Source organism: Phytohabitans aurantiacus (assembly GCF_027923225.1).
Taxonomy (GTDB): Bacteria; Actinomycetota; Actinomycetes; order Mycobacteriales; family Micromonosporaceae; genus Phytohabitans; species Phytohabitans aurantiacus.
In genome coordinates this window covers 1-113392 of sequence record NZ_BSDI01000006.1, presented here as the reverse complement: position 1 = coordinate 113392, position 113392 = coordinate 1, and the positions used below count along the sequence as shown (strand labels likewise).

The following is a 113392-nucleotide window of genomic DNA, read 5'->3' as shown; positions in this document are numbered from 1 at the left end:
ACCGACACGGAGACCCGCGTGGCGCGGATGGTGGCGGAGGGCAGGTCGAACCCCGACATCGCGGCCAGGATGTTTCTGTCGAGGCGCACCGTGCAGACGCACGTGTCGAGCATCCTCGCCAAGCTCGACCTCAGCTCGCGGGTGGAGGTGGCGATCAGCGTCTCGAAACGGGTTTCAGACGCCTAGAACCTCAGAGGTCCAGCAAGCCTTCCGGCGGGTCGACGACGACGCGTCCACCGGCCAGGTCGACCTCGGGCACGATCGCCTTGACGAACGGCACCAGCGCGGTGCGCCCCTCGGGCCGGCGCAGCACCAGCATGTCGGAGGCCGGCGCGTGGTCGATCCGCACCACCTCGCCCAGCGTCTCGCCCGACGTGGTGACGGCGGCCAGCCCCACCAACTGGTGGTCGTTGAACTCGTCCGGGTCGGTGGGGTCGGCGATGTCGGCGCTGTCGACCGACAGCACCACGCCACGCAGAGCCTCGGCGACGTTGCGGTCGTACACGCCTTCGAAGACGACGATCAGGCGTCCCTGGTGCGCGCGGACGGCCTCGACGGTGAGCCTGTCGGGCACCCTGTAGGCGGCGGGGTCAGACGGTGACGCCCCCGGCTCGGCGATCAACACCTTGCCGGGGGCGAACCGCTCGTCGGGATCGTCGGTGCGCACCTCCACCAGGACCTCACCGCGAATGCCGTGAGGCCGGCCGATGCGCCCGACGGTCCGAAGATCCATGCGGATCAGTAGGAGTCGACGATGTCGACCCGGACGCCGCGTCCACCGATCGACCCGATGACCTGGCGCAGGGCCTTGGCGGTGCGACCGCCGCGGCCGATGACCGTGCCGAGGTCTTCGGGGTGCACACGCACCTCGAGGCGCTTGCCGCGCCGCGAGTCGACCATGCGGACCCGGACGTCGTCGGGGTGATCGACGATGCCCTTGACCAGGTGCTCCAGCGCGGGCCGGAGCGCCACCTCAGCCCTGCTCGCCGGAGGCGGCACCGGCCTGCTCCTCGGTCTTCTCAGCCGGCTTCTCGGCGGGTGCGTCGGCCGTGGCCTTCGCCGCCTTGGTCGCCTTCTTCGCGGGCTTCGCGGCGGGGGTGTCGGCCACGCCAGCGGCAGCCTTGGCCTCGGCCTCGTACGCCGCCTTGCGGTCGGCGCGCGGCGCCGCCACCAGCAGCGGCGGAGGAGCCGGCAGGCCCTTGAACTTCTGCCAGTCGCCGGTCTTCTCCAGGATGCGCTGGACGGCCTCGCTGGGCTGGGCGCCCACGGACAGCCAGTACTGCACGCGCTCCGACTTGACTTCGATCACCGAAGGGTCTTCCTTCGGCTGGTAGATGCCCACGTACTCGATCGCACGGCCGTCGCGCTTGGTGCGCGAGTCGGCGATGACGATGCGGTACTGCGGGTTGCGGATCTTGCCCATCCGCAGGAGCCGGATCTTAACGGCCACGGTTGCTTTCGCTCCTGTGTGATTCGGGTGAGCAGACGGACGCCACGTGGGGTTGTGACGCCGGAGGCTCGTGGACTGGCGGCGCGTCCGGGTTAGAGGGCGCGGACGCACGCCGATACCAGCAACCTATTCTGCCAGACCCGCTCTCGGGGGTCGGTCCCACCCCACCGGTACCTCCTGTGGCGGCTGCCACGCGGGGTCGGGGACGAAGTCGATCCAGGAGCCGTCGAACGGGAACTCGCCGGCCTCGGCGACCTTGATCACACGCTCGCCCTCGGCGCGCACCGCCGCCTCGTCGGCCACCCAGTAGTGCTCCGGGAAGGCGAGCCGCTCGACGAACTCCTCCTTGTCCTTCCACTCCCACCGGTGATCGGGCCAGACCACCACGTCGAGATCCTGGTCGACGATGTCGATCCCCGCCGTGCCGCCGTCGGTCCAGCGCGTACCCGGCTCTTCGAGGTTGACGTACCAGTTCTTGAACCGGCCGGCGTCGTCACGGAACCACCAGACGGAGTGGTGGACACCGCTGGGCAGGAACTTCAGCACCGGCGGGCCGGCCCAGATGCCATGCGCCAGCCGGTACGACGTGGTGATCCACTCACTGAACGGCATCGCCCGCATGCCCCGCCCGTCGGCGGCCACCTCGTTGACCACCGGGGTGCCGCGCGCGATCCACAGCAGCAGGCCGCGCTCGTCGTCGCTGACCACCCGGGCGGGGCGGACCCACCCGATCCGGCCACGCCGGACGTTGCGGTGCAGGATCAGCTGCCCCGGCGTGAACCGCATCAGTACGCGCGCGCCAGGATCGCCACCAGGTCGGGCTCGTCTTCGGAGTCCGGTACGGAGCCGTCGGCGCGCACCAGGCACCGCACGGTCACGCCCTTGCCGTTGGCCTCGGCCTCGCCCGCCGACCCCACCTGCGACCACGGCACCCGCGCCCAACCGGTGCTCGACGCCTCGATCGCGTCGGCCAGCGTCGAAACCTCCACGGTGCGCGACGTGCGCAGGGCGAGCGCCTCGTCGTGCAGCGCCTGCTGGTCGGCCTCCAGCGCGGAAAGCACGCGCGACACCACGTCGGGCACCGCCACCGGGGTCTTCGATCCGTCGGTGCGGCGTACGACCACCGCGTTGCCCGCCGCGAGGTCGCGGGGGCCCACCTCGACGCGTACCGGATAGCCCTTGAGCTCGGCGTCGACGGCCCGGCGCCCGAACGGCGTGTCGACCCGGTCGTCGAACCCGACCCGGACCCCGGCGTCACGCAGAGCGTCGCGGAGCTTGGCCGCCGCCTCGCGGACGCCGTCGCCGTCCTTGACGATCATCACGTACGCCTGCACCGGCGCCAGCCGTGGCGGCACGCGCAACCCGTTGTCGTCGCCGTGGCACATGATCAGACCGCCGAGCATGCGGGTCGAGGTGCCCCAACTCGTCGTCCAGGCGTGCTCCTGGCTGCCGGTCGCCGACGAGTACGTGATGTCGAAGGCGCGGGCGAAGTTCTGCCCCAGCTCGTGCGACGTGCCGAGCTGCAGAGCCTTGCCGTCACCCATCATGCCTTCGAGCGTGTACGTGTTGGTGGCGCCCGCGAACCGCTCACCAGCTGTCTTGCGCCCGACCAGCACCGGGATGCCGAGCACTCCGACCATGAAGTCCTCGTACACCTCGTGCAGGATCTTGCGGGCGTAGGCGCGGGCGTCGGCGTCGGTGGCGTGCGCCGTGTGCCCCTCCTGCCACAGGAACTCGCTGGTGCGCAGGAAGACCCGCGGCCGCAGCTCCCACCGCACCACGTTGGCCCACTGGTTGAGCAGCAGCGGCAGGTCGCGGTACGAGTCGACCCACTTCGCCATGAACTCGCCGATCACGGTCTCACTGGTGGGGCGCACCACGACCGGCTCGGCCAGCTGCTTGCCGCCACCGTGGGTGACCACGGCGAGCTCCGGCGAGAAGCCCTCGACGTGCTCCGCCTCGCGACGCAGGTAGCTCTCCGGGATGAAGAGCGGGAAGTACGCGTTTTCCGCGCCAGCCGCCTTGATCCGGTCGTCCATCTCGGCCTGCATGCGCTCCCAGATGGCGTAGCCGGTCGGGCGGATCACCATCGTGCCGCGCACCGGGCCGTTGTCGGCCAGCTGCGCCTTGGCGATCACATCTTGGTACCAGCGGGGAAAATCCTCCGCACGGGGAGTGAGCACGCGTGCCATGAGGCGACATCCTATCCAGCCCCGGCGCAACCCGATCCGGCACCGGCCCGTGTCCCTTTCAAAGACACGATCGAATAGGCGGTGGGGATGGCAGAGGCCGACGGGTTCGACGCGTTCTACCGGGACACGTCCAGACGCCTGTTGCGCTATGCGTACGGGCTGACCGGCGACCCGGCCGAAGCGCAGGACCTGGTACAGGAGGCGTACGCACGCGCGTGGCAGCGCTGGCGACGGGTCAGCCGGTACGACGACGCGGAGGCGTGGTTGCGGCTGGTGGTGACCCGGCTGGCCGCTGACCGCTGGCGGCACCTGCGGGTACGCCGGGCCCGCGCCGCCGTGTCCCGGCCGCCGGCGCCCGCCGCACCACCCTCGGAAGACACGGTGCTGTTGGTCAAGGCCATGCGCACGCTGCCGGCGGCGCACCGTCGGGCGCTCGCGCTGCACTACCTGCTGGACCGCTCCGTCGCCGAGATCGCGGCCGAGACGGGCGCGACCGCCGGCACGGTCAAGTCCTGGCTCTCCCGCGGGCGAGCCGGCCTCGCCGCCACTCTCGGCGACCTTGTGCCGCAGCCAGTACGAGGAGGTTCCGCGGATGCCAACTGATCTGGACCGCATGTTCACCGCGCTCGGCCGCGACGCCGACGACATCCCGCTCGGCGATCCGTCGACCGCCCGGCGCAGGGGCGAGGGCCGCAGGCGTGCCCGGTTCATCGCCGCCGGCCTCGCCACGGCTTGTGTACTGGCCGCTGGCCTGACCGGCGGGTCGTGGCTGGCGCGCGACGCGGCCGGCCCCGAACCGGTGGCCCCGCCCCCGGATGGTCCGGTCCAGCTCGGTCCGGCACGCCCGCTCGGCGACGAGATCCGGTACGGCGGCCAGCAGGTCCGGTTCGGGCTGACCGCGATCGCGGGGAACCGGGCGTACGCCGGCTGGCAGGAGGAGGACGGCACGTTGCGGGTGGCCGCCGCCGACCTGGAGACCGGGAAGGTCGCCTGGCCGGCACGCACGCTCGGCGAGTTCGACGACTCGAACGGCATCATCGCGGTGCCGCGGGCGCTGCTGGCGATCGGGGAGCGCAACGACGGCACGGTCCCGGATCAGCAGTTGTACGTGGTCGACCCGGACACCGGCCGGACGCGATGGGAGCTTCCCTTCGACATCAACGGGGACGACCTGCTCTTCTACGACTCCGTACTGGTACACGTGACCGAGGCCGGCGCCATCTCGGCGCGTGACTGGGACAACGGCAAGGTCGTGTGGGACGAGGCCGCCCCGGCCGATCCGCCGGTCGCGAGCCTGGGCATGTACGGCCCGACCGACGCCCCGCCCGGCAGCTCCAACAGCGCGTTCCCCGCACACCTGAGCGATCCCCGGATCCTGCAGATCACCGCCGGTGGAGCACTCGTGGTACGGGATTCAGCCACCGGCGCGGTGCGCTCCACCCGCCCGGGAATCGGCATCGGCGCCGATTCGCACTATCTGGCGTATGACGGGCGGCTCTACGGCACGCATCGCGGTATGGGCCCGAACAGGGTGGTCGTAGCCGAGGTAGACGGCGACGGGGCGGCCCGGGAGCTGAGCAAAGCCGCGTCGGGGCGCAGCTATCTCGACATGGTCCCGTGCGGCGACGATCGGATCTGCCTGCTGGAAGGAAAAGGGCTGGAAGAGTCCACCGAGATCGCCGCCGTGGACGTGGCCAGCGGCCGGGAAATCTGGCGCAAGCCGGCGCCGAACGGAGCGCAACAGTTGGTACCGGGTGGCGCGCGGGTCCTCGTGGCCGGAATGGCGGGGACGTCGGGCGAGACGTCGAGCGCGCTGTTCGATCACGACGGCACGCAGTTGCTCGGCGAGGCGGACCAGCGGGCGGCTCTTGCCTGGGTCTCCACCGGCACGCTGCTGTCATTCGGCAACGGCAAGCTCGCCGCCGTGACCGCGGCCGACGGTTCACGCCAGGAGTTGGGTGACAGCCCGCTCAAGGACCTTCAGACTCCCCGGTTCTGCTCCTGGACCCACCTGCGGCTGGTGTGCCCGGGCCTCACGGGCTTCCAGGTGTGGGACATCGCTCCCCGCTGAGCGGGCTACCGGATGACGCGGCCGCGCAGCACGATCCGGTGCGGCGCGCGTACCACCCGCAGGTCCTGTCGGGGGTCGGCCTCGTAGACCACCAGGTCGGCGAGGCCGCCCTCGACAAGGCCGGGGAAGCCGAGCCACTCCCGGGCGCCCCAGGAGGCGGCCCGCAGCACGTCGAACGCGCTCATACCCGCCGCTTGCAGGCTCAGCATCTCGTCGGCCACCCGGCCGTGCGTGATGCCACCGCCGGCGTCGGTGCCCACGTAGATCGGCACGCCCGCCTCGTACGCCGCGCGCACCACCGCCGGGAACCCATCGCCGAGGGCGCGCATGTGGTCGGCGTACACGGGGAATTTGTCGTCCGCCCGTGCCGCGATGTCGCCGAACGTCGCGATATTGATCATGGTTGGTACGAGGGCGATGCCCTGCCGCGCCATCTCGTCGATCAGTTCGAGCGAGAGCCCCGTGCCGTGCTCGACGCAGTCGATGCCGGCACGCACGAGGACCTCGACGGCCTCCTCGGAGAAGAGGTGCGCGGTGATCCGCGCGCCCGCGTCGTGCGCGGCGCGCACCGCCGCCGCCAGCGTGGCAGCGTCCCACGCCGGCGCCAGGTCGCCCACGGACCGGTCGATCCAGTCGCCCACGAGCTTGACCCATCCGTTGCCCGCGCGCGCCTGCGCGGCCACAACCGCGGGGACGTCCGGAGCGCCGACCTCGACGCCGATGTCGCGCAGATAACGCTTCGGCGGGGCGACATGCTGGCCGGCGCGGGCCAGTCGCGGCACGTCGGGGTCGTCGTCGAGCTGGGGGTACGGGTACGGCGAACCGGCGTCGCGGATGGCGAGCACCCCGGCGTCGCGATCCTTGGCGGCCAACTCCTTCGCCTGCGCGACATCGCCGACCGGGCCACCGCCCGGTGCGATGCCGATGTGGCAGTGCGCGTCGACCAGCCCCGGCACGATGTATCCGCGGTCAGCGATCGTCGTCGCGCCCCGTACCGGCTCGAACGTGACCCGGTCCCCGACGAGCCAGAGGTCACGCTCCTCGCCGTCGGGCAGCAGGACGCCCCGTACGTGCCCGATCATTCGTCGGAGTCGGGCTTCTTCTTGCCGAGCTTGCCGAAGTCAATCTTGGGGAGCTTGAAGCCGGGCGGCATGCCACCGGCCCCACCCAAGGCGCTCGGGTCGAACCCGGCCGGCAGCTGCGGCATGCCACCGGGCATCCCACCCGGCATGGCGCCGCTGGTGCGCGGGCGGTTGCCGCCCTTCGTGCCCTTGCGCTTGTTCTTCGGCGACTTGGTGGCTTTGCGCCGGCCACCGGGCAGGCCCATCATCCCGCCCATCTGCTTCATCATCTTCTGCGCCTCGACGAAGCGGTTGAGCAGCTGGTTGACGTCCATGACGGTCACGCCGGAGCCGTTGGCGATGCGCGCGCGACGGGAGCCGTTGATGATCTTCGGGTTGGTGCGCTCGCCCGGCGTCATCGACCGGATGATCGCGGTGACCCGGTCGAAGTGCTTGTCGTCGAGCTCCGCCAGCTGGTCCTTCATCTGGCCCATGCCCGGCATCATGGCGAGCACGTTCGCGATCGGGCCCATGCGGCGCACCGCGATGAGCTGATCGAGGAAGTCTTCCAAGGTGAAGGTCTCGCCGCCCATGAGCTTGGCGGCCATCTTCTCCTTCTGGTCGGCGTCGAACGCCTGCTCCGCCTGCTCGATCAGGGTGAGCATGTCGCCCATGCCGAGGATGCGGCTCGCCATCCGGTCCGGGTGGAAGACGTCGAAGTCTTCCAACTTCTCACCGGTCGACGCGAAGAGGATCGGCTGGCCCGTCACGTGCCGTACCGACAGCGCGGCGCCACCCCGGGCGTCACCGTCGAGTTTGGACAGGACGACACCGGTGATGCCGACCCCGTCGCGGAACGCCTCGGCGGTCGTCACCGCGTCCTGGCCGACCATCGCGTCGATGACGAACACGACCTCGTCCGGGTCGACCGCGTCACGGATCGCGGCCGCCTGCGCCATCATCTCGGCGTCGATGCCGAGCCGGCCGGCGGTGTCGACGATGACGATGTCGCGGGCGACGCGGCGGGCGTGCTCGATCGAATCCTTCGCCACCTGTACCGGGTCGCCGACCCCGTTGCCCGGCTCCGGCGCGTACACCTCGACGCCCGCCCGGCCACCGAGGACCTGGAGCTGACCGACCGCGTTGGGGCGCTGGAGGTCGGCGGCGACGAGCAGCGGCTGGTGGCCCTGCGCCTTCAGCCAGCGGGCCAGCTTGCCCGCGAGCGTCGTCTTACCGGAGCCCTGGAGGCCCGCCAGCATGATCACGGTGGGCGGCTGCTTGGCGAACTGGAGCCGCCGCGCCTCGCCACCGAGGACGCCGACAAGCTCCTCGTGCACGATCTTGATGACCTGCTGGGCCGGGTTGAGCGCCTGCGACACCTCCGCACCGCGCGCCCGCTCCTTGATCGCCGCGATGAACGCCTTGACCACTGGCAACGCGACATCGGCCTCCAGCAGCGCGAGGCGGATCTCGCGCGCGGTCGCGTCGATGTCGGCGTCGGTGAGCCGGCCCTTGCCACGGAGCTTGGTAAAGATCCCGGACAGCCGGTCGCTCAAGGTGTCAAACACAGAGCCAGGGTACCCGGGGCTAAAGGGGGACCAACCCGGACTGGTACGCGAAGACCACGAGCTGGGCGCGGTCGCGGGCGCTCAGCTTGATCATGGCGCGGCTGACATGGGTACGGGCCGTCGCCGGGCTCACCACCAGCCGCTCGGCGATCTCGTCGTTGCTCAGCCCCTCCCCGACCAGCCCGACGATCTCCCGCTCGCGCTCGGTGAGCGTGCCCAGTTGCGGGTGCGGCTTGGCGGCCCGGCTCGGGCGGGTCGCGAACTCGCGTACGACCCGTCGCGTGACGGACGGCGACAGTAGCGCCTCTCCCTCGGCGACCAGCCGGACGGCGCGCAGCAACTCGGCGGGCTTGGTGTCCTTGATCAGGAACCCGCTGGCCCCGTACCGGAGCGCGTCGAACACGTACTCGTCCAGCTCGAACGTGGTCAGCACGATCACGCGGGTCTCCGCAAGCGACGCGTCGGCCACGATGCGGCGGGTCGCCTCGATACCGTCGATGCCGGGCATGCGCACGTCCATCAGGATCACGTCGGGGCGCTCGCGCCGCGCCATCTCGACCGCCGCGAGGCCGTCGGCCGCCTCGCCCGCCACCGCCAGGTCGTCTTCGCTCTCCACCAGGGTGCGCAGGCCGAGGCGCACCAGGTCCTGGTCGTCCGCGATCAGTACACGGATCATGAGAGCGGCAGCCTCGCGTACACCCGGAAGCCGCCGCCCGGCATCGGCCCGGCGTCGAACTCGCCACCCAGCGCGTCGACGCGTTCCCGCATGCCGGCCAGGCCGTGCCCCCCGCCCGATGGTGGGGCGGCGGTGCGCCCAGTGTCCGTGACCTCCACGGTGACCTCCTCCGTCTTGTACGCCAACCGCACCGTAGCCGTGGCCGCCCCGGCGTGCCGGAGCACGTTGGTCAGCGACTCCTGGACCACCCGGTACGCCGCCAGATCGATCACCGCGGGCAGGTCGCGCCGCTCGCCGGTGACCTCCACCGTCACCGGTACGCCGGTCTCGGACATCCGGGCGACCAGGGCGTCGAGGCGGGCCAGTCCGGCGGTGGCGGCGCGGGTCTCGTCGCCCTGCGGACGGCGTACCAGCGCCAGGGTGACCCGCAGCTCGTCGAGCGCCTCGCGGCTCGTGCGACTGATCGCGTTCAGCGCCGCCTCGGCCTGCTCGGGACGCTTGGGCAGCAGGTGCAGCGCGATCTCGGCCTGCATGTTGATCGCCGACAACCCGTGCCCCACCACGTCGTGCACCTCCTGCGCGACCCGCAGCCGCTCCTCGTCGGCGTACTGGCGGGCCAGCTCGGCCTGGTTTCGCGCGGCGGCCTCCCTGGTGAGCCGGACCGTCACGCCCACCGCGAACGGCACCACCGCCCACGCCGAAGCCGGTACCAGGCCGCTGAAGTCGCCGTCGACCACGATGTGCGCCATCAGCACCAGGAGGGCCGCACCCGTCCAGATCGCCGCCTCGCGGGTCGGGTGGTGCCGCGCGACGGTGTAGACCGCGACCAGAAACGAAAGCAGGATCGGCCCCCACGGGCCGCCGCCCACCAGGTACGCCGAGGCCAGGAACGCCACCGCCGCGAGCGTCCACAGTGGGCGCAGGCGGCGCGCCACCAGGATCGACGCGGCGATCACGACCAGCGCGTACATCCACCAGGTGACGTCGATCTTCTGGATCTTTCCGGCGCCCGTGGTGCCGATCAGGCCGATCACGATCAGCACCACGGCGAGGATCGCGTCCTGCGCCAGCTTCCGCCTCACGATGTCCATCTTCCTTGAGGAATCGCTGTCCATCTTGCTAGAGGATGTCGCGGCGCCGCAGCAGCAGCCCGCCGAGCAGTCCGAACACCACCAAATACGCCCCCACCACGGCCGCGGCCTGGCCGGAGCCGACCAGCTCGGCCACCCCGGGTGTCTGTGGCGACGTGCCGAGCGCCGCCACCAGCGAACCCGCGTTCGGACCGGGCAGGCCCTTCTGCGCCTCGGCGACCCAGTCGAGCAGCGGGGCGGCGACGGCGGTGAGCAGGTTCTGCACCGCCATCAGCCACACCAGGCCCAGCCCGATCGGCATCGCCACGCCGCGCAACCCGACCGCGAGCACGACGCCGAGCATCGCCCACATCATCGCGATCAGCCAGCCGGCGCCGACCCCGACCGCGAGGTCGCCCGCGGAGGGCCAATGCATCACCGCCCCTTCGGCGGCTGCGATCGCCGCGCTGGTCACCGCGCCAGCGGCGAAGAGCGTCACGACCATGACGAGGACAGCGAGGCCGATCGCCGCCAGCTTCCCCGTGTACACGGACAGCCTCGACGGCCCCTGCGCAAGCACCGTCTTCCAGGTGCCCCACCCGTACTCGCCTCCCGTGGCGAGCACGCCGAGGATCAGCGCGATCGCGCCGGCGAATACCGGCCAGCCGCCGATCGAGTTGCCGACCAGGTGGTCCGGGAGGGTCGACGCGACGCCCCGGTCGGCGGTCGGTCCGTCCGCGCCGGCGTACGGCACCAGGTACGTGAAGGTCAGGCTGAGCGCGAGGGCGACGGCGAGCAGGAGCCAGTTCGCCGGACGCCGCACCAGCTTGGTCAGTTCGGCACGAGTACTAGCCCACATGGGTCATCTCCAGGAAGACGTCTTCGAGTTCGCGTTCGCGTACGCCCAGTTCGCTGACCGCGATGCCGGCGCCGACAAACTCGGCGTTGATCCACGCGGCCCGGTCGTGCGAGACGTCCAGGTCGAGGCCGGCGCCGTCGACGCGTACCCGGTCATCGCCCAGCAGGGCGCGGGCCCGCGCGGCGGCGGCGTCGATCGGGTCGGCGACCACCCGCAGCCGGGCGCCGCCCCGCAGGTCGGCGACCGTGCTCTCGGTGATCAGCCGGCCCTGCGAGATCACGCCGACCCGGTCGCAGATCTGCTGCACCTCGCCCAGCAGGTGGCTGGAGATCACGACGGTGCTGCCAGCCGCGCCGAGCCGCCGGATCAGCGCCCGCATGTCGGCCATGCCGGCCGGGTCGAGGCCGTTGGTGGGCTCGTCGAGGATCAGCAGGCGCGGGTCCTTGAGGAGCGCCGCCGCCACGCCGAGGCGCTGCTTCATGCCGAGCGAATAGGTGCCGTAGCGGTCCTTGCCGCGCTCGGCGAGGTCCACCATCTCCAGCACGATCTCGACCCGCCGTGCGGGGACGCCCGCGTACCGGGCGAGCACCCGCAGGTTCTCGCGCCCGGACAGGTACGGGTAGAAGGCCGGGCCCTCGATCAGGGCACCGATCTCGGCGAGCCGCCCCGGCTCCCGCCCGAGCATGCGCACCGTGCCGGACGTCGGCCGGATCAGCCCGAGCAGCATCCGGAGCGTGGTGGTCTTCCCGGCGCCGTTCGGGCCGAGGAAGCCGTAGATCTCACCGCTCTTCACGGTGAGGCTCACCCGGTCAACGGCGAGGTGCCCGCCGTACCGCTTCGTGAGCTCGTGTGTCTCTACCGGAAACATGCCTCCAGGCTCCCGGCGCGGGAGCCTGGAGGCGTCCGCCACGAAACGACACGCGACGTACGCCACCCGACGTACACGCCGGGGCGCGCGCTACGCGAGGCGGCGGACCAGTACCAGCCGCGGGCGAGTGAGCAGGGCGGTCAGGAACACCGCCAGGGTCGGGGCCAACAGCACCGTCACCGCCAGGGGACCCCAGGGGACGTGCCACTCCAGGTCGCCGCGGAACGCCACCATCCCCGCTGCCGGAGCGACGCCGCCCACCGCGCCCAGTACCGCCCCGACGCCCACGATCAGCCCGGCCTGTGCCGCCGCGATCCGGCGCCGCAGCCGTGGCCCGGCTCCCACAGCGGCCAGTGTGGACAGATCGTTACGCATCTCGGACGTGGCCAGGCCGACGGCCACCGCGCTTGCGGCCAGCGTGACGACCGAACTGATCGCCGCCAGTACGAGGAACATGGCGCCGTAGTCCCGCCCGCCGGGGAGCGGCTTGGCGCCCACCGTCACCTCAGCCGGCTCCGCGCTTGACCCGTCAGTGAGCTGCGCGGCCAGGACACGGGAGTTGGCGGCGACGATCTCCGCCTCGGTGGGCACCCGCGTCACATCGATGATCGCGCCGCCGGGAGACGCCGTGAGCCCGTACCGGGACGCCGTCTCGGGCGAGACGACCGCGCTGGGCAGGTCGAGGTAGTAGTCGGGCGCGGGTACGACCACGGCCGGCATGCTGGCTCCATCGATGATCGAGAGCGTGCCGTCGGGCGCGTGCTCGCGGTAGAAGGCAACCGCCCCGCCGTCCCGCAAGGCCCGCATCGCGGCCTCCGGCGGTTCCGCCCCGGTCACCGCCCGGATGACCTCGGCGCCGCCGATGGCCACGATCTGCGACACGAACGCCGGCAGCCCTCCGTTCTCGTACAACGGCCCGGGCGCTGCGGCCGCCTGCTCGGTGGCCACCGTCAACGGCACCACGTCTCGCATGGGCAGTTCTCGCGCGGCCTCCCGTGCCGCCGTCTCGGGTACTCCCGCCGGCACCAGCACCTGGCCGGTACGCGCGTTGGGCTGCCTCAGCTCGCTCTCGGTGGACTCCGCCGCGTTGAACAGCATCAGCGCCATGCTGCCGGCGACCGCCGTGCACACCGCGGCCGCCGAGGCAGCGGTGCGCAGCCGGTGGCGGGCGGCGTGCCGGGCCGCGAGCCGCAGCGCCAGCGGAAGCCGCCCGGCCGCCCGGCCCAGTACCGCCACCAGCAGCGGCGCCATCGCCGTCACGCCCAGCAGGATCGCCACGGTGCCCGCGGTCACGGTGGCGATGCTGCCGGTGGGCCCGGACGCGACCACCGCGGCAGCCGCGCCGCAGGCCGCCAGCAGCAGGCCGCCGACCAGCCACCGAACGTTGCTGCCCTTCGACACCGCCTCCCGGTCGGCCATCGCGGCCCGCACGGTCTGGCGGGCCGCCGCGCGCGCCGGCCCCAGCGCGGCGAGGAGTCCGACCACGACCGCGAACAGCGCGATCCCGGTGAGCCACAGCATCGGTACCGCGCCATCGTTGATCGGATGGTTGGCGATCCGCTCCACCTGGCCACGGTTCGACCAGTACGCCAGCGCGCCCAGCCCCACGCCGGCGATCCCGGCGAACGCGCCGAGTACGAGCCCGTTGGCGAGCACCATGCGGGCGACCTGGTGGCGGCTGGCACCGACGGCGCCGATCATGGCCAGCTCGCGCCGTTGCCGGCGAGCGCCGACCGCGAACGCGGCACCGGCGAGCAGCGCCACCTGGGTGCCGGCGAAGCCCACGACGAGCATGAACGCGGCCGTGCGGAGGGCCTGCTCGGCCGCGCTGGGCCCCACGTCGGGCCGGTGCATGGTGGACACCTGGGTATCCGGTGTGGAACGCGGATTCCAGGACGCTCCCTCGGGAACCTGGATCAGAGCGTGCCTGCCGCTGTCGGACAGCGCCTGGTCGGCTCCGGTGACCAGGAGCGGAAGGCTCAACTCGCTGGAGGCGTCGATGATGCCGACGATGGTCCGTTCCCGGGGCGGGATGCCGGCCAGTACCCGGTCGCCCACCTTCACCCCGTCCAGCGACGCCAACCGGCCCGAAAGCGCCGCCTCGCCGGGCCCCCGTGGTGCCCGGCCGGTGCGGACGGCGAACATGCCCTCCGTCAGCGGATCGTCCACATTGACCGACATGTAGTCGCGTACGCGGTAGGTGTCGCCCGTACGAACCACCGTGTGGCCGTACGTGATCCAGGTGCTCTCGCTGCCGGCCGGGAGCCCTGCCACCACCGCCTCCAGCCCGTCTCCGCTGATCTTCCAGTCGGCACGCCCCAGCCGCCAGCTGGCCTCGGTATCGACCGAGGTGTACGTGGCGGTGTAGGACAGCGCCAGGAAGGTGCCGGCGAACACGGGCAGAGCCAGCATCAACACGATGAGCAGGGTGCGTGCCTTGCTCCGGTACGCGGCCCGGCGGGCCACCCGTACCGCGACCCGCCACGACCCCGCGGTCTCCGAAAAACTCATGACGACAGCAGCTCCTCGACCCGGTCCCGCCCGCCGGTGGAGTCGACCAGCCGGCCGTCGCGGAGGAAGACGATCCGGTCGGCCCAGCTCGCAAAGCGCGCCTCGTGCGTGACGAGAACGCCCGCCGCGCCCGCGTCGACCCGAGACCGGATGAGATCGAGCACCGCCTGCCCGGTAACGGAGTCCAGCGCGCCGGTGGGCTCGTCGGCGAGCAGCAGGCGACGCTGCCCGATCATCGCCCGCGCCACGGCCACGCGCTGCTGCTGGCCGCCGGAGAGCTGGTCGGGGAACCGGTCCGCGGTGCCGTCCAGCCCCACCTCGGCGAGCGCGGCGACCGCCTCCGCACGGGCGGCGCGCGCCGAGACACCAGCCAGTTCACGGGGCAGGGCCACGTTTTCGGCGGCGGTCAGGCCGGAGACCAGGTTGAAGTCCTGGAAGACGTATCCGATGTGGTCGCGCCGTAAGCGGGCCAGCGCGGCGGGGCTCAGCCCATCCAGGGCGGTGCCCTCCACCCGTACCTCGCCGGATGTCGGAGTGTCGAGCCCGCCACCGATCGCGAGCAGCGTCGACTTGCCCGAGCCGGACGGGCCCATGATGGCGACCAGTTCGCCGGCCTCGACCTCCAGTGTCAGGCCGTCGAGCGCACGCACGGTCGTCTCACCGGACCGGTACTCCCGGGTGACGCCGTAGAAGCTCAACACCGCGCTCATCGCGCACCCCGCACGGACGCCGCGGGCCGCCCAGGCTTACGCAGGCGGACCACCGGTGCCAGCCGGCCGCCCCGGCGCAGCACCGTCGACTCGACGTGGTCGAGCCAGCGCACCTCGCCCTCCAGCGCGAAGACGAGGCTGTCGATCAACAGCACGCCCGCCATGTCGTCGGTCTGCTCGGCGTCTCGCCGCAGCGTGTTGTAGTCCCGCATGAGGCGCAGCGACTCGGTGCGCTGCCGCTGCACGACCTCGGCGACGTCGACACCGGATGTGGTGGCTGCCATCAGCAGCTTGACGGCCAGCTCGTTGCGCGGCCGGTCGGCGTCCGCGACCGGCGTCGAGAACCACCCGTCGAGCGCCGCGCGGCCGGCTTCGGTGATGGCGTACATCGTGCGGCCCTGGGCGTTCGTGCCCTCGGCGGCGACGAGCTCGTCTCGCTCCAGCCGCTCCAGCGTCGTGTACACCTGCCCGACGTTGACCGGCCACGTGCCCCCGGTCCGCGCCTCGAACTCGGTGCGCAGCTGGTACCCGTACTTGGGCCCATCGGCGAACAACGCCAGCAACCCAAACTTCACACTCACGGCGCCACCTTACTCAGTAAGTAGTTACCGAGTAAGCAGTATGCACGCGGCCACCACCCCCGTCAACCAAGAAGCCCCGCCCCTGCGGGCCACCCGCCCATGACGGCGCGTCACCACGCCGTGCACGCCGATCAAGGGCGAATGCACGCGGTTTAGAGATCAAAGCGCGTGCATTCGCCCTTGATCGATGCGGATGGCCTTGATCGGCGCGCAGGGCGCGGCGACACACCGCCACCAACCCCCTCAAACCCCGGCGGCTAGCCCGGCCACGACGGCGCACCGCCTCACCCTCTTTTCGTCCCAGTGGCACGGCCTGGATCAAGGGCGTTCGCATGGATCAAGGGCAAATGCACGCGGAAACGAGATCGAAGCACGTGCATTTGCCCTTGATCGACGAAAGAGGGGGTGGGCGGCCTGCGACGTGGAGCTGAGGTCTGTCAGGCGACGGCGGTTAGGACGGCGGCTTCGACCTTCTCCCGCTCGGTCTCGTCGGACCAGGCTCCGACCAGGTAGAACGCGTCTACCACGTCGCCGCCCAGCGTGGAGATCCGAGCGGCGCGCACGTGGGCGCCGGCCTCGTCGAGTGCGGACGCGACCCGGTACAGCAGCCCCGGCGCGTCGGCGGCCCGCAGCTCCATGACGACCGCGTCGGTGGCCGCCTCGCGGTGCCAGACGATCTTTGGTGCGGCGCCGCTGCCACGGCCGGAGAGCCCTCGCCCGCGCAGCCGCTGCGTGACCGACACGTCGCCGGACACCGCCCGCCGCAGGTCGCTGGAGAGCGCCAGCGCGTCCGGCGGCGTGCCGTATCTCGGCTGCACCCGGAATTCCACCAGCGCCCGCCCGTCCACCGTGGACGCGTCGGCGGTGAGCACCTCCAGCCGGTGCAGGGCCAGGCAGCCGGCCACCGCGGAGAGCAGCCCGCGCCGGTCGGCGGCGGCCACCGCCACCCGGTCGCCCTCCAGGTGTACGACCGGCAGGGGCCCCGCCACCAGCGCGGGATCGGGCTTCGGAGGCGCTGGCAGTACCCCGGTGTCGAGAGCGATGTGGACGCGGCGGACCAGCTCCGCGATCAGCCGGCCTTTCCAGTCGGACCAGGCCGCCGGGCCGGTGGCCTGAGCGTCCGCGCGCGCCAGCCCGTGCAGCAGGCTCAGCGTGGTGGGGTCGCCGACCGCGTCGGCGACCGCCTTGATCGTCACCGGGTCGGAGAGGTCGCGGCGGGTGGCGACCTCGGGCAGCAGCAGGTGCAGCCGCACCAGCTTCTCGATCGTCCGCACGTCGGCGGGCGGGAGGCCGATCCGGGTCGCGATGCCGCCGGCCACGGGGATGCCGGTGGTGCTGTGGTCGCCCGGCAGGCCCTTGCCGACGTCGTGCAGGAACGCGCCCAGCAGCAGCAGATCGGGCCGGTCCACTTCGCGGGTGTACGCGGTCGCCTCGTATGCCGCCTGCACCAGATGCCGGTCCAATGTGTACTGGTGCACCGGGTTGTGCTGCGGCAGGCTCCGCATCCGGGTCCACTCCGGCAGCCAGCCGTCCACCAGCCCGTACCGGTCGCACGTCTCCCACGTGGGCACCAGGCCGAGCCCGGCACCGAGCAGGGTCACCAGGGCCGACCGGGCCGCCTCCGGCCACGGCGCGGGCAGCGGTGGGCAGTACGCGGCAAGCCACTCGCACGTGGCCCGCGCGATCGGCAGTTGGGTGACCGCCGCGGCGGCCGCGACCCGCAGCGACAGGCTGGGGTCGGGCCGGGCCCCGATCGCGGTGCGCGCCAGCACCAGTTCGCCGTCCTGCTCCACCACGTCGCGGGCGACGGGACGGCGCAGCGGCTTGCCGTCCGCGCCGCGTTTGCGGCCGCCGGTGCGCAACCGGTCGGCGGAGCGCCACGCGTCGTCCAGCGCGTGCGTGATCGTGCGGGCGTCGCTCGCGACGCGGCGCAGCAGCGCGTCGCCGTCTTCGAGCCCGACCAGGTGGGCCACGGACTCGCGTTCCTGGGCCACCAGCCGGTCGACACGGCGACCGACGCCGCTGTGCAGGGCGTCGCGGATGTCGAGCAGGCGCAGGTGCGCGGCGCGGACCTGGGGCCGCAGGGCGTCGGAGAGGCCGGCCTGCGCGATCGCGCGCAGGATGCCGACGTCGCGCAGGCCGCCGGCGGCCTCCTTCAGGTCGCCCTCCAGCAGGAACGCCAGCTCGCCGTGTACCTTCCAGCGGGCCAGCGTGATCTCGCGCAGCTTGGCCAGCTGCCGCACCGCGATCCGCCGCCACTGGTCGGCGGCCGCCTCGATGAGCCCCATGGTGAGCTGGCGGTCGCCGGCGACGTGGCGGGCGTCGAGCAGGCTGAGCGAGACCTTGACGTCGTCGTGCGCCACCGACAGCGCCTCGGGGAGGGTGCGCACCGAGTGGTCCAGCCCGATGCGGGTGTCCCAGATCGGATACCAGAGCGAGGTGGCGAGCTCCTCCACGCCCGGCACCCCGGTGTGCAGCAGGATCAGGTCCAGATCGCTGTGCGGCGCGCACTGGAGCCGCCCCAGCCCGCCGAACGCGACCAGCGCCACCCCCTCCGGCCACGACGGCAGGAGTGAACTGAGCCAGATGTCAAGCGCCGCCGCGCGCTTGACGCGCGCGGCGGCACCGACTTCCTGCGTGATCTCTATCAGAGCGCGTCCAGGCCACGCTCGCCGGTGCGGACGCGGACGACGTCTTCGACCGCCGTCACCCACACCTTGCCGTCACCGATCTTGCCGGTGCGCGACGCCGTGACGACGGCGTCGACGACCTTGTCGACATCGATCTCGTCGGTCAGCACCTCGACCCGGATCTTCGGAAGGAACTCCACTGTGTACTCGGCACCCCGGTACACCTCGGTGTGGCCCTTCTGGCGCCCGTACCCCTGTACCTCGCTGACGGTCATGCCGGCCACGCCAAGGGCGTGCAGGGCCTCCTTGACCGCGTCGAGCTGGTACGGCTTGATGACCGCAGTCACCAGCTTCATGCTCAATCCCTCCATCGGTCCGAGGTTAACCGGCGACCTTCTCGCTGACTGGCTTCTGTGCGGCGGTGTTCGCGGACGGAGCGATGCCCGCCTGCGCGAACGCGCCACCACTACCCGCCGCGGGCGAGAGGTCGTAACCGCTCTCCGCGTGCTCCGCGACGTCGATGCCGTCGACCTCGGCCTCGCTCGTCGTCCGCAGGCCGATCGTGAACTTGATGGCCAGCGCGAGGACAGCCGCGATGGCGAACGAGTACACCGACACGATGCCGCTGGCCAGCGCCTGCCGGCCCAGCTGCGTCACGCCGCCGCCGTAGAAGAGGCCCTCGCTCGCGCCCAGGCCCTCGATCGCCGAGTTGACCTGAAGGGTGGCGAAGAAGCCGATCGACAGCGAGCCGATCCAGCCGGCGACGAAGTGGACGCCCACGACGTCGAGCGAGTCGTCGAAGCCCAGCTTGTACTTGAGGCTGACGGCCCAGGCGCAGACCGCACCGGCGATGATGCCGAGCAGCACGGCCGGCATCGGGGCGATGAAGCCACAGGCCGGGGTGATGGCGACCAGACCCGCGACGGCACCGGACGAGGCGCCCACCAGGGTCGGCTTGCCGTCCCTGATCCACTCGACGATGATCCAGCCGAGCACACCGGCCGCGGTCGCGACCTGCGTGTTGATGAACGCGGCGGCGGTGGTCGTGTCGACGGTCAGCTCGGAACCGGCGTTGAAGCCGAACCAGCCGAACCACAGCAGACCCGCGCCGAGCATCACGAACGGCACGTTGTGCGGCTTGAAGCTCTCCTTCGGCCAGCCGATGCGCTTGCCGAGAATGAGCACGAGGCCGAGCGCGGCGGCACCGGCGTTGATGTGCACCGCGGTTCCACCGGCGAAGTCGAGCGCCTTGATCTTGGCGCCAATGAAGCCGCCACCCCACACCCAGTGCGCGACCGGGACGTAGACCAGCGTGAACCAGCCGAACGCGAAGACCAGCCAGCCGGCGAACTTGAGCCGGTCGGAGACCGCGCCGCTGATCAGGGCGACGGTGATGATCGCGAACATCATCTGGAAGGCGAGCACCACGTACGTCGGGATGCCGGTGCCGGCGCCGAGGAAGAGCCACTCCTCGCCGATGAAGTCCGTCTCGGTGCCCAGGTACTGGGTGAAGCTGCCGATGATGTTGTTCAGACCGGCGTTGCCGTTGGTGCCGAACGCCAGCGAGAAGCCGTAGATGACCCAAAGAACGGAGATGAGCCCGATGGCGCTGAAGCTCATCATCATCATGTTGAGTACGCCCTTGGACCGGTTGAGGCCTCCGTAGAACAGGGCCAGACCCGGCGTCATGAGCAGCACGAGCGCAGACGACAGGAGCAACCAGGCGGTATTGCCCGTATTGATCTCCACGCTGCCTCCTCTCGGTTTGGTTGCCTCCCTCCGGCAGAACCTGGGGCAGCGTTGCCCGAGCGCCGGTTGTGCGGAAGCTTCCAGGCAGGCTGTTTCACGCACAGTGCCCGTACGGTTTCCACAACATCACGGCTTGTTTCGTACGTGTGAAGAAACCCTCAACATCCCTGGAACGGCCAGGGGTCACCTCAACCGAACGGTGCGCGATCAGCGCAGAGCGTATTCAAGCGTGTGGCGCTCGTAGTCGAGAAGGCGCAAGTCGCGCATAGGGCGCCTTAAGTGCCCTTTGTGCACGATACGCACGAATGCCGGATCTCCCGCCGCCGCCATCCGGCGGATGCCCTCGACGTGGTCGACGATCCGCTTCCGGATCGTGCGCACCAGCCGGTGCCGGTCCCGCGGGATCAGCCCGTACGCGTCCGCGAACAGTCGCAGGCGGCGCGGGCGGTTCGGCCGCTTCCAGCCCAGCGTGTACGAGTCGCGGTCGGAGAACAGCGGCACCCAGGTCCACGCCGCGTACGCCACGTCGTAGATCCGCGCACCCGGCGACGCCAGGTCGAAGTCGATCAACGCGAGCGTGCCGTCTGGCCGCCAGATCACGTTGTGCGGCGCCGCGTCGTGGTGGCACACCACCTCGGTGTCGGGGGGCGGCGGCCCGAAGGAGCGCCACACCGCGCTGGGCGGCGGCTGGAAACCGTACTGGGCGTCGTGGAACATCCGCAGCATCGTCGCGACCGTGACGAGCGCCTCGTCGGTCACCCAGTGCGGCGCCAGCGGGTACTCACCGCACTCGCCCTCCAGGTAAGACAGCACCTCGCGGTTGCGGTCGTCCATGCCGAGGGCGCGCGGCGAGCCGGTGAACCCGACGTACTCCAGGTGGCGCAGCAGCGCGTGGACCGACGGCGTCCACGGGCCGGCGTTGCGCCGCACCGTGTCGCCGACGCGCACCACGGTGCTCACGTTCCCGCCGCGGAGCGGGATCTCTTGCGAAGTCACGTACGGTCTCCCGAGGCGCGGCGCCTGATCGCGGTAAGTCACCCGAGGTTACGCGTCCGTGCCAAGGAGCGCGTCGACGAATGCGGCCGGATCGAACGGCGCAAGGTCATCGGGCCCCTCCCCCAGACCGACAAGCTTCACTGGTATCCCCAGCTTGCGCTGTACGGCGATGACAATGCCACCTTTCGCCGTGCCGTCGAGCTTTGTCAGCACCACGCCGGTCACGTCGACCACCTCGGTGAACACCCGGGCCTGCTCCAGGCCGTTCTGCCCGGTCGTGGCGTCCAGCACGAGAAGGGTCTCATCGACCGGCCCGTGCTTCTCCACGACCCGCTTGACCTTGCCCAGCTCGTCCATCAGGCCGACCTTGTTCTGCAAGCGGCCGGCCGTGTCGACCAGTACCGTGTCGACGCCCGTCTCGACGCCCCGTTTGACGGCGTCGAACGCGACGCTCGCCGGGTCGGCGCCCTCGGGCCCGCGCACCACCTCGGCACCGACCCGCCCCGCCCACGTCGCGAGCTGGTCGGCCGCCGCGGCACGGAAGGTGTCGGCCGCGCCCAGCACCACCGAGTGGCCGTCGGCGACGAGCACCCGCGCGATCTTGCCGCAGGTGGTGGTCTTGCCGGCACCGTTGACACCGACGACGAGCATGACGGTCGGCTTGCCCTTGAAGGTCAGCGACCGGTCCAGGTCGGGATCGAGCGCCGCGAGCAACTCCTCCGCGAGCAGCCCCCGCAGGCCGGCGGCGTCGCGGGTGCCCAGGACCTTGGTGCGGTCGCGCAGCCGCTCGACGATCTCGCGGGTCGCCTCGACACCGACGTCGGCGGTGATCAGGCTGTCTTCGATCTCCTCCCACGCGTCGTCGTCCAGGCGGTCGCGGGACAGCAGGCCGAGCAGCCCCTTGCCGAACACGCTCTGGGAGCGGGCGAGCCGGCCACGCAGCCGCACCAGCCGCCCCGCGGTCGGCTCGGGAGCCTCGATGGTCGGCGCTTCGACGGCCGGCTTCTCGGTGACCTGTGGAGTCGCCTCGACGACCGGGGCGTCTGACACCGGTGGCGCGGTCGACGCGGACGGGGGCGGCAGTGAGCGGCGGCGCAGCCGCGGCACCACGAGCCCCACGCCGGCGAGCACCAGCACACCGAGCAGGACCAGAGCGAGGACGAGGTACTCCATGCAAGAAATCCTGACAGATAGCCGCTCGCGCGGCGCGGCGAGGTTGATAGGTGGCGCACAGTGTCACCGGGTAGAGAGGATGTCTGGCGAACCTTTCCCCGGAGGCTGCGTACATGAAGCCCGGCACGAACGCTGAACTGCTGATCGGCCCGCTCCTGCGCCGCGTGGTGGGCACGCGCGCCACCATCTGGGTGGAGACCAGCGCGCCCGCCCTGGTCCGGGTTCGGGCTGGCGACGCCGGTGGGGAATCGCACACGTTCACCGCTTTCGGGCACCACTACGCCCTCGTGGTGGTAGAGGGGCTGGCGCCGGGCACGACCGCGCCGTACGAGGTATTTCTCGACGGATCGCTCGTGTGGCCGGAGGCGGGTTCCCAGTACCCGAAAAGTGTGATCCGGACCCGCGACCGCGACGATGGCGCGCAGCCGGTGCGGCTGGTCTTCGGGTCTTGCCGGGAGACGACGCAGCACGTCACGGCGCGCAAGCTGCCGCCCGACGCGCTGGACGCCTACGCGCGGCGGCTGATGCTCGCCGACGAGCCCGCGCCCGACCTGCTCGTGCTCCTCGGCGACCAGGTGTACGCCGACATCCCCTCCCCGGCGGTGAAGCGGTTCCTGAGCCGCCACCGCAAGGACGGGCACGACGGGCCGGCGCACGAGGTGGTCAGCTACGAGGAGTACACGCAGCTCTATCTGGAGTCGTGGCGCGACCCGGAGATGCGCTGGTTGTACGCCAGCGTGCCGAGCGTGATGATCTTCGACGATCACGAGATCATCGACGACTGGAACTCCTCGGCGGCGTGGCGCGACGACATCAAGCAGCAGTCGTGGTGGACCGAGCGGATCGCCAGCGGCCTCGCCTCCTACTGGGTCTACCAGCACCTGGGCAACATGGAGCCGGACGAGCTCGCGGCCGACCCGGTCTATCAGAAGGTGATCGCCGCCGAAGACGCCACCGAGGTGCTGCACGACTTCGCCATCGGCGTCGACGCCAACGGCGGGTACCAGTGGAGCTTCGCGCTCGACGTCGGCCGCACCCGGCTCGTCGTGCTCGACAACCGGTGCAACCGGGTGCTGGACCCCGAGCGCCGCTCCATGCTGCCGCCAGCCGAGTGGGAGTGGCTCGCCGACCAGGCTCACGGCGACTACGACCACCTGGTGGTGGGCTCCTCGCTGCCGTGGCTGCTCCCGCCCGGCGTCCACCACCTGGAGGCGTGGAACGAGCGGATCGCCACGTCGCCCCGGCCCCGGGTGTCCGCGTTCGCGGAACGGGTGCGGCGGGCGTTCGACCTGGAGCACTGGGCGGCGTTCCATCAGTCCTTCGACGCCCTGGCGGCCCTGTTTGCCCGAATTGGCGCGGCGCCCTCCGGCCCCTCCTCGATCAGCGTGCTGTCGGGTGACGTGCACCACTCGTACGTGGCGCGGGCGCTCTTCGGCGCTCGGGTTGCCGCGCCCGTGCACCAGCTCACCTGCTCGCCCGTGCACAACCAGGTGCCGTCGTTCATGCGGCCCATGCTCCAGGTGGGCTGGTGGCGGATCCCGGCCACGGTGGCGCGGGCGCTGGCGCGCGCCGCACGCGTCGCGGCACCGAGCGTGCGGTGGCGGAAGGTCGCCGGACCATACTTCGGCAACGCCGTCGGCACGCTCGACCACGACGGGCGCTCGGCCCGCGTGACGATCGAGGGTACGACGACAGACGGCGCCCTGCGCACGGTGGCGGCCGTCGACCTGGCCAGCTAGTAGCAGGTCACCTGCGGATACACGACCGCCCCGGTGCCGACGTATCCAAAGGTGTGGCTCTGACTCGGCTGGATCACGCCGCCCGAGGGATACGGCGGCGGGTAGATCATGACCTGGGTGCTGGAGACCGTGAACGTGCCGCCCCAGCCCTGGATGATGTAGCCCGGCGGTTGCAGGACCACATTTGCCCGCCAGCTCACCGGCCTGGCGCTGATGTTGCGGATCGTCGTGTTGACCATGTATCCGTTGCTCCACTGCCCGGCCAGCACGCTCGACACCTCACAGAGCGGGTCGGCCGCCTTGGCCGGCGCGCCCGCGAGCAGTGTGGCCAGCGCACCCACGGCCAGCGCCGCGGCGATCTTCATCCGGATGCCCATGTCTCAATATACATCTGTCGATGTGTTCGAGTGGCCCCATGACAGAGCTAGCCGGCATGGCCTGGACAGCACCGCCCGTCGAACGCAAACAAGAGCCTGTCCTTGGTGACGAGCGCACCATGTTGGAGGGCTGGCTCGACTACCACCGCGAGACGCTGCTGATGAAGTGCGCCGGCCTCACCGCCGAGCAGCTCAAACTGCGCAGCGTCGAACCCTCGACACTGAGCCTGCTCGGCCTGGTGCGGCACATGGCCGATGTGGAGCGGAGCTGGTTCACCCGCCGGTTCCTCGGCGTCGACATCCCCTTCCTGTACTCGACCGACGCGAGCCCCGACGGCGAGTTCGACGATGTCGACCAGGCAGACGCCGAGGCCGATTTCGCCGTCTTCCGCGCAGAGGTGGAGCGAGCCCGGCGGGCGGCCACCGGTCACTCCCTCGACGAGACGTTCATCCATTCGAGGACGCACGAAAAGATGAGCCTCCGGTGGATCTATATCCACATGATCGAGGAGTACGCCCGCCACAACGGGCATGCGGATCTCATCAGGGAACGGATAGACGGAGCCACCGGAGACTGACAAGCTCGCGTGAGGTTTTCCCGCGTTAGCGGGGCCGGCTTGATAATGTGTCCGCTGTTGTCGATCAGCCGGTCGGGAAGCGCTGGCAGGGGGCGATAGCCATGGAGCGATCGGCCCCGCCGGGGGACGGCGTTGGGCCATGGGCGCCTTCCGCGATCTTTGCTGCCACCGGTGTCGCGATCACGATCCTCTACGCGGTCACCGACTCGACCCCGGTCGCGGCTGCCGCGTTCACCGTGGTCGCACTGGGCACCGTGGTCGCTCTCATGGTCGGTCCCCGGATCCACAAAGCGCAGCCGAGCCGCCCCTGGCAGCTGCTCGCCGCCGCCGGGCTGCTCTTCCTCATCGGCGCGCTGGTGCGGCCGTGGGCCGCCGACCAGAGCGGCGCCACGGCGCTGGTCGGCGACGCGTTCACGCTGCCGGGATACCTGTTGATGTTCCTGTCGCTCGGCGGCCTGCTCCGCAGCCGGGGCAGCCTCCAGCGGCACGCGGTGATCGACGGGCTGATCGTGTGCGTGGGCGCCGGGCTCGCGTCCACGCTGCTGCTCGCCATGCCGGCGGCCACGATCGAGGGACGGCCTCGGGCGGTGTCCGTGCTCGCCGGGGTGTACCCGCTCCTCGACGTCGTGCTCGTACTGCTGCTCGCCAGCCTCGCGTTCACCACGTACGGCCGGCGCCCCAGTTACGTACTGCTCCTGGGCGGGCTGTTGCTGCTGCTGGCCGGTGACGTCGGGTACGCGATCATGGGCGTCGACGGCAACCTCGCCGGGTCGGCGCTGGCAGACCTGCCGTTCCTGCTGACGTTCACGCTGATCGGTGCCGCCGCCCTCCACCCCTCCATCGCAGACATGAGCCGCCTCACGGTCGTACCGGTGCAGGCCTGGTCGTGGCGCCGCCTGCTGCTGATCGGCCCGGCCCTGGTCATACCGTTCGCGCTCACCGCCGTGGTCGCCGACGAGTCGATGGCCGCCCGGGTGGTGCTCGCCGCCGGTGGCACCGTGATGGTGTCGCTGCTGCTCGCCCGCGCCGTCTCGGCCGTACAGGACTACGCCGCCGCTCAGGTCAGGTCGGAGTACCAGGCCACACACGACCCGCTCACCGACCTACCCAACCGCCTGATGCTCAACGCGGAGATCAGCCGCCGGCTGGCTACCGCCCCCATCAACGGCGACACCACCGTCTGGGTGCTCTTCCTCGACCTCGACGGCTTCAAGCTGGTCAACGACTCGTGGGGCCACGAGGCCGGCGACCAGCTGCTGATCGAGGTGGCCGGGCGGCTCCGCGAAACCGTGCCCGAGCCGGCGATGGTGGCCCGCGTCGGCGGCGACGAGTTCGTGGTGGCGTGCACCAGCACCCGCCCCGAGACCCTCAAGCTGGTCGACCGGATCATGGAGCGGCTCAGCGCCCCGCTCCACGTCGGCAGCGCCGAGGTCGTGATCACCCCGTCGATCGGCGTGGTCGGCGCACCGGCCGGCATGGCGCCCGTCGCCGCGGTCGCCGCCGTGACCGCCGAAGCCCTCATGCGCGACGCCGACACCGCGATGTACCGCGCGAAGGCCGACGGGCGCGGGCGGTGGACCGAGTTCGACGCGTCCATGCACGAGCGGGTGCGCGACCGGGTCGAGATCGAGCTCGCCCTGCGCCACGCGCTGACCAGCGGCCAGCTCAGGCTGGCGTACCAGCCGATCGTCGAGCTGAGCACCGGACGGCTCGTGGGCGCCGAAGCACTCATCCGCTGGACGCACCCGACCCGCGGCCCGATCTCACCGACCGCGTTCATCCCGATCGCCGAAGACAGCGGACTGATCTCCGCCATCGGCCGGTGGGCGCTCGACCAGACGGTGCGCCAGCTGTCGATCTGGCGGCGCGGAAAGCTCGTCGCCGAAGACTTCTGGATCTCCGTCAACGTCTCGCCCCGCCAGCTCCGCGACGCCGGCCTGCCGGGCATCCTGGCCGACACCCTGACCAAGTGGAACGTACCGAACACCGGCGTGGTCCTGGAGATCACCGAGTCCGTGATGATCGATGCGTCCAGCGTCACCGACCAGGTACTTTTCGACCTGCGCCGGCTGGGCGTAAAGATCGTGGTCGACGACTTCGGCACCGGATTCTCCGCCCTCGGCTACCTGCGTCGACACCCCGTCACCGGCGTCAAGATCGACCGCTCGTTCGTCGACGGGCTCGGCACCGACGCCGAAGACGAGGAGATCGTCCGCGCCGTGGTGGCGATGAGCGCCGCGCTCAAGCTGACCGTGGTCGCCGAGGGCGTCGAGACGCCGACCCAGCAGAACGTGCTGTCGGCGCTGGGCGTGGTGGTCGGCCAGGGCCACCTGTGGAGCGCCCCGGTCAAGCCGCAGGAGTTCACGGAGCGCTGGTTGACCCTCGAAGAGTCCATCCCCGACCCCGAGAACTAACCGTTAGGAAGCGGCGGGGAATTCGTAGGACCAGTAGGCCTGGGCGTCTAGGCGTTCGGGGCGTACGTCGCCTTGGCGGGCCAGGATCGTGCGGACCACCTGCGGCATCCGGCGCACCTCTTCGTTGCGACCGCAGAAGTCCATGACCGCGATCCCCGGCGCGATGACCGCTCGCATTTCAGTCACCAAACGCACGAATGTGGCAGACCCCTGATGTTCCGGATGAATCGCGTAGAAGCCGCAGTACCAGATGCGCCGCTCGGCGTACAGTGCCGGCCAGCGGTACTCGAAGTAGTCGGGTGACACGAGCGGCATCGCACCAAGGTCGTTGGTGAGTGTCGCGAGCGCCAGCATCCGCCCGTCCGACGGGTCGCGGACCACGTACTTGCGGATCCGCGCGTCCCGCATCTGCTCGTCGAATTCGCCCCGGAGCATCACGTGCCGCTGCACGGCGCGGGTACGCAGTTCCTCGAACGCCTCGCGGTACACCTGCCACGCGGGCTCCATGAGCTCCGGGGGAAGGAGCCAGTGAGCCTCGATCACCATGCTGCCTCCACCCACGCTGTTGACCTTGGCGGCAGCAACTTACCCGAGTGGAGTTCACCTTTCCGCCCCGGGCCGGCACGCGCCCACGCGGGTTCTAGAAATAGAACTTCCATATTTAGAAGTATTGCGCTGCAATTCTTCTACCGACGGAAGCGTGCAACTAAGGACATTCCACCAGAGAGGCGCGCAGGTACTTCAGGTCGGCGGGATCCGTCCACCGGTACGCCAGCAGCCGGGCGACCCGGGCGCCCCGCACGACGCGGTCGGAGTCGTCGATCAGCAGCACCCGGTCGGGCGGGGTGCGCAGCGCGGTGCAGGCCGCCGCGAAGTACTCCTTGGCGGGCTTGTGCGCCCCGACGACCGACGAGTTGACCACCGCGTCGAACGCATCGGTCAGCCCCAGCAGGTCAAGATCGGCGTCGAGCCGGTCGGTGGCGTTCGTGGCCAGCCCGACGGGTACCCCCGAGGCGCGCGCCTCACCGATGAAGGCGAGCACCTCCGGGTCGACCTCGCCCCGGTACTCCTGCCACTTCGCCACCGCGTCAGGCGCACCCAGAGCCGCGGCCACGGAGGACATCCACTCGTCATGGGTGATCTCACCGGTGATCGCCGGGCGCAGGCGGTGCCACGCCATCGCGGTATCGAGCAGCGCGCCCTCCGCCAGCCCGAATGCCGACTCGATCGCCGTGGGTACCGCCGGATCCCACCGGCGCAGCACGCCGTCCAGGTCGACCAGCAGCGCGGTCGGCTTGGCACGGACCATCAGGCGGCCTCGTCGTCGGTGTTGAGCCGCTGGCTGATCACTTCGGTCACGCCGGCGCGCATGGTCACGCCGTACAGGGCGTCGGCGACCTCCATCGTGCGCTTCTGGTGCGTGATGATGATGAGCTGGCTCTTCTCCCGCAGCTGGGTGAAGAGCGTGATGAGCCGGCCCAGGTTGACGTCGTCGAGAGCCGCCTCGACCTCGTCCATGATGTAGAACGGGCTGGGCCGGGCCCGGAAGATCGCCACGAGCATGGCGACCGAGGTCAGCGACCGCTCGCCACCGGAGAGCAACGACAGCCGCTTGATCTTCTTGCCGGGCGGCCGGGCCTCGACCTCGACGCCCGTGGTCAGCATGTCTTCGGGGTCGGTGAGCACCAGCCGGCCCTCGCCGCCCGGGAAGAGCACCGTGAAGACCTTCTCGAACTCGCGAGCGGTGTCCTCGTACGCGCTGGTGAAGACCTCGAGGATGCGGTCGTCGACGTCCTTGACGACCGTGAGCAGGTCGCGCCGGGTCGCCTTGAGGTCTTCGAGCTGGTCGGAGAGGAACTTGAAGCGCTCCTCCAGCGCCGCGAACTCCTCCAGCGCCAGCGGGTTGACCTTGCCGAGCAGGGTCAGCTCGCGCTCCGCCTTGGCGGCCCGCTTCTCCTGCGTCTGCCGGTGGTAGGCGGCTGGTTCCGGTGAAGGCTTGTCAGCAGCCGCGGCCGCGGCGACCTCGGCCTGTGTCGGCGGCACCGGCTGCTCCGGCCCGTACTCGGCCACGAGCGTCTCGACGTCGAGCGCGAAGTCTTCCGCGGCCTTGATCTCCAGCTGCTCGATGCGCATCCGCTGCTCGGCGCGGGCCACCTCGTCCCGGTGTACCTCGCTGGTCAGCCGCTCCAGGTCGGCGCCGAGGCGCTTCGCCGCACCGCGTACCTCGGACAGCTCAGCCTCGCGCGCGGACCGCGACTGGGCGATCTCGTCACGGGCCCGCTCCGCGTCGGTGAGCGACACCGCGACCCGGGCCAGCGCCTCGCGCGCGCCCACCTCGACGGCACGGGCGATCGTGGCGCCCCGGACGCGGGCGGCACGGCGGGCGGCGGCCCGCTCACGTGCGGCGCGCTCGGCCGCCGCCTGGCGGGCCAGCGAGTCGGCCCGGCCGGCGATGGAGGCGACCCGCTCCTCAGCGGTGCGCACCGCCAGGCGGATCTCCATCTCGTTCTGCCGGGCCTGCGGCACCGCGGCGGCGAGCTGGTCGCGCTCGTCGGTGTCCGGGTCGTCGTCGATCGCGGTGTCCTCGGCCATCCGCAGTCGCTCTTCGAGGCCCTCAAGTGCCTCCAGGTCGCGCTCGCGGGCCTCCTCGGCCTTGCCGCGCGACGCGGCCAGGCGCTCGGCCTCGGCCTTCGCGGAGCGCGCGGCGGCGCCCAGCTCGGCCAGCCGCCGCGCGGCGGCGTTGCGCTGCCCCTCGGCCTCGCGCTTGGCGGCCGCCGCGACGGTCACCGCCTCTTTGCGCTCGGCGACCTCGGCGCGCGCCTCGTCGAGCTGCTCGCGGAGCCCTTCGATCGTCTCCTCGGCGGTCGCGACGTTGGCCCGGGCCTCCTCGACCGCCGCCTGCACCTCGATGAAGCTGGGGGCCTTGGCCGAGCCGCCGGCCGCCGCGTACGCGCCGACCACGTCGCCGTCGGGCGTGACAGCGCGCAGTTCCGGGTTGGCGGTCACGAGCCGGCTCGCGGCTTCGAGATCCGGCACGAGTACCACGTCGCGCAGCGCCCGGTGCACCGCCGGCCGGATGCGTTCGGGGCAGCGGACCACGTCGGGCGCCCACCTGGCCCCGTCGGGCAGCGCGGGGCGCAGGGAGTCCAGCGAGCCGATCATGCCGGGTGCCGCGGCACCGCCCACGAGCAGGCTGGCCCGGCCAGCGTCTTGGATCTTGAGCAGCCGCATCGCCTCGGCGGCCTCGTCGACACCGGCCACCGCCACCGCGTCGGCCAGCGCGCCCAGGGCGGCGGCCAGGGCGGCCTCGTGCCCCGGGTCGACGGACAGCATCCCGGCCAGGCTGCCGATCAGCCCCGGCACCTCGTCGGCCCGGGCCAGCAGGGCGCCGGCACCGTCCTTGCGGCGCAGCCCCATGGCCAGGGCTTCCTCGCGCGCTTTCCAGGTGGCCGCGTCCTTCTCCGCCTTGCGCTCGGCGTCGGACAGGGCCCGTACCGTCGCGCTCGCCGCCTCGTGGGCCGCCACCGCCTCGGCGTGCCGGGCGTCCAGGTCGGCGTTGTCGCGGTCGGCCTCGCTGGACAGCTCGGCGACGGCGTCGACGTCGGCCTGCGCCTTGTCGGCCCGGCCCTGCGCGTCGGCGTGCGCGGCGGCCAGCCGGGAGATCTCCTCGGCGGCGCTGGTGGTGCGGGCGCGCGCCGCGTTGACCTGGCCGGTCAGCTTGGCGAGCCCCTCGCGGCGGTCAGCAATGGCCTTGGCGGCGGTACGCAGCGCGCGCTCGGCGTCGGCGAGCTGCCGCTCCAGCTCCTGGCGCCGCTCCACCGCCTCGGCCAGGTGCGCCTGGTCGGCCTGGAGCGCGGCGCGCAGCTCGTCTTCCTGGGCGCGCACCTTCTCCGCCTCGGCGGCCAGCTGGTCGGGGTCACGCCCCGGCCGCTCGTCATCCGGGGTCGCCGACAGGTGCCGCAGCCGCTCGCTCGCGAGCTGCTCGGTCGAACGGAACCGCTCCTGGAGCGCGGACAGCTTGTACCAGGTGTCCTGCGCGGCGGTCAGCAGCGGCGCGTCTTCGGCGAGCGCCGCCTCCAGTACGGCCATCCGCCGCTGTACCTGCTCGAAGTCGACCTCGACCTGCTCGCGCCGCTCCCGCAGGGCGGTCTCGTCGGCGATCTCCTTGTCGAGCGTGGACCGCAGGGTGGCGAGGTCGTCGGCCAGGAGCCGGAGCCGGGCGTCGCGCAGGTCGGCCTGGATGCCCGCGGCGCGCCGGGCCACCTCGGCCTGCTTGCCGAGCGGCTTGAGCTGGCGGCGCAGCTCGGCGGTCAGGTCGGTGAGCCGGTTGAGGTTGGCCTGCATCGCGTCGAGCTTGCGCAGCGCCTTTTCCTTGCGCTTGCGGTGCTTGAGGACGCCGGCCGCCTCTTCGATGAACGCCCGGCGGTCTTCCGGCTTCGCGTGCAGCACCGCGTCGAGCTGGCCCTGCCCGACGATGACGTGCATTTCCCGGCCGATGCCGGAGTCGGAGAGCAGTTCCTGGATGTCGAGCAGCCGGCACGAGTTGCCGTTGATCTCGTACTCGCTCTCACCCGAACGGAACATCCGGCGGGTGATCGACACCTCGGTGTAGTCGATGGGGAGGGCGCCGTCGGTGTTGTCGATCGTCAGCGTGACCTCGGCGCGCCCGAGCGGCGCACGGCCGGCGGTGCCGGCAAAGATGACATCTTCCATTTTGCCGCCGCGGAGCGCCTTGGCGCCCTGCTCGCCGAGCACCCAGGCGATGGCGTCGACGACGTTGGACTTGCCGGAGCCGTTGGGGCCCACCACGCAGGTGATGCCCGGCTCCAGCCGCAACGTCGTAGCGGAGGCGAAGGACTTGAAGCCCTTGACCGTCAGGCTCTTGAGATGCACTTCCGTCAATTCTCGCCCGCTGTGACCTCGGGCGCTCGCTGGTGGATGCTCCTCCGCAGGGTAACCCGAACCCCGCGCGCCGGCCCGACACGCCGCGCTCCGCCTGTGGCGCTCGCTCCGCTCACGCGGGGCGCCGGGGCGGCGTCAGGGCAAAAAACTGCGCGCCGCCACTGCTGTGTCGGCGCGCTTTTTCTGTGGTGCGTGTGGTGTTGGACACCGGGCGCCGGTGGTGCCGGCGCCCATCAGGTGATCAGGTCAGAGCCGGTTCCGGAATCCGCAGCAGATCGCCTGCTTCGGCGGCTGCCGCCGCGAGCCGATCGTTTTCGGCACGCAACCTCGTGACCTCGAACTCCAGTGCCTCAACCCTGGCACGCAGTCGGGTGACCTCGTCGAGCAGACGCCGATCGGGCGCCGCACCTACGTGGCCGTAGAGGGCCTTCGCCATATCGTCTCCTTGTAATGCGCTGCCGGAGTGGCCGGCCAACGCGCGCCCAGCAAAATTCCCCGCGACTATCAGCCCACGGGCACGCGCGGGCATGATTGGGCGCGACTGGCGACACCCCTATACTCCGCCGATACTCGCTCTTCGTCAAGTTACGTAGCAGTAGCTCACATGCGGCTTTGATCACTCTATTCCGCGGACATGGTCGCATCCTTGGCGGGTCCTTAGATCTTCCTTAGCCCGATTGCACGCTCTGACCAGGGCACATACGGTCGCACCCGGCCGAACCCCTCAAGGACCGGAGGCATCACCGTGCCCGGGCGAAGCGATCAAGACCGTTCCGAGCCGCCTACCAAGGGCGCCGGGCGGCACCGCCACGCCAGCCGGGTTCCCGGTCCGCTGGGTCTCGCACTCCTCGTCGGCGTCCTGCTGTTGACCTTCGGCGGCGGCGCGGCGCTCCTGCGCCCCAGCCTCGCCGACGATGTCGACCCGCGCGTCAACACCGCCGCCGACAGCGACGGCGGCGTGGGCGGCTTCGGCGCCAACTCCATCGCCGGCACCGGGGCGCCCGGCTCGACGCCTACCCCGGCCGCCACGCCCAGCCCCACCCCGAAGGGCACGCCCACCCCCAAGGCGACCACCCCGGCACCCAAGCGCACGACGACCAAGCCGAAGTCCACCACCACCAAGGCGGTCACCGGCGGCAGCACCGCGCAGTCCGCGGACGAGAACGAGGTCGTCGCGATCACCAACCGGGAGCGCGCCGCCGCCGGCTGCGGCCCCGTCACGGTCAACGCCAAGCTGGCCAGCGCCGCCGGGGCGCACAGCAAGGACCAGGCCGACCACAACACCATGTCGCACACCGGCAGCGACGGCAGCTCGCCGTGGGACCGCTCCGAGCGGGCCGGGTACGACAACGCGATCGGCGAGAACGTCGCGGCCGGGTACCGCACGCCCGCCGCCGTCATGGACGGCTGGATGAACAGCCAGGGCCACCGAGCCAACATCGAGAACTGCGACGCCAAGGCGATCGGCGTCGGGCTGGCCTACGCGAGCGACGGCACGCCTTACTGGACACAGATGTTCGGCTCCGTCGCCTAGCCTGTTGGGCTCCGCCGCCTAGCCCCTTGGCTCTGTCGCCTAGCCGACAACCGACCCGCACGGGGCGCCGCTGACTCGTTGCGCCAATCATGCGGGTCGCGCTCATCAGCGAGGACACCTACCCGTACGTCCGGCGAGGCGCCGCCACCTGGTGCCACCAGCTGCTGCACGGGCTGGATCGGCACACCTTCCATCTGGTCGCCTTGATCTCGGCCGCCACGGTGCCGGAGCCGGCGTACACGGTGCCATCCAATGTGTCGACCGTGTCCGCGTACCCGATCAATGGCCGACCGGTGCGGCACCGGAACAGGCCGGCGGCGACCGCGGCGGCCGTCATCCTGTGCCGGGGTTTCCTCAGCGAGGAAACCGAGATGTTCGCGGACGGCCTGCGCCGGCTCGCGGACCTCGCGATCGGCGGGCATCCGCTGCACGGAGTGCCGCTCGCCGACGTGCTGCTCGACGCCTGGCAGGCGGGCCGCCGGCCGGACAGCCCGCGGATGTCCGTCCGCGACGCGCGGTCCGCCGCTGAGTTGATCGAGTACGCCTTACGGCCGCTCGCCGTTCGACTGCCACCCGTCGACCTGTGCCACCCCGTGGCGGCCGGGCTCCCGCTGCTGGTCGCGCTGGCGGCGAAGTGGCGATCGGGTACCCCGTTCCTGCTGAGCGAGCACGGCACGTACCTGCGCCAGGTCGAGGGCAGCCCCTCCGTCCGCGCCGTCCTGCTGCGTTTCTACCGGGCGCTCACCAGGCTCGGGTACGCCGAGGCCGCGCTCATCGCACCGGTGAGCCGCTTCAACCAGCGGTGGGACCTGCGGCACGGCGCCGACCCCGCCCGAGTGGTCGTCGTGCCGGGCGGAGTGGAGCCGCTGCGCTACCCCGTCCTGCCCAACGAACCGCTCGTGCCCACCGTGGTCTGGGTGGGCAGCATGGTGCCGCGCAAGGACCTGCACACGCTGATCAGGGCGTTCCGCCGGGTACGCGACGCGGTGCCGCACGCCGGGCTGCGACTTGTCGGTCCGCAGGACGATCCCGGGTACGTCGCCAGCTGCCGCCGCCTCGTCGAGCGGTTGCGCCTCGACGGCGTGGTCCGATTTGACGATCCGGTCCAGTCCAGCCGCCAGGCGTTCGCGGCCGGCCATCTGGTGGCGCTGTCGAGCGTCGCCGAAGACATGCCGTACCCCCTCGTGGAGGCCATGATGTGCGGCCGCGCCACGGTCAGCACGGACGTCGGGGCGGTCTCCGAGGTCGTCGGCGACACCGGCCTGCTCGTGCCGCCCGGTGACCCGGTCGCCCTGGCCGGTGCCTGCGTCGACCTGCTCGCCGACCCGGCGCGCCGCCGGCGCCTCGGTGCCGCCGCCCGGGCCCGCGCCCTGCGCCTATACACCGTCGACACCGTGCGGCGGGCCTACACCCACCTGTACCGAGAGGTCACCGCCGCATGAGTTCAGTTACCGAGCTGGCCCAGCGTTTTCAGGGGCCCGTGGTCGATGTCGACGAGTTGGTCGCCGCCCTGGAGGCGACCGGCATCAACGACCGCGAGGCGGCACAGCGGTACGGCGCACCGTCGGTCTTCGCGCTCGGCGAGCAGGTACTCGGGCACCTGCGCGAGCAGCCCGCGCCGTGGCGCGTGGACCGCCAACCACCCCCGTACCTGGCCGGAGCGCTCGCCCGCGCGGCGCTTCTCCTGTGCGCCCTGCTGCCGCTCGCCTTCCTGAGCGACTCGTTCGGTGCCCCGGTGCTCGCCGCCCTGGCGCTCGTGCCGCTGGTCCGCGCGCTGACGCCCTCGGGCCTTTCCCGCGCCCCTTCCAGTCAACCCCTACGGCCGGTATGGCGCGGACTGCACGTCGCTCCCCCGTCCCTCGTGCGCGAGCGGGTGGCGAGGGCGCTGGTCGGCCTCGTCGAGGCGGCCGCCATCGCGCTGGTCTGGTGGACCGCGCCGACCCTGCAGCCGCTCCTGGTGGCCGTGCCGCTGGCCGAGATCGTGGTGGCCTGGCACCGCAGCCGGGCGACCGCCGGCCTCGACGGGTACGAGGACCTGCGCGCGTTCCGCCGCGAGGTGCGCGGGCTCGCCGCCGTCACGGTCGTCGCCCTCGTACCCCCGCTCGTGGTGGGCGCGGCGCTCGCCGCTGCCGCGTACCGCCTGCCGTATCGGCTCTCCAGCCATCCGCAGGCGCGTGATCTGGTACTCGGCATGGCCGCGGCGACGCTCCTCGGTGGGCTGCTCGCGGTGACGGGACTGCTGTGCGCACGGGGCCGCATCGTCGCCGCCGCGGTGGTGGCCGCCGCCCCGCTGGCCGGTACGGCGGTGGTGGCGTGGCTCCTGCACGCGGTGGTACCCGGATTCGCCGCCCTGCCCGCGGTGGTGGCGGCGACCGGTATCGCGTACCTGCTGGGGCTCGTCGTCGCGGCACACTCCACTTTCGACCCGGACGAGTACCGGTGACCGAGCCGTTCCTGACCGGCCTGATCGACCTGCACCATGGCGACCGCCCGCTCGCCGACGTGCTCGACGAGGTGGAGCTGTGGGCCAATCGCCGCGTCGACGGGCTCTTCCTGGACCAGGCGCCCGCCGACGCCGCCGGGGTCGGTGCGGTCGCGCTCGCCGTTCGGGTGGCCCGCCGGCTCGGCTTCCAGCAGGTCGTGCTGAACCCCGGCCGCCCCGTCGACCCGCGATACCGCGATCTGCACGCCGAGATCTGCACGTTCGAGGGGGACTGGACGCGGTACCAGCGGTGGTCGGGCGAGGGTTCGCAGCCCGGTGACGGCCACCTCGTGTACGGCGTCCCGCCCGCCCAGCAACCAGCGGCTCACCGCCTCCTCGCCGCACGGCAGGCCGGCCTAGCGTACGTAACCGCCGCCCCCTCCCTACGTGATCAGGGCGTCCCCCAAGTTGTTCTAGCAACTTGAGGGACGCCCTGATCACGGCGTACTAGCGCACGCCGATGAGCTCGCGGGGTTCTTCGGAGGTGTCGGCGTGGCGCGGGGCGGGGCGCTCGCGCAGGAACTTCGGCGCCCACCAGTTCGCCTTGCCGAGCAGCGTCATCGCCGACGGCAGCACGACCGCCCGGATGATGGTCGCGTCGAGCAGGATCGCGGCGGCCAGCCCGATGCCGAGCTGCTTCATGTCGATGGTGCTCAGCGTCGCGAAGATCGAGAACACCGCCACCATCACGATCGCCGCGCTGGTCACCACACCGGCCGAGCTGGTGATGCCGTACGCGACGGCCTCCTTGTTCGGCACGCCCCGACGGACCGCCTCGCGGATCCGGCTGACCACGAAGACGTGGTAGTCCATCGACAGTCCGAAGAGGACGACGAACAGGAACAGCGGCAACCAGGTGACGATCGACTCCATCGACGTGAAGCCCAGCGGGCCCTCCGCCCACGTGCCCTGGAAGACCAGTACCAGCAGGCCGTACGACGCCGCTACGGACAGCAGGTTCAGCAGGATGGAGGTCAGCGCGACCACCACCGAGCGGAACGTCAGGGCCATCACCAGGAAGGTCAGCAGCATCACGAAGCCCATGACAAGCGGGAGCTTGCCACGGATGTGCTCGGCGTAGTCGACGCTGCCGGCCACGTCGCCGCCGACGGCGTACTCCACTCCGGACAGTTTGCCGAGCGTCGCCGGGATCAGCTGGTCCCGCAGCTTGTCGAGTGACTCACTGGCCTCATCGGCGCGGCTGGCGTACGGCGTGGCGACCTCCAGCGTGCTGACCGTGCGATCAGCGGACACCTGGATCTCCGGGCCACTTTCCTCGACCGGCGCGAACAGCGGGTCGTTGCCGGCACGCGACGCGAGATCGGTCAGGGCAGCCTTGACATCGTCCGCTTTGGACGCTGGAGCCTGGACGGCTACGAAGTGGACGGTGCCGTTGCTGGGGAACGCCGCGGCGAGCCGGTCGTACGCCTGCATCGCCGGGGTGGTGCGCGGCAGGTCCTCCATGCCGGGGAACTTCATCTTCATGCCCAGTGCCGGCACGGCGAGTGCGAGCAGCAGTCCAACCGAGACGAGCAGGGTCACCAGCGGGTGCCGCAGGGCGGGGCGCAGGACAGCGGGCCAGAACTTCGGCGCGCCCGAGCGGCGGGCCGACAGGCGCCACAGCAGCGGTACGCGGGGCCGGTCGACCCAGCGCCCCAGCTTGGCGAGGATCGCCGGCAGTACCGTCAGCGAACCGATCACCGAGACGGCGACCACCAGGATCGAACCGACGGCGAGCGACGAGAACACGACGTCGGTGGCCAGGAAGAGGCCGGCCATGGCGATCATCACGGCGATACCGGAGACGACCACCGCGTGCCCGGATGTCTCCGCGGCGATCTCCACCGCGTCGAGATGGCCGCGTCCCTTGGCGCGTTCCTCGCGCTCGCGGCGGATGTAGAAGAGTGAATAGTCCACGCCGACCGCGAGTCCGATGAGGAGGATCACGCTGTTCGTGGTGTCGGTCGAGGGCAGCAGATGTGAGGCCAGTGTGGACAGACCCATCGCCGCGAACACGGACGACATCGCGAGCAACACCGGCACACCAGCGGCGATCAGCGCGCCGAACGCCACTATCAGGATGAGCAGCGTCACCGGAAGGCTCAGCATCTCGGCGCGTTTGAAGTCGTCGCCGAGCGTGTCGTCGAGCGCCTTGTTGATGGACGGCCCGCCGACCTGCTCGACGCGTACGTCGGGATGCGCCTGCTGAAGGCCGGTGGTCGTCGCCTGCAACGGCGCCAGCCGGTCAGACGCGGTGTCGGGGTCGCCGGTCATGGTGATGGCCACCAGTACCGCCGAGCCGTCTCGCGCCTGCACGGGATCCGCGACGCTGGCGACGCCCTCGGTGGCCTTCATCCTGGTCACCGCGTCGGCGGCGGCCGCGTCCGCGGCGGCCCGGTCCAACTGTCCACTGGGGGCGGTGATGAGCACGTTCTCGGTGGCGAACTCGTCGAAGTTGCCGGCGATCTCGATGACCGAGGCCCGTCCCGCCTCGCCGATCGCCTCGTCTTCGTCGGTCGCCTCCTTGAGGCCAGCCGCGCTGCCCCCCACGAAGCACACGGCCACGAAGACCACCCACAGCGCGATGGCACGCCACGGATGCTCGGCGCTCCATCTCGCGACCCGTACGGTCATCGGTCGCTTGCCCATCTCGGGCTCCCCCTGTCGTCAATGTCCTGTGTCAGGAACTGACGCTAGGGACGGGGCGGCGAAGCTACATCGGGGACGGACCCGCCTAGCCCCCGGATCTGGTACCGGGGGAAATACCCCGACGGGGCCGGGGCTGGCACCGGGGGCAACTGTAGGAGGAGCGGTTCATGAACGGCTCCCGGCGGATCGGGGCGCCACAGCGATGGCATGGCTCGCCCTCCCGCCCGTACGCGTTGAGGGAGCGGTCGAAGTAGCCGCTCTCCCCGTTCACGTCGACGTAGAGGGCGTCGAAGCTGGTGCCGCCCGCGACGAGCGCCTCGCCGAGCACGTCGCGCACGTGGGCGAGCAGCCGCGTGGCCGCCGGCTTCGTCAGCGCGTCGGTGGGCCGCAGGCCGTGCAGGCGCGACCGCCAGAGCGCCTCGTCGGCGTAGATGTTGCCGACACCGGAGATCAACGTCTGGTCGAGCAGCGCGCGCTTCACCTCGGAGCGCTTGCGCCGCAGCCCAGCCACGAAGTCCGGGTCGGAGAACAGCGGGTCCATGGGGTCCCGGGCGATGTGCGCGATCTCGGCGGGCAGCTCGGCGCCGCCCTCGGAGTACGCCAGCCCACCGAACGTGCGCTGGTCGACGAAGCGGAGCTCCGACCCGCCGTCCGCGAACCGGAACCGGACCCTTAGGTGTGTCTCGTCCGGCGCATCCGGGGGCTGTACGAGCAACTGCCCGGACATGCCGAGGTGACCGATGATCGCGTCGCCCGAGTCGAGCGGCAGCCACAGGTACTTGCCCCGCCGGCACACGTCGACGACGGTGCGCCCGGCGAGCACCGCGGCGAAGTGCTCCGCACCGGGCAAATGCCGGCGTACCGCCCGCGGGTGGTGCACCTCGACACTGGTGATCCGGCGGCCGGTGACCCACTTGGCCAGCCCCTGCCGGACCGTCTCGACCTCGGGCAGCTCAGGCACCGGCCGCACCGTTGTCCGCTGCGGGCGGCTCGCCGAACTTCGCCGACAGCGTCCGGTATGCCGCCTCGGCGGCCCGCTGCTCGGCCTCCTTCTTGCTGCGCCCCTCCGCACCGCCGTACCGGTCGCCCGCCACCACCACCCAGGCGGTGAACGTCTTGGCGTGGTCGGGACCGGCTTCGTCGATCCGGTACTCGGGCACGCCCAGCCCCAGCGAGGCGGTCAGTTCCTGCAGGCTCGTCTTCCAGTCCAGCCCCGCGCCACGCCCCGCCGACTCGATCATCAACGGGTCGAAGAGCCGGTGGATCACCTTCGAGGCGATCTCCAACCCGTACTGGAGATAGATCGCGCCCAGCAGCGCCTCCAGCGTGTCGGCGAGGATGCTCGCCTTGTCGCGCCCGCCGGTGGTCTCCTCGCCCTTGCCGAGCAGCAGGTACGTGCCGAGCCCCTGAGGGCCGAGCCCGCGCGCCACGTCGGCGAGCGCCCGCATGTTGACCACGCTGGCGCGCAGCTTGGCGAGCTGACCCTCGGGCAGGTCGGGGTGGTTGTGGAAGAGCGCCGTGGTGATCACGACCCCCAGCACGGAGTCGCCGAGAAACTCCAGGCGCTCGTTGGTCGGAAGACCACCGTTCTCGTACGCGAACGAGCGGTGCGTCAACGCCCGGTCGAGCAGTTCCGGGTCGAAGGCGACGCCGAACGCCGCTTCCAGATGCGCGACCGGTGGTCGCTTGCGTTTATCCATGGATCACCCCTAGAAGTGTGGAGATCTCAATAGCCGCGGAGCGGCGGTGCAGGTGCGCGGCGAGGGCGATGCCCGAGGCCAGGTCGGCGCCGGCGGCCGCGCCGTGGCAGACCACGACGGTGCCGTGGACGCCCAGCAGCGCCGCGGCGCGCGGCACGGTCTGTGCTGGTCCACCGAGCAGCGTGTACGCGCCTTCAATGCCCTTCAGAAGCACGTTGCCGGTGAAACCGTCCGTGACGACGACGTCGGCACGCTCGCCGAGGCACGCTTCGTACCCCTCGACGAGCCCGATGTAGCGGGCGCCGGACGGCAGCTGCTGCCCGGCGAGAAAAGGATCGGCAGCGCGGCGGGCGCGGTCGCCCTTGCCCGGCTCGGTGCCGATGGAGAGGAGCCCGACGCGGGGCTTGTCGACGTTGTTCACGACGGCGGCGTAGGCGGCGCCGAGGGCCGCGTTGCGGGCCAGCGTGCCCGGTCGAGCCTCGACGGAGGCGCCCACGTCGAGCAGGACGACGGGCCCTTCGACGGCCGGCAGCGTGGTGGCGAGCGCCGGACGGCGTACACCTGGCCAGCGGCCAAGCCCGAGCACGGCGGCCGTAACGGTGGCGCCGCTCGGCCCGGCGGAGACGGCGCCGTCGACGACGCCCTCAGCGACGGCAGCGACGGCGGCCCGGACGGTGGTGTCGACCCGCTTGGCCCCGCTCGCGGCGTCGGCCATGCCGACGGCGCCGCTGACGGGGCGCACCGTCACCCGGTCGCGATCGACCGCTGGGAGGGCGCCAAGGACCTCGCCGGCCACCTCGGAGGGGCCGACGAGCAGAAGACGGAGGTCAGGGTCGGCATCACAGGCGCGCAGAGCGCCGTCAACCACGACGGCGGGTGCCCCGTCCCCGCCGAGGAGGTCGACGGCGATCCGCGCGATTTCCGGACCTTTCGGTGCCGGTGATGCCCGACCCGACGTCGGGCGAGTCACGCGCGGACCAGTGCGTCAGACCTCGATGACCTGGCGGCCGTTGTAGGTGCCGCAGACCGTGCAGGCCGCGTGCGGCAGCTTGGGCGAACGGCACTGCGGGCACGCCACGGTGGCGACAGGAGTGGTCTTCCACTGCGCGCGGCGGGACCGGGTGTTGCTGCGCGACATCTTGCGCTTGGGGACGGCCACGTTCTTACTCCTCTTTCCGGGTCAATTGCGACAGGGCCGCCCACCTGGGGTCGACCTGCTGGTGGCTGTGGTCAGCCGGCAGCTCGTCCCACGGCGCCCCACACTCGGGGCACAGCCCTGGACAGTCGGCTCGGCACAGCGGGTTGGTCGGCAGCGCCAGCACCACCGCGTCCCGCAGCACCGGCTCCAGGTCGATCAGGTCTCCCTGTAGCCGGCCGACCTCATCCTCGCCGGCCGTCTCGTCCGTGGTGCTGTGCTCGTAGGCATACAGCTCCTGGATCGTGACGGTCACCGAGTCGTCGATCGGGCGCAGGCAGCGGCCGCACTCACCCGCGACGGCACCACTCACCGTCCCGGAGACGAGCACGCCCTCCGACACCGACTCCATCCTCAGGGCGAGGGTGAGGTCGGCGCCTTCCGGCACACCGATCAACTCCAGCCCGAGGTCTCGCGGTGCCGGTGCCACCCGATCGACCGTACGCATCGAGCCAGGTCGGCGCGGCAGCTCCCTCGTATCGAGGACCAGCGGCGACCTGGGGTTGAGGTGGGTCTGCGTGTGTTTGGGCATCATGAGACTCCGGCCTGGTAGAGGCCGACGGTCTAGGCTACCCGAGGACCGCCGGCACAGTCGAACCGGCCTCAAAGCCTAGAACGGCAGGGGCCGCTCGTTGTCTTCTCCGACGAAGGTGCCGATCTCCCGAAGCGCGTGCATCTTGTCGCGCCCCCGCTCGATCGAGGCGAGCGCCCTGGTCAGGAACTGTTCGAAGTTCGCCAGTGCGGTGTCGACGTAGTCGTCGACCTCTTCTCGCAGCCGCTGGGCCTCGGCCCGAGCCTCGGAGATGATCCGGGCGCCCTCGTGCTCGGCGGACACGGTGATCTCGTTCACCGACACCAGGCGGGCGTGCTCGGCCTCGCCCTCGCTGATGATCCGATCGGCCTCGTGCTTGCCGGCGTCGATGATCTTGTCGCGCTCGTCCAGGAGCGCGGCCGCTCGCCGCAGCTCGCTGGGTAGCTCAGCCCGGAGCTGATCGAGGGCGCCGATCATCTCGCCGCGGTCGACCATGCAGTTGTTGCGCGACATCGGGACCGATCGCGCGGTCTCCACGATCGCGATGATCTCGTCGATGCGGTCGAGCGGGTCCACGGGCCTCACTCCTGTCGTTCTACGGCCGCCCCGTGATGGTGGGTCAGCCAGGATGGTGCTCACCTCATGATGCGGCCCGCAAGTGGCCACCGCGCTCCACCCGCCGCTCCGTGGCGCGTCGCACTAGGTCGGAGGCGGCCCGAGGCGCTCGCGCATCCGGGTGGCGACCAGGTCGGGCACGTGCGGCGACACGTCGCCGCCCCACTTGGCCACCTCTTTGACCAGGCTCGACGAGAGGAACGAGTAGAGCGGGTTGGTCGGCATGAAGAGCGTCTCCACCCCGGCCAGCCCGATGTTCATCTGCGCCATCTGAAGCTCGTAGTCGAAGTCGCTCACCGCACGGAGCCCCTTGACCACCACGCCGGCCTCCTGCGCACGGCAGAAGTCGACGAGCAGGCCGCGGAAGGTGAGCACCCGAACGTTGTCGTACCCCTGGGTGACCTCGCCGAGCATGTCGATGCGCTCGTCTTCGCTGAACAAGCCGGTCTTCGACTGGTTGATGAGCACCCCGACGATCACCTCGTCGAAGAGCCGGCTGGCTCTGCCGATGATGTCAAGGTGGCCGTTGGTCACCGGGTCGAACGAGCCGGGACACACCGCACGTCTCACGAACGGCGACCGTACCAAAGTGTTGTCTCTCCGTATCGGCGACTGTGCTCCTCGGTGATTCCCGGCACCCACGCCACCGCTCCAGTCCGGCTGGACCGCTCGACCACGACCACGGCGTCCGCCGCCAGCCAACCGCCGTCGACCAGCGCCGACAGCATCGCGGTGACATCGCCATCGGGTACCGCGTACGGCGGATCGGCGAACACCACGTCGTACCCGCCTCCTTCCGGCCCGGTGGCCAGTACAGCTGCGACCGAGCCCGCGACCAGCCGGGCCGAACCGCTGACACCGAGCGCGGCGATGTTGGCGCGAACCACCCGGGCGACCCGCGCGTCCGACTCGACCAGGAGCACGTGGGCGGCCCCACGCGACAGCGCCTCCAGCCCGACCGCGCCCGATCCCGCGTACAGGTCGGCGAAGCGCGCACCCTCCAGGTCCACAAGGGAGCCCAGCGCGCTGAAGAGGGCCTCCCGTACGCGATCCGACGTCGGCCGGGTGCCGACACCGGGAGGCACGGCGAGGCGCCGGCCCCCATAAAGGCCAGCCACGATACGGGTCATGAACAAAACGCTACGCCACATCGGTCACAGGACTACACAGCGACATCAGGCGTATACGCATTGCGCATCGAAGATCTCACATTCATAACGGCATCGTTAGATCTGCCTCAATTGCCCTTTCGGTCTTCAGCATTCGCTAAGGTCTGGCGCTGTGCCGACACGTTCCGTCGGCCAACCATCGACGCGGGGTTGGCGTCGAACCATTTCCGTGTTCCGCCCTCCCCACGCCGCGCCCTGAAACCCCCCGTTGTCAGGAGAACGCGTGAACCGTTCGAAGCTGTCGCTGCGGCGACCGCTGACCCTCCTCGGCGCCGCAGTCCTCGGCGCCGCGGCAGCGGTCGCGATCGCATCCCCAGCCAGCGCCCACCACAGCGAGGTCGCCGGCAAGGCGGTCTGCGACACGACCACCGGTGAGTGGGTCGTCACCTGGAAGGTGACGAGCGTCGCCCCACCTGGCGTCGAGCGCTACAAGCTGATCAAGGCTGATCTCACACCGGCCGGATCCACGGTCACCAACATCGCCGTCAGCACGGGCGATCAGTATCCGTACGAGGTCTCCAAGCCCATCGTGGGCGAGCAGCGGGTGCCGGGCAGTGCCCGGACCGCCTCGCTCACCGTCCAGGCTCAGTGGAAGAAGAACCGCAGCGACTTCGTCGAGCACAAGCCGAGCACGGGCACCGTGACGCTGGGCGGCAAGTGCGAGGAAGACAAGCCCGCCGTCACCGCCCCGACCGCCAGCTTCGCATCGGACTGCGAGGGCGCGGTCACGGTGACCCTCGCCAACGGCAAGGAGGCCACCAAGGCGGTCGAGCTCGCCGTCAAGGCGAAGGGCTTCGAGCAGAAGTACACGCTGGAGCCGGGCGACAGCAAGGCTGACATCGTCGTACCCGCGGGCGCCGGCAAGATCGTGGTGACCGAGCGCGGCAAGGACACACCAGTCGGCACCTACACCTGGAAGCAGCCTGAAGGCTGCGCCGAGCCGGGCGAGCCCGAGGGTGCCGTCGAGTTCACCTGCGACGAGATGATCTTCACCATCACCAACCCCGCGGATGGTGAGACGGTGACCGTCGTCTTCAAGCCCAGCACCGGCGAGCCGCAGACGCTGGTCGTCAAGCCGGGCGAGACCAAGCAGGCCAAGTTCGCCGCCAGCGAGGGCTTCACCGTTACCGCGACGACCGGGGACGGCGAAGAAGAGACCTTCGCATGGGAGCAGCCCGAGGGCTGTGACAACGGCGGCGGTGGCGGCGGAGACGACGGCGACCTGCCCGTCACCGGCGTCGCGGCCACCGGCATCGCGGCCGGTGCGCTGGTCCTGCTGGCTGCCGGTGCGATGCTCTTCGTGATCTCGCGACGTCGCCGGACGACCTTCACGGCCTGATCCTCGGGTGGCCTGACGGCACAGCGCCGCAAGCATTCATCCCCCCGCGGCCCGCGATGACACCCCCCGGTCATCGCGGGCCGCACCGCTTGTCAGCCCTTTTCGAGTCAGCCCTTTTCGAGGTACTCCGCGCGTTCCTCGTCGACGAGCGCGGCCACCGATGCCGCGAGCGCCGGATGGCGGACCAGATCGACGTCTTCTTCCACCAGCTCGATCGCCGCTACCCGGGCCTCGCCGATCAGGTCGGTGTCGCGCAGCAGCGACAGCAGCCGCAGGTGTGACCGCCGGCCCGACTGGGTCGCGCCCAGCACGTCGCCCTCGCGGCGCTGCTCCAGATCGAGCTCCGCCAGCCGGAACCCGTCGGTGGTCGAGGCCACCGCGTCGAGCCGCTCCCGTGCCGGTGTGCCCTCGAGCGCCTCGGTGACCAGCAGGCACAGGCCCGGCGCCGTGCCCCGCCCGACCCGGCCGCGCAGCTGGTGCAGCTGTGACACACCGAACCGGTCGGCGTCGAGCACGATCATCACGGTGGCGTTGGGCACGTTGACACCCACCTCGATCACCGTCGTCGCGACCAGCACGTCGAGCTGCCCGGCGGCGTACGACCGCATGATCGCGTCTTTCTCGTCGGCCGGCAGCCGCCCGTGCAGCACCGCGATCCGCAGCCCGTGCAGCGGGCCCTCTTCGAGCAGCGGCGCGACCTCCAGCACCGCCAGCGGCGGGCGCTTGCCGTTGTCGTCGAGCGCGGGCGCGTCTTCCTCCGGCGAGGCGTCGTCGCCGATCCGGGGGCAGACGACGTACGCCTGGTGGCCGGCCGCCACCTCTTCCCGTACCCGCTTCCACGCCCGTTCGAGGAAGGCCGGCTTTTCGGCGGCGGGCACCACGTGCGACGCGATCGGCGAGCGCCCGAGCGGGAGCTGCGACAGCGTCGACACCTCCAGGTCGCCGTACACGGTCATCGCCACCGTGCGCGGTATCGGGGTGGCCGTCATGACCAGGACGTGCGGCGGCTGCTCGGCCTTCGCGCGCAGCGCGTCGCGCTGCTCTACGCCGAACCGGTGCTGCTCGTCGACCACGACGAGGCCCAGATCCGCGAAGTCGACGCCCTCGTACAGCAGCGCGTGCGTGCCGACCACGATGCCGGCACCGCCACTGGCGACCTCTTCGAGCGCCCGCCGCCGGGCCGCCGCGCCCAGCGAGCCAGTGACCAACGTCACGCGGGTCGACTCATCGGCGGCGCCCAGCTCGCCCGCTATCCCCAGCGGCCCCAGGAGTTCGGCGATGCCCCGGTAGTGCTGGGCGGCTAGCACCTCGGTCGGCGCCAGCATCGCCGCCTGCGCGCCGGAGTCGACCACCTGCAGCATCGCGCGCACCGCCACCAGCGTCTTGCCGGAACCGACCTCGCCCTGCAGCAGCCGGTGCATCGGGTGCGCGGTGCCAAGGTCTCTGGCGATCTCCTCGCCCACGTCGCGCTGGCCGGCCGTCAACTCGTACGGCATCCGCGCGTCGAACGCGTCGAGCAAACCATCGGGACGGCGTGGTCGCGGCTTGGCCGGCCACGCCGCCGCGCGGTGTTTGCGCTGCACGAGAGTCACCTGTACCGCGAACGCCTCGTCCCATTTCAGCCGCTTCTGAGCCGCGCCCTTCTCCTGATAGGAGCCCGGCCGATGGATCCACCGCAGGGCCTTGTCGAGCCCGATCAGGTTGTTGCCGGCACGCAGTGTCGCCGGCAGCGGGTCGTCTGGCATCGTCACGTTGTCGAGCACCACCCGGACGCATTTGGCGATCGTCCAAGTAGGGATCTTGGCGGCGGCCGGGTAGACCGGAATCAGCCCCCCGGCGAACTCCTCGATCTCCTCCGACGCCCCGTCCTCGTCGTCGAGCATCACGTACTCGGGGTTGTTGAGCTGCCGCTTGCCCCGAAACTCGGTGACCTTGCCGGCGAACAGCCCCCACTTGCCGGGACGCAGGTACTTGTCATGCCACATCTGCTTGCGGCCGAAGTAGTTGAGCCCGAGCACGCCACCGGCCCCGTCGCCGACCGTCACTTCGAGCATCTCGTCGGCGCCGTTCTTGATCCTGCGCCGGTTTGCCGTGCGGACCTGCGCCATCACCGTGACCTGGTCGCCGACCTCCAGCGCCCGGATGTCGGTGTGCTGCCCGCGCTCGTCGTATCGCCGCGGGAAGTGATACAGCAGGTCGCCGGCCGTGTGCAGGTCGAGATGGTCGGCGAGTGCCTTGGCCGTCTTGGCGCCAAGCCACTTCGTGAGCGGGGTATCCGTGTCACTCATTCGACGCCTACCAGCAGGGGATACAGGGGTTGGCCACCGTCGTACTCGTTGACCTCGACGAACGGCCACCGCTGCGCGACGTGCCCGCGCAGCGCCTCGCCGAACCCTGCCGGAGCGTCGGCGCCGATCAGCAGCGTGACCAGCTCACCGCCACCGCCGAGGAGCCGGTCGAGCAGATCTCGGCACGTCTCCAGCAGATCCTGGCCGATCAGGTGCACCTCGTCGTCGACAAGGGCCAGCACGTCACCCGGTTTACACGGGCCCGCCACGGTGAGCGCCTCGCGGCTGGCGTAGCAGACCTCCGCGTACCGGCAGGCGCCCGCCGCCTCAGCCATCGCGATCACGTCGTCTTCGAACCGGCGCCCCGGATCACGCACGGCGAGCGCCGCCATCGCCTGTACCGGAGACCGGGTCGGCACGACGCTGACCCGTACCCCTTGGGCGTGTGCCTCCTTGGCGGCGGCGCTGGCCACGGCCTGCGTGTCGGGGTCATCGGGCAGCACGACGACGCGGGCGGCACCGGTGGCCAGTACCGCGTCGAGCAGCTCGGCGGTGGACGGGTTGGCCGCCACCACGCGGACGCCCTCGCCCCGCAGCAGTGCCGCCAGCCCGGCGCCGGCGGCCACCGCCACCGCGCCCCGGCCGTCCGGATCGAGCGGCGGTCCCGGGGCCGCCATCTGCTCTTCGAAGCGGCTGACGGAGATGCGGTGCGGCCGGCCCGCCTCGACCCCGGCCTCGATGGCGGCACCGACGTCGTTGACGTGGACGTGCACGTTCCACGTAGGAGGGTCGCCGCCGGCGCCCACCACGACCAGGGAGTCACCGAGGCCGTCCAGGATCTCCTTGAGCCGCTCCACCGCCGGCTCGGGAGCGTCCAGCAGGTACTGCACCTCGTAGGCGTACTCGGAAGATCCGCTCTCGCGCGCGGCGGTGACCGGCGGGCGGGTGGCGACCGGCGGGGTCTCGACGTGCTCTCCGGTGACCACCGCGACCAGCGAGTCGAGCAGGACGCACAGCCCGCGCCCGCCCGCGTCGACCACGCCCGCGCGCGCCAGCGCCGGCAACTGCTCAGGGGTACGCGCCAGCGCCCGCGCCGCCTCGGCAGCGGCGGACCGGACCACGGCGTCGAGATCGTCTGAGCCCGCGGCGGCCGCCCCGGTCGCGGCAGCCGCGGCCACCGTGAGCATGGTGCCCTCGACCGGCTTGGACACCGCCGCGTATGCCGCCTCGGCAGCCACCTCCAGAGCGCTGGTCAGCGCCTCGCCCCGCACCGTGGCGGCACCGCCCAGCGAGTCGGCCAGCCCGCGCAGGAGCTGCGACAGGATCACGCCGGAGTTGCCGCGCGCGCCGAGCAGCGCCCCACGCGCCATCAGCCGCAGCGCCCGGCCGTGCGGCGTCTGCCCGTCGTCGGTGACCGTGTGGAGATCGAGGTCGACCGCCTGCTGCGCCGAGGCGAGCGTGAGCACCAGATTGGTGCCCGTGTCGCCGTCGGGCACCGGATAGACGTTGAGCTCGTCGATCTCGCGCTGATGCTGGCGCATCGACTCCAGCCCGGCCGCACACCACCGACGTACCGCAGCCGCGTCGAACCTCTCCAACACGCGACGAGCCTACTGTCGCCCTCCGACCTTCCGTTCCAACCACACCGCCCATGGGGGGCATTGGGAAGGAGGCGGGGGGATCGGGTACCCTGGCTAGGTTGCCCGGGCTGCGTCCGGTGGCGACCTCACGAACGACAATCCCAGGAGTATCCCGTGGCTAGCGTGTGCGACGTCTGTGGCAAGGGGCCGGGCTTCGGCCACAACGTGTCCCACTCGCACCGGCGGACCAACCGTCGCTGGAACCCGAACATCCAGACGGTGCGCACCCCGGCCGGTGGCGGCACGACCCGCAAGATGCAGGTCTGCACCTCGTGCATCAAGGCTGGCAAGGTCGTCCGCGCCTAAGCGCGGGCACCAAACCACCACAAAGCGACAGTAACCGCCGGGTCCGACGACCCGGCGGTTACGTGTGTGCGTGCTGACTACTCAGGACGTGGCGTACAGCTCGTCGACGACCTTCTGCGTCCAGATGGCCTGGTAGCCCACGCCCGGATCGAGCCGCACCGGCGACGACGGGTCCAGCGTCACGTCGCTGTCGACGTCGACGGTGCGCCGCCCCACGGCCCGCCCCGTGGTCGGGTCGAAGAGGATTTCGTCGCCGATACCGCGCTCGGTGTGCCGGATCGCCACGAGGCGACGCTTGTCGATCGTGATCTCCGATGACGTGATGCCCCGCAGCGACGTGAACGCCGTGAGGAGCGCCGCCCGCACCTCCGTGCTGAGCAACAGGTCGCACTTGAGGTAAAAGTCCTGCATTTCGGACCACACCTGGTGGTCGATCGACCACGGAGCATCCTTGTCCATCGCCCCACGCAGCACCTCGACGAGCCTTGCCGGGTCAGTGGGCAGTTGGGCCAGCCACTCGGGTGTCGGCACCTCGACGCTGCGTCCGACCTCTCCGGGCGGGACGTTGGCGTCGTTTCCCAGATCCGCGGGGTCATCGCCGAATCTCACGCCGCGCAGAAGCATGCCGTTCGGGTCGAACCAGTAGCTCCGGTCCTGCTTCTCGACCGTTGCGGACTCGGAGGACGCTCCCGCGTCGACCACCCAGCCGTCGTGGTGCACGAAGACGTACTGGCCCGACGCGATCGGCGGGACGGTCGTGGGAATGCTGGCCGCGGTCGAAGCCATGGCCTTCAGCGCGGCGACCGCCTCGGGCGAGGGCGGGGCGAGGTTCGGTTCGGAGGTCTTCTCGTCCGAGGGGCCCCCGCCGGCCCCGAACGACAGGCCACCGGGGCGGAACACCACGGCCGCCCCGACCGCGAGGCCGACGACCATGGCGGCGGCGGTGACCGGTACCAGGAGGCGGGACCACACGCGCGCGGGTGCCGGGCGGCGCCCGGTCATCAGCCGCCACGTGCGCGACACCGATTCGTCGCTGGGATCGGGTACTCCCGGCGGCAGCTCGCGCACCGCGACGACATCGGGATCGGTGTGACTCATCGGGCATCTCCTTCATCGAGCGCGGCGCGCACCTTGGCGCGGGCGCGGTGCAGAGACGACTGGACCGATCCGAGCGGTATCCCCAGCGCCGCGGCTATCTCCGCGTACTCGAGCTGGGCGACCGCGTAGAGGAGCAGCACATCGCGCTGCCGCCGGGGCAGCTTCGCCAGTACCGCCGACAGCTTCGCCACTGTTCGCTGGGCGTCCACCCGTTCGGCGGCCCGCCCGTCGTGCCCCGGCACCCCGATCGCTGACCGGGCGCCCCGGGCCAATGCCCGCAGCGCCCGAATCTCGGTCCGGCGGTGCCGGCGCAGCAGGTTGGTGGCGATGCCGTACAGCCAGGGCAGCAACCCGCCCCGCTCCGGGTCGTACCGGTCACGCTGCTCGTACGCGATCAGGAACGTCTCGGCCACCACGTCTTCGGCGACCTGCTCCCCGACCCGCCGCGTGCAGTACCGGAGCAGGTCGCGCGCGTACCGGTCGAACATCCCCGCGAGATCAGCCGGCTCGATCATCACGGAGGTCGTCGGCGTCGTCATGCTCTTTCTTGCCAGCCGCCGACCCCCGTGTTCCCTAGAAATGCTGCCAGCCGGGCGACCCCTTGTACGGCTTTCCGTCCACCGTCACCCCGGCACCGGCACGTACCTCGCCGACGACGCGCCACGGGGCGGGCAGCTCGACGTCCGCGGGGAACGTCGCCGCCAGCGCGTGGTCGTCGCCCCCGCCCAGCACCCACGTGTACGGGTCGACGCCGAGCGCGTGTGCCGCGTCCCGCATCTGCCGGGGTATCTCGAACCCGTCCCGCCGCACGTCGAAGGCCACCCCGCTGGCGACGGCGACGTGCCCGATGTCCGCCAGCAGGCCGTCCGACACGTCGATCATGGAGGTGGCGCCGAGCCGGGCGGCCTCGGGACCGCACGCGTAGGGCACATCCGGGCGCCGGTACGCCTCGACGAGAAGCTTCGGGGTGCGGAAGCCGCGTGACAGTACCGTGTAACCCGCCGCCGCGTAGCCGGTGCGGCCGGCGATGGCCAGCACGTCGCCAGGGCGTGCCCCGCTGCGCAGGAGCGGCGCGCGCCCCTCCAGGTCGCCGAGCGCGGTGACCGCGATCGTGAGCGTGGGGCTCGCCGACATGTCGCCGCCGACGACGCTGGCATGCACCCTGGCGGCCTCGGCGCCGAGCCCGTCGGCGAGGTCTTCGGCCCAACGGGCGTCCAGCCCCGGCGGCACGCACAGGGCGACCACCAGCGCGGTCGGCGCCGCGCCCATGGCGGCGATGTCCGCGAGGTTGGCCGCGGCGGCACGGTGGCCCACGTCCTGAGCCGTCGACCAGTCGCGCCGGAAGTGCCGCCCTTCGACGAGCACGTCGGTCGAGATGACGACACGGCTATCGTCGGCGGCGACCACGGCCGCGTCGTCGCCGGGGCCGAGCAGCGCGTACGGCCCGACGGGCAGGCGCGCGGTGACCCGGGCGATCAGGCCGAACTCACCGCTTCTCGCCACACTCACTAACGCCTCCCTCGGCACCGTCATGAATAGGGCCTGTTCCGTACGGTAGTTTCACGTTCGAGCCGCTGGCTGCGGCGGAGGGGAGTCGGATCGTGGTCCAGGCATACATCCTCATCCAGACCGAGGTCGGAAAAGCGCGTGACGTGGCCGCGGCGATCAATGATGTTCCGGGAGTGGTGCGGGTCGACGCGGTGACCGGCCCGTATGACGTGGTGGTGCTCACAGAAGCACATACGGTCGACGAGCTCGGCAAGATGATCGTTAGTAAGGTACAGATGGTTCCCGGGATTACCCGTACGTTGACGTGTTCGGTGGTGCACTTATAGGTGGACAGGACCACCCGGCAAGCGGCGCTGTGGGCAACGGTGGTGGCGCTGCCCGTCGCCGCGCTCATCGCCGTTCTCGCGATTCGTGCGGGGCAGGAAGATCCCGTGGCGCGGCCCACGCCTTCGGCCACCGCTCCGAGCCCGCATCCCACCACGCCGGTGGAGATGGCCGCGCCCGCGCTGCAGGAGCGCGCCGCGACCGTCTGCCGGGCCTTGCTGTCCCGCCTGCCCGCGACAGTGCAGGGCATGGCGCAGCGCCCGGTGACCGCCGGCCCTGAGCAGAACGCGGCATACGGCGACCCGGCGGTCACGGTGGCCTGCGGTGTGCCGGCGGCGCAGGTGCCGCCCACCGCCGAGCTGTTCGACCTGGACCAGGTGTGCTGGTACCAGACCGCCGGCGACCAGGCCACGGTGTGGACCACTGTGGACCGCGAGGTGCCGGTGCGGGTGACGGTGCCGAAGGAGTACGACACGCCGGGGCAGAAGGCCATCGCGTTCTCCGACGCGCTCGTCGCCGCGGTGCCGTCGCGCCCCGACGTCCCCAGTGGTTGCGTCTAGTACCGGCGGTGTGCCTAGTACCGGCGGAGCGCGGTGCGGATCAGCCTGCTGACCAGTTTCGGGTACTCGAGACCGGTGGCCGCCCACATCTGGGGAAACATCGACGTCGGCGTGAAGCCGGGCATCGTGTTGATCTCGTTGAGGTAGACGTCGAGCTCGGGCGTGACGAAGAAGTCGACCCGCCCGAGGCCGGCGCAGTCGAGCGCGGTGAACGTGCGCGTCGCGTACTCCTGGACCTGCCGGGTGACTCGCTCTGGCAGGTCGGCCGGGATGTCGTACTCGCACGAGCCGTCGAGGTACTTGGCCTCGAAGTCGTAGAAGTCGTGCCCGGAGACCCGCACCTCGGCCAGTAGCGACGCCTCGGGCGCACCGCCGGCCTCGCCCTCCAGCACACCGCACTCGATCTCACGGCCCACGATGGCGGCCTCGACCAGCACCTTCTGGTCGATCTGGCGAGCGGTGGCGACGGCGTCTTCGAGGTCGGCCCAGTCGGTGACCTTGGTGATGCCATGCGACGAGCCGGCACGCGACGGCTTGACGAAGACCGGCAGGCCGAGCCGCTCCTTGTCTTCCTCGGCGAGGGTCACGCCCGCGCGCAGGACCGCGTACGGCCCGACGGGGATGCCCTCGGCCGCCGCCAGCTTCTTGGTGAACTCCTTGTCCATGGCGGCGGCGGAGGCGAAGACTCCTCCCCCGACGTACGGGATGCCGGCCATCTCCAGCAGCCCCTGGATCGTGCCGTCCTCGCCGTACTTGCCGTGCAGCGCCGGGAAGACGACGTCGACCTCGGCCAGCACCCGCGGACCCTCGGACGCGTCGAGCACCACGAGACCGCGCTCGGTGGGGTCGGCGGGCAGGACGACCGCCGTGCCGGCGTCTGCGGTGATCTCCGGCAGGCGCCGGTCGGCGATGGCGAGCTGAGCCGGGTCACCGCTCGTGAGCACCCACTGCCCGGAACGGGTGATGCCGACCGGCACCACCTCGTACTCATCCGGGTCGAGTGCGGCGAGAATGCTGCCGGCGCTGACGGCGGAGATGGCGTGCTCGGTGCTACGTCCGCCGAAGACGACGGCCACGCGAGTCTTCCGTGGGCTGCTCACCCGGGTGACCCTACTCTGCGTGCGCGGACTCCGCGCTGGTACGCGGAGGCGCGGAGGGAACCGTCACCAGAAGTGGCGCCGGCGCTTCTTGTAGTGACCCCGGAACCTCTTGTAGTGCCCACGGAACCGGTAGTGCCCGTGGTATCCGTGGTGGCCGGGGTGTGGTGGGTAGCCGTGGCCGGGGTGCCCGTGGCCGTAGTAGCCGTGATGGCCGTGGCGGTGATGCCGGCCCAACAGGCGGCCGAGCTTGGCCACCAGTATCGAGTAGATCATCGCTTTCAGGTGACGCCCCATGTGCTCCTCCTTCGCTCAAGAGTAGGAGAAGGTCCTGTGAAACCCCTGTAAGCTGTCAACCACAGTTGACAGATCCCAGGGTGTCAACGTAGGTTGACAACATGAGCGAGGCAACCGAGTTGGCCGCGGCGGCCAGCAGCACCGACCCCCGGGTCGGCCTGCGCGCCGTGCTGGCACTGCGCCGCCTGCTGGAGAGCCTGGAGACGCTCCAGGTCGACAACGCGCGGCGGCAGGGCTGGTCGTGGCAGGAGATCGCGGTGGCTCTCGAGGTCACCAGGCAGGGAGTACACAAGAAGCACGCCAGCCGCCGGCCGGCTGGCACGCGGCGGGAGGCGTGATGTTCGAGCGGTTCACCAAGCCGGCGCGCGACGTCGTCACCGGCGCCCAGATCGAGGCCCGGGAGCTGCGGCATCGCCACATCGGCACCGAGCATCTGCTGCTCGCGCTGCTGCGCGACGACGGCGTCGCGTGCTCGGTGCTACGCGACGCGGGGGTCTATCCCGAGCAGGTACGCGCCGACGTGCGGGCGCAGGTGGGTGCGGGCCCCGACCCGTTGGGCCAGGCGGACGCCGACGCGCTGCTCTCGATCGGCATCGACCTCGACGCGATCCGCTCGAAGATCGAGGAGACCTTCGGCGAGGGCGCACTTGACCAGCCACACATGTGCGAGGAGCCACGCCGCGGCCTCTTCCGCCGGCAGCCGCGTCAGGTGCACGGGGGCTCCCCGCGACACATCCCCTTCAGCCCGCGCGCCAAGAAGGTGCTGGAGCTGTCGCTGCGGGAGGCGCTCCACCTCAAGCATTCGTACATCGGCACCGAGCACATCCTGCTGGGTCTGATCCGCGAGGGCAACGGGCTGGCCGCCAAGGTGCTGACCGACGCCGGGCTCAACCTCGACGACCTGCGCACACACGTCCTCGACGCCCTGGACCGCGCCGCCTGACCTGCCCCGTGATCAGGGCGTCCCTCAAGTTGTTAGAGCGACTTGAGGGATGAACGGTCCGAGTCGCTGCGCGGCGCTTTCGCACGACGGCGTATGCGACTCGGACTGTTCACAGCCCTGATCACGAGAGGGACGCGTTGAGGTCGGTCAGCAGGTCGGCGGGGTCTTCTATGCCGCAGGAGAGGCGGACGAAGCCCGGTGGTGTGGCGTCGCCCCACTGAGCGCGCCGGTCGGCGGTCGTATGCAGGCCGCCGAACGACGTCGCGGCGAACACGAGCCGCGACGCCGTCAGGAAGCGACCCACCCGCTCGGCGCTGCCGAGGTCGAACGACACCACACCGGGGATCCGCCGCATCTGCCGGGACGCCACCTCGTACGAAGGGTCGTCGGGCAGGCCCGGCCACCGTACAAGCTCCACATCGGACCGGGCGGCCAGTGCCTGCGCGACAGCCGCCGCGTTGGCTGACTGGCGGGCCAGCCGGAGGTCCAATGTGGCCAGCGAGCGGTGTGCGAGCCAGGCGTCGAAGGCGCCCGGAATAGCACCCGTGTGCGAACGCCACGTCGTGATCCGGCCCAGCAGGTCGGCCGAGCGGGTGGCGGCGTACCCGAGCAGCATGTCTGAGTGGCCGGTCAGCGCCTTGGTGCCGGAGGCGACGGTGATGTCGGCGCCGAGATCGAGCGGGCGCTGGCCGAGCGGGGTGGCGGTGGTGTTGTCGACGGCGACGAGCGCGCCGGCCTCGTGCGCCGCCGCCGACAGCGCGGACACGTCGCAGACGTCGAGACCCGGGTTCGCCGGCGTCTCCAGCAGGACGAGGCGGACGCCCGCGAAGGACGGGTACGGCCCGGCGGTGGGCGCGTACACCACGCGCACGCCGAGCTGCTCCAAAGTAGACGCGGCGAACGAGCGCACGGTGTAGTAGCCGTCACCGGGCAGCAGCACGGTGTCGCCGGGACGCAGCACCGACATCAGCACCGCCGTGATGGCCGCCTGCCCGGTCGCGAACGCCCGGCAGTCACCGCCTTCCAGCTCGCCGATGGCGGCTTCCAACCCTCGACGCGTCGGATTGTCCGGCCGGCCGTACCCGTCGGGCGCGGCCGCCGGCCCCGTGACCGGGTCGAGATGGTACGGCGCGGCGAACACCGGGCCGGGAAGGAACGGCTGCCCGGGTACCGGCTCGGGCAGTCCAGCGTGGACACACCTCGTGCCGTCGCCAAACGATGCGGTCATTCGGGCTTCGTCTCCCGGCTCATCAACGCGGTGAGCGCGCGGCGCGGGTCGGCACCCTCGTGGCAGACCCGCTCCACCTGCTCGGTGATCGGCATGTCCACATTGTGCGCCCGGGCAAGGTCGCGGATGGACAGACAACTCTTGACGCCTTCGGCCGTCTGGCGCGTGGCCGCCTGCGCCTGCTCCAGCGTCTCGCCGCGGCCCAGGTGCTCGCCGAACGTGCGGTTGCGGGACAGCGGGGACGAGCAGGTGGCGACGAGGTCGCCGAGTCCGGCCAGGCCGGCGAACGTCATCGGGTCGGCACCCAGCGCCACGCCCAGCCGGGCGGTCTCCGCCAGCCCGCGGGTGATGAGCGTGGCCTTGGTGTTGTCGCCGAGCCGCATCGCCGTCGCCATGCCGTACGCCAGGGCGATCACGTTCTTGACCGCACCGCCCAGCTCGGTGCCGACCACGTCGTCGTTGGTGTACGGCCGGAAGTACGGCGTCGTGATGGCGCGCTGCACGAGCGTCGCGCGCGTCACGTCGGTGCAGGCGACCACTGTCGCGGCCGGCTGCTCCCCCGCGATCTCGGCGGCCAGGTTGGGCCCGGAGACCACGGCGACCCGCTCCGCGGACACCCCGGCGGTCTCCACGATCACCTCGCTCATCCGCTTGAGCGTGCCCAGCTCGATGCCCTTCATGAGCGAGATGAGCGTGGCGTCCGGTGCGAGAAAGGTGGCCCAGTCGGCGAGGTTGCCGCGCAGCGTCTGCGATGGCACCGCGAGGACCACGAGGTCGGCCTCGGCGATCGCCTTGCCCGCGTCGGAGGTGGCGGTGACCCGCTCCGGCAGCCGTACCGCCGGCAGGTAGTCGGGGTTGGTGCCGTACGACCGGATGGCGGCGGCAAGCGACTCGCGCCGGGCCCAGATCGTCACGTCGGTACCCGCGTCGGCGAGCACCTTCGCGAAGGCGGTGCCCCAGGAACCGGCACCGAGAACCGCGGCCCTGATCCCGCCTGCTGGCCCTGTCATGCCTTTTCTCCCTTCACGGGCGCCCACAACGGGGGCGGCGTCTCCTGCCGAATCTCGCCAAGCAGGTCGCGGATCCGCAGCATGATCTCGTCGGTCATCTCGTCGAGCACGGCGCGGGTAGGTTCCGCGCCGGTCCACTTGCTGAAGTCGACCGCCGGTCCGGCGGCGATGGCGATCGGGGTACGCGGGCGGACGTGGACCTTCTTGGTGCGCGGGTCGAAGAAGTCCTGCGGGCCCCACATGGCCATCGGGATGACCGGCGCGCCGGTGGCGAGCGCGAGCCTGGCCGCGCCGGTCTTGCCCCGCATCGGCCACAGGTCGGGCTCGCGGGTCGTGGTGCCCTCGGGGTAGATGATCACCGCGCCGCCCTGCTGGAGGGCCGCGGTGAGCACCTCGAGCGACTTGGCCGCGTCGGCCGAGCCGCGCTCGACCGGGATCTGCCGCGCCCGCAGGATGATCTTGCCGACCACCGGCACCTTGAAGACGCTGGCCTTACCGAGGAAGCGGGGCCAGCGGCCGGCGTCGTAGACGAAGTGCGCGCAGACGAGCGGGTCGGCGTGGGACAGGTGGTTCGGCGCGAGGATGACGCCACCGGTGGGCGGGATGTGTTCCAGGCCGGTCCAGGTGCGCTTGGTCATCGGGGTCAGGACCGTCTTCACGAGAATGACAATTAATCGGCGCAAAAGCCCCAATCTGCGCCGCGCCGTCCGCACCACGGCCCCTCCTCGCTCCCGCCAGCCAGCGCCACCCGCCGGACGCCCGCAGCGAAAATCATGCCTGCTGACACCGGGTACGGCCAGCGCGGCCACATCCACCGTTCCGCCACCGTTCCGCCACTGCCGGAGGCGGCTGGCAGGATCCTTCTCGCTCTTCTCATGGTTCCGCCGTCGCCGGAGGCGGCTGGCAGGATAGCCCTGTGGACGAGGCGACGTGGGCGGTGGTGCTGCCGGTCAAGCGGCTCCACGTGGCCAAGAGCCGGCTGCGGGGCGCCCTGCCCGGCGTCCCACACGAGTCGCTCGCGCTCGCGCTGGCGCTGGACACGGCGGCTGCCGTGCTGTCCTGCCCGCCGGTCGCCGAGCTGGTCGCCGTGACGGACGACCCGATCGTCGGGCGGGCACTCGCGAGGCTCGGCGCGCGCGTCGTACCCGATGATCCCCGCGATGGCCTGAACGCCGCTTTCGCACATGGCGCCACAGCGGCCGGGGCCGGGCGCCCGGTGGCCGCGCTCGCCGCGGACCTGCCGGCGCTGCGCCCCGAGGAACTGGCCTCGGCACTCCAGACCGCGCGAGCCCGAAGCTTTGTCGCGGACGCGCCCGGCACCGGCACGGTGCTCCTGACGGCGCCGCCCGGCACGGCGCTCGACCCGCGCTTCGGCCCGGATTCGGCCGCCGCCCACCGGCGCTCCGGCGCGCTGCCGATGGCCGGCCACTGGCCGACGCTGCGCCGCGACGTCGACACCGCCACCGACCTGGCCGCCGCCGCGCTCCTCGGCGTGGGACCGGCGACCGACGCGTTGATAGGAGAAAGCCATGCAGGGAACGGTCGCGACCTACGACCAGCAGACGCGGTCCGGGACTGTGCTGCTGGATGACGGCACCGAGCTGGCCTTCCCCCGCGAGGCTTTCGACGCCTCCGGGCTCCGCCTGCTCCGCCTCGGCCAGCGGCTACGCATCGAAATGAGCGAATCGGGCCAGGTAACGCGGGTAACTTTGCCCACGTTCACGGAGTGAGTTCACCTCGCGTTAACCCTTTTCGGGTCATGATTGTGCGGTGAGCACCATGCCAGCCCGACGCACGCCGCAGCAGCGCCGAGCCACGGCCCCTCCCGAACCACAGCGCGGCCCCGATGGACGATTTATCCGCGCGAGCGAGGGAACCAGCGAAGACGTGGACGAAAGCTCCGACGAGGCCGACATGCTGCCCGAGGACCGGTTTCTGAACCGGGAGCTGTCCTGGCTGGACTTCAACGCACGGGTGCTCGCGCTGGCCGAGGATCCGGACACCCCGCTGCTGGAGCGGGCCAAGTTTCTCGCCATCTTCGCCAGCAACCTCGACGAGTTCTACATGGTGCGGGTCGCCGGCCTGAAACGGCGCCTGCAGGCCGGGCTGCCGGTGCGCGGCGGCGACCAGCTCCCGTTGCGCACCCAGTTGGAGCTGATCGGCGAGCGTACGGCGCACCTTCTGAGTCGGCACGCCGCCTGCTTCGCCGACGAGGTGATGCCGAAGCTGGCCGCGGAAGACATCCAGTTCGTGCGGTGGCACGAGCTCGACGTGCCCGAGCAGGAGCGGCTGCGCATCTACTTCCGGGAGGTGGTGTTCCCCGTCCTCACGCCGCTGGCGGTCGACGTGGCGCACCCGTTCCCATACATCTCCAGCCGCTCGCTCAACCTCGCCGTCGCCGTGCGCGACCCCGACGGCGGCCCCGAACTGTTCGCTCGGGTCAAGGTGCCCAACAACGTCCCGCGCTTCGTCGTGGTGGAGAGCAGCGGTCGCCGGTACCGCTTCCTGCCGATCGAGGAGCTCATCTCCAACCACCTGAGCCAGCTCTTCTCGGGCATGCAGGTCGTCGAGTGCCACCTTTTCCGGGTCACCCGCAACGCCGACTTCGAGGTCGACGAGGATCGCGACGAAGACCTGCTCCAGGCCCTGGAGCGCGAGTTGGCCCAGCGCCGCTTCGGCCCGCCTGTCCGCCTGGAGGTCGCGTCGTCGATCTCCGACCAGATGCTCGACAAGCTCGTGCACGAGCTCGACATGGACAGCCACGACGTGCTGCGGGTGCCCGGCCTGCTCGACCTTTCGTCGCTGTGGCAGGTGTACGGGGAGGTCGACCGGCCCACGCTCAAGGAGCGGCCGTTCGTGCCCGCGACCCACCCCCGCTTCGTGGAGGGTGAGGTGCCGCGGAGCGTCTTCGCGACCCTGCGCGACGGCGAGGTGCTCGTGCACCACCCGTACCACTCGTTCTCGACGAGCGTGCAGCGCTTCATCGAGCAGGCCGCCGCCGACCCGAACGTCCTCGCCATCAAGCAGACGCTGTACCGCACCAGCGGCGACTCCCCCATCGTCGACGCGCTCGTCGAGGCGGCCGCCGCGGGCAAGCAGGTGGTGGTACTGGTCGAGGTCAAGGCGCGCTTCGACGAGCAGGCCAACATCGGCTGGGCACGCACCCTGGAGCGCGCCGGCTGCCACGTCGTGTACGGCCTCGTGGGGCTCAAGACGCACTGCAAGACCGCGCTCGTGGTGCGGCAGGAGGGCAACCAGATCCGGCGGTACTGCCACATCGGCACCGGCAACTACCACCCGAAGACGGCTCGGCTGTACGAGGACTACGGGATACTCACGGCCGACCCCGGGGTGGGCGCCGACGTCACCGACCTTTTCAACGTGCTCACCGGTTACAGCCGGCAGACCGCGTACCGGCGGTTGCTGGTGGCGCCGCACGGCGTACGCAGCGGCATCATCGACCGGATCGACCGCGAGATCGAGCACACCCGCGCCGGCGGGCAGGGCCTCGTGCAGATCAAGGTGAACTCGCTCGTCGACGAGGGCGTCACCGACGCGCTGTACCGCGCCTCGCGGGCGGGCGTGCAGGTCGACCTCATCATCCGGGGCATGTGCACGCTGCGGCCGGGCGTGCCGGGCCTGTCCGACAACATCCGGGTGCGCTCGATACTCGGCCGGTTCCTGGAGCACTCCCGGGTCTTCCGGTTCGGCAACAACGGCTCCACCGAGTTCTGGATCGGCTCGGCCGACCTCATGCACCGCAACCTCGACCGCCGCGTCGAAGCGCTCGTGCAGGTCACCGACCCGGAGGCGCGCGCCGAGCTGGACCGGGTGCTGGCCCTCTCGATGAGCGACGAGACCGAGTCGTTCGAACTGCACCCCGACGGCACCTGGACGCGCCGCCGGTCTTCCGACAACCTGCCCCTCGTCAATCTCCAGGAGGCGTTGCTCCGGCGCATCGTCGGCCCCTCCGGTAAGTAGGCTGACTGGATGCTGGAGGAGGAACGCAAGTACGAAGTGGACACCCGGTTCGCCGTGCCGGACCTGTCCGACTGCCTGCCTGCGGGGGGCCAGGTGGTGGAGCAGGCTCCGATCACGCTGACCGCGACCTACTACGACACCGCCGATCTGCGCCTCGCCCGAGCTGGGGTGTCGTTGCGGCACCGCCGCGGCGACTCCGAGCCGTGGACGGTCAAGCTGCCGGCTGACGCGCCCGGCATCCGGCACGAGATCTCCCGGGCGGGCGACCCGGGCACGCCTCCGGCCGATCTGCTCGCCCTCGTGACGGCGTACTCGCGCGGGGCGGAACTGATCGCGGCCGCCGTCGTGCGCACGGTGCGGCGGGCGTACGACCTGCGGGACGCCGGCGGCCAGACGCTGGCGGAGCTGGCCGACGACGCCGTATCGGTGCTCGACGGCCGCCGGGTGCGCCTGAAGTTCCGCGAGATCGAGGTGGAGCGGAAGGGGGGCGGGCGCAAAATTCTTGACCGGGTCGACGAGGCGCTGCGCGACGCGGGAGCGGTGGCCGGCGGGTTCGTGCCGAAGAACATCCGGGCGCTCGGCGAGACCGCGACGGCACCGCCCGACCTGGTGGCGCCCACCGACCTGCGCCGCAAACCGACCGCTGGAGACGTGGTGACCGCGGCGATCCGCAGGGGCGCCGGCCGCATCCTCGCGCACGACCCGCTGGTGCGGCTGCGCGCGCCGGTCGGCGACAACGACACCGCAGTGCACCAGATGCGGGTCGGCTGCCGCCGCCTGCGCAGCGACCTGCGTACCTTCGCGCCGCTCGTCGACAAGGCGTGGGCCAAGCCGCTGCGCGACGAGCTGGGCTGGATCGCGGGCGTACTGGGCGCGGCCCGCGACGCCGAGGTGCTGCGTGCCCGGCTGCGCAAGACCGCCGAGCGTGACCCGCTCAGCCCGCCCGACGAGGCGGCGATCGCGCACATCGACGAGGTGCTGGCGGCCCGGCACGAAGAGGCGCTCACCGCGCTCGACGAGGCGCTGCGCTCCGACAGGTACGTCAAGCTGGTCGACGACCTCGTGGCGGCGACCGTCGCGCCACAGCTGACCGCGCAGGCCGACGGGCGCGCCACCGAGGTGCTGCCGCGGCTGGTGTCCCGGCCGTGGCACCTGCTGGCGTACGGCGCCAAGGGTGTCGACGGCGCCGCCGACCTCGACCCGAGCGCGCCCGACGAGAAGTGGCACGCGGTGCGCATCAACGGCAAGAAGGCCCGGTACGCCGTCGAGGCGGTCGCCAGCGTGCTCGGTGGCGCGGCACCGGATCTGGCCAAGGCGCTGGCCGGCGTGCAGGACCTGCTCGGCGAGCATCAGGACGCCGCCACCGCCGCCGACACCTGGCTCGACATCGCGGCCGCCTCCCCCGACGATCACGCCCTCGCGGTCACCGCCGGGCGGCTCTTCGAACGGGAGCGGGCCGCCATCCGCACGGTGCGCGCCGACTTCCCGGACGCGTGGCGCAAGGCCGCCAAGCCCAAGAAGACCGCTTGGCTGCCATAGGACTCGTCCGGGCAGCCGGCGGCGTGGTCTGGCGGCCGGTGGGCGGGCGCGTCGAGGTGTGCCTGGTCCACCGGCCGCGCTACGACGACTGGTCCCTGCCCAAGGGCAAGCTCGACAGCCACGAGCATCCGCTCGCCGCCGCGGTGCGCGAGGTGGTGGAGGAGACCGGTGTACGCGGGCAGCCGCAGCTCCGCCTGCCATCCGTGCGGTACTGGCGCAACGGCCTGCCCAAGGTCGTCGACTACTGGGCGATGCGCGCGCTGTCCGAATCCGAGTTCGCGCCCAACTCGGAGGTCGACGGGGTGCGCTGGCTGAGCCCATCGGCCGCGGCGCGCCTGGTCACATACCCGCACGACGCCCAGGTGCTGCGGCACTTCGCGGGCCTGCCGCGGGCGACCTGCGTGCTGGCGTTGGTGCGGCACGCGCTGGCCGGTAAGCGGGGCACCTGGTCCGGTCCAGACGCCGCGCGGCCACTCGACGCCACCGGCCGGGCCCAGGCGCACGCCCTCGCGCCGTTGCTCGCTCTCGGGGAGCCGCGCCGGCTCGTCTCCGCGTCGGTACGCCGCTGCCGCCAGACCGTCGATCCGCTGGCCGCCCTGGTCGACCTACCGATCGAGGTGGACTCCCGCTTCGACGAGCCGCGCCCCGGGCAAGACCCCACGGCGGTCGTGGCCGGAGCGGCGGCGCGGCTGCGGGAGTTGGCCGCCAGCGGTACCGCGGCCGTGGTGTGCAGCCAGGGCAAGGTGATCCCACCGGCGCTCGCCGCGCTGGCCGGCATCGGCTCCGCGAAGACGTGGGCCACTCCGAAGGGCTCCGGGTGGCTGCTGGCGTTCGCCGGGCCGCACCTGATCGCCGCCGACCGCCTCACTCCCGGCACCTAGGCACTCGCGCCGCGGGCATCCTCGCCACCGACGTGGCGCTGGGCGGCAAGCTGACCTCGCTGCCCATCACGACCGCGCTGTTCGTGGCCGCGTACGCGCTCGGCACCAGCAACCGGGCCCGCCGAGGCCGGATCGCGCTACTGGTGCGTGCCGATCCCGATCGTGCTCGTGGTCGACGACCAGGCACTGATGCGCGACGGCTTCAGCGTCATCCTGGACGCCTAACCGGACATCACGGTGGTCGGGGAGGCCGGAGACGGTGAAGCGGCCGTCTCGGCGCCGCTGGCGCCGCGCCCGGACGTGGTGCTGATGGACGTACGGACGCCGAAGCTCGACGGCCTCAAGGCCACCGCGCGGATCCGCGCCGAGACGCCCGCGGATGCTCGTGCTCGCCACGTTCGACCTCGACGAGTACGTCTACGACGCGCTGCACGCGGGCGCGACGGCTGGCGGCGCTCACGGCCCGCGAGACCGACACGCGGCGACCGGCGTGATGGTGGTGGTGCTGGCGCTGCCGGTCTTCGGGATGCGGCTCTCCAAAGGCGATCCGCGGATGCTGCCGGAGTCGGCAGCGTCGCAACGGTGGAAATGAGGGCCGCCGGGCCGGACCTGACCGCGCCGACGAGCGGTCGGCGTCCGACCGCACACACGCTGCGGTACAGGCCATCCGCGCGCTGCCGGGCGTGGAAGTGGGCGGCAACGCGGCTTTCCCCGCCGACGACGAGCAGATGGTGCTGCCCGTTAAGGTCGTCCTAACCAACACACCGAGCATCGGCGCGGCGCCAGGTGCTGTCGTGCGGGTGTTTCAGGACGGCAACATAGCGGGAGTCCTTGGCACCGAAGGGCTCGGTGTCACCAATCTGACGGTTCCGGTACTGGTGGGCGCCGGAACCGTTGCGGCGCACCCATAGCCGCATCGCGCAGCGCGAGGAGGAGGCTCGACTCGTCGGTTAGGCAGACGCGAAGAGGGGCGCCAACGCTGGCGCCCCTCTTCGTGCGTACCGTTGTGTCAGCGGCGCGGCGCGGTCTTCTTCGCCGGCGCCTTCTTGGCGGGGGCCTTCTTCGCGGCCGCCGTCGCACGCGCGGTGGTGGTCTTCGCCGCGCGAGTGGCCTTGGCCGCGGACGCCTTGGCAGGCGCGGCCTTCTTGGTCGCCGTCGCCTTGGCAGGCGCGGCCTTCTTCGTAGCCGTCGTCGCCTTGGCGGCGGTCGACTTCGAGGCAGCGGTGGTCTTCTTGGCGGCGGCGACCTTCGGCACCTTGCCGCTGGCCACCATCTCCTTGAAGCCAGCGCCGGCGCGGAACGCCGGAACCGACGTCTTCTTCACCTTCACCGCTTCGCCGGTGCGCGGGTTGCGGGCTGTTCGGGCACCGCGGACGCGCTTCTCGAAGACCCCGAAACCAGTGATGGCCACCCGGTCGCCCTTGGTGACCGCCTGCTGGACCTCCGCGAGTACCGCGTCCAGCGCCGCCGTCGCCGCCTTCTTGTCCCCCAAGCGGGCGGCGAGCGCCTCGATGAGCTCGGCCTTGTTCACGACTTCCCTCCCGTACCTAACATTTGGACTCAACGCGAGCCATTCTGCGCGCACGGTATGCCCTTTGACCACTAGATACAAACATCCGCAGAAAAAAAGTCGTTGTGTCGTAACGGATTCGCCCCCGCCGGATGATCCGACGGGGGCGAAAACGGCTAGAGGACTACACCCAGCGGCTAACCGACCACTGGCAGGAAGGACAGCCGGCGCTCCTCGTATGCGGTGATGGCGTCCTCGTTCCTGAGCGTCAGTCCAATGTCATCAAGCCCTTCGAGCAGGCGCCACCGGCTGAAATCATCGAGAGCGAAGGTCCAAGCGGCTGTGCTGGCCGGAAGTTCGGCACGGACTTCGCGCGCCGTCAGGTCGACCGTCACCCGCGCGGTCGGGTCGCTCTCGACCAGATCCCACAGGGCTTCCACAGCTTTCAGCTCCAGTTCCACCGGCAGCAGCCCCTCCTTCAGGGCGTTGCCGCGGAAGATGTCGCCGAAGCGCGGCGCGATGACCGCGCGGAAACCGTAGTCCCGCAGGGCCCAGACGGCGTGCTCGCGGGAGGAGCCGGTGCCGAACTCGGTGCCCGCCACGAGGATCGAGGCGCCCGCGAACACCGGGTTGTTGAAGACGAAGGCCGGATCTTCACGCCAGGCGCTGAAGAGCCCGTCGGCGAACCCGGTGCGGGTCACCCGCTTCAGGTACACCGCCGGGATGATCTGGTCGGTATCCACGTTGGACCGGCGCAGCGGGATCGCTGTGCCGGTGTGAACGGTGAACTTCTCCATGTCTGTCAGCCTCAGTTCAGGTCGGCGGGAGCGGCGAGGTGGCCCAGCACGGCGGTGGCGGCGGCCACCGTCGGCGACACCAGATGGGTACGCCCGCCGCGGCCCTGGCGGCCCTCGAAGTTGCGGTTGGAGGTCGACGCCGAACGCTCGCCCGGCTTGAGAGTGTCGGGGTTCATGCCGAGGCACATGGAGCAGCCGGCGAACCGCCACTCGGCGCCCGCGTCCTTGAAGACCTTGTCGAGCCCTTCCTGCTCGGCCGCTTCGCGCACGACGGCGGAACCGGGCACCACGAGCATGCGCACGCTGTCGGCGACGTGGTGGCCGCGCAACACCTCCGCGGCGGCGCGCAGGTCTTCCAGCCGCCCGTTGGTGCACGAGCCCACGAACACCACGTCGACCTCGATCTCGCGCAGCGGCGTACCGGGTTCGAGGGCCATGTACTCCAGCGCACGCTCAGCGGCGGCGCGCTCGCCCTCGTCGACGATCTCCTCGGGGTTCGGTACGCGGCTGTTGAGCGACGCGCCCTGCCCCGGATTCGTACCCCACGTCACGAACGGGCTTATCTGCGTCGCGTCGAGGATGACCTCAGTGTCGAATGTGGCCTCTTCGTCGGTCGTGAGACCGCGCCAGTACTCCACCGCGGCGTCCCACGCCTCGCCCTTCGGCGCGTGCTCGCGCCCCCTCAGGTACGCGAACGTGGTCTCGTCCGGTGCGATCATGCCGGCCTTGGCGCCCCACTCGATGGACATGTTGCAGATGGTCATCCGGCCCTCCATGGAGAGCTTGCGGATGGCCTCGCCGCGGTACTCCACGATGTGGCCGCGCCCGCCACCGGTGCCCACCTGTGCGATGAGGGCGAGCACGAGGTCCTTCGCGGTCACGCCCGGGCCCAGCTCGCCGGTCACCGTCACGGCCATCGTCTTCGGCCGGGACTGCGGCAGCGTCTGCGTCGCAAGCACGTGCTCGACCTCGCTGGTGCCGATGCCGAACGCGAGCGCGCCGAAAGCGCCGTGCGTGGAGGTGTGTGAATCGCCGCACACGATGGTCAGACCCGGCTGCGTGAGCCCCAACTGCGGCCCGATCACGTGCACGATTCCCTGCTGCTCGTCACCCAGCGGGTGGAGCTTGACCCCGAACTCGGCGCAGTTGCGGCGCAGCGTCTCGATCTGCGTCCGCGACGTCGGGTCGGCGATCGTCAGCAGGTCGCCCCGGCGGCTGTTGAAAGCCGGGTCGGCGTATCCCGTCGGCGTGTTGTGATCCTCAGTCGCGAGCGTCAGGTCGGTACGCCGCACCGGGCGCCCCGCCATCCGCAGGCCATCGAATGCCTGCGGGCTGGTCACCTCGTGCAGCAAGTGCAGGTCGATGAACAGCAGATCCGGCTCGCCCTCGGCAGATCGCACCACGTGGGCGTCCCAGACCTTCTCGGCCAGGGTCCTTGGTTTGGCAGTGTCTCCCACCATCTGGACATCCTAAATTCTGGGAGGTATGTTTCGGCTTGTGGGACACAGTATGAGCGGTGTCGGCGTTCTCGACAAGGCGGTGGTCATCCTCGCGGCCTGCGTAGATGGCGCGAGCCTGGCCGAATTGGTGGACCGGACGAAGCTTCCGAGAGCCACCGCACACCGGTTGGCACAGGCACTCGAGATTCACCGAATGTTGGTACGGGACACTCAGGGACGGTGGCGTCCGGGCCCGCGCCTAGGTGAGCTCGCCAACGCGGCACCCGACGTACTGCTGACGGCCGCCGAGCCACTTCTCGCCGCGCTGCGGGACGCCACGGGCGAAAGCGCCCAGCTGTACCTGCGCCGCGCCGACGAACGCGTCTGCGTGGCCGCCGCCGAACGCGCGAGTGGCCTACGCGACACCGTTCCCGTCGGCTCGGTACTGCCAATGACCGCCGGCTCCGCCGCGCAGATCCTGCTCGCGTGGGAACCGCCAGAGGCCGTGATGCCGTTGCTGCCCCGCTGCAAGTTCACCGGTCGCACACTGGCCGAGGTGCGGCGGCGCGGCTGGGCGCAGAGCGTGGCCGAACGCGAGCCCGGTGTGGCGAGCGTCTCCGCCCCGATCCGCGACCGCACGGGCCGCGTGATCGCCTCAGTCAGCGTCTCCGGCCCCATAGAGCGCCTCGGCCGCCGCCCCGGCGACCGCCACGCGATGGCCGTGGTACGCGCCGGCCAACGCCTAAGCGGCCTCTAACCCCACTCCGTGATCAGGGCGTCCCTGAAGTCGTTAGAGCGACTTGAGGGACGCCCTGATCACATCATGGGTGTGTGGTACACGAAAAAGGCCCGCAGCACGCTGCGGGCCTTGCTTCTGTAGCCCCGATGGGATTCGAACCCACGCTACCGCCTTGAGAGGGCGGCGTCCTAGGCCGCTAGACGACGGGGCCAGGACTTCCCTTGTTGCTCTTGCGAGCAACGGTGCTGAACTCTACCAGAGACCAGCTCCGGCGCCTTTGTCGGGCGCCGGCAGCTGGGGTACCAGGACTCGAACCTAGACTAACTGAACCAGAATCAGTTGGGCTGCCAATTACCCCATACCCCAATGTGGCACGGTCTTGCGAACCGCGCCGGGGAGAAACTCTACCACTCCCCTACTCGAGAGCCAGCACGGGGTTGGCCAGCTCGCCGATCCCCTCGATTCGCACGGTCACCGTCTCGCCGGCTGCCAGCGGGCTTACGCCGGCCGGGGTGCCGGTCAACAGGACGTCACCGGGCAGCAGGGTCATGACGTGTGACACGTACGAGATCAGTGTGGGCACGTCGAACACCATGTCTTTGGTGCGGCCGAGTTGGCGTACCTCTTCGCCGACCTCGCACCGGACCTCCAGGTCGCTGATGTCGAGACCGGTGGTGATCCAGGGCCCCAGCGGGCAGAACGAGTCGAAGCCTTTGGCGCGGGTCCACTGGCCGTCGGTCTTCTGCAGGTCACGGGCGGTCACGTCGTTTGCGCACGTGTACCCGAAAATCGCCCGCTCGGCCCCGGCACGGTCGACGCGCCGTGCCCCCGGCGGGCCGATGATGACCGCGAGTTCGGCCTCGTGCTCGACCTGCTTGGTCTGCGGCGGCAGCTTGACGGCGTCGCGCGGGCCGACCACGGAGGTCGACGGCTTGAGGAAGATCAGCGGCTCTTTGGGCACCTCGGCGCCGTGCTCGGCGGCGTGGTCGGCGTAGTTGCGCCCCACGCACACCACCTTGCTCGGCAGGATCGGCGAGAGGAGCCGCACGTCGGCGAGGGCCCAGCGCTCGCCGGTGAAGTTGATCTGCCCGAACGGGTGGCCGTCGATGCCGGCGACGGTCAGGCCGCCCTCGTCGCCTTCGACGACTCCGAAGGACATCCCGCCAGCGTGAACGAAACGAGCGATACGCACAGCCTCAACCTACCCTGGGCCCGTGAGGTTCCTGGACGCGAACCAGTGGCGGGCGAGGCAGGCGGCGCACGAGCGCCGGGTCGACGCCTGGCTGGCCCCGCATCTTGCGCGCCGCCAGGCGGGCGAGAAGCACCCTGTCGAGGACTTCCTGTTCACGTACTACTCGTTTCGTCCCGCGCAGCTACGACGGTGGCATCCGGGCGCCGGGGTGGTGCTGCGCGACGGTGCGCCCGACCGCGACTACATCGCGGTCGACGGCGGCGTGACGTTGGACACGGCCGCCGCCGCGAAACGATCGCTGTCGTGGATTCACACGCTCCTTTCGCGTACTGCCGAAAGGCCCCCGCAGTTCGGCTGCTTCGGCATGCACGAGTGGGCCATGGTGTACCGGACGGACAGCGTGCGCCACGGTCAGGTGAGCCTGCGCCTGTCGCCGGCCGAGACCGACCGCGTGGTCGAGGAGAACCGCGTGCGGTGCAGCCACTTCGACGCGTTCCGGTTCTTCACGCCGGAGGCTCGCCCGATCAACCGGCTGCAGCCCACCCGCGAAACCCAGCACGACAACGAGCAGCCCGGCTGCCTGCACGCCAACATGGATCTCTACAAGTGGGCGTACAAGCTGTCTCCGCTGGTGCCGAGCGAACTGGTGGCGGACGCGTTCGCGCTGGCGCGGGACATCCGGGCGCTGGACATGCGCGCCAGCCCGTACGACCTCGCGGATCTGGGTTACCCGCCGGTGCGGGTCGAGACGCCGGAGGGCAGGTCGGAGTACGCCGCCGCGCAGCGTGCCTTCAGTGTGCGGGCCGCGCCGATCCGGGAGCGCCTGATCGAGGCGGTCAGTCCACTCGCCGGTTCCGTTTGATCTGGGAGCGGCGGCGCTTCTCGTCGAGGCGGCGCTGTTTGGCCGCGCGGCTCGGTTTGGTGGGGCGGCGCGGCGGTGGCGGCGGTGCGATGGCCTCGCGCAGCAGGGCGGCCAGCCGCGCCTGAGCGGCTTCCCTGTTGCGCAGCTGCGACCGGTGCTCCGAGGCGGCGATCGTCAGTACCCCGTCGACGAGCCGGCCGGCGAGCCGCGCCAGCGCCCGATCCCGCAGCGGCTCGGGCAACGCATCCGAGGTCGCGAGGTCGTACGACAGCTCCACGCGCGAGTCGGTGGTGTTCACGCCCTGCCCGCCGGGGCCACTGGAACGCGAGAACCGCCAGCTCAGCTCGGCCTCCGGAATCTCGATCCCCGGCCGGATCATCAGGTCCGCCACGCCACTAGTTAAGCGCGTTTACGGCGCGCGCGATGACCAGGATGACGATGAGGAAGGACACGCACGACTGCACCATCATCGCCACCTTGGCCCAGCGCGCCAGCGGGAGCGTGTCCGTCGGGCTGAACGCCGTCGAGTTGGTGAACGCCAGGTACAGGTAGTCGATGAAGACCGGCCGCCACTCGGAGTGCGCCAGGTCGTCGAGGGTCATCTGGGGGAAGAGAAAGTCGGGGTGCGTGCGCCGGGCGTTCGCGCGCGAGGCCGGCCCGCCGCGGTCGAGCAGCCAGTACCAGAGGGCGAACACCATCATGTTGGTGAGCCAGATGACGGCGCCGCTCAGCAGCACCTCACTCGGGTTGTCGGCGTCGCCACCACGGGTCAGCACGACGACGAGCCGGCCGGTGGACCACACGACGGCGAGGGTGGCGAACGCGACCAGCGCGATGCTCGCGAGGTGCAGCGCCGACGACTCGCGGTCCATGCGAAACGGGTTGACCGCGAGGAGCCCGAAGAGGAGGGCCGCCTCGATGACGGGCAGCAGCCAGCGAGGGTCGAACGCGAGCTGCTGTGGTGTCAGCCACTGGAGCGCGATCGCCGCCGCGATGGCGACCGCCACCGGCCAGCGGTGCTCAGCGAGATGAGGCCGCCGCCAGGCAGGTTCGGTCACCTACCCAGTTTGTCCGATGGCAAGCGGAGAATCGGCAGGCGGCGGCGTGTCGTCGGTGCGATCGGTTGCCGGCAGCCACAGGACGAACGTGCTCCCAGCGCCCACGGACGAAAACACCGCCACGTGACCGCCGTGCGACTCGGTGATCTGTCGCACGATCGCGAGTCCCAGCCCGGTGCGCCGGTCGATCTGGGTGCCGGCGCGCCAGAACCGGTCGAAGACCCTCGCCTGGTCGGTTGGCGCGATCCCCGGGCCCTGGTCGGCCACGCCCACCCACAGCCAGCCACCGGCCCGCCCAGCCGCCACGGTCACCGTGCCACCGCCCGGTGACAGGCGCACCGCGTTCGACAGCAGGTTGCCCACCGCGCGGCGGAGCGCGTCGTGGTCGCCGATCAGCCACAGATCCGACTGACGCACGCGGTACTCGATGCGAACCGCACGCTCGGCGGCGATGGCGGTGAAGTCCTCGCCCGCCTCGCGGGCGACCGCGCCCAGTTCGACGTCGCTGTCGGCGAGGGCCTCGGCGTTGCGGCGCGCGGTCGCGAGCAGGTCCTCGACGAGCCGGGTCATCCGCGTGGTGGCCCGGTCGATCACGATGACCGCCCGCGCCCGCTCGGCGTCGGTGGCGTCCGGGGCGTCCATGAGCGACGCGTCGAGGTTGGCCCGGATGATCGCCAGCGGGCTGCGCAGCTCGTGCGAGGCGTCGTCGATGAGCTGCCGCTGCGCCTGGAACGCCCCATCGAGCCGGTCGAGCATCGAGTCGATGGTGTCGCCGAGCTCGCGCAGCTCGTCGCGGTACCCGTCGAGCCGGATGCGCCGTGACAGGTCGGTGGCCTGGATCTCGCGAGCCGTGCGGGCGATGGCGCCGACGGGCCGCAGGGCACGCCCGGAGAGCACCCAGCCGATGCCGAGGCTGGCGAGGAAAAGCCCGCCCAGGGCGATCAGCGAGTAGTTGCGCATGGTTTCGAGCGTGCTGAAGTTGACCGCGGACTCGATCTCGTCGACCTCGGCGACCGTCATCGTGCCGACGGTGCGGCCGTGCTTGACGATGTCGGCCTCGTACTCCTTCGTGATCGGCTTCGGGTCGGTGGTCCGCTCGACGGCCACGTACGTGACGACGAGCCCACCACCGGCGAGCGCGAACAGCAGGACGGAGTACAGCACCGTCAGGCGGAACCGGATCGACTGAACAAAGCGCTTCATGCTGTCTCCCGCAACCGGTACCCGCGTCCCACCACCGTTTCGATGGCCTCGCCGCCGAGCTTGCGCCGCAGCGTACCCACGGTCACCCGCACGGTCTGCGTGAACGGATCGGCGTTCTCGTCCCAGACGTGCTCCAGCAGTTCCTCGGCGGAGACGACGTGCCCGGGGCGGGTCATCAGGTACTCCAGCACGCCGAACTCCTTCGGCGTCAGCTGCAGCGGCGAACCGTCCCGGCTGGCCTCGTGCCGCGACACGTCGAGCTGGAGCGGTCCGACACGCAGCACGGCGGTGCCGCCGTTGGTGTCACGCCGCAGCAGCGCCCGTACCCGCGCCAGCAGCTCCGCCAGCGCGAACGGCTTCACGAGGTAGTCGTCGGCGCCCTCGTCGAGCCCGCGTACCCGATCCTGCAGCGCGCCACGCGCGGTGAGCATCAGCACCCGCAGTTCGGCGCCGCCCTCGACGGATACCTCGCCGTGCCGGATCGCGCGGCACACGTCGAACCCGTTCGCGTCCGGCAGGTTGATGTCGAGCAGCATCAGGTCGTACCCGTTGACGGCCAGCCGCTCGTACGCCTGAGCCGCGTCCCCGGCGACGTCGACCGCGTACCCGGCGCGGACCAGGCCGAGGCGCAGGGCCTCGGCCAGGTCCTCCTCGTCCTCTACAACCAGTAACCGCATGTCAGAAACGCTATCCGCCGTCGCGGATGATCCGCTCAGCCGCCTGCTGGGCGCGCTCGATCGGGATCGCGAAGCCGATGCCGATGCTGCCGCTGCCCTCCAGCGTGGCGATCGCCGTGTTCACGCCGATCACCTCGCCCTGGGCGTTGACGAGCGGCCCACCCGAGTTGCCCGGGTTGATGGACGCGTCGGTCTGGACGGCGCTCTGCCGTGCCCCGGTGTCGCCGAGCCGCACCCGCCGGTCGAGCGCGCTGACGATACCCGCGGTGACGGTGCCGGAGAGGCCGAGCGGCGATCCGACGGCGAGCACCGGTTCGCCGACCTCCGTGGTGCCCGCCTGGGCGAGCGTGAGCGGTCGCAGGGCGCTTGTCGGTGTGACCCGAAGGACCGCGATGTCGCTGTCCGGATCGCGCCCGACCACCTCGGCGGGCAGCCGCCGCCCGTCCTGCCCGACGACGCTCACGTCGCCGCCGTTCGCCACCACGTGGTTGTTGGTGACAATGTGACCCTGGTCGTCGACCGCGAACCCCGATCCCCCGGCGTTGCCGACCCGGACCTGCACCACGCCTGGCAGGGCGATGGCGGCGGCGCCGACCAGATCGCTGGGTACGGCTCCGGTGGTGGGCGGCGGAGCCGCCTCCGGTGGTGGCGGGGAATCGGAGGACACCCACCCGCCGGCGAGGGCGCCGGACGCCGCCGACACCCCCACCAGCGCAAGGCCCGCGAGCAGCATGCGGGGCCACCGGGTACCGCCGGACGGCGGCGCGTCCACCGGTGCCGCGGCCGGGCGGGGAACCGCCCACGGATCCAGCTCCGGGGAGATGAACCCGGGACCACGCGGGTGCCCGAGCCCTTGCGGAGCAGTCATTTGACGTCCCTCCATCATGGAATCCGCGCGAACCAGAACATCGACGCGGCCGCCGCCAGCAGGGCGAGGATGAGGCCGAGGCCGATGAACCGGGCCGACACGTCCTGCCGTTCGGTGGTGAAGCCGACCGAGCTGCCGATGTCCTCGTACACGGCGCGCAGCTCGTCGCCGCTGGCCGCCTCGTGGTACCCGCCGCCGGTCTCCTGCGCGACGGCTTGGAGCGTCTCGCCGTCGACAGGTACCTGGAGCGAGCGGCCACCGCCCTGGATGACGCCGGACGACGTACCGAACGCGATCGTGTCGACCGGCACCCCGGCGGTCACCAGGTCGGCGGACGCCTCCTGCGGGTCACGCCCGGCGGTGTTGGCGCCGTCGGAGAGCAGTACCACCCGTGCCGGCGGCGTGTCTTCGGCCGCCTCCGCGTCGAGCGACTGGATGCTCTGCAGCGCCGTCGTCATGGCGTCGCCGATCGCCGTACCCTGCCGGCCGGTGCCGCCCTGGTCGAGGCGGTCGATGCCGGCTTCGAGCGCGGCCCGGTCGGTGGTCGGCGCCACGGTCACGGACGCGTTGCCCGCGAACGCGACAAGCCCGACGTTGAACTCCTCGGGCAGCCCGTCGACGAAGTCCCGCGCCGCCTCCTTCGCCGCGCCGAGACGGTCCGGCGAGACGTCGGTGGCGAGCATCGACATCGACACGTCGACCGCGACGATCACGGTGGCCCGCTCGCGCGGCACCTTCACGTCGTCGGTCGGCCGGGCGAACCCGACCACGAGCAGCGCCATCATCGCCAGGAACAGGCTGGCCGGCACGTGCCGGCGCCAGCCCGGACGCTTCGGCGCCACCCGGTCGAGCAGCCGCAGGTTGGTGAAGCGTACGGCGTACCGGCTGCGTCGCCGTTGCATGACGATGTAGCCGGCCGCGAGCAGCGCCACACCGAGCAGCAGCCACAGCCGTATCGGACTCTCGAAACTCATGCGGGGCCCCCGCGGATTTGTGAAGCGCAGCGGAGCAAATTCGTGGGGTGCTTCATGCCGCTCCTCCCGGCTGCCGGGCCGCCATGGCGAGGCGGCGCTGGGCGTACACGTGCCGCACGATGTCCGCGACCCAGTCACGGTCGGTGCGCAGCGGTAGGTGGTGCGCGCCGGTGCGTCGCAGCGACCGCCGCACGATGTCGCGCTGCGCCGTGGCCGCGGCCTTGTACTTCTCGCGCAGCTTGCGGCTGCCGGTCGAGACCTCGCGCCGCTGACCGCTCTCGGGGTCCACCAGCGTGATGAGGCCGACGTCCGGCAGCTCCAGCTCGCGCGGGTCGGTCACCTCGACCGCCAGCACCTGGTGCCGGACGGCGAGCCGCCGAAGATCCGCTTCCCATTCCGGGCGCTCGTCGCGGTCGTTCTCCGGCAACCCGTCGAGGAAGTCGGAGATCACGACCACGAGACCGCGCCGGGGAGCCGACCGCCCGACCCCCGCCAGCGCCTCACCCAGCGCGTGCGGTTGCGCTCCGGCTGCCGCCCTGGGTACCGCCAACAGCGTGCGCAGCAGTCCGAGCAGGTGCGTGCGTCCGGTCCTTGCCGGGTACCGCCGTACGCCGCTCATGCCCAGCAGATGCGCGCCGAGCTTGTTGCCGGCGCCCGCGGTGAGGAAGCCCACCGCCGCCGTGGCGGCGACCGCGAGCTCCCGCTTCTCCACATCGGCGGTGCCGAAGTCCATGCTGGGCGTGGCGTCGACGAGCAGCCAGGTGGTCAGCTCGCGGTCGGCGTCGACCTCACGCACGTGCGGGACGGTGGTCCGGGCGGTGACCGCCCAGTCCATCCGGCGCACCTCGTCTTCGCCCGGCCGGTACTCGCGGCTGCCGGCCAGCTCGCTGCCCGCGCCCGGCAGCAGACCGAGATACTGCCCGTGCAGCAGCCCGTCGAGGCGCCGGGTGATGGTCAGCTCCAGCCGCCGCAGCCTGCGTTCCGGCGCGAGCTGATGGATGGTCGCGAACCCGCCCTCGTTCATGCCGCTTGTTCCGCTTGATGGGGCGCGATCTGCGGCGGCGGCACCGCCTCGACCAGCCGCCGCACCACGTCTTCCTGTGCCACGCCGTCGGCCACCGCGTCGAACGACAGCACCAGCCGGTGCGACAGCACGTCGACGGCGAGATCGGTGATGTCGTTCGGCAGCACGTACTCGCGGCCGCGCAACAGCGCCAGCGCTCGCGCGGCGGCCACCAGACCGAGGGTGGCCCGCGGACTCGCCCCGTACGCGAGGCGGGACTTGAGGTCGCCCACCCCGAACCGCGCCGGATCACGCGTCGCCACGACCAGCCGCACCACGTACTCCGCCAGCGCGTGGTGCACGAACACCCCACGGGCCAACTCCTGCAACACGGTGAGGCGCTGCGGGTTGAGCACCGTGCGCGGTTCGGGCCGCGAGGTGCCCATCCGGTACAGGATGCCCAGCTCCTCCTCGTCCGTCGGGTACCCCACGACGATCTTCATGAGGAACCTGTCGCGCTGCGCCTCGGGCAGCTGGTACACGCCCTCGGACTCGATCGGGTTCTGGGTCGCGAGCACCAGGAACGGATCCGGTACCGGGTACGAGCGGCCGCCGATGGAGACCTGGCGCTCGGCCATCGCCTCCAGCAGGGCCGACTGCACCTTCGCCGGCGCCCGATTGATCTCGTCGGCCAGTACCAGATTGGCCATGATCGGCCCGAGCTCGACGTCGAAGTTCTCCTTCGACGCGCGGTAGATCCGGGTGCCGACGATGTCGGACGGCACCAGGTCAGGCGTGAACTGGATCCGGTTGAACGTGCCGCCCACCGCCGTCGCCAGCGTCTGCGCGGCAAGCGTCTTCGCCACTCCGGGCACGCCTTCGAGAAGGCAGTGGCCATCGGCGAGCAACGCCGTCATCAGCCGCTCGACGAGCCTGTCCTGCCCGACGATGACCCGCTTCACCTCAAAGAGCGCCTGTTCCAGCAGGACGTGCGGCGCCGGAGCCTCGTTTTCGGTGGTTGTGGGTGCACTCACAGGCTCTCCTCCGACGGCGCGTTCTCCGTGCCGCCACTGCTCTCTCCTGCGTTCTCTCCGCCCTGGCCGCCGCCGTTCTTCTCGGGGCAGTCCCGGCCGTCGGTGGCCATGCCGGGCGCGAAGCTGTTGTCCTCGTAGACGATGCGCACATCCGCGTCGTCGTCGCCGTTGACGCCGCTGGCGTACGCGGCACCACCTGCGATCACCGCGGCGGCTGCCGCCCCGGCGAAGCTGAGCGCGACGATGGCTTTGATCCGCATTGCTCATGTCCCCTTCCGCTAGTGACGCCGTCCATCACACCAACGCCCCCCGAAAACCCACCGAAGCAAACCCTGTGCCCCCGCTATCCCCTTCCTCCGCAACCGTGATCAGGGCGTCCCTCAAGTCGTTAGGGCGACTTGAGGGACGCCCTGATCACGGTTTGGTCCCTAGGCTGGGTGGGTGGCTTGGGGACGGGGATGCGTCGCGGCGGTGCTGGTCGTGTGCCTGGCCGCTGGCTGCGGCGACGACCCGTCGCCTCCGACAACCTCGCCGTCTCCGCCGGCCACCGCGCCGACCTCGGCGCCGCCAAGCCCCACACCGTCACCCGAGGTCACGCTCGCGTTCGGCGGTGACGTGCACTTCACGGGGCGCACCGCGCGGCTCCTGCGCGAGCCCGCGAAGGCATTCGGCGACGCCATCCCGTTGCTGTCCAATGCGGACCTGACGATCGTCAACCTGGAGACGGCGGTCACCACGCGCGGCAAGCCAGAGCCGAAGCAGTACCATTTTCGCGCGCCCACGAGCACGTACGCCGCCCTGCGTGGGGCCGGCATCGACGCGGTGTCACTCGCCAACAACCACGCGCTCGACTATGGACAGACCGGCCTGCTGGACACATTGGACAGTGCGAAACGCGAGGCGTACCCGGTCTTCGGCGCCGGTCGAAACGCGACCGAGGCCTACCGGCCGTGGACCACCGAGGTGCGCGGGGTACGGGTGGCGGTGCTGGGGTTCAGCCAGATCCGCACGCTCGCGTCGACCTGGGCCGCGCGCGACGACCGGCCCGGCATCGCGATGGCGTGGGACGTCCCGCGAGCCACCGCCGCGGTGGCGGCTGCCCGGCGCGACGCCGACCTCGTGATCGTGTACAACCACTGGGGGCAGGAGGGCAACGAATGCCCGACAGCCGACCAGAAACGGTTCGCCGGCAAGCTCGCCGCCGCGGGCGCCGACATCATCGTCGGTACGCACGCGCACACGCTCCAGGGCGACGGCTGGCTCGCCGGGACGTACGTGGCGTACGGGTTGGGAAACTTCCTCTGGTACGGCGACTCGGCCAGTACGCAGACCGGGGTGCTGCGGTTGGCGGTGCGCGGGCGGCAGGTCGTGCGAAACGAGTTTGTGCCCGCCATCGTGTCCGGCACCGGCCAGCCCGAGCCACTGACCGGGGCTGCCGCCAAGCGCCAGCGCGACCGATTCGCGGCCCTGCGCGAATGCACCGGCTTAACCGGTCGCTGACACCACCCGGTCGAGCCCGACGCCGCTGATCAGCAGCCGCTCCTTGTTGTTGCCAAGCAACCTGCGCGTCCAGTCGACGAACCCGCCGTCGGCTACCTCGACCCCACCGTCCACGTAGACCTTGTATGTCAGGCCGGTGTAGTAGCCGCTGCTTCCCTCCACCGCCTCGTAGGGCAATCCCGCGGCCAGCGGCGCGAACCGCGGGTCCAGCACCCGCATCCGCACGTCGATCTCGCGTGCGCCAGCGGCTCGCAGCGCGTCCACAAGGTACGCCAGATGCTCGGTGAGATGCGCCCGCTCGAACGCGAGATCGCCGGTGTCCCTGCCGCCGGACACCAGGCCCAGCAACGAAAAGTGGGCGCTGGCACCCTCGAAACGCTGCGCGCGCAGTACTCGCTGGAACGCCCCGAGCCGCACGGCGGTACACGATCTGCTGTTTTCGCGCAGTAGTGCCTGGCGGCGGCGCGCGACCTCCAGCGCGAGCCCGTTCGTGGGATCCGCGGCGACCTCGGTGCCGCGGATTGTCGTGACGACCTTGTTCTGGTCCACTGTGGCCACCGCCGAGTGGGTGCCCAGCGGCACGACCGGTGGCAGCGTCACCATCTCCACGCCACCGGGCAGTGTGGACAGCAGCGCGTCCTCGACCCGGCGCAGGCCGTGAAACGGCGTCCGCACCGGCTCCGTAAAACGATCTTCGCGGTACCGCCGGAGGACCTCCGCCGGGGTCCGCTCCGATGCCCGGCGTCGCATGACGGCGAGCAGGAGCGTGGTCAGGTCGGTGCCGGACAGCTCGGCGCCGAGGAGGTCCATGACGGCGGGATCGGCGGCCCGGCGCGGTAAGGAGTCAAAGGCCATCCCTATCGCTACCACCCGGGAAAGCGTGTTCGCTAACACTTTCCCGGCGATGTGTGTGCTACGTCGCAAGCCCTTCCCTCCGCGGCCGGCACGGGAGGACTATCTCCGGCGGACCTGAGCGGTTCTCACCCCTAGGAGACATCCGTGCAGCACAGAGCTGTGCAGCGACGGGCTTTGCTCGCCGCCAGCGGTCTGGTCGCAGGAGCCGTCGGGCTGGCTGCCCGCCCGACTGCCGCATCCGCCGCCACCGCCACCGAACCTATCCCCGAGACGCCGGCCGCCGCGATCCACCGGCTGCTCAACGGCAACCACCGCTTCATCACGGGCCACTCCCGCCACCCGCACCAATCCCTGAACCGCCTGCACGAGCTGGCCGCCGGGCAGGATCCGTTCGTCATCACGCTCGGCTGCGCCGACTCACGCGTGGCGCCGGAGGTGCTCTTCGACCAGGGTCTCGGCGACATCTTCGACAACCGGGTCGCCGGCAACATCGTCGATGACCTGCTGTTCGGAAGCGTCGAGTACGCGGTGGAGCACTTCGCGCCGCCGCTGCTGCTGGTGCTGGGCCACGAGCGGTGCGGCGCGGTGTCGGCGACCGTCGAGGTGATCGAGAGCGGTGGGACCGCCCCCGGCCACATCGGCGCGATCGTCGAGGCGCTCCGGCCGATCATCACGCCCGTCCTGGAGAATGCCGGTGACAAGGTCGAAAACGGCGTCGTGGCGAACATCAAGGCACAGGTGAAGGCCCTGGTCGAAGGCAGCGACATCGTGCGCGAGAAGGTCGAGGCCGATGAGATGGCCGTCGTCGGCGCCCGTTACGACCTCGACACCGGCAAGGTCACACTCGTCCACTGACGGCGGCGCGCGGGCGTAGGGTCGAACCATGCGTTTGATCAAGTACACACATGCCTGCGTGCGCCTGGAGCGCGACGGCGGCCAGTTGCTGATCGATCCGGGGATCTGGACGGAAGACGAGGCGTTCACGAACGCCTCCGCGGTGCTTGTCACGCACGAGCACGCCGACCACATCGACGCCGACCGGCTGGCCGCCGCGCGCTCCGCGAACCCGTCACTTCCGGTGTACGCGCCCGCGGGGGTCGCGGAGGAGTTCGACGGCATCACCGCGGTCTCGGCCGGCGAGAAGTTCGACGCCGCCGGTTTTGAGGTACGCGTCGTCGGCGGCGCGCACGCCGAGATCTACGAGGGTCTGCCCGGCTGCGCCAACGTCGGCTACGTCGTCGACGGCGTCTACCATCCCGGTGACTCGGTCTTCGTGCCCGACGTACCGGTCGAGACGCTCCTCGTGCCGACCTGCGCGCCGTGGCTCAAGCTCGCCGAGGCGGTCGACTTCGTCCGTGCGGTCAAGCCGCGGCGGGCGCACTCGATCCACGACGCGATGCTGAGCGAGCGCGGCGAGCAGATCATCGACCGCTGGCTCGACATGAAGGGCGGCACCGAGTACAGCCGCATCCCGGTCGGGGAGTCCGTAACGATCTAGAAAATTCCAAGGATATTGAGCTACCGCGACGCCCGCCGTGCGCAATACCGTCGCTCCCGCGGCCTCACCGTCCGCGGCTACACAACCCACCCGGACGTGGCAGCAAAATCCCGGATGCTGCTGCCTCCGGGCGCGTTTGAGGCAACAAAGTCAGGGATTTTGAGCGTGACTGGGCGCGGAGGGTGAGGCTGCGGGAGCAGCGGTCCTGCGCGCGGCGGACGTCGCGGTAGCTCAACTCCTGGGTCTAGGCCGCGGCCAGGCCGATCAGCCACGCGCCGGCGATGCCAAGCGCGGCGAACAGCTCGATCAGCATGCTGAGGCCGACCGCCTTGAGCGCGTGCTTCGTCGACGGCCACGCCTGCCCCTCCCCCAGGCGTGCCCGTTCGGCGAGCCACACGCCGAGCACGAATCCGGCGACGAGGCCGACCAGCGGTATGAGGAAGAAGCCGGCGATGCCGAGCACGCCGCCGGCGAGCAGGGTGGTGTTGGGCACGCCGGCACGTTTCAGCTGGCGCCCCGGCCACAGGTACTTGACCAGCGTGCCGGCGATCGCGAGCAGCGTGGCGACCGCCAGCACCACCCACTTGCCCCAGCCGCCACCGCCGAACATCGCCCAGGCGAGCACGCCCGCCCAGCACAGCAGCAGGCCCGGCAGGATCGGCACGATGACGCCGGCGATGCCGACGACGATGGCCAGCCCGGCCAGCACCGTCACCGTCGATTCGGTGTCGCTGAGGTCCACGCCGGTATTTTCCTCTGCTACGGCCAGCCGCGCCAACGATGCACGGTGATCTCCAGGACCGGCCCGTGCACGTCGACCTCGCCGTACTGCGGATATTTGGCGCGCAGCAGCCGCACCGCGTACGCCACCGTGGCGGGCTCTTCGCGGACGGCGGCCACGCCGTCCGCCCGTACCCACCAGAGCGCCGACCAGTCCTCGTCCCAGTGCTGGACGAGCAGGCTCACCGCCGGGTTGGTGCGCACGTTGGCGTACCGGCGCAGCGCCCCACCCCGCTTGGGTTTGGCGTCGGTGGCCGTCCACAGCGTGTCGCCGTCGACGGCGAAGACGACGGGCACGGCGTGTGGAACCCTGCTGGAGTCCACAGTGGTCAGCACCGCCACGCGTGCGGTGGCGAACCGTTGCCGTGCCCTGCCTTCGTCCACCTTCACTTCACCGCGTCGGCCAGCCGGTCCACTTCGTCCACGGATGCCACCGTCGGGATGAACATCAGCTCGGTCACACCAATCGCATCGAACCGCTCGACGGTGTCGCGAGCCGCCTCGGGCGACCGGATCGCGGAGTCGGCGATGATGCTCGCGTACTCCCCCGTGAACCCGTAGTACCGCTGCAGCGCCGCCCGCGACTCGGCCTCGTCGCCGAGTCCGAAGTAGACAAGTGAGGCGATGCGCGGCTCGCCCTCGCGGCCGGCGTCCCGCCACGCCTGCTTGATCTTCGCGACGAACGGCGCCGCCTGCTCGGGGCCGCTGCCGCCGGCGGTCCACCCCTCGCCGTACTGGACCGTTCGCCGCACCGCCGCCTCGGAGGTGCCGCCGATGAGCACCGAGACCCGGTTGCCGGACGCCGGCTCCGGGCCGACCGGGAGATCACCCCCGGTCACGTTCTCACCCGCCCAGGCGCGGTGCAGGATGTCGAGGGTGTCGTCGAACAGCTTGCCGCGCCGCTCGACGGGCCGATCCATAGCGGCGAAGTCGTCGGGGCGACCGCCCACCGCCATGCCCAGCGTCAGCCGGCCGCCGGACATGGCGTCGAGGCTGGCGGTCGCCTTCGCGAGCCACACGGGCGGGTACACCGGGGCGAGCAGGATGTCGGTGAAGAGCCCGATCCGGGAGGTGGCTCCCGCGGCGGCGGCCAGCGCGGTGAGCGAGTCGTAGGTGGGGTACACGATCCGGTCGATCGTGGCGAGGGCGCTGAAGTCGCGCTCCTCCGCGCGGCGTGCCCAGTCGACGAGGGCGGGTCCGGGGATGTGCAGGGTGTTCGGAAGTCCGATGCCGATCTGCATATCTGGACCGTATCTCGCCGCGCGGAGGAGATCGGAGATGCTCAGCGCGTCGCGGCGGGTGCCCTCGACAGGCCGTACGTCAACGCGTCCACGAGCGCGACCCAGCTGGCCTCGACCACGTTTTCGTGTACGCCCACGGTCGTCCAGTCGCGGCCGCTGCCGTCGATGGTCTCTACCAGTACCCGCGTGATGGCACCGGTGCCGTGGCTGCCTTCCAGGATGCGCACCTTGTAGTCGGCCAGCTCGAACGACGCCAGCTCCGGGTAGTGCTTCGACAGCGCCACCCGCAGCGCCTCGTCGAGGGCGTTGACCGGGCCGTTCCCCTCAGCGGTGGCGATGACGCGCTCACCGCGTACCCGGACCTTCACGGTGGCCTCGGAGACGACCGCGCCGTCTTCCCGGTGCTCGACCTGGACCCGGTATGACTCCAGCGCGAATGGCCGTGTCGGGCCCTCACCCGGCAGCTCGCCGCGGACCAGCAGCTCGAACGACGCGTCCGCCGCCTCGAACGACCAGCCGCCCGCCTCCAACTCCTTGACCCGGTTGGTGACGCGGCCGAGGGCTTCGGGATGGCCGGCCAAGTCGATACCGAGCTCGCGGCTCTTGAGCTCGATGCTCGCCCGGCCGGCCATCTCCGTTACCAGGATGCGCATGTCGTTGCCGACGATGGTCGGGTCTACGTGGTTGTAGAGCACCGGGTCCACCTTGATCGCGCTCGCGTGCAGGCCCGCCTTGTGAGCGAACGCCGCGGCCCCGACATAAGCCTGGTGGGTGTCGGGTGCGATGTTGGCGATCTCCGCGATGGCGTGCGAGACGCGCACCATCTGTTCCAGGCAGCCGTCCGGTAGGACGGGCAGCCCGAGCTTGAGTTGCAGGTTGCCGACGACGGCGAAGAGGTCCGCGTTGCCGGGACGCTCGCCGTACCCGTTGGCCGTGCACTGGAAGTGCTTCACGCCGGCCTCGACGGCCGCGACCGTGTTGGCGACGGCGCAGGAGGTGTCGTTCTGGCAGTGGATCCCGAGGCGCTCGGGGCCGACACCGAGGCGCTCGGTCAGCTCGCCGATCGCCGAGGTGATCCGGGACGGCAGCATCCCGCCGTTCGTGTCGCACATCACCACGACCTCCGCGCCGGCCTCCAGCGCCGTCGCGACGACGGAGGACGTGTACGCCGGGTCGAAGCGGTACCCGTCGAAGAAGTGCTCGCAGTCGAGGAAGACCCGGCGGCCCTCGGCGACGAAGTGCGCGACGCTGTCACGCACCATCGCCAGGTTTTCGTCGCCGGTGGTGCGCAGCGCGCGCTCGACGTGGCGCATGTCGGACTTGGCGACCAGGCACACCGCGGGCGTCTCGGCGTCCAGCAGGGCGCGTACCTGCGGGTCAGCGGCCACCGCGACGCCGGCCTTGCGGGTGGCCCCGAACGCCACCAGCACCGCGTGCTTGAGATTCAGCTCGGTCCGGGCTCTTGAGAAGAACTCGGTGTCCTTCGGCATCGCTCCCGGCCACCCACCCTCGATGAAACCGACGCCGAACTCGTCGAGCAGCCTGGCCACCGCGAGCTTGTCCACGACCGAGTAGCTGATCCCCTCACGCTGTGCCCCGTCGCGCAGCGTCGTGTCGTACACCTGGTAGGTCATTGGGCTTTCCTTTCACTACCAACAAAAAGACCCCCCGCGGATGCGGGAGGTCTGCGCGCTCGGCGTGAGGGGTGCCGGCGCGCTAGGTGCCAATAATGAGGGCAAGACGTGTCACGCCGCGTATTCTGCCACTCGCGCCGGGTTTGCCGGAAGCGAGGTCCATATCGCGGGATATCAGGTGGGTTAGGTCACTGTCAATCCGGGGTACTTGTCATCCCGGAAGGAGTGATAGCCGTGGACACCCCGTATCAGCCCTTCGACCCGTGGACCTATCGAGACGAGGCCGGCGTCAACGGCGCTGACCTGATCGGGTACAAGGTCGAGGCGACCGACGGCGGCATCGGCAAGATCGACCGGTGCAGCACCGAGGTCAACTCCAGCTACCTGGTCGTCGACACCGGGCCGTGGATCTTCGGTAAGAAGGTCATGCTGCCAGCGGGTCTGGTCAACCACGTCGACCACGACGACCGCAAGGTGTACGTCGACCGGAGCAAGAGCGAGATCAAGTCGGCTCCGGAGTTCGACGAACAGACGTACACCGAACCCGTCTACCGGGACAAGCTCGGTTCGTACTACGGCGAACCCCGGTAACGGACAGCACAGGTCAAGGCGCCCCCCCTGGGGCGCCTTGATCATGCGCGCTACCGTGGCTGCGTGGACCGGGCGCTGTCGTTCTCCGAAATCTTCAACTTTCGCGACGTTGGCGGGTACGCCGGACACGACGGGCGGACCGTGCGCTGGCGCCGCCTCTTCCGGTCCGACTCCCTGAGCCGCCTGAACGGCGCGGACGAGACGGCGTTCGGGGCGCTCGGCGTGCGTACCGTGATCGACCTGCGCCGGCCGCACGAGGTGAAGCGAGACGGGCGGGTGCCCGCGTACGACGGGCTCGGCTACCACCACATCCACCCCGAACACCAGGACTGGGACGAGATCCCGTACGAGCAGCGCATCGGGGTGGCCCGGTACCTGGCCAACCGGTACAACGACCTGGTCGAGCAGGGCGCCATCGGGATCGCGACAGCCGTTGGTGTGATCGCCGATGTCGAGTCGGCACCGGTCGTCGTGCACTGCGTCGCGGGCAAGGACCGCACGGGTGTGGTGTGCGCGCTGGCCCTGTCGGTACTGGGCGTCAGTGACGAGGACATCGCGGCCGACTACGCGCTGACGACGGCGGCCTCTGAGCGGTTCACGGCCTGGCTGCGGGCAAAGGGCGCCTTGCGCACCGATATCCCGAAGCCGTACTACTCGTCTCCCGCCGAGGCGATGCTCCTCTTTCTCACCGAGCTCCGCGAGCGTCACGGCTCGGCCGAGGGCTACCTGCTGGCCGCCGGCCTCAAGCCGGAGCAGCTCGAATCCCTCCGCACCAACCTGCTGACCCCGTGAAGTAGCTAGAGGACGCGGTGGACCCAGCCGTAGGGGTCGTCGGCCCGGCCGCGCTGGATGTCGACGAGCTGCTGGCGCAGGCCCATCGTCACCTCGCCGCCGCTGCCGTCGCCCGCGACGATCTCGCCGTCGGGCGTGCGCACCACGCCGATCGGCGTGATCACCGCAGCCGTGCCGCACGCGAACACCTCGCGGAGCCTGCCGCTCGCCGCGTCGGCGCGCCAGTCGTCGATGCTGACCGGCTGCTCGTGCACGGTGCGCCCGGCCGCCCGCGCCAGCGTGATCACCGAATCGCGGGTGATGCCGGGCAGGATCGAGCCGGTCAGCGGAGGCGTCACGAGCGTCCCGTCGTCGTACACGAAGAAGACGTTCATGCCGCCGAGCTCGTCGACGTACTTGCGGTGCACCGCGTCGAGGAACACCACCTGGTCGCAGCCGTGCTCGATCGCCTCGGCCTGAGCCGCGAGGGAGGCCGCGTAGTTGCCGCCGCACTTGGCCGCGCCGGTGCCACCGGGCGCCGCCCGCGTGTACTCCTGCGACACCCACAAGGTGACCGGCTGCACGCCACCGGAGAAGTACGAGCCGACCGGCGACGCGATCAGCACGTACAGGTATTCCAGAGCCGGCCGCACGCCGAGGAACACCTCGGTGGCGAACATGAACGGCCGCAGGTACAGGCTGCCCTCGGCCGCGGTGGGGATCCACTCCCGGTCGACGTCGATGATGCGATGCAGCGAGTCGAGGAAGACCTGCTCCGGCATCTGCGCCATCGACATGCGCTCGGCCGAGGTGTTGAACCGGCGCGCGTTGGCGTCCGGCCGGAACATGGTCACGCCACCGTCGGCAGCGTGGTAAGCCTTCAGCCCTTCGAAGATCTCCTGGGCGTAGTGCAGGACGGCGGTCGCCGGGTCCATCGGGATCGGCGCGCGGGCCTCGACGCGAGCGTCGTACCAACCTTTGCCGTCCGCGTACCGGATGGTGACCATGTGATCGGTGAAGATGCGCCCGAAACCGGGATTGGCCAGCATCGCGGCGCGCTCGGCGGCCGATACCGGCTGCGGATTCTGATGAATCTCGAAGTCGAGCTTGTCACCACCGCTCATAGCGCTGCCCTCCAAAAGGCTACGGGCTTGCAGGATACCCCGAACGCTCGTTAAACGACGCTCAGGCCGAGGCGTGGGCGGCGAGCCGGTCGCCGACCTCCTCGGTGCGCACGGCGGCACCCGGCGCGCGAGAGGCTAGCTCCACCGCGACCGCTTCCGCCACCCGGCGCGACTCGTCCGGGTGACCCAGGTGGTCGAGCAGGAGGGACGCCGACAGTACGGCCGCGACCGGGTCGGCGATGCCCTTGCCGGCGATGTCCGGCGCGGAGCCGTGCACCGGCTCGAACGTCGACGGGAAGCGCCGCTCGGGGTTGATCGAGCCGCTCGCCGCGAGGCCGATGCCACCGGTGACGGCGGCCGCGATGTCGGTGAGGATGTCGCCGAAGAGGTTGTCGGTCACCACGACGTCGTATCGCTGCGGCTGGGTCACGAGGAACATCGCCATCGCGTCGACGTGCTGGTACTCCGTCTCCACGTCGGGGAACTCGGCCCGCACCGCCTCGAACGTGCGCGCCCACAGCGAGCCCGCGTGCGCGAGGACGTTGGTCTTGTGCACGAGCGTGACCTTGCGGCGCTCGCGGCGCTGTGCCCGCGCGAACGCGTCGCGGATGACCCGCTCGACGCCGTGCCGCGTGTTGAGGCTCTCCTCGGTGGCAACCTCGGCGGGGGTGTCGCGGTGCAGCGAGCCGCCGGCGCCCGCGTACAGGCCCTCGGTGCCCTCGCGGACCACCACGAAGTCGATCTCACCGGCCTTGACGTGCGCGAGCGGGCTCGACGTGCCCGGCCACAGCCGCGCCGGCCGCAGGTTGACGTACTGGTCGAACACGAACCGCAGCTTCAGCAGCAGCCCGCGCTCCAGCACGCCCGGCGGCACCGACGGGTCACCGATCGCGCCGAGCAGGATCGCGTCGTGCTCGGCGAGCTCGCTCTGCACCGATTCCGGCAGGATCTCGCCGGTGCGGTTGTAGAGGCTGGCCCCGAGTTCGTACTCGGTGGCGGTCACTCCCGGCAACACCGCGTCGATCACCTTGCGGGCCTGCGCGACCACCTCGGTGCCGATCCCGTCACCGGCTACGACCGCGATGCGTGCCACCGTAAACTCCTCTTGTCCGCCGATTGTGCTGAGCGAACGTTAATCGCCCGTCCCGATTTTCGGTACGCGAGTCTCAAAGTTCGGAACACAGGAAGTTCACAGGTGGCGGTCATAGCGCCCCCAATTTCTTCACCTACGGTGAGGATCATGGCGATCCAGCAGATCATGCCGCGCCAGCGCACCTCGCGGGCCATCACCACGAACGACCGGCGCACGCGCGCCGACCTCCGGCTCGGCTTCCCCGGCACGGGCAACCGGCCGTTTGGCACCGCGGCGACCGCCGCGACCGGCCGCATCGTGGTCCGGCACGCCGTGCAGACCTCGGCGGCCGACTTCTCCCTCATGCTGGTGGCGCCCGAGGCGATGAGCCGACGCGCCATCAGTGAGGCACTCGCCGACGCGGTCGCGGAGCTTCGCGCCATCGACGCCACCTACAGCCCGATGCGCCGCACCAGCCTGGTCGCGCGGCTGCGCCGCGGCGAGGTCTCGCCCGACGCCTACGCGCCGCTCGCCGACATCGTCGCGCGCTGCGACGCGATGCGCGCGGCCACCGACGGCTGGTTCGACGCCTGGGCGGTGCCCGGCGGCTTCGACCCCAGCGGCCTACTGAAGGGATGGGCGGTGGAGCGCGCGGGCGCCAGGTTGCGCGCCGCCGGCATCTCCGACTACGCGGTGGTCAGTGAGGCGGATCTAGCTGTACGCGGACACGCGCCCCACGGTGGCCCATGGCGCGTCGCCGTCCACCGCCCGTTGGCGCACACCCGGTCCCCGATGATCCTGGAGATGACCGAGGGCGCGGTGGGCACCTCGGGCCTGACGGGCCAGCGGGGACACGTGGTCGACCCGCACACCCGCGAGCCCGTGCGCCAGGGCGCCGCGGCGGTACTCGGACCGGATCTCTCGGTGGCAGACGCCTACGCCACCGCCCTGGTAGCCGCCGGTCCGGCTGGCCTGCCGTGGTTCCCCACGGCAGACGGCTACCGCCTCTTGCTGCCATGAGATCGGCCCCCGCGATCTCGGCAAGTGATCGCGGGGGCCGACAACGACGAGTACGCGTGGCTCGCGCACACGGGACCGGCCACGACCTGCGAGAAACGCGTCACCCGAAGACACGCCCACGCGGTGCGTAACCGGATGAACACGCTATCGATTCGCCCCGACTCCGCGCAAGGCACCGCCCCGTTCGCGTGTCGGCGGGGCACGTCCCCACCGGAAGTTCACCGGGTGGCAATATCTGCGCGTGAGTTTTGACCTCGTCGTGTGGGCCCTGGACAACAACGCCACACCAGCCGACGTACGGGCGGCACATGAGCTGTGCCGCGAAGGTGAGCACGCCGAAGGCGAAGTCGACCGCCGGATCGGCGCCTTCTACGTCGAGCTGACGGCCCAGTACCCCGACACTGTGTCCTTGTCGGACAGTCCCTGGGCGGCTCCGCCGCTGCACAAGGCCACCGACCACATCACGATGTGCCTCACCCCTTCGTGCGCCGACGAGGTGCTCGAAGCCATCGAACGCCTGGCCGCGCGACACAGCCTGATGCTGCTGGACCTCCAGGACGGCTCGGTCTACCCACCGCCCACTCCCGTGAAATAGAGCAAGGCGCCCGTCGCATCGACGGACGCCTTGATCACAGTGGACGTTGGTTACTCGTCGCGCAGGTCGGCGGCGCTCGCCGCGACGGCACCGATGGCGTCGGCGGCCTGCGTGAGGATCTCGGCGCCGACCGCACCGTCGACGGTGAGCGCCATCAGCGCCTCGCCGCCGGCCTCGCGCCGGGCCACCTGCATCGCGGCGATGTTGACGCCGGACTCGCCGAGGATCGAACCGATCGCACCGACGACACCCGGACGGTCGACGTACCGGAAGAAGAGCAGCACGCCGTCGGCGCCCAGCTCCAGGTCGAACCCGTCGACCTCGGTCAGCTTGATGGTCTCGCGGCTGCCGCTCACCACGACCGTGCCGGACACCGTCACGATGCGGCCGTCGGGCAGCGCGCCCCGCACCGTCACCAGCGTCGGATTGTCGACAGAGTCGGCGTGCGTGACCAGCTCGACCTCGACGCCCCGGTCGGCGGCGAACAGCGGCGCGTTGACGTAGGTCACCTGCTCCTCGACCACCGAGGTGAACAGCCCCTTGGTGGTGGCGAGCTTGAGCACCGACACGTCGTTGACGGCGGCCTCACCGCGCACCTCGACGGTCACGTTGGCGGCCACGCCACCCGCGACCGCGGTGAACGCCTTGCCCAGCTTCTCCGCGAGCGGCAGCAGCGGCCGGACGTCTTCGGCCACCACGCCACCGGCCTGCACGTTGACCGCGTCGGGCACGAACTCGCCCTGCAGCGCCAGCTTGACGCTCTTGGCGACCGCGAGACCGGCCTTGTCCTGCGCCTCGGCGGTCGACGCGCCCAGGTGCGGGGTGGCCACCACGTTGTCGAACGCGAACAGCGGCGACGCCGTGCAGGGCTCCTTCGAGTACACGTCGATGCCGGCGCCGGCGACGCGGCCCTCAGCGATCGCGTCGGCGAGCGCCTGCTCGTCGATCAGACCGCCGCGCGCGGCGTTGACGATCCGCACGCCCGGCTTGACGAGCGTCAGCTCCTTTTCGCCGATGAGACCGACCGTCTCGGGCGTCTTGGGCAGGTGGATCGAGATGAAGTCGCTCTCCCGCAGCAGCTCCTCCAGGCCCACCAGGCGCACGCCCAGCTGAGCCGCGCGCGCCGGCTGCACGTAGGGGTCGTACGCGATCAGGCGCGTGCCGAACGCGGCCATCCGCTGGGCGAAGAGCACGCCGATGCGGCCGAGGCCGACCACGCCGACGGTCTTGCCCTGCACCTCGACGCCGCTGTACTTGGACCGCTTCCACTCACCGGCCTTCAGCGCGGAGCTGGCGCTGGCCGTGTTGCGTGCGACCGCGAGCAGCAGGGCGACGGCCTGCTCGGCGGCGGAGACGATGTTGGAGGTGGGCGCATTGACCACCATGACGCCACGAGCGGTGGCGGCGGGCACCTCGACGTTGTCGAGGCCCACACCCGCGCGGGCGACGACCTTCAGGCGCGGTGCCGCGGCGATGGCCTCGGCGTCGATCTGGGTCGCGCTGCGCACGAGCACGGCGTCGGCTTCGGCAAGCGCCGCAAGCAGGGCCGGGCGGTCGGTGCCGTCAACATGGCGTACATCGAAGTCGTGCGCGAGCACGTCGATGGCGGCGGGAGCGAGTTCTTCGGCGATGAGTACGACGGGAGTCATCTGTCCTCGTAAGTTGTCGGCTTCGGCGGCGCGCAACAGCGCGCCGCTCTGCGCCCTGCGCCTCCCCAGCGAGCGGACGGCTCTCGCACGGTGCGCCCTCACCGCGAGGATAGGCGCACGCCGACCGCCGCGTCGCTCCCGACGCGGCGTGAGTGCCCTCACAGATACGGACTTAAGCCGTACTTAGGTGACGGTCGACACGCCCAAAGAGCACTCGATCTGGTGGAACCCCGTCGATTCGGCGTTGAGCGTGTCGAGGAACGTGTCGAACGACATCGACCCCACCGGCGGATAGATCCGCTCGCGCGGCGGCTCCTGCCCGGGAGCGAGCGCGCCCTCGGCGACCATGAGCTCCAGGATCGCCTCGCGCACGGCCGGCAGCGACACCGGCGAGTGGTACACCACGTTGAGCGCCTGCATTCGCATGCCCTTGACGTGATCCTCGCCCTTGTTGTCGTGGAAGTGCGGGTTGCGGGTCTCGATCTGCAGCACCGGCACCGCCTTGACGTCATCTGGCAACGCGGCGGCCTCCGGCAGCAGGCCGCCGAACTGCTCGAACAGCTCCACGTACTCGAACGGCTCGACCGCGAACCCGCCCGCCAGCCGCATCCGCAGACCGAGGTCGAGGCTGAGGGCGTGCTCTCCCGCGTTGCCGGTGGCGATCACCTCGGTGCCGAAGCCGCTGTGCTCGGCCACCAACCGGTTGAGGAACATGTTGGTGATCTCGGAGCTGCGGCCTCGCCGGCTGAAGAACAGCCGGCCGTCGCGCAGCTTCGGCTTGGAGTGCCAGGAGATGCGCACCATCGAGTACGGGCTTTCGGCGAGGTGCAGCCCGGCGGCGTATGCCTTGCAGTACTCGTTGACGGCGCCCGGCACGTAGTTGTCGGCGTCGACGTAGCCCACGTACTTCCGGCCGGTCAGGGCTGCCATCGCCATGCCGATCAGCATGGCCTCGCCCTTGCCGGTGCGCACCAGGCCCTCGTCGTCGATCAGCTCGGGCAGGCCAGCCGCCTTGACCGCCGACGCGAGGCCCGGATCTCGTTGGTGCACCGCCACCGCCGGCCGGTCCGCGAGGCGGCAGAACTGCTCCAGCGTCTGCACCTCAATCTCGTACCGGTCGACCGGCTGCCGTGCGCTGTTACTGACCAGAATGATGAGGCAGTCGTGCGGAATTCCAGAGAGCACGCCTTCAATTACTCTGCGTGTCTCATTCATGCACGGAATGACGACGACCAATTCCTCTTCGATAGCGCGGATGGCCTCAGGCGCTACGAGCTGACTGTTGCCAGCACGATTGCCCAGGTCAACACCCCGTTGCGCGCCCGAGTCAAGCTCGATGACGCGCTGAAGCTCATGAATCCGGACGGCGCCGAAGCGTTCGGTCCGGTGTGATTGCTCCAGCCGCATAGAGCGACGGTACCTGAGGGGCCGATCGAGTGCCCCTTACCGTTTGAATTAGCGAGCTTTGACCCCTACTCGCAATCTGCCGGTAACTTCGGGGGCGCCCGCGGCACGCGGACGCCCCCTTCAAAACGATTTGTCTCAGGCGGTTTCGGTGATGGGCCGGTCGACCCAGCTCATCATCCCGCGCAGCTTCTTGCCGGTCTCCTCGATCGGGTGCGCGGCACCCTGCTCGCGGTACTTGTTGAAGTTCGGCCGGCCAGCGTCGTCTTCGGCGATCAGCTCGCGGGCGAACTCGCCCGACTGGATCTCACTGAGGATCTTGCGCATCTCGTCCTTGACGCGGGAGTCGATGACGCGCGGGCCACGGGTGTAGTCGCCGTACTCGGCGGTGTCCGAGACGCTGTACCGCATCCGCGCGATGCCGCCCTCGTACATGAGGTCGACGATCAGCTTCAGCTCGTGCAGGCACTCGAAGTAGGCCACCTCGGGCGCGTACCCGGCCTCGGTGAGCACCTCGAAACCGGTCTGTACCAGCGCGGAGGCGCCACCGCAGAGCACCGCCTGCTCGCCGAACAGGTCGGTCTCGGTCTCCTCCTTGAAGGTGGTCTCGATGACGCCCGCCCGGCTGCCGCCGATGCCCTTGGCGTACGACAGGGCCAGCGCCAGCGCACCGCCGGTCGCGTCGCGCTCGACGGCCACCAGACACGGCACGCCCTTGCCGTCCACGTACTGCCGGCGGACGAGGTGCCCCGGGCCCTTCGGCGCGACCATGGCCACGTCGACGTCCGCGGGCGGCTCGATCAGGCCGAACCGGATGTTGAGCCCGTGCCCGAAGAAGAGCGCCTTGCCGGCGGCCAGGTTGGGCGCGATCTCCTCGGAGTAGATCTTCCGCTGAGCGGTGTCGGGCGCCAGCACCATGATGACGTCGGCCCAGGCGCTCACCTCGGCGGGAGTGCCGACGGTCAGGCCCTGCTCCTGCGCCTTGGGCCGGCTCTTCGAGCCCTCCTGCAGGCCGATCCGCACCTCGACACCGGAGTCGCGCAGGGACAGCGCGTGGGCGTGACCCTGGCTGCCGTACCCGATGATGGCGACCTTCTTGCCCTGGATGATGCCGAGGTCGGCGTCGTCGTCGTAGTAGACCGTGACGGCCATTTCTTCCCTTTCTCAGGCGGCGCGCAGCGCCGGTCCGGTGGTGATCGACCGTGAGCCGCGGCCGATAGCCACGAGGCCGGACTGCACCATTTCCTTGATTCCGTACGGTTCGAGGTCGCGAAGCAGCGCGTCGAGCTTGTCGGCGGTGCCGGTCGCCTCGATGGTGAGCGTGTCCGGAGCGACGTCGACGACGCGCGCCCGGAAGAGGTTCACCGTCTCCAGCACCTGTGACCGTACCGGGCGGTCGGCCCGGACCTTGACCAGGAGCAACTCGCGCTGGACCGAGACGTTTGAGTCCAGCTCGACGATCTTGAGCACGTGCACCAGCTTGTTGAGCTGCTTGGTCACCTGCTCCAGCGGCGACTCCTCCGCGTTGACCACGATCGTCATCCGGGAGACCTCAGGGTGCTCGGTCTCCCCGACGGCCAACGAGTCGATGTTGAACCCGCGACGGGCGAACAGGCCCGCGACCCGGGCCAGTATGCCCGGCTTGTTCTCCACCAGAACGGAGAGCGTGTGCTTGGTCATCTGTCGCTCAACCTCACAGGTCGTCTTCGTCAAAGCTCGGACGCATGTCGCGAGCGAACATGATTTCGTCGTTGCTGGTGCCGGCGGCCACCATCGGCCACACCATGGCATCCTTGCCGACCACGAAGTCGATCACGACAGGGGCGTCGTTGATCGACATCGCCGCCTCGATCGTCTTGTCGACGTCGTCCGCGCTCTCGCAACGCAGGCCGATGCAGCCGAGCGCCTCGGCCAGCTTCACGAAGTCGGGGATGCGGTGCTTGTGGGTGCCCAGATCGGTGTTCGAGTACCGCTCGCCGTAGAAGAGGGTCTGCCACTGCCGGACCATGCCGAGGTTGCCGTTGTTGATGATGGCGACCTTGATCGGGATGCCCTCCAGGGCGCAGGTGGCCAGCTCCTGGTTGGTCATCTGGAAGCAGCCGTCGCCGTCGATCGCCCAGACGGTGGTTTCCGGCTTGCCGACCTTGGCACCCATGGCCGCGGGGACGGCGTAGCCCATCGTGCCGGCGCCGCCGGAGTTCAGCCAGGTGTACGGCTTCTCGTACGAGATGAACTGCGAGGCCCACATCTGGTGCTGGCCGACGCCCGCCACGTACACGGCGTCGGGGCCCGCGATCTCACCCAGCCGCTTGATCACGTACTGCGGGGACAGCGTGCCGTCGGTCGGTTCGTCCCAGCCCAGCGGGTAGCGCTCGCGCAGGTCGTTGAGGGTGGCCCACCACTCCGTGCGGTCGCCGGTGCGGTTCGACGACTGCTCGGCGGTCACCGCGACGATCAGCTCGTCGATGACATGCTTGGCGTCGCCCACGATCGGTACGTCGGCGGCCCGGTTCTTGCCGATCTCGGCTGGGTCGATGTCGGCGTGCACGATCGCCGCGTCCGGCGCGAACGAGTCGAGCTTGCCGGTCACCCGGTCGTCGAACCTGGCACCCAGCGCCACCAGCAGGTCGGCCTTCTGCAGCCCGTACACCGCCGTCACGCTGCCGTGCATGCCCGGCATGCCGAGGTGCTGCGGGTGCGAGTCGGGGAACGCGCCGCGGGCCATCAGCGTGGTGACGACCGGGATGCCGGTCAGCTCGGCCAGCTTGCGCAGGCTGTCGGTGGCGCCGGCCTTGAGCACGCCGCCGCCGACGTACAGCACGGGCCGGCGTGCCGAGGTCATCAGGCGGGCGGCCTCGCGGATCTGCTTGCCGTGCGGGTGCAGCGTCGGCCGGTACCCGGGCAGCTCCAACGTCGGCGGCCACGTGAACGTGGTCATCGCCTGGAGCACGTCTTTGGGGATGTCGACCAGCACCGGGCCGGGCCGGCCGGTCGACGCCAGGTGGAACGCCTCAGCGAGGATCCGCGGGATCTCCTCGGGCGTCGTCACGAGGTAGTTGTGCTTGGTGATCGGCAGCGTGATGCCCTGGATGTCCGCCTCCTGGAAGGCGTCCGTGCCGATCGCCGGTCGCGGCACCTGGCCGGTGATCGCGACGATCGGCACCGAGTCCATGTACGCGTCGGCGATCGGGGTCACCAGGTTGGTCGCGCCGGGGCCGGACGTGGCGACGCAGACGCCGACCTTGCCCGTCGCCTGGGCGTACCCGGTGGCGGCGTGGCCACCGCCCTGCTCGTGACGCACCAGGATGTGCCGGACCGCGGAGTCGTAGATCGGGTCGTACGCCGGCAGGATCGCGCCGCCCGGAATGCCGAACATCACCTCGACGCCGAGTGCCTCGAGCGACTTGACGAGCGCGGTGGCCCCCGAGACCTTGGCCGGAGCTACCGGCGCGGCCGGTGCGGCGGCGGCAGCGAGGGTGGCCGGTGAGGGGGCGCGCTGGGCGAGTGTCTCAGGTGTGGGTCTCGTCATGGCGGTTCAGCCTTCGTCTTAAGGGTTCGCGGTCGTCTGCGGGAACATCTGGTCAGCGGGAGCGTCTAGCCCTAGGACATGAAAAAGGCCCTCGTGCGGAACGCACGGGGCCAGCGCACTCTCGGGCTGCGAGAGTGCGCTCAGATAAGTACTCGAGACGACAGAGTCAGCGACATGGGGCTAACTCTGACGGATCTCAGCCGATGAGTCAACTGATCTCACATGTTGGGCGTGAAGTGTCGCGGAACCGCCGTTGATCTGCCGTTCCGGCTGGCGGCTGTTGGGAATCACCGGCGCCAGCGACTGCAACCGCGCCTCGAAGTGCTCGGCGAGTACCGGCCGCCCTGCCAGGTATCCCTGACCCAGCCGGCAGCCCGTCTTGACCACCATCGTCATCTGGTGCTGCTCCTCGATGCCCTCGGCGATCACCTCCAGCCCGAACTGGTGTCCCAGCTCGACGATCACCGGCATCATCCGCTCCTCCAGAACCAGGGAGTGGTCGATCTTCAGGATGTCGATCGGCAGGTCGCGGAGCTGGCCGAGTGACGAGTACCCCGCACCGAAGTCGTCCAGCGCGATCCGTACGCCGGTCTCGCGCACGCCGCGCAGCTGCCGGATCATCTCGTCGAGGTCGGTGGCGACGGCGTGCTCGGTGACCTCGAGGACCAGCCGCTGCGGCGGCACCCGGTGTGCCCGCAGCGCCTCCTTGACCTGCTCGACGTAGCAGGCGCGGTGCAGCTCGCGGGGCGAGACGTTGACCGATACCCAGACGTCGTGGCCCTCACCGAGCCAGCGGGAGAGCTGGTGGCAGGCCTGGTGCAGCACCCACCGGTCGAGCTTTTCGATCATGCCGCACTCTTCGGCCACCGGGATGAACTCGTCGGGGCGGACGCTTCCCAGCTCAGGGTGGTTCCACCGGAGCAGGGCCTCGGCGCCCACCGGTCGCACCGAGGGCAGCATGACGACCGGCTGGAACTGCAGGTGCAGCTCGTCGCGGTCGATCGCGCCGCGCAGCTCGTGCTCCAGCGTCGTGCGCCGGCGCAGCTCCTGGTCGTATCCGACCTCGTAGAGCTCGACCCGGTTCTTGCCGCGCTGCTTCGCGGACCGCAGCGCGAGGTCGGCGTTGCGCATCAAGGTGGTGACGTCGGACGCGGACGAGCAGCTCGCGAGGCCGATGCTCACCGAGAGGAAGACCGTGCCGGAGGGCTGCTCGTATGGCCGGCCGAGCACCTTCAGTAGCCGCGCGGCGGCGCCCTTCGCCTCGCCCGGACGGGCCCACATCAGCACGGCGAACTCGTCGCCGCCCAGCCGGGCCGCCACGTCGCCGGGGCGCAGGTTCATCCGGAGGCGCTGGCCGACCTCGACCAGCACCGCGTCGCCGACGTCGTGGCCGCGCATGTCGTTGACGTTCTTGAAGCCGTCGAGGTCGAGGGCGAGCAGGACACCCGCCGAGCCGGCGGCGTCTTCGTCTTCCAAGGCGGTGAGCAGGCCACGCCGGTTGGCGAGCCCGGTCAGCGGGTCGGTGTGCGCCAATTCACGGAAGTGCGCCTCCCGGTCACGCAGCCGTTCGGCGTATCCCTGCACGTCGCGCAGCGCGAAGTACTGCCGGCCGACCAGGGTGAAGCCCTCCAGGCTGCCGGCGACGATGAGCATCATGCCGAAATCGCCGCCGCGCAGCAGGTGGTACAGCGCGGATGCCGCCATCGCGGCCATCGGGATGAACGCGTAGCCGGCGCCCCGGCGGGTCATGTCGGCGTCGCGGTCGTCGGCGTCGCCCACACCGGCCCACGACTGCCGGGCCGGGCGCTCGGCGCGCCGCGCGGCGTAGGTGATCATGCCCAGGCCCGCGGGCATCGCGATCAGCGCGACCCAGCTGGCCTCGGTCCAGCCCTGGCACACGCCGCCCGCCAGGGCCGAGCCGGCGATCGTCACGGTGGTGACACCGATGCCGACGCCCACGAGCGGACCTCTCGGGCGGCGGGCCCGCATCGCGGCCATGACGCTGAGGCCCAGCGCCAGCGCCGCGACGGCCGCGGGCAGGAGCAAGGGCCGGCACCAGTACGGCGTGCGCTCGCCGAGCAGCCGGGTGGGCGTCGACAGCAGCACGCAGCCGACGAACCACAGCGCGGCGGCGATCACCAGGGCGTCCAGCAGGTATCGCAGGGCCCGGGACCGGTCGGGGGCGCCACCCGGCATGCCCAGCAGCCCGAGGAGCAGCAGCACGCTGCCCAGGGCGACGCTGATGGCCAGCAGGTTGCCGAGCGACGCGCGGCTCGGCTGGGTGTGCACCAGGTGCTCCTCCACCGCGCGGCTGGCGACGATGCCGCCCACGACGGTCAGCAGCGTGATGCCTGCTCCCGCGGCGAGAAAACGATGCCCCCGCCGTGCGGTCCCCGCGGCCCGGAACGCCGAAAAGGTCAGCAAACCGGTGCAGAGCACGCCGAACAGGGCGCTCGCTATCGCGACAAATTGGAACACCGTAGGGAGGTGCACGCATCAATGCTGCCGGATGTCAAGCGGGGCGTGGGGGACGGGGTGTGCGACGCGCCCCGGATTGGCACTAACCGCCTAATCGGACCGTCCCGCTTGGTGGACCCGGTGGGCGCCCCTTCGGCGGATACCGCTGGCGGTGACACACTGTTTACATGCCTGAACTGCGGTCGAAGACTTCCACGCACGGCCGGACCATGGCGGGCGCCCGCGCACTCTGGCGCGCCACCGGCATGACCGACGACGACTTCGGCAAGCCGATCGTCGCCATCGCCAACAGCTTCACCCAGTTCGTACCCGGGCATGTGCACCTCAAAGACCTTGGTGGCCTCGTCGCCGATTCGATCAAGGCCGCCGGCGGCGTGGGCCGCGAGTTCAACACGATCGCTGTCGACGACGGCATCGCGATGGGCCACGGCGGCATGCTGTACTCGCTGCCCAGCCGCGAGCTGATCGCCGACGCCGTCGAGTACATGGTCAACGCGCACTGCGCCGACGCGCTCGTCTGCATCTCGAACTGCGACAAGATCACTCCGGGCATGCTGATCGCCGCGCTGCGCCTCAACATCCCGACGGTCTTCGTCTCCGGCGGCCCCATGGAGGCCGGCAAGACGGTCGCCATCGAGGGAATAGTGCACGAGAAGATCGACCTGGTCGACGCGATGACCGCCTCGGCCAACGACGCGGTCACCGACGAGCAGCTCGGCGGCATCGAGCGGTCCGCGTGCCCCACCTGCGGCTCCTGCTCCGGCATGTTCACCGCCAACTCGATGAACTGCCTCACCGAGGCCATCGGGCTGTCGCTGCCGGGCAACGGCTCCACCCTCGCCACCCACGCCGCGCGCAAGGCGCTCTTCGAGCGGGCCGGCGAGCTGATCGTCGACATCGCCAAGCAGTGGTACGAGAACGACGACGCCTCCGTGCTGCCCCGCTCGATCGCGTCGCGGTCGGCGTTCGAAAACGCGGTCGCGCTCGACGTGGCGATGGGCGGCTCCACCAACACGGTGCTGCACCTGCTGGCCGCCGCCCGCGAGGCCGAGCTCGACTTCACCGTCGCCGACATCGACGCCATCTCCCGGCGGGTGCCGTGCCTGTCCAAGGTCGCGCCGAACTCGCCGAAGTACCACATGGAAGACGTGCACCGGGCCGGCGGCATCCCCGCGATCCTCGGCGAGCTCGACCGGGCCGGGCTGCTGCGGCGCGAGGTGCGTTCCGTGCACGCTCCCGATCTGGACAGCTGGCTCGCCGACTGGGACATCCGCGGCGGGTCGGCCAAGCCCGAGGCGATCGAGCTCTTCCACGCGGCTCCGGGCGGCGTGCGCACGACCGAGCCCTTCTCCACCGAAAACCGGTGGAGTCGGCTCGACACCGACGCGGCCAACGGCTGCATCCGCGACCGGGAGCACGCCTACACGGCCGACGGCGGCCTCGCCATCCTGCACGGCAACCTCGCGCCGGAAGGCTGCGTCGTCAAGACCGCCGGGGTGCCCGAGGAGGTGTGGCGGTTCACCGGGCCGGCGCGCGTCTTCGAGTCGCAGGACGACGCGGTCACCGGCATCCTGGCCGGCAAAATCAACCCCGGCGACGTCGTGGTCATCCGGTACGAGGGGCCGAAGGGCGGGCCGGGGATGCAGGAGATGCTGTACCCGACCTCGTTCCTCAAGGGACGCGGCCTCGGCCGGTCGTGCGCGCTGATCACCGACGGCCGCTTCTCCGGCGGCACCTCCGGCCTGTCGATCGGGCACATGTCGCCCGAGGCGGCGGGCGGCGGGCTGATCGCGCTGGTCGAAGAGGGCGACGAGATCGCCATCGACATCCCGGCCCGCACGATCACGCTGAACGTGCCCGACGACGTGCTCGACACGCGCCGGGTGGCGCAGGAGAAGCGCGAGCGCCCGTACACCCCGGTCGACCGCGACCGTCCGGTGTCCGCGGCCCTGCGCGCGTACGCCCTGATGGCCACCTCAGCCAGCGACGGAGCCTACCGCCGCGTCCCCTAACCCGCGCAGCGCGCTGTACCCGCGGCAACCCCGCCCGCAGCGCGGAGCGCGCTCTGCCCGCCGATCAAGGGCGAATGCACGTGGTTGGATCTCTTTTCCGCGTGCATTCGCCCTTGATCGATGCGACTGCCCTTGATCGGCGCCGCTGCGCGCATGACCGCGCGCCCGTCGGGCGGGCGGAGGCCGCGCGGCCAACGTCCGGCGCGGCGGCGGGCGGGCTCGCCCAAGACGAGCCCGCCTCGGGTGGTTAGTCGGTGCGGACGTAGTCGTAGTCGAAGGTGCCTGTGCTGACGTAGATGAAGATGTCGTGCACCTCGGTCAGGGTGGACACGTCGCAGCTCATGCCGCCCAGCAGGTCGGCGGTGAACGTCGTCGTGGTGTTTTGCACGACCCAGGAGAAGGTCGACTGGCACCAGGTCCAGGACGGTCCGTTGCGCACCGCGATGGCCGCGTTCGTCCCGTCGACCGGCCCCACCTTCAGGTCGTACATGATCTTCGTCTTGGTCGACAGGTCGAGCGGCTCGGCGAACGCCACCCCGAACCAGCCGCCGTCGGCACCCTTGACCCGCAGCCCCGCCGACCCGTTGGTGGCGAAGTCGGTCTGCGGCTCGACGGTGCCCGCGTTGGCCTGCCAGTTGGCGGGCGCCCAGCCCTCGGTGCCGGACTCGAACGAGGAGATCACGATCGGCGCGGACGCCGGTGGGCGTACGGTCACGACCAGGTCGGCCACGTTGGACGTACGGCCGGCGAGGTCGCGGATCGTGTAGTGGCCGGTCGCCTTGCCGAAGTACCCGGCGGTGGGCGTAAACGTCACCGCCCCGCCCGCACCGAGCGCGAACTGCCCACCTTGGACGGAGACAGTGGACTGTTGGCCACGGGTCGCCGGGTCGAGGTCGATCGTCGACTTCTTGACGCGCGTGCGGTATCCGATGTCGTTGTCCGCCGGCGCGAGCGTGACCGCCGTCTCGTACTCGGTCACCGCCGCGTCATGGTCGGCCACCGGCGGTCGAGAACGGTAGCCGCGGCGGATCTCGTCGGTCGCGTTGGAGAGGGTCAGGCACACGGGGCTCGGGCAGTACACCGTGAAGCCGTCGTAGTCGGGGTAGAGCGAGCCGTCGTCCTGTACCCCGGAGAGGATCCAGTACAGGAAGCCGGTGCCACCGGTGGAGATGACGGCGTCGGTCCAGTCCTGGAAGACGGGGTTGCGAATGGCTTTGTCGTGCAGGCCGAACTCGCCGAGCATGACGGGTTTGCCGACGCGTGCCGCCTCGCGTGAGTGTCGTTTGATCCACTGTGTGCCCCAGGCGGCGTCCTTGCCCCAGTGGTCGGGGTACAGGTGATACGACATCACGTCGACGGCCGGAAGCTTGGCGAACGCGACGGTGTCGACGCCCTCGCCACAGTTGACCGTCCAGTCAGTACTCGCCGGGTCGTCGCAGAAGAAGCCCTCGTCACCGACGCTGGCGAGGTGCCGCCGGTCGATCGACTTGATGTGCCGGGTCATCTCGTCGGCCCAGCCGATGAGGGTCTGCGTGGTGCAGTTCGGCGACTGCGGGTACGTGCCGGAGCCCTTGCAGCGTGGCTCGTTGCCCAGCTCCCAGGTCATGACCGCCGGGTCGTCCTTGTACTTCACACCGGTCAGCGAGTTGGTGCGGTTGAGGACGTGGCTGATCCAGTCCTTGTACCAGCCGCGGATCACGGGATCGCTGTAGAACTCGTCGTGGTACTGCCCGCCTCGCCAGCTCACGTACTGGTCCATGCCCCCGAAGTCGCGCCAGTTGTTGGTGAGCGGGATGACGAGCTTGACGCCCGCGTCACCGGCGGCCTTGAGCACGTAGTCGAGGCGTTCCAGCCCGTCGGCACCGTCGTTGTACGCCGGCTTCGTGCCGTCCCAGTACTGGAAGTAGACGCCGTCGGCCTTGCCGGCGATGGAGCCTGAGCCGTCCTGGTTGCCGATGTCGAGGAAGCCCCACGTGCGCAGCACGGTGAAGCCGGCGCCCTTGGCATCGGCGAAGACGTCGTCGACCATCAGCCGGGACTTGTACATCAGGTAGTAGTTGTTGGAGCCGCCGAAGCGGAACTTCTTCCCGTTGAGCTTCAGCTCGTCGAAGTGACGGACGACGAAGCCGGCGGGCGTCGGCGCGGCGACCGCGGGGGCGGCCGGCGCGAAAATGGCGAGTGCACTGAGGACGGTCAGGAGAGCGCGTTTTCTCATGAGGGGTTCTCCTAGGGGGAGGAGACGTCGTTCACGCAGCGCAGCACCGGCCTGCTGGTCAAAGCGGCCGGGTCGAGCGGGAGCCTCGTGCGCACGGTGAACGTCACGGACTCCCCGGGGAGCAGGGTCACCAGCACGTCGTCGACCGAGGAGTCGGGGTCGAGGCGGTCCGGGTACAGCGTGAGGTCGCGCAGGATCGTGCCGGCGCGCACGGTCACCCGGTACCCCTCCGGCGCCTCGTCGACGGTGGCCTCCCACCGCGGCGCCGGATAGTGGATGTCGCGGTCCTCGGCGAAGAACCACCACGCGCGCAGCCCGTCCGCCTCGGCCAGCAACAGCTCGCCGCTCGGGTCGTCGCTTGTGGACACGTCGGACGGCAGCGGCACGGTGACCGCCGAGTGCGCCGGCACGGTGATCTCGACGGCGGTCTTCGCGCCGGGCTCGCCGGTGATGGCCAGGCGGGTAACGGCCGCTGACGCCGTCCACGGCTGCGCGCTGTCGTTGACGGCCACGAGCGCGAGCGAGCCGTCGCGCGGCTGCACGGTCAGCAGGCGGTCGGCGTACGCGCGGCGCATGGCGTACCAGAGCGGCTTGCGGCGCCCGTCGCCGTCGATGGCCGCCCACGACGTCACCGGCCAGCAGTCGTTGATCTGCCACACGATGGCGCCCATGCACAGTGGACGGAGCGACCGGAAGTGTTCGAGCCCGAGCGACACCGCACGCGCCTGGTTGACCTGGGTCAGGTAGTGCCAGTCGTCGAAGTCGCGCGGCACCGGCATGTGCGCGTCGAGACCGCGGCGCAGCTTGGCGTCGCCGTCGATGGCCTTCTGGTGGTGCAGCATGCCGGGTGAGTCGTGCGCCAGCGGCTCGTCGCTGATGCTCCGCCGCAGCGTCGCGTACACCGGCGGCGCCTGATAGCCGAACTCGGCGACGAACCGTGGCCGGTAGTCCCGGTAGTGCACGTAGTCGCGCTGGTTCCACACGTCCCAGATGTGCATGCTGCCGTGGGAGGGCTCGTTGGGGTGCAGGTCCTCCCGTCCGGAGTACGGGCTGCCGGGCCAGTACGGGCGGGTGGGGTCGAGCTCGTCGACGATCGCGGGCAGCAGGCGCAGGTAGTACCCGGCGCCCCAGGTGCGGCCTTCGAGCACGAGCTGCCAATCCCAGTCGTGCCAGCCCCAGATGTTTTCGTTGTTGCCGAACCAGAGCACGAGGCTCGGGTGGCTGCTGAGCCGCACGACCTGCTCGCGCGCCTCGGCCGCCACCTCGGAGGCGATCGGCTCCTCCTCGGGGTAGGCGGCGCAGGAGAAAAGGAAGTCCTGTGCGACGAGCAGCCCGTACTCGTCGCACAGGTCGTAGAAGTCGTCCGACTCGTACCGACCACCGCCCCAGACGCGCAGCAGGTTGACGTTGGCCTCGCACGTCTGGGTGAGGCGCTCGGCGTACCGCTCGCGGGTCACCCGGGTCACGAACGTGTCATCGGGGATCCAGTTGACGCCGCGGACGAAGATCGGCACGTCGTTGACCACGATGGTGAACGGTGTGCCGTCTGCGTCGGGTGCCGTGTCGAGCCGCAGCGAGCGGAACCCGATCCGCCGCTGCCACACGTCCAGTACCCCGTCGTCGGCACCGCGCAGGGTCACGTCGAGCAGGTGGCGCGCCTGGTCGCCGTACCCCCTCGGCCACCACAGCTCGGGGTCGCGCACGGTGAGCTCGACGACCGCCGTGCGCTCTCCCGGCGCGATGGTGACCTCGCCGCGGACGCCCGCGACGGCGGCGCTCACCGTCAGGGCATCCGAGCTCTCGCGCTCGACCTCGACGTGCACCGAAACGCGCCCGTCGCCACCCTCGACCGTCACCAGTGGACGGACGGTGGCGAGGCGCGCGCCGCCCCAGCTGTGCAAGCCGATCGGCTGCCAGATGCCGGCGGTTACCACGTTGGGGCCCCAGTCCCAGCCGAAGTTGCACGCCATCTTGCGGATGAAGTTGTACGGATCCGTGTACGCGCTGGGCAACGGACCGACCTGGGAACGGACCGCCTCGGCGTACCGATAGGCGGAGTCGAACCGCACCTGAAGCGTGTTCGCCCCGGTGCTCAGGTGTGGCCGCGCGTCGAACCGGTAGCCGCGGTGCATGTTGGCCGTGCTGCCGACCTCGACGCCGTTGAGCGTGACTGTGGCGACCGTGTCGAGGCCGTCGCAGACGAGGTCGACGCGCGATTCACCCCTGCCAGGCTCCGGGTGGGAGAGGCCGTCCCATTCGAACGTGGTTTCGTACACCCAGTCGCTGTGGCCGATCCAGCGCAGCGCGTCTTCGTTCTCGTCGAGGTACGGATCGGGAATGTGGCCCGCGGCCAGCAGGTCGGTATGGACGCAGCCGGGCACCGCCGCCGGCACCGGACTGACTGGAAAGTCAGCCGGAAGCGGCGACGCGGCGGCCGGCGCCACCGTCCAACCGTCGTGCAGCGGTCGGTACGAGCCCATGCGTTACCCCTTAATCGCTTGCCGCACTCCATCGAAAGATGTTGACTGAACCGGTTGAGTAGGCACACGGTATGACCGACCGAAACGAGTGTCAATGGGGGATGCTTAACCGAGCAAGCGTATTAGAGCTTGCCGCGACGACGACGTCCGGCGGTACGGTAAGGATCCTCTGCCTGGATAGGAGCGCACGTGAAGCGGCCCACCATCGCCGACATCGCGCGCCGGGCCGGCGTGTCGAAGGGCGCCGTCTCGTACGCGTTGAACGGCCAGCCGGGCGTCTCCGAGGCGACCCGCCAGCGGATCCTCGCGATCGCGCAGGAGATCGGCTTCAACCCCAACAGCGCCGCCCGCGCGCTGTCCGGCTCCACGGCCAACGCCGTCGGCCTTGCGCTCTGCCGTCCCGCTCGCATCCTCGGCATCGAGCCGTTCTTCATGGAACTGATCAGCGGCGTCGAGGCCGAGCTGTCCGCCCGGTCGTACGCGCTCACCCTCCAGGTCGTCGCCGATCCCGAGGCCGAGATCGCCGTATACAAGCAGTGGTGGGGCGAGCGGCGCGTCGACGGTGTCTTCGTCTGCGACCTGCGGATCGACGACAGCCGCGTGCCGGTACTGGAAGAGCTCCAGCTGCCCGCGGTGGTGATCGGCGGGCCGGAGCACACCGGCGAGCTGGCCTGCATATGGGCCGACGACGCGGCCGCGCTGGGCGAGACCCTGGAGTACCTCGTGGCGCTCGGCCACCGGCGGATCGCCCGGGTCGGCGGCCTGCCCGAGTTGCTGCACACCGAGATCCGCAGCCGGGCGTTCGCCGAGGTCGGCCAGCGACTGGGCGTCGAGGCCGTCACCGTGTCGTCGGACTACACCGGCGAGGAGGGCGCGCGAGCCACGCGACGGCTGCTCAGCTCCGCGCACCGGCCCACGGCGATCCTGTACGACAACGATGTGATGGCGATCGCGGGGCTCTCCGTGGCGCAGGAGATGGGCCTCGCCGTCCCCGGCGACCTGTCGATCGTGGCCTGGGACGACTCGGCGCTGTGCCAGCTCACCCACCCGCCGCTCACCGCGCTCGGGCGGGACATCCCCGCGTACGGGGCCCACGCGGCGCGCCAGCTGCTGGCAGCCATCGAGGGCAAGAAGATCGGGGCGTACCAGCACGAGACCGCCCACCTCACCCCCCGTGGGAGCACCGCGCCGCCTCGGTAACCGACTAAGATTGGCCACGTACTCGCGACTGGCGCAGATCAAGGTGGAAAGGACCACCGGGGAGCGACCAACGACCGAAGCACCGCGCGCCTGGGTGCCGGTCAGCGTCGACATGCCAGGAGGACGCACGTGCACGTTCCACCGATTCCCACGCTGACCGCGACCGACCCTGAGCTCGCCGGGCTGGTCGAGCAGGAGGCGCAGCGCCAGCACGACAAGCTGCGGATGATCGCCTCCGAGAACTACGTCTCCACCGCCGTGCTGGAAGCCAGCGGCACCGTGCTGACCAACAAGTACTCCGAGGGCTACGCCGGCAAGCGGTACTACGAGGGCCAGCAGCTCATCGACCCCATCGAGACGCTCGCGATCGACCGGGCCAAGGCGGTCTTCGGCGTCGATCACGCCAACGTCCAGCCGTACTCGGGCTCGCCCGCCAACCTGGCCGTCTACCTGGCGTTCCTGTCGCCGGGCGACACCGTCATGGGCATGGCGCTGCCGATGGGCGGCCACCTCACGCACGGCTGGTCCGTGTCCGCCACCGGCAAGTGGTTCAACTCCGTGCGTTACGGGGTGTCCCGCGAGACCGGCCTCGTCGACTTCGACGAGGTACGCGACCTGGCCCTCAAGGAGCGGCCGAAGGTGATCTTCGCGGGCGGCACCGCCATCCCGCGCACCATCGACTTCCCCAAGTTCGCCGAGATCGCCCGCGAGGTCGGCGCGGTGCTGGCGGCCGACATCGCGCACATCGCCGGCCTGATCGCCGGTGGCGCGCACCCGTCGCCCGTCGGCCACGCCGACGTCATCACCACGACCACGCACAAGACCCTGCGCGGTCCGCGCGGCGCGATGATCATGTCGACCGCCGAGCACGCCAGCGCCGTCGACAAGGCCGTCTTCCCGGGCCTGCAGGGCGGGCCTCACAACCACACCACCGCGGCCATCGCGGTCGCGTTGCGCGAGGCGTCGCAGCCGGCATTCCGCGAGTACGCCGCACAGGTGGTCGCCAACGCGAAGGCGCTCGCCACCGCGCTCATCGAGCGGGGCTTCGACCTCATCTCGGGCGGCACCGACAACCACCTGATCCTCGCCGACCTCACGAGCAAGGGCATCGGCGGCAAGCCGGCGGCGCAGGCGCTCGACCGGGCCGGCATCGAGCTCAACTACAACACCGTCCCGTTCGACACCCGCAAGCCGTTCGACCCGTCCGGCATCCGGCTCGGCACCGCGGCGCTGGCCACTCGCGGCCTCACCGAGGAGCACATGCCGCAGGTGGCGGCGTGGATGGACGACGCGGTGACCGCCGCGATCAAGGAAGACGAGGCGGCGCTGGCACACATCGCCGGCGAGGTCCGCGACCTGGTCTCCGCGTTCCCGGTCCCCGGCTACTCGGCGGCCTAACTCCGTGATCAGGGCGTCCCTCAAGTCGTTAGAGCGACTTGAGGGACGCCCTGATCACATCAGGAAGGCGCGCGGTGGTCTTCCAGGAAGGCTTCCACGCGCTCGGCCGGGGCCGGGTGTGCCAGCGCGAACCCCTGGCCGAGGTGGCAGCCCGCCGCCTCGGCCTGGGAGACCTGCGCGTTCGACTCCAGCCCCTCGGCGATGATCTCCAGCCCGAGGCGCTTGCCCAGGCTGACCACCACGTCGATGAGCGGCCGGCTGTGCCCCGGCGGATCGCCCGGCTGCCAGTTCGCCGACGCGGCCACCACGGTGCCGTCGATCTTCAAGAGGTCGACGGGAAGCCGGCGCAGTTGTGCCAGCGACGCCTGGCCCGCGCCGAAATCGTCCAGCGCCGTGCGTACCCCGATCGCCCGCAACGCGCCGAGCTGCGTGACCACCGCCGGTACGTCGAACGCCACCTGCGCCTCGGCCACCTCGACGACCAGCCGCTCCAGCGGGATCTCGTGCTCGGCCAGTACCGCCTTGACCCGGGCGACGAAGTCGCTGCTCACCAGCTCGCGCGGCGAGACGTTGACGGCCAGCCACAGATCGCGGCCAGCGGCGGACCACGAGGTGAGCTGCCGGCAGGCGGTCGCCAGTACCCACCGGTCGATCTCGCCGGCGATGCCCAGGTCTTCCGCGACCGGCATCAGCTCGGTCGGGAGCACGGTGCCCAGCGTCGGGTTACGCCAGCGCAGCAACGCCTCGACACCCACCGGCTGCCGCTCCGGCAGCGCCAGCACCGGCTGGTACACCACGTCGAACTCGCCGCGTTCCAGCGCGCCGGGCAGCTCGCGTTCGAGGTCCATCCGGTGCAGGAGCTGCTCTTCGAGATAGCTGTCGTACCACTCGATCCGGTCCCGCCCGAGCTGCCGCGCGCGCCGGCGGGCCAGGTCGGCGCGGCGCAGTACGTCGTCCACGGTGTCGCCACCGGTCAGCTCGGCGAGACCGATGCTCACGTTGATGTGCACGATCATGCCGGGCAGGTGGTACGGCTCGGTCAGGGCCGTGAGCAGCCGCGTGCCCAGGGCGTACGCGAGCATCGGCCCCTCGACGGTGACCACCGAGAACTCGTCACCCGACAGCCGGGCCGGCAGGTCGTCGCGCCCGACGGTGACGCGCAGCCGCCGGCCCACCTCGATCAGTACGGCGTCGCCGATCTCCCGCCCGCGCACCTCGTTGACCTCGGTCATGCCGTGCAGGTCGATCACCAGCAGCGCGCCGGTGTGGCCGCTCAGCTCCCGCTGGCTGACGATCGTGCGCATCAGCTCGCGCCGGTTGGGCAGGCCGGTGAGCTGGTCCGTGAACGCGAGCTGGTGCAGCGTGCGCTCCAGGTGCCGGCGCTCGCCCACGTCGCGTACGTGCACGACCAGCGCGCCGACCTCGGGGATGGCCCGCTGATCACCAACGGTCGACTCGGTGTCACGCCACATCCCGTACCCGTCGCGGAGCCGCGCGTTGACCAGCGGCGGCCGCCCCGACGCCTCGCGCTCGGCGAGCACCGCCGTCAGCAGGGCGGTCACCTCGGGGGCGTCGTCGGGGTGCATCAGCGCCGGAAACGGCCGGCCCACCACGTCGGCGTCGGAGAGCCCGAAGATCCGCGCGGCCGCGGGCGACTGCCAGCGCACCACCAGGTCGTCGTCCACCACCATGGTCACGTCGTTGGCACCGGAGACCAGCGAGCGGAAGTGCGCGCTCTGCTCGGCGAGGCGCCGCGCGTACCGCCGGACGTCGGCGGCCGACATGATCTCGCGGATCACGACGGTCGGTATGACCGCCAGTCCCAACAGGATCGAGGTGTGGTCGAAGCTGCCGACGGTGATCAGGTGGTAGAGCGCGGCCACCGTCGCAAGCATCGCCGGCACGGTGAGCAGCGGGTAGCTGGAGAGCCGGGTCTGCGGCTCGTCGACCGGATCGGGCTCGTCGACCACGTCGGCGCGGCGGGCGCCCGCCATGATCAGCAGTGGCCCGATGACCAGCCCCACCGATGCGGCCACCAGCGTCCGGTCGGGTGCCCCGTACGCGAGCAGCATCGTCAGCAGCGCCAGCCCGAGCACCGAGACGCCGGTGCCGGCACCGCAGAGCAGGGCCGCGCGCCGGTAGTGCGCGGCGCGCAGCGCGGTCACGGTGACGATCGACAGGCCGCCGACCGCGAAGAGGAACCCGGCGAGCGCGGCGGGCGGCATGCCACCGGGCGGCGGCATCAGCCACCCGGCGAACGCCAGGCTCACGCCGATACTCAGGCCGTCGCTCGCGCGACGCAGCCGCACGCCGGTCGTCGTGGCCGCGCCGGGTAGAAGAAGCACACCCAGCACGTACGCCACCACGGTCACGCCCAGCCCGACCGCGCTGACCACCGGCACCAACGACTGCGGCACCCGCGTGAGGTGCACCACCGAGACGGCGCCGACGAGGACGCCGACGCCGAGGAAGCCCGCGCCACGGCACGGCCCGAACGAATGCTGGGCCGCGTGGATGCGCAGCGCCAACCGGACGAGACGGACGCCTGTCACGCCACCGACAAGGCCGGCCGCGACGGCGATCGCGAGAAGCGGGCGGACCGCGCCGGCGAAGGCGCCCGCCAAAAGGGCAGCCGCCACCGTGGCGACCACTCCGTCGACTACCGGGGTGACGCTGATCCGGGCGCGTGTGAGGGACACTGCCTGGTCCTCTGCGGAGAGGGTGAGGGGTGGCGCGGCACGCTCGTGACGACACCGCACCTATGACCGTAAACGAATGCCGGAGCGGGGGGTTACGCCCCAGTATCTGGGATCACCCGCCGGCAGGCGGCCCCGTTCCGGCTCGTGCGAGGATCGGACCGTGAGCAGTCCGACCATCGTCCGGTTCCGGCCCCACGGCGCGATCGCGGTCGCCGCGCTCGTCGCCCTGATCGGCGCGGTGCCGGTGGCGAGCGTGTCGTGGGCCTTCGCGCCGGTGCTGCTCATTCCGATCGCGGTGGCGGTCTGGGCATGGCGGGCCGGCACCGACGCCGGCCCGGATGGGGTACGCGTGCGCGCCCTCCTCGGCGAGCGCCGGATCCCCTGGTCCGACGTCAGCGAGCTGGGCGGCGACTCCCGCGGGCGCGCGCACGCCCTGCTCACCGACGGCCAGTTGGTGCCGCTTACCGCCGTGCGCGTCCGTGACCTGCAGCGGCTCACCGACGCGAGCAAGCCGGCTCAGTAGCCGCCAACCACCTGGTTTTCCAAGGGTTCGCCCGCCACGAAGCGGCGCAACTGGGCGCCCACCAGGCCGTAGGCGCGCGGCAGCAGCCCGCGCACCGAGCCCGCCACGTGCGGCGTGATCAGCACGTTCGGCAGCGTCCACAGCGGATGATCGGCGGGCAGCGGCTCGGGATCCGTCACGTCGACCGCCGCGCCGATCCGCCCCGTGGACACCTCGGCCAGCAGCGCTGCCGTATCGGCCACCGGGCCGCGGGCCGCGTTGACCAGCAGCGCCCCGTCGTGCATCGCGGCCAGGAACGCGGCGTCGATCATGCCGCGCGTCTGGCCGGTGAGCGGCACGATCACGACCACGATGTCGGCCTCGGGCAGCAGCGCGGGCAGCTCGTCGACGCCGTGGACACCGGCGGCGGGGCGCGCGGTGCGCGCCACCCGGGTCAGGCTCACCTCGAACGGCGCCAGCCGCGCCGCCAGTGCCTCTCCGATCGAACCCGCGCCGACGATCAGCACGCGCTTGCCGGCCAGCTCGTCGGTGGGGGCATATCTCCTGTACGCCCAGTCGCGTGCCGCCTGCGCCCTGGCGAAGCCGGGGAACTCCCTCAGGTACGACAGGATCGCGGCCACCACCCACTCGGCGGTGCCGGAGTCGTGTACCCCGCGCGCGTCGCACAGCGTCACCCGCTCCCGCAGCCGGCCGACCCAGGTGTCCGCACCGGCCGACAGAAGCTGGACGACCCGCAGCTCGGGCATCTTCGCCGCCAGCGGCACCGAATCGGCCAGCGCCAGGAACGGCGGCACCCAGAACCGCACGTCACCCGGGTCCGACGGCAGCACGTCAGGCTGCGGGGCAACCTCCACGGTGACGCCCTCGGGCACCTCACCGATCAGATCGAGCCCCTGCTCATGCGGTATCCACACCTTCACGACTCGACCCTAGCGGGTCATCTGGGTGGCTCCCGTCTGTGCGCGGTTGCACAGATGGGCCACAGGAACGGGACAGCGCCGGAAAAGCTGTCCGGTCGAACCTTGCTGACCATGACCTCCACACTGACTGAACCCGCGCTGGCCGCGCCCGGGCCGCCATCACCGGCGCCGCCCCGGCGACCGTCCACAGTGAACCGGCTGCTGCGCGGCCGCCCCGACGACCCGGTCTGGGTGCGGCCCGCGCTGCTCGCCCTCCTCTTCGGCACCGCGCTGCTGTACCTGTGGGGACTGGGCGCGTCGGGCTGGGCCAACTCGTTCTACTCGGCGGCGGTACAGGCCGGTTCGGCGAGCTGGAAGGCGTTCTTCTTCGGCTCGTCCGACGCCGCCAACTCGATCACCGTGGACAAGACGCCGGCTTCGCTGTGGGTGATGGCGCTGTCGGTACGGATCTTCGGGCTCAGCTCGTGGAGCATCCTCGTGCCGCAGGCGCTGATGGGTGTCGGCGCGGTCGGCCTGCTGTACGCCACCGTGCGGCGCTGGTCCGGGGTGGTCGCGGGCCTGCTGGCCGGCGCGATCCTCGCCACCACACCAGTGGCGGTACTGATGTTCCGGTTCGACAACCCGACCGCCGATCAAGGGCAATCGCATCGATCAAGGGCAAACACACGCGAAAAAGAGATCCAACCACGTGCATTCGGCTCTTCGCCCCGATGTGTGGGTTGGGGTCGGGTTGGTGATTGGGGCACGCCGTTGCCTG

109 protein-coding genes, 2 tRNA genes, 1 pseudogene and 1 riboswitch (1 of these 113 cut by a window edge) are annotated in these 113392 nt (G+C 70.7%); of the genes and pseudogenes, 37 read left to right on the top strand and 75 right to left on the bottom strand.

Annotation, left to right across the window (positions count from 1 at the left end; translation table 11 throughout):
* Positions 1 to 186: the final stretch of a helix-turn-helix transcriptional regulator gene (locus QMG73_RS07495; RefSeq protein WP_281893328.1), read on the top strand. The gene continues 2691 nt to the left of window position 1, outside the view; the window shows 186 of its 2877 coding nt (coding positions 2692-2877); its start codon lies off the left edge, out of view; the stop codon is at positions 184 to 186.
* A 4-nt stretch (positions 187 to 190) separates the two neighbouring features.
* Here QMG73_RS07495 and rimM read toward each other — a convergent pair whose 3' ends face one another.
* From rimM to proS, 5 genes are all read right to left on the bottom strand, one after another.
* Positions 191 to 733: a ribosome maturation factor RimM gene (rimM, locus tag QMG73_RS07490; protein WP_281893327.1), complete on the bottom strand. Its 543-nt coding sequence runs from the start codon at positions 731 to 733 to the stop codon at positions 191 to 193.
* A 5-nt stretch (positions 734 to 738) separates the two neighbouring features.
* The gene (locus QMG73_RS07485) at positions 739 to 999 is read right to left on the bottom strand and encodes an RNA-binding protein (RefSeq protein ID WP_281893326.1); all 261 of its coding nucleotides are present in this window, start codon (positions 997 to 999) and stop codon (positions 739 to 741) included.
* Positions 974 to 1450: a 30S ribosomal protein S16 gene (gene rpsP, locus QMG73_RS07480; protein ID WP_281893325.1), complete on the bottom strand. Its 477-nt coding sequence runs from the start codon at positions 1448 to 1450 to the stop codon at positions 974 to 976. Before rpsP ends, QMG73_RS07485 begins: the two co-directional genes overlap by 26 nt.
* Positions 1451 to 1576: 126 nt before the next feature.
* Positions 1577 to 2236: a DUF402 domain-containing protein gene (locus QMG73_RS07475; RefSeq protein ID WP_281893324.1), complete on the bottom strand. Its 660-nt coding sequence runs from the start codon at positions 2234 to 2236 to the stop codon at positions 1577 to 1579.
* Positions 2236 to 3642, bottom strand: coding sequence for a proline--tRNA ligase (proS, locus tag QMG73_RS07470; protein WP_281893323.1), 1407 nt, complete (start codon positions 3640 to 3642; stop codon positions 2236 to 2238). Before proS ends, QMG73_RS07475 begins: the two co-directional genes overlap by 1 nt.
* Before the next feature lie 87 nt (positions 3643 to 3729).
* On the opposite strand from proS, the gene QMG73_RS07465 reads away from it, so the two are divergent.
* Together QMG73_RS07465 and QMG73_RS07460 are read left to right on the top strand one after the other, a co-directional pair.
* Positions 3730 to 4245 (top strand): SigE family RNA polymerase sigma factor, encoded by a 516-nt coding sequence (locus QMG73_RS07465; protein WP_281893321.1) that lies wholly within the window; start codon positions 3730 to 3732, stop codon positions 4243 to 4245.
* Positions 4235 to 5713: an outer membrane protein assembly factor BamB family protein gene (locus QMG73_RS07460; protein WP_281893320.1), complete on the top strand. Its 1479-nt coding sequence runs from the start codon at positions 4235 to 4237 to the stop codon at positions 5711 to 5713. The genes QMG73_RS07465 and QMG73_RS07460 overlap by 11 nt, the downstream gene beginning before the upstream one ends.
* A 5-nt stretch (positions 5714 to 5718) precedes the next feature.
* On the opposite strand, the gene QMG73_RS07455 is transcribed toward QMG73_RS07460, so the two are convergent.
* The 14 genes from QMG73_RS07455 to ftsY all read right to left on the bottom strand — a co-directional run bounded on the left by QMG73_RS07455 (position 5719) and on the right by ftsY (position 22165).
* On the bottom strand, positions 5719 to 6795 hold the full coding sequence (locus QMG73_RS07455) for an amidohydrolase family protein (RefSeq protein WP_281893319.1): 1077 nt from the start codon (positions 6793 to 6795) through the stop codon (positions 5719 to 5721).
* Entirely contained in the window at positions 6792 to 8342 is a 1551-nt protein-coding gene (ffh, locus tag QMG73_RS07450; protein ID WP_281893318.1) for a signal recognition particle protein, read from the bottom strand. The genes QMG73_RS07455 and ffh overlap by 4 nt, the downstream gene beginning before the upstream one ends.
* 19 nt (positions 8343 to 8361) lie before the next feature.
* On the bottom strand, positions 8362 to 9018 hold the full coding sequence (locus QMG73_RS07445) for a response regulator (protein WP_281893317.1): 657 nt from the start codon (positions 9016 to 9018) through the stop codon (positions 8362 to 8364).
* The gene (locus QMG73_RS07440) at positions 9015 to 10109 is read right to left on the bottom strand and encodes a sensor histidine kinase (protein ID WP_281893316.1); all 1095 of its coding nucleotides are present in this window, start codon (positions 10107 to 10109) and stop codon (positions 9015 to 9017) included. The genes QMG73_RS07445 and QMG73_RS07440 overlap by 4 nt, the downstream gene beginning before the upstream one ends.
* Positions 10110 to 10137: 28 nt before the next feature.
* A complete protein-coding gene (locus QMG73_RS07435) occupies positions 10138 to 10947 on the bottom strand; it encodes an ABC transporter permease (protein WP_281893315.1) in 810 nt (269 codons plus the stop codon).
* Positions 10937 to 11815 (bottom strand): ABC transporter ATP-binding protein, encoded by an 879-nt coding sequence (locus QMG73_RS07430; RefSeq protein ID WP_281893314.1) that lies wholly within the window; start codon positions 11813 to 11815, stop codon positions 10937 to 10939. The genes QMG73_RS07435 and QMG73_RS07430 overlap by 11 nt, the downstream gene beginning before the upstream one ends.
* 90 nt (positions 11816 to 11905) lie before the next feature.
* Positions 11906 to 14326 carry an ABC transporter permease gene (locus QMG73_RS07425; protein WP_281893313.1) on the bottom strand — a complete coding sequence of 807 codons (2421 nt, stop codon included), beginning with the start codon at positions 14324 to 14326 and terminating at the stop codon, positions 11906 to 11908.
* Positions 14323 to 15036: an ABC transporter ATP-binding protein gene (locus tag QMG73_RS07420; RefSeq protein WP_281893312.1), complete on the bottom strand. Its 714-nt coding sequence runs from the start codon at positions 15034 to 15036 to the stop codon at positions 14323 to 14325. Before QMG73_RS07420 ends, QMG73_RS07425 begins: the two co-directional genes overlap by 4 nt.
* Positions 15033 to 15617 (bottom strand): PadR family transcriptional regulator, encoded by a 585-nt coding sequence (locus QMG73_RS07415; RefSeq protein WP_281893311.1) that lies wholly within the window; start codon positions 15615 to 15617, stop codon positions 15033 to 15035. The genes QMG73_RS07420 and QMG73_RS07415 overlap by 4 nt, the downstream gene beginning before the upstream one ends.
* A 437-nt stretch (positions 15618 to 16054) precedes the next feature.
* Complete coding sequence (locus QMG73_RS07410; protein WP_281893383.1) at positions 16055 to 18268, bottom strand: [protein-PII] uridylyltransferase; 2214 nt, start codon at positions 18266 to 18268, stop codon at positions 16055 to 16057.
* Positions 18265 to 18603 carry a P-II family nitrogen regulator gene (locus QMG73_RS07405; protein ID WP_281893310.1) on the bottom strand — a complete coding sequence of 113 codons (339 nt, stop codon included), beginning with the start codon at positions 18601 to 18603 and terminating at the stop codon, positions 18265 to 18267. The genes QMG73_RS07410 and QMG73_RS07405 overlap by 4 nt, the downstream gene beginning before the upstream one ends.
* Before the next feature lie 25 nt (positions 18604 to 18628).
* Positions 18629 to 19996, bottom strand: a complete 1368-nt coding sequence (locus QMG73_RS07400; RefSeq protein ID WP_281893309.1) for an ammonium transporter — start codon at positions 19994 to 19996, stop codon at positions 18629 to 18631.
* A 207-nt stretch (positions 19997 to 20203) separates the two neighbouring features.
* On the bottom strand, positions 20204 to 21034 hold the full coding sequence (locus tag QMG73_RS07395; protein WP_281893308.1) for an aminoglycoside phosphotransferase family protein: 831 nt from the start codon (positions 21032 to 21034) through the stop codon (positions 20204 to 20206).
* A gap of 6 nt (positions 21035 to 21040) precedes the next feature.
* Positions 21041 to 22165, bottom strand: a complete 1125-nt coding sequence (ftsY, locus tag QMG73_RS07390) for a signal recognition particle-docking protein FtsY (RefSeq protein ID WP_281893307.1) — start codon at positions 22163 to 22165, stop codon at positions 21041 to 21043.
* A 113-nt stretch (positions 22166 to 22278) separates the two neighbouring features.
* Here ftsY and QMG73_RS07385 point away from each other — a divergent pair, with 113 nt between their 5' ends.
* The gene (locus QMG73_RS07385) at positions 22279 to 23904 is read left to right on the top strand and encodes an alkaline phosphatase D family protein (RefSeq protein ID WP_281893306.1); all 1626 of its coding nucleotides are present in this window, start codon (positions 22279 to 22281) and stop codon (positions 23902 to 23904) included.
* Here QMG73_RS07385 and QMG73_RS07380 read toward each other — a convergent pair.
* Positions 23901 to 24281, bottom strand: a complete 381-nt coding sequence (locus tag QMG73_RS07380; RefSeq protein WP_281893305.1) for a cellulose binding domain-containing protein — start codon at positions 24279 to 24281, stop codon at positions 23901 to 23903. The two genes, QMG73_RS07385 and QMG73_RS07380, sit on opposite strands and share 4 nt — an antisense overlap.
* A gap of 56 nt (positions 24282 to 24337) precedes the next feature.
* On the opposite strand from QMG73_RS07380, the gene QMG73_RS07375 reads away from it, so the two are divergent.
* Both QMG73_RS07375 and QMG73_RS07370 read left to right on the top strand, forming a co-directional pair.
* On the top strand, positions 24338 to 24859 hold the full coding sequence (locus QMG73_RS07375; RefSeq protein WP_281893382.1) for a DinB family protein: 522 nt from the start codon (positions 24338 to 24340) through the stop codon (positions 24857 to 24859).
* Between the two features lie 101 nt (positions 24860 to 24960).
* Entirely contained in the window at positions 24961 to 27273 is a 2313-nt protein-coding gene (locus QMG73_RS07370) for a putative bifunctional diguanylate cyclase/phosphodiesterase (RefSeq protein ID WP_281893304.1), read from the top strand.
* Between the two features lie 3 nt (positions 27274 to 27276).
* On the opposite strand, the gene QMG73_RS07365 is transcribed toward QMG73_RS07370, so the two are convergent.
* From QMG73_RS07365 to QMG73_RS07350, 4 genes are all read right to left on the bottom strand, one after another.
* Positions 27277 to 27819, bottom strand: a complete 543-nt coding sequence (locus QMG73_RS07365; RefSeq protein WP_281893303.1) for a hypothetical protein — start codon at positions 27817 to 27819, stop codon at positions 27277 to 27279.
* Positions 27820 to 27979: 160 nt separating this feature from the next.
* Positions 27980 to 28582 carry an HAD-IA family hydrolase gene (locus QMG73_RS07360; protein ID WP_281893302.1) on the bottom strand — a complete coding sequence of 201 codons (603 nt, stop codon included), beginning with the start codon at positions 28580 to 28582 and terminating at the stop codon, positions 27980 to 27982.
* Positions 28582 to 32166 carry a chromosome segregation protein SMC gene (gene smc, locus QMG73_RS07355; protein ID WP_281893301.1) on the bottom strand — a complete coding sequence of 1195 codons (3585 nt, stop codon included), beginning with the start codon at positions 32164 to 32166 and terminating at the stop codon, positions 28582 to 28584. Before smc ends, QMG73_RS07360 begins: the two co-directional genes overlap by 1 nt.
* A 250-nt stretch (positions 32167 to 32416) precedes the next feature.
* Positions 32417 to 32611 carry a hypothetical protein gene (locus QMG73_RS07350; RefSeq protein WP_265253161.1) on the bottom strand — a complete coding sequence of 65 codons (195 nt, stop codon included), beginning with the start codon at positions 32609 to 32611 and terminating at the stop codon, positions 32417 to 32419.
* Between the two features lie 309 nt (positions 32612 to 32920).
* On the opposite strand from QMG73_RS07350, the gene QMG73_RS07345 reads away from it, so the two are divergent.
* The 4 genes from QMG73_RS07345 (at position 32921) to QMG73_RS07330 (ending at position 36616) form a co-directional block, all read left to right on the top strand.
* On the top strand, positions 32921 to 33709 hold the full coding sequence (locus QMG73_RS07345; RefSeq protein WP_281893299.1) for a CAP domain-containing protein: 789 nt from the start codon (positions 32921 to 32923) through the stop codon (positions 33707 to 33709).
* An 89-nt stretch (positions 33710 to 33798) separates the two neighbouring features.
* Positions 33799 to 35151, top strand: coding sequence for a GT4 family glycosyltransferase PelF (gene pelF, locus QMG73_RS07340; protein ID WP_281893298.1), 1353 nt, complete (start codon positions 33799 to 33801; stop codon positions 35149 to 35151).
* Positions 35148 to 36152: a hypothetical protein gene (locus tag QMG73_RS07335; protein ID WP_281893297.1), complete on the top strand. Its 1005-nt coding sequence runs from the start codon at positions 35148 to 35150 to the stop codon at positions 36150 to 36152. The genes pelF and QMG73_RS07335 overlap by 4 nt, the downstream gene beginning before the upstream one ends.
* The gene (locus QMG73_RS07330) at positions 36149 to 36616 is read left to right on the top strand and encodes a spherulation-specific family 4 protein (protein WP_281893295.1); all 468 of its coding nucleotides are present in this window, start codon (positions 36149 to 36151) and stop codon (positions 36614 to 36616) included. Before QMG73_RS07335 ends, QMG73_RS07330 begins: the two co-directional genes overlap by 4 nt.
* A gap of 22 nt (positions 36617 to 36638) precedes the next feature.
* Here QMG73_RS07330 and QMG73_RS07325 read toward each other — a convergent pair whose 3' ends face one another.
* The 9 genes from QMG73_RS07325 to rsmD form a co-directional block, all read right to left on the bottom strand.
* On the bottom strand, positions 36639 to 38840 hold the full coding sequence (locus QMG73_RS07325) for an MMPL family transporter (protein WP_281893294.1): 2202 nt from the start codon (positions 38838 to 38840) through the stop codon (positions 36639 to 36641).
* Between the two features lie 85 nt (positions 38841 to 38925).
* Positions 38926 to 39801: a bifunctional DNA-formamidopyrimidine glycosylase/DNA-(apurinic or apyrimidinic site) lyase gene (gene mutM, locus QMG73_RS07320; protein WP_281893293.1), complete on the bottom strand. Its 876-nt coding sequence runs from the start codon at positions 39799 to 39801 to the stop codon at positions 38926 to 38928.
* Positions 39794 to 40540 (bottom strand): ribonuclease III, encoded by a 747-nt coding sequence (gene rnc, locus QMG73_RS07315; RefSeq protein ID WP_281893291.1) that lies wholly within the window; start codon positions 40538 to 40540, stop codon positions 39794 to 39796. The genes mutM and rnc overlap by 8 nt, the downstream gene beginning before the upstream one ends.
* Entirely contained in the window at positions 40533 to 41510 is a 978-nt protein-coding gene (locus QMG73_RS07310; RefSeq protein WP_281893290.1) for a phosphate acyltransferase PlsX, read from the bottom strand. The genes rnc and QMG73_RS07310 overlap by 8 nt, the downstream gene beginning before the upstream one ends.
* Before the next feature lie 15 nt (positions 41511 to 41525).
* The gene (gene rpmF, locus QMG73_RS07305) at positions 41526 to 41699 is read right to left on the bottom strand and encodes a 50S ribosomal protein L32 (RefSeq protein ID WP_265253153.1); all 174 of its coding nucleotides are present in this window, start codon (positions 41697 to 41699) and stop codon (positions 41526 to 41528) included.
* A 4-nt stretch (positions 41700 to 41703) separates the two neighbouring features.
* Positions 41704 to 42267 (bottom strand): YceD family protein, encoded by a 564-nt coding sequence (locus QMG73_RS07300; protein ID WP_281893381.1) that lies wholly within the window; start codon positions 42265 to 42267, stop codon positions 41704 to 41706.
* Between the two features lie 78 nt (positions 42268 to 42345).
* Positions 42346 to 42843: an ATP synthase subunit B family protein gene (locus QMG73_RS07295; RefSeq protein WP_281893288.1), complete on the bottom strand. Its 498-nt coding sequence runs from the start codon at positions 42841 to 42843 to the stop codon at positions 42346 to 42348.
* A gap of 123 nt (positions 42844 to 42966) precedes the next feature.
* A complete protein-coding gene (gene coaD, locus QMG73_RS07290; protein WP_281893286.1) occupies positions 42967 to 43452 on the bottom strand; it encodes a pantetheine-phosphate adenylyltransferase in 486 nt (161 codons plus the stop codon).
* On the bottom strand, positions 43449 to 44012 hold the full coding sequence (gene rsmD / locus QMG73_RS07285; RefSeq protein ID WP_281893285.1) for a 16S rRNA (guanine(966)-N(2))-methyltransferase RsmD: 564 nt from the start codon (positions 44010 to 44012) through the stop codon (positions 43449 to 43451). The genes coaD and rsmD overlap by 4 nt, the downstream gene beginning before the upstream one ends.
* A gap of 262 nt (positions 44013 to 44274) precedes the next feature.
* On the opposite strand from rsmD, the gene QMG73_RS07280 reads away from it, so the two are divergent.
* On the top strand, positions 44275 to 45390 hold the full coding sequence (locus QMG73_RS07280; protein WP_281893284.1) for a cell wall anchor protein: 1116 nt from the start codon (positions 44275 to 44277) through the stop codon (positions 45388 to 45390).
* A gap of 107 nt (positions 45391 to 45497) precedes the next feature.
* Here QMG73_RS07280 and recG read toward each other — a convergent pair whose 3' ends face one another.
* Both recG and QMG73_RS07270 read right to left on the bottom strand, forming a co-directional pair.
* Positions 45498 to 47678: an ATP-dependent DNA helicase RecG gene (recG, locus tag QMG73_RS07275; RefSeq protein ID WP_281893283.1), complete on the bottom strand. Its 2181-nt coding sequence runs from the start codon at positions 47676 to 47678 to the stop codon at positions 45498 to 45500.
* Complete coding sequence (locus tag QMG73_RS07270) at positions 47675 to 49279, bottom strand: DAK2 domain-containing protein (RefSeq protein WP_281893282.1); 1605 nt, start codon at positions 49277 to 49279, stop codon at positions 47675 to 47677. Before QMG73_RS07270 ends, recG begins: the two co-directional genes overlap by 4 nt.
* Positions 49280 to 49432: 153 nt before the next feature.
* Here QMG73_RS07270 and rpmB point away from each other — a divergent pair, with 153 nt between their 5' ends.
* Entirely contained in the window at positions 49433 to 49624 is a 192-nt protein-coding gene (gene rpmB / locus QMG73_RS07265; protein WP_265255297.1) for a 50S ribosomal protein L28, read from the top strand.
* Between the two features lie 81 nt (positions 49625 to 49705).
* Here the strand turns inward: rpmB and QMG73_RS07260 are convergent, their stop codons facing one another.
* Genes QMG73_RS07260 through QMG73_RS07250 form a run of 3 tightly spaced genes read right to left on the bottom strand, consistent with a single transcriptional unit; the run spans position 49706 to position 52255 of the window.
* Complete coding sequence (locus tag QMG73_RS07260; protein ID WP_281893279.1) at positions 49706 to 50722, bottom strand: hypothetical protein; 1017 nt, start codon at positions 50720 to 50722, stop codon at positions 49706 to 49708.
* On the bottom strand, positions 50719 to 51261 hold the full coding sequence (locus tag QMG73_RS07255) for an RNA polymerase sigma factor (RefSeq protein ID WP_281893278.1): 543 nt from the start codon (positions 51259 to 51261) through the stop codon (positions 50719 to 50721). The genes QMG73_RS07260 and QMG73_RS07255 overlap by 4 nt, the downstream gene beginning before the upstream one ends.
* Positions 51262 to 51295: 34 nt before the next feature.
* Positions 51296 to 52255 carry a thiamine-phosphate kinase gene (locus QMG73_RS07250; protein ID WP_281893276.1) on the bottom strand — a complete coding sequence of 320 codons (960 nt, stop codon included), beginning with the start codon at positions 52253 to 52255 and terminating at the stop codon, positions 51296 to 51298.
* 68 nt (positions 52256 to 52323) lie between these two features.
* Here QMG73_RS07250 and QMG73_RS07245 point away from each other — a divergent pair, with 68 nt between their 5' ends.
* Positions 52324 to 52557 carry an Lrp/AsnC ligand binding domain-containing protein gene (locus QMG73_RS07245; RefSeq protein WP_265253164.1) on the top strand — a complete coding sequence of 78 codons (234 nt, stop codon included), beginning with the start codon at positions 52324 to 52326 and terminating at the stop codon, positions 52555 to 52557.
* Positions 52558 to 53115: a DUF3515 domain-containing protein gene (locus QMG73_RS07240; protein WP_281893273.1), complete on the top strand. Its 558-nt coding sequence runs from the start codon at positions 52558 to 52560 to the stop codon at positions 53113 to 53115.
* Between the two features lie 14 nt (positions 53116 to 53129).
* On the opposite strand, the gene QMG73_RS07235 is transcribed toward QMG73_RS07240, so the two are convergent.
* Together QMG73_RS07235 and QMG73_RS07230 are read right to left on the bottom strand one after the other, a co-directional pair.
* On the bottom strand, positions 53130 to 54215 hold the full coding sequence (locus QMG73_RS07235) for a D-alanine--D-alanine ligase family protein (RefSeq protein WP_281893272.1): 1086 nt from the start codon (positions 54213 to 54215) through the stop codon (positions 53130 to 53132).
* Between the two features lie 63 nt (positions 54216 to 54278).
* A complete protein-coding gene (locus tag QMG73_RS07230) occupies positions 54279 to 54509 on the bottom strand; it encodes a hypothetical protein (RefSeq protein WP_281893270.1) in 231 nt (76 codons plus the stop codon).
* 101 nt (positions 54510 to 54610) lie between these two features.
* Here QMG73_RS07230 and QMG73_RS07225 point away from each other — a divergent pair, with 101 nt between their 5' ends.
* Both QMG73_RS07225 and QMG73_RS07220 read left to right on the top strand, forming a co-directional pair.
* Complete coding sequence (locus QMG73_RS07225; RefSeq protein WP_281893269.1) at positions 54611 to 54847, top strand: helix-turn-helix domain-containing protein; 237 nt, start codon at positions 54611 to 54613, stop codon at positions 54845 to 54847.
* A pseudogene (locus QMG73_RS07220) lies at positions 54847 to 55437 on the top strand (Clp protease N-terminal domain-containing protein); the annotation flags it as partial. The gene QMG73_RS07225 and the pseudogene QMG73_RS07220, both read left to right, overlap by 1 nt.
* A gap of 136 nt (positions 55438 to 55573) precedes the next feature.
* Here the strand turns inward: QMG73_RS07220 and QMG73_RS07215 are convergent.
* Genes QMG73_RS07215 through QMG73_RS07205 form a run of 3 tightly spaced genes read right to left on the bottom strand, consistent with a single transcriptional unit; the run spans position 55574 to position 58382 of the window.
* A complete protein-coding gene (locus QMG73_RS07215; RefSeq protein ID WP_281893267.1) occupies positions 55574 to 56680 on the bottom strand; it encodes a cystathionine gamma-lyase in 1107 nt (368 codons plus the stop codon).
* Positions 56677 to 57690 (bottom strand): NAD(P)H-dependent glycerol-3-phosphate dehydrogenase, encoded by a 1014-nt coding sequence (locus QMG73_RS07210; RefSeq protein ID WP_281893266.1) that lies wholly within the window; start codon positions 57688 to 57690, stop codon positions 56677 to 56679. Before QMG73_RS07210 ends, QMG73_RS07215 begins: the two co-directional genes overlap by 4 nt.
* Positions 57687 to 58382 carry a lysophospholipid acyltransferase family protein gene (locus tag QMG73_RS07205; protein ID WP_407676761.1) on the bottom strand — a complete coding sequence of 232 codons (696 nt, stop codon included), beginning with the start codon at positions 58380 to 58382 and terminating at the stop codon, positions 57687 to 57689. The genes QMG73_RS07210 and QMG73_RS07205 overlap by 4 nt, the downstream gene beginning before the upstream one ends.
* 224 nt (positions 58383 to 58606) lie before the next feature.
* On the opposite strand from QMG73_RS07205, the gene cofC reads away from it, so the two are divergent.
* The 7 genes from cofC to QMG73_RS07170 all read left to right on the top strand — a co-directional run bounded on the left by cofC (position 58607) and on the right by QMG73_RS07170 (position 65002).
* Positions 58607 to 59281, top strand: a complete 675-nt coding sequence (gene cofC / locus QMG73_RS07200; protein ID WP_281893264.1) for a 2-phospho-L-lactate guanylyltransferase — start codon at positions 58607 to 58609, stop codon at positions 59279 to 59281.
* Entirely contained in the window at positions 59268 to 59420 is a 153-nt protein-coding gene (locus QMG73_RS07195; RefSeq protein ID WP_456107248.1) for a cold-shock protein, read from the top strand. The genes cofC and QMG73_RS07195 overlap by 14 nt, the downstream gene beginning before the upstream one ends.
* A gap of 49 nt (positions 59421 to 59469) precedes the next feature.
* Positions 59470 to 61671: an RNA degradosome polyphosphate kinase gene (locus tag QMG73_RS07190; protein ID WP_281893379.1), complete on the top strand. Its 2202-nt coding sequence runs from the start codon at positions 59470 to 59472 to the stop codon at positions 61669 to 61671.
* 9 nt (positions 61672 to 61680) lie between these two features.
* Entirely contained in the window at positions 61681 to 63210 is a 1530-nt protein-coding gene (locus QMG73_RS07185) for a CYTH and CHAD domain-containing protein (RefSeq protein WP_281893262.1), read from the top strand.
* A complete protein-coding gene (locus QMG73_RS07180; RefSeq protein WP_281893260.1) occupies positions 63198 to 64091 on the top strand; it encodes an NUDIX domain-containing protein in 894 nt (297 codons plus the stop codon). Before QMG73_RS07185 ends, QMG73_RS07180 begins: the two co-directional genes overlap by 13 nt.
* Before the next feature lie 379 nt (positions 64092 to 64470).
* On the top strand, positions 64471 to 64683 hold the full coding sequence (locus QMG73_RS46330; protein ID WP_407676757.1) for a hypothetical protein: 213 nt from the start codon (positions 64471 to 64473) through the stop codon (positions 64681 to 64683).
* A gap of 91 nt (positions 64684 to 64774) precedes the next feature.
* Positions 64775 to 65002: a hypothetical protein gene (locus tag QMG73_RS07170; RefSeq protein WP_281893259.1), complete on the top strand. Its 228-nt coding sequence runs from the start codon at positions 64775 to 64777 to the stop codon at positions 65000 to 65002.
* A 98-nt stretch (positions 65003 to 65100) separates the two neighbouring features.
* On the opposite strand, the gene QMG73_RS07165 is transcribed toward QMG73_RS07170, so the two are convergent.
* The 3 genes from QMG73_RS07165 to leuC form a co-directional block, all read right to left on the bottom strand.
* On the bottom strand, positions 65101 to 65622 hold the full coding sequence (locus QMG73_RS07165) for an HU family DNA-binding protein (protein ID WP_309299441.1): 522 nt from the start codon (positions 65620 to 65622) through the stop codon (positions 65101 to 65103).
* 176 nt (positions 65623 to 65798) lie between these two features.
* Positions 65799 to 66398, bottom strand: coding sequence for a 3-isopropylmalate dehydratase small subunit (gene leuD, locus QMG73_RS07160; RefSeq protein ID WP_281893258.1), 600 nt, complete (start codon positions 66396 to 66398; stop codon positions 65799 to 65801).
* An 11-nt stretch (positions 66399 to 66409) separates the two neighbouring features.
* The gene (gene leuC / locus QMG73_RS07155) at positions 66410 to 67858 is read right to left on the bottom strand and encodes a 3-isopropylmalate dehydratase large subunit (protein WP_281893257.1); all 1449 of its coding nucleotides are present in this window, start codon (positions 67856 to 67858) and stop codon (positions 66410 to 66412) included.
* A gap of 49 nt (positions 67859 to 67907) precedes the next feature.
* Between leuC and QMG73_RS07150 the strand changes: the two genes are divergently transcribed.
* Complete coding sequence (locus QMG73_RS07150) at positions 67908 to 68594, top strand: IclR family transcriptional regulator (RefSeq protein WP_281893256.1); 687 nt, start codon at positions 67908 to 67910, stop codon at positions 68592 to 68594.
* 120 nt (positions 68595 to 68714) lie between these two features.
* Here QMG73_RS07150 and QMG73_RS07145 read toward each other — a convergent pair.
* From QMG73_RS07145 to QMG73_RS07135, 3 genes are all read right to left on the bottom strand, one after another.
* A tRNA-Glu gene (locus QMG73_RS07145) sits at positions 68715 to 68787 on the bottom strand.
* A gap of 83 nt (positions 68788 to 68870) precedes the next feature.
* Positions 68871 to 68942 (bottom strand) — tRNA-Gln (locus QMG73_RS07140).
* A gap of 49 nt (positions 68943 to 68991) precedes the next feature.
* The gene (locus QMG73_RS07135; protein WP_281893254.1) at positions 68992 to 69768 is read right to left on the bottom strand and encodes a fumarylacetoacetate hydrolase family protein; all 777 of its coding nucleotides are present in this window, start codon (positions 69766 to 69768) and stop codon (positions 68992 to 68994) included.
* Here QMG73_RS07135 and QMG73_RS07130 point away from each other — a divergent pair.
* On the top strand, positions 69761 to 70630 hold the full coding sequence (locus QMG73_RS07130) for a 3-methyladenine DNA glycosylase (RefSeq protein WP_407676760.1): 870 nt from the start codon (positions 69761 to 69763) through the stop codon (positions 70628 to 70630). The genes QMG73_RS07135 and QMG73_RS07130 overlap by 8 nt on opposite strands.
* On the opposite strand, the gene arfB is transcribed toward QMG73_RS07130, so the two are convergent.
* The 9 genes from arfB to QMG73_RS07085 are packed head-to-tail and all read right to left on the bottom strand — an operon-like array spanning position 70605 to position 77707.
* Positions 70605 to 71009 carry an alternative ribosome rescue aminoacyl-tRNA hydrolase ArfB gene (arfB, locus tag QMG73_RS07125; protein ID WP_281893376.1) on the bottom strand — a complete coding sequence of 135 codons (405 nt, stop codon included), beginning with the start codon at positions 71007 to 71009 and terminating at the stop codon, positions 70605 to 70607. The two genes, QMG73_RS07130 and arfB, sit on opposite strands and share 26 nt — an antisense overlap.
* A gap of 16 nt (positions 71010 to 71025) precedes the next feature.
* Positions 71026 to 71688 carry a DUF1345 domain-containing protein gene (locus tag QMG73_RS07120; protein ID WP_281893251.1) on the bottom strand — a complete coding sequence of 221 codons (663 nt, stop codon included), beginning with the start codon at positions 71686 to 71688 and terminating at the stop codon, positions 71026 to 71028.
* Complete coding sequence (locus QMG73_RS07115) at positions 71689 to 72891, bottom strand: sensor histidine kinase (RefSeq protein ID WP_281893249.1); 1203 nt, start codon at positions 72889 to 72891, stop codon at positions 71689 to 71691.
* Complete coding sequence (locus tag QMG73_RS07110; protein ID WP_281893248.1) at positions 72888 to 73568, bottom strand: response regulator transcription factor; 681 nt, start codon at positions 73566 to 73568, stop codon at positions 72888 to 72890. Before QMG73_RS07110 ends, QMG73_RS07115 begins: the two co-directional genes overlap by 4 nt.
* A 10-nt stretch (positions 73569 to 73578) precedes the next feature.
* Positions 73579 to 74436, bottom strand: coding sequence for a S1C family serine protease (locus tag QMG73_RS07105; protein ID WP_281893247.1), 858 nt, complete (start codon positions 74434 to 74436; stop codon positions 73579 to 73581).
* A 14-nt stretch (positions 74437 to 74450) separates the two neighbouring features.
* Positions 74451 to 75410: a VWA domain-containing protein gene (locus QMG73_RS07100; RefSeq protein ID WP_281893246.1), complete on the bottom strand. Its 960-nt coding sequence runs from the start codon at positions 75408 to 75410 to the stop codon at positions 74451 to 74453.
* A 52-nt stretch (positions 75411 to 75462) separates the two neighbouring features.
* A complete protein-coding gene (locus QMG73_RS07095; protein WP_281893245.1) occupies positions 75463 to 76434 on the bottom strand; it encodes a DUF58 domain-containing protein in 972 nt (323 codons plus the stop codon).
* Positions 76431 to 77447, bottom strand: coding sequence for an AAA family ATPase (locus tag QMG73_RS07090; protein WP_407676756.1), 1017 nt, complete (start codon positions 77445 to 77447; stop codon positions 76431 to 76433). The genes QMG73_RS07095 and QMG73_RS07090 overlap by 4 nt, the downstream gene beginning before the upstream one ends.
* Positions 77444 to 77707 carry a hypothetical protein gene (locus QMG73_RS07085; RefSeq protein WP_281893244.1) on the bottom strand — a complete coding sequence of 88 codons (264 nt, stop codon included), beginning with the start codon at positions 77705 to 77707 and terminating at the stop codon, positions 77444 to 77446. The genes QMG73_RS07090 and QMG73_RS07085 overlap by 4 nt, the downstream gene beginning before the upstream one ends.
* A gap of 181 nt (positions 77708 to 77888) precedes the next feature.
* Here QMG73_RS07085 and QMG73_RS07080 point away from each other — a divergent pair, with 181 nt between their 5' ends.
* Positions 77889 to 78947 carry a CapA family protein gene (locus QMG73_RS07080; protein ID WP_281893242.1) on the top strand — a complete coding sequence of 353 codons (1059 nt, stop codon included), beginning with the start codon at positions 77889 to 77891 and terminating at the stop codon, positions 78945 to 78947.
* On the opposite strand, the gene QMG73_RS07075 is transcribed toward QMG73_RS07080, so the two are convergent.
* A complete protein-coding gene (locus QMG73_RS07075) occupies positions 78933 to 79757 on the bottom strand; it encodes a hypothetical protein (RefSeq protein WP_281893241.1) in 825 nt (274 codons plus the stop codon). The two genes, QMG73_RS07080 and QMG73_RS07075, sit on opposite strands and share 15 nt — an antisense overlap.
* Before the next feature lie 189 nt (positions 79758 to 79946).
* Between QMG73_RS07075 and QMG73_RS07070 the strand changes: the two genes are divergently transcribed.
* On the top strand, positions 79947 to 80657 hold the full coding sequence (locus QMG73_RS07070) for a carbonic anhydrase (protein ID WP_281893240.1): 711 nt from the start codon (positions 79947 to 79949) through the stop codon (positions 80655 to 80657).
* Between the two features lie 28 nt (positions 80658 to 80685).
* On the top strand, positions 80686 to 81300 hold the full coding sequence (locus QMG73_RS07065) for an MBL fold metallo-hydrolase (protein WP_281893239.1): 615 nt from the start codon (positions 80686 to 80688) through the stop codon (positions 81298 to 81300).
* A 244-nt stretch (positions 81301 to 81544) separates the two neighbouring features.
* Here QMG73_RS07065 and QMG73_RS07060 read toward each other — a convergent pair whose 3' ends face one another.
* From QMG73_RS07060 to cimA, 4 genes are read right to left on the bottom strand one after another with little or no spacing between them, the layout of a single operon-like run.
* A complete protein-coding gene (locus QMG73_RS07060) occupies positions 81545 to 82042 on the bottom strand; it encodes a DUF456 domain-containing protein (RefSeq protein ID WP_281893238.1) in 498 nt (165 codons plus the stop codon).
* A gap of 17 nt (positions 82043 to 82059) precedes the next feature.
* Positions 82060 to 82470, bottom strand: coding sequence for a TIGR03668 family PPOX class F420-dependent oxidoreductase (locus tag QMG73_RS07055; RefSeq protein WP_281893237.1), 411 nt, complete (start codon positions 82468 to 82470; stop codon positions 82060 to 82062).
* Positions 82467 to 83321: an LLM class flavin-dependent oxidoreductase gene (locus QMG73_RS07050; RefSeq protein WP_281893236.1), complete on the bottom strand. Its 855-nt coding sequence runs from the start codon at positions 83319 to 83321 to the stop codon at positions 82467 to 82469. Before QMG73_RS07050 ends, QMG73_RS07055 begins: the two co-directional genes overlap by 4 nt.
* Positions 83322 to 83362: 41 nt before the next feature.
* Positions 83363 to 84955 (bottom strand): citramalate synthase, encoded by a 1593-nt coding sequence (gene cimA, locus QMG73_RS07045; protein WP_281893235.1) that lies wholly within the window; start codon positions 84953 to 84955, stop codon positions 83363 to 83365.
* Positions 84956 to 85168: 213 nt separating this feature from the next.
* Between cimA and QMG73_RS07040 the strand changes: the two genes are divergently transcribed.
* Positions 85169 to 85546 carry a ribosome maturation factor RimM gene (locus QMG73_RS07040; protein WP_281893374.1) on the top strand — a complete coding sequence of 126 codons (378 nt, stop codon included), beginning with the start codon at positions 85169 to 85171 and terminating at the stop codon, positions 85544 to 85546.
* Between the two features lie 27 nt (positions 85547 to 85573).
* Positions 85574 to 86338, top strand: coding sequence for a tyrosine-protein phosphatase (locus QMG73_RS07035; RefSeq protein ID WP_407676759.1), 765 nt, complete (start codon positions 85574 to 85576; stop codon positions 86336 to 86338).
* Between the two features lie 5 nt (positions 86339 to 86343).
* On the opposite strand, the gene QMG73_RS07030 is transcribed toward QMG73_RS07035, so the two are convergent.
* Both QMG73_RS07030 and QMG73_RS07025 read right to left on the bottom strand, forming a co-directional pair.
* Positions 86344 to 87441, bottom strand: a complete 1098-nt coding sequence (locus tag QMG73_RS07030) for a branched-chain amino acid aminotransferase (RefSeq protein WP_281893232.1) — start codon at positions 87439 to 87441, stop codon at positions 86344 to 86346.
* 61 nt (positions 87442 to 87502) lie between these two features.
* Positions 87503 to 88534 (bottom strand): 3-isopropylmalate dehydrogenase, encoded by a 1032-nt coding sequence (locus QMG73_RS07025; protein ID WP_281893231.1) that lies wholly within the window; start codon positions 88532 to 88534, stop codon positions 87503 to 87505.
* A gap of 165 nt (positions 88535 to 88699) precedes the next feature.
* Here QMG73_RS07025 and QMG73_RS07020 point away from each other — a divergent pair, with 165 nt between their 5' ends.
* Together QMG73_RS07020 and QMG73_RS07015 are read left to right on the top strand one after the other, a co-directional pair.
* Positions 88700 to 89533: an FAD:protein FMN transferase gene (locus tag QMG73_RS07020; RefSeq protein ID WP_407676758.1), complete on the top strand. Its 834-nt coding sequence runs from the start codon at positions 88700 to 88702 to the stop codon at positions 89531 to 89533.
* A 241-nt stretch (positions 89534 to 89774) separates the two neighbouring features.
* On the top strand, positions 89775 to 90128 hold the full coding sequence (locus QMG73_RS07015) for a hypothetical protein (RefSeq protein ID WP_281893229.1): 354 nt from the start codon (positions 89775 to 89777) through the stop codon (positions 90126 to 90128).
* A 50-nt stretch (positions 90129 to 90178) separates the two neighbouring features.
* Here the strand turns inward: QMG73_RS07015 and serA are convergent, their stop codons facing one another.
* The 6 genes from serA to QMG73_RS06985 all read right to left on the bottom strand — a co-directional run bounded on the left by serA (position 90179) and on the right by QMG73_RS06985 (position 99203).
* Positions 90179 to 91777: a phosphoglycerate dehydrogenase gene (serA, locus tag QMG73_RS07010; RefSeq protein ID WP_281893228.1), complete on the bottom strand. Its 1599-nt coding sequence runs from the start codon at positions 91775 to 91777 to the stop codon at positions 90179 to 90181.
* A 183-nt stretch (positions 91778 to 91960) separates the two neighbouring features.
* Positions 91961 to 93184, bottom strand: coding sequence for a mannosyl-3-phosphoglycerate synthase (gene mpgS / locus QMG73_RS07005; protein ID WP_281893226.1), 1224 nt, complete (start codon positions 93182 to 93184; stop codon positions 91961 to 91963).
* 135 nt (positions 93185 to 93319) lie between these two features.
* The gene (gene ilvC / locus QMG73_RS07000; RefSeq protein ID WP_281893225.1) at positions 93320 to 94333 is read right to left on the bottom strand and encodes a ketol-acid reductoisomerase; all 1014 of its coding nucleotides are present in this window, start codon (positions 94331 to 94333) and stop codon (positions 93320 to 93322) included.
* Between the two features lie 12 nt (positions 94334 to 94345).
* On the bottom strand, positions 94346 to 94861 hold the full coding sequence (ilvN, locus tag QMG73_RS06995; protein ID WP_281893222.1) for an acetolactate synthase small subunit: 516 nt from the start codon (positions 94859 to 94861) through the stop codon (positions 94346 to 94348).
* A 13-nt stretch (positions 94862 to 94874) separates the two neighbouring features.
* Positions 94875 to 96710 carry an acetolactate synthase large subunit gene (locus QMG73_RS06990; RefSeq protein ID WP_281893220.1) on the bottom strand — a complete coding sequence of 612 codons (1836 nt, stop codon included), beginning with the start codon at positions 96708 to 96710 and terminating at the stop codon, positions 94875 to 94877.
* A 180-nt stretch (positions 96711 to 96890) separates the two neighbouring features.
* Complete coding sequence (locus QMG73_RS06985) at positions 96891 to 99203, bottom strand: putative bifunctional diguanylate cyclase/phosphodiesterase (RefSeq protein WP_281893219.1); 2313 nt, start codon at positions 99201 to 99203, stop codon at positions 96891 to 96893.
* 152 nt (positions 99204 to 99355) lie between these two features.
* Here QMG73_RS06985 and ilvD point away from each other — a divergent pair, with 152 nt between their 5' ends.
* The gene (ilvD, locus tag QMG73_RS06980) at positions 99356 to 101200 is read left to right on the top strand and encodes a dihydroxy-acid dehydratase (protein ID WP_281893218.1); all 1845 of its coding nucleotides are present in this window, start codon (positions 99356 to 99358) and stop codon (positions 101198 to 101200) included.
* Positions 101201 to 101447: 247 nt separating this feature from the next.
* Here ilvD and QMG73_RS06975 read toward each other — a convergent pair whose 3' ends face one another.
* Complete coding sequence (locus tag QMG73_RS06975) at positions 101448 to 103415, bottom strand: cellulase family glycosylhydrolase (RefSeq protein WP_281893217.1); 1968 nt, start codon at positions 103413 to 103415, stop codon at positions 101448 to 101450.
* Positions 103416 to 103426: 11 nt separating this feature from the next.
* Positions 103427 to 105895: a glycoside hydrolase family 2 protein gene (locus QMG73_RS06970; protein WP_281893216.1), complete on the bottom strand. Its 2469-nt coding sequence runs from the start codon at positions 105893 to 105895 to the stop codon at positions 103427 to 103429.
* 189 nt (positions 105896 to 106084) lie between these two features.
* Between QMG73_RS06970 and QMG73_RS06965 the strand changes: the two genes are divergently transcribed.
* Both QMG73_RS06965 and QMG73_RS06960 read left to right on the top strand, forming a co-directional pair.
* The gene (locus QMG73_RS06965; protein ID WP_281893215.1) at positions 106085 to 107095 is read left to right on the top strand and encodes a LacI family DNA-binding transcriptional regulator; all 1011 of its coding nucleotides are present in this window, start codon (positions 106085 to 106087) and stop codon (positions 107093 to 107095) included.
* 14 nt (positions 107096 to 107109) lie between these two features.
* Positions 107110 to 107198, top strand: a riboswitch (ZMP/ZTP riboswitch).
* A gap of 26 nt (positions 107199 to 107224) precedes the next feature.
* On the top strand, positions 107225 to 108493 hold the full coding sequence (locus tag QMG73_RS06960; protein WP_281893214.1) for a serine hydroxymethyltransferase: 1269 nt from the start codon (positions 107225 to 107227) through the stop codon (positions 108491 to 108493).
* A gap of 59 nt (positions 108494 to 108552) precedes the next feature.
* Here the strand turns inward: QMG73_RS06960 and QMG73_RS06955 are convergent, their stop codons facing one another.
* A complete protein-coding gene (locus QMG73_RS06955; protein WP_281893212.1) occupies positions 108553 to 111192 on the bottom strand; it encodes a putative bifunctional diguanylate cyclase/phosphodiesterase in 2640 nt (879 codons plus the stop codon).
* A gap of 160 nt (positions 111193 to 111352) precedes the next feature.
* Here QMG73_RS06955 and QMG73_RS06950 point away from each other — a divergent pair, with 160 nt between their 5' ends.
* The gene (locus QMG73_RS06950; protein ID WP_281893211.1) at positions 111353 to 111715 is read left to right on the top strand and encodes a PH domain-containing protein; all 363 of its coding nucleotides are present in this window, start codon (positions 111353 to 111355) and stop codon (positions 111713 to 111715) included.
* Here QMG73_RS06950 and QMG73_RS06945 read toward each other — a convergent pair.
* Positions 111709 to 112635, bottom strand: a complete 927-nt coding sequence (locus tag QMG73_RS06945; protein ID WP_281893210.1) for a 2-hydroxyacid dehydrogenase — start codon at positions 112633 to 112635, stop codon at positions 111709 to 111711. The genes QMG73_RS06950 and QMG73_RS06945 overlap by 7 nt on opposite strands.
* Before the next feature lie 111 nt (positions 112636 to 112746).
* Between QMG73_RS06945 and QMG73_RS06940 the strand changes: the two genes are divergently transcribed.
* Positions 112747 to 113392 (top strand): ArnT family glycosyltransferase (locus QMG73_RS06940; protein ID WP_281893209.1); only part of this gene is annotated, 646 nt, incomplete at its 3' end.

Excerpts from the sequence above, each read along its gene's own strand:
- rimM (WP_281893327.1), bottom strand. The coding sequence starts at position 733 with ATGGATCTTCGGACCGTCGGGCGCATCGGCCGGCCTCACGGCATTCGC.
- QMG73_RS07475 (WP_281893324.1), bottom strand. The coding sequence starts at position 2,236 with ATGCGGTTCACGCCGGGGCAGCTGATCCTGCACCGCAACGTCCGGCGT.
- proS (WP_281893323.1), bottom strand. The coding sequence starts at position 3,642 with ATGGCACGCGTGCTCACTCCCCGTGCGGAGGATTTTCCCCGCTGGTAC.
- QMG73_RS07465 (WP_281893321.1), top strand. The coding sequence starts at position 3,730 with ATGGCAGAGGCCGACGGGTTCGACGCGTTCTACCGGGACACGTCCAGA.
- QMG73_RS07460 (WP_281893320.1), top strand. The coding sequence starts at position 4,235 with ATGCCAACTGATCTGGACCGCATGTTCACCGCGCTCGGCCGCGACGCC.
- QMG73_RS07455 (WP_281893319.1), bottom strand. The coding sequence starts at position 6,795 with ATGATCGGGCACGTACGGGGCGTCCTGCTGCCCGACGGCGAGGAGCGT.
- QMG73_RS07445 (WP_281893317.1), bottom strand. The coding sequence starts at position 9,018 with ATGATCCGTGTACTGATCGCGGACGACCAGGACCTGGTGCGCCTCGGC.
- QMG73_RS07440 (WP_281893316.1), bottom strand. The coding sequence starts at position 10,109 with ATGGACATCGTGAGGCGGAAGCTGGCGCAGGACGCGATCCTCGCCGTG.
- QMG73_RS07435 (WP_281893315.1), bottom strand. The coding sequence starts at position 10,947 with ATGTGGGCTAGTACTCGTGCCGAACTGACCAAGCTGGTGCGGCGTCCG.
- QMG73_RS07430 (WP_281893314.1), bottom strand. The coding sequence starts at position 11,815 with ATGTTTCCGGTAGAGACACACGAGCTCACGAAGCGGTACGGCGGGCAC.
- QMG73_RS07425 (WP_281893313.1), bottom strand. The coding sequence starts at position 14,326 with ATGAGTTTTTCGGAGACCGCGGGGTCGTGGCGGGTCGCGGTACGGGTG.
- QMG73_RS07420 (WP_281893312.1), bottom strand. The coding sequence starts at position 15,036 with ATGAGCGCGGTGTTGAGCTTCTACGGCGTCACCCGGGAGTACCGGTCC.
- QMG73_RS07405 (WP_281893310.1), bottom strand. The coding sequence starts at position 18,603 with ATGAAGCTGGTGACTGCGGTCATCAAGCCGTACCAGCTCGACGCGGTC.
- ftsY (WP_281893307.1), bottom strand. The coding sequence starts at position 22,165 with ATGGAGTACCTCGTCCTCGCTCTGGTCCTGCTCGGTGTGCTGGTGCTC.
- QMG73_RS07385 (WP_281893306.1), top strand. The coding sequence starts at position 22,279 with ATGAAGCCCGGCACGAACGCTGAACTGCTGATCGGCCCGCTCCTGCGC.
- QMG73_RS07380 (WP_281893305.1), bottom strand. The coding sequence starts at position 24,281 with ATGGGCATCCGGATGAAGATCGCCGCGGCGCTGGCCGTGGGTGCGCTG.
- QMG73_RS07375 (WP_281893382.1), top strand. The coding sequence starts at position 24,338 with ATGGCCTGGACAGCACCGCCCGTCGAACGCAAACAAGAGCCTGTCCTT.
- QMG73_RS07370 (WP_281893304.1), top strand. The coding sequence starts at position 24,961 with ATGGAGCGATCGGCCCCGCCGGGGGACGGCGTTGGGCCATGGGCGCCT.
- QMG73_RS07365 (WP_281893303.1), bottom strand. The coding sequence starts at position 27,819 with ATGGTGATCGAGGCTCACTGGCTCCTTCCCCCGGAGCTCATGGAGCCC.
- QMG73_RS07360 (WP_281893302.1), bottom strand. The coding sequence starts at position 28,582 with ATGGTCCGTGCCAAGCCGACCGCGCTGCTGGTCGACCTGGACGGCGTG.
- QMG73_RS07350 (WP_265253161.1), bottom strand. The coding sequence starts at position 32,611 with ATGGCGAAGGCCCTCTACGGCCACGTAGGTGCGGCGCCCGATCGGCGT.
- pelF (WP_281893298.1), top strand. The coding sequence starts at position 33,799 with ATGCGGGTCGCGCTCATCAGCGAGGACACCTACCCGTACGTCCGGCGA.
- QMG73_RS07335 (WP_281893297.1), top strand. The coding sequence starts at position 35,148 with ATGAGTTCAGTTACCGAGCTGGCCCAGCGTTTTCAGGGGCCCGTGGTC.
- QMG73_RS07325 (WP_281893294.1), bottom strand. The coding sequence starts at position 38,840 with ATGGGCAAGCGACCGATGACCGTACGGGTCGCGAGATGGAGCGCCGAG.
- rnc (WP_281893291.1), bottom strand. The coding sequence starts at position 40,540 with ATGGATAAACGCAAGCGACCACCGGTCGCGCATCTGGAAGCGGCGTTC.
- QMG73_RS07300 (WP_281893381.1), bottom strand. The coding sequence starts at position 42,267 with ATGCCCAAACACACGCAGACCCACCTCAACCCCAGGTCGCCGCTGGTC.
- rsmD (WP_281893285.1), bottom strand. The coding sequence starts at position 44,012 with ATGACCCGTATCGTGGCTGGCCTTTATGGGGGCCGGCGCCTCGCCGTG.
- recG (WP_281893283.1), bottom strand. The coding sequence starts at position 47,678 with ATGAGTGACACGGATACCCCGCTCACGAAGTGGCTTGGCGCCAAGACG.
- QMG73_RS07260 (WP_281893279.1), bottom strand. The coding sequence starts at position 50,722 with ATGAGTCACACCGATCCCGATGTCGTCGCGGTGCGCGAGCTGCCGCCG.
- QMG73_RS07255 (WP_281893278.1), bottom strand. The coding sequence starts at position 51,261 with ATGACGACGCCGACGACCTCCGTGATGATCGAGCCGGCTGATCTCGCG.
- QMG73_RS07250 (WP_281893276.1), bottom strand. The coding sequence starts at position 52,255 with ATGACGGTGCCGAGGGAGGCGTTAGTGAGTGTGGCGAGAAGCGGTGAG.
- QMG73_RS07230 (WP_281893270.1), bottom strand. The coding sequence starts at position 54,509 with ATGGGGCGTCACCTGAAAGCGATGATCTACTCGATACTGGTGGCCAAG.
- QMG73_RS07225 (WP_281893269.1), top strand. The coding sequence starts at position 54,611 with ATGAGCGAGGCAACCGAGTTGGCCGCGGCGGCCAGCAGCACCGACCCC.
- QMG73_RS07215 (WP_281893267.1), bottom strand. The coding sequence starts at position 56,680 with ATGACCGCATCGTTTGGCGACGGCACGAGGTGTGTCCACGCTGGACTG.
- QMG73_RS07210 (WP_281893266.1), bottom strand. The coding sequence starts at position 57,690 with ATGACAGGGCCAGCAGGCGGGATCAGGGCCGCGGTTCTCGGTGCCGGT.
- QMG73_RS07190 (WP_281893379.1), top strand. The coding sequence starts at position 59,470 with ATGCCAGCCCGACGCACGCCGCAGCAGCGCCGAGCCACGGCCCCTCCC.
- QMG73_RS07185 (WP_281893262.1), top strand. The coding sequence starts at position 61,681 with ATGCTGGAGGAGGAACGCAAGTACGAAGTGGACACCCGGTTCGCCGTG.
- QMG73_RS46330 (WP_407676757.1), top strand. The coding sequence starts at position 64,471 with ATGCTCGTGCTCGCCACGTTCGACCTCGACGAGTACGTCTACGACGCG.
- leuD (WP_281893258.1), bottom strand. The coding sequence starts at position 66,398 with ATGGAGAAGTTCACCGTTCACACCGGCACAGCGATCCCGCTGCGCCGG.
- leuC (WP_281893257.1), bottom strand. The coding sequence starts at position 67,858 with ATGGTGGGAGACACTGCCAAACCAAGGACCCTGGCCGAGAAGGTCTGG.
- QMG73_RS07150 (WP_281893256.1), top strand. The coding sequence starts at position 67,908 with ATGAGCGGTGTCGGCGTTCTCGACAAGGCGGTGGTCATCCTCGCGGCC.
- arfB (WP_281893376.1), bottom strand. The coding sequence starts at position 71,009 with ATGATCCGGCCGGGGATCGAGATTCCGGAGGCCGAGCTGAGCTGGCGG.
- QMG73_RS07115 (WP_281893249.1), bottom strand. The coding sequence starts at position 72,891 with ATGAAGCGCTTTGTTCAGTCGATCCGGTTCCGCCTGACGGTGCTGTAC.
- QMG73_RS07110 (WP_281893248.1), bottom strand. The coding sequence starts at position 73,568 with ATGCGGTTACTGGTTGTAGAGGACGAGGAGGACCTGGCCGAGGCCCTG.
- QMG73_RS07105 (WP_281893247.1), bottom strand. The coding sequence starts at position 74,436 with ATGACTGCTCCGCAAGGGCTCGGGCACCCGCGTGGTCCCGGGTTCATC.
- QMG73_RS07100 (WP_281893246.1), bottom strand. The coding sequence starts at position 75,410 with ATGAGTTTCGAGAGTCCGATACGGCTGTGGCTGCTGCTCGGTGTGGCG.
- QMG73_RS07095 (WP_281893245.1), bottom strand. The coding sequence starts at position 76,434 with ATGAACGAGGGCGGGTTCGCGACCATCCATCAGCTCGCGCCGGAACGC.
- QMG73_RS07085 (WP_281893244.1), bottom strand. The coding sequence starts at position 77,707 with ATGCGGATCAAAGCCATCGTCGCGCTCAGCTTCGCCGGGGCGGCAGCC.
- QMG73_RS07075 (WP_281893241.1), bottom strand. The coding sequence starts at position 79,757 with ATGGACCTCCTCGGCGCCGAGCTGTCCGGCACCGACCTGACCACGCTC.
- QMG73_RS07065 (WP_281893239.1), top strand. The coding sequence starts at position 80,686 with ATGCGTTTGATCAAGTACACACATGCCTGCGTGCGCCTGGAGCGCGAC.
- QMG73_RS07050 (WP_281893236.1), bottom strand. The coding sequence starts at position 83,321 with ATGCAGATCGGCATCGGACTTCCGAACACCCTGCACATCCCCGGACCC.
- cimA (WP_281893235.1), bottom strand. The coding sequence starts at position 84,955 with ATGACCTACCAGGTGTACGACACGACGCTGCGCGACGGGGCACAGCGT.
- QMG73_RS07030 (WP_281893232.1), bottom strand. The coding sequence starts at position 87,441 with ATGAGCGGTGGTGACAAGCTCGACTTCGAGATTCATCAGAATCCGCAG.
- QMG73_RS07020 (WP_407676758.1), top strand. The coding sequence starts at position 88,700 with ATGCCGCGCCAGCGCACCTCGCGGGCCATCACCACGAACGACCGGCGC.
- serA (WP_281893228.1), bottom strand. The coding sequence starts at position 91,777 with ATGACTCCCGTCGTACTCATCGCCGAAGAACTCGCTCCCGCCGCCATC.
- mpgS (WP_281893226.1), bottom strand. The coding sequence starts at position 93,184 with ATGCGGCTGGAGCAATCACACCGGACCGAACGCTTCGGCGCCGTCCGG.
- ilvC (WP_281893225.1), bottom strand. The coding sequence starts at position 94,333 with ATGGCCGTCACGGTCTACTACGACGACGACGCCGACCTCGGCATCATC.
- ilvN (WP_281893222.1), bottom strand. The coding sequence starts at position 94,861 with ATGACCAAGCACACGCTCTCCGTTCTGGTGGAGAACAAGCCGGGCATA.
- QMG73_RS06990 (WP_281893220.1), bottom strand. The coding sequence starts at position 96,710 with ATGACGAGACCCACACCTGAGACACTCGCCCAGCGCGCCCCCTCACCG.
- ilvD (WP_281893218.1), top strand. The coding sequence starts at position 99,356 with ATGCCTGAACTGCGGTCGAAGACTTCCACGCACGGCCGGACCATGGCG.
- QMG73_RS06975 (WP_281893217.1), bottom strand. The coding sequence starts at position 103,415 with ATGAGAAAACGCGCTCTCCTGACCGTCCTCAGTGCACTCGCCATTTTC.
- QMG73_RS06970 (WP_281893216.1), bottom strand. The coding sequence starts at position 105,895 with ATGGGCTCGTACCGACCGCTGCACGACGGTTGGACGGTGGCGCCGGCC.